Origin of the sequence: Arthrobacter sp. OAP107 (genome assembly GCF_040546765.1) — a bacterium.
Classification (GTDB): domain Bacteria; phylum Actinomycetota; class Actinomycetes; order Actinomycetales; family Micrococcaceae; genus Arthrobacter.
The window spans coordinates 1,533,929-1,647,206 of sequence record NZ_JBEPOK010000001.1 but is presented as its reverse complement, the minus strand read 5'-3'; the positions used below and the strand labels follow the sequence as shown (position 1 = coordinate 1,647,206).

At 66.7% G+C, this 113,278-nt stretch carries 100 protein-coding genes, 4 tRNA genes and 3 pseudogenes (2 of these 107 cut by a window edge); 37 read left to right on the top strand and 70 right to left on the bottom strand.

From position 1 onward, the window contains the following. Together ABIE00_RS07675 and ilvD are read right to left on the bottom strand one after the other, a co-directional pair. Positions 1 to 605, bottom strand: partial view of an acetolactate synthase large subunit gene (locus tag ABIE00_RS07675; protein WP_354258746.1) — the 5' end (the start) only. It extends 1,297 nt beyond the left edge of the window; 605 of the gene's 1,902 nt are visible here — the first part of the coding sequence; the start codon lies at positions 603 to 605; its stop codon lies beyond the left edge, outside the window. 416 nt (positions 606 to 1,021) lie between these two features. After that, complete coding sequence (ilvD, locus tag ABIE00_RS07670) at positions 1,022 to 2,743, bottom strand: dihydroxy-acid dehydratase (RefSeq protein WP_354258743.1); 1,722 nt, start codon at positions 2,741 to 2,743, stop codon at positions 1,022 to 1,024. A 225-nt stretch (positions 2,744 to 2,968) separates the two neighbouring features. On the opposite strand from ilvD, the gene ABIE00_RS07665 reads away from it, so the two are divergent. The 4 genes from ABIE00_RS07665 to ABIE00_RS07650 all read left to right on the top strand — a co-directional run bounded on the left by ABIE00_RS07665 (position 2,969) and on the right by ABIE00_RS07650 (position 5,731). Beyond that, positions 2,969 to 3,994, top strand: coding sequence for a sunset domain-containing protein (locus ABIE00_RS07665; RefSeq protein ID WP_354258740.1), 1,026 nt, complete (start codon positions 2,969 to 2,971; stop codon positions 3,992 to 3,994). Positions 3,995 to 4,078: 84 nt separating this feature from the next. After that, positions 4,079 to 5,284, top strand: a complete 1,206-nt coding sequence (locus ABIE00_RS07660; RefSeq protein ID WP_502914277.1) for a PQQ-dependent sugar dehydrogenase — start codon at positions 4,079 to 4,081, stop codon at positions 5,282 to 5,284. A 116-nt stretch (positions 5,285 to 5,400) separates the two neighbouring features. Continuing rightward, a tRNA-Lys gene (locus tag ABIE00_RS07655) sits at positions 5,401 to 5,476 on the top strand. A 179-nt stretch (positions 5,477 to 5,655) separates the two neighbouring features. Next, positions 5,656 to 5,731, top strand: a tRNA-Lys gene (locus ABIE00_RS07650). Positions 5,732 to 6,088: 357 nt separating this feature from the next. On the opposite strand, the gene ABIE00_RS07645 is transcribed toward ABIE00_RS07650, so the two are convergent. The 7 genes from ABIE00_RS07645 to ABIE00_RS07615 form a co-directional block, all read right to left on the bottom strand. Further along, complete coding sequence (locus ABIE00_RS07645; protein WP_354258735.1) at positions 6,089 to 6,541, bottom strand: DoxX family protein; 453 nt, start codon at positions 6,539 to 6,541, stop codon at positions 6,089 to 6,091. A 204-nt stretch (positions 6,542 to 6,745) separates the two neighbouring features. Further along, positions 6,746 to 7,780, bottom strand: a complete 1,035-nt coding sequence (locus ABIE00_RS07640) for a Gfo/Idh/MocA family protein (protein ID WP_354258732.1) — start codon at positions 7,778 to 7,780, stop codon at positions 6,746 to 6,748. A 22-nt stretch (positions 7,781 to 7,802) separates the two neighbouring features. Next, positions 7,803 to 8,738, bottom strand: coding sequence for an ATP-binding cassette domain-containing protein (locus ABIE00_RS07635; protein WP_354258730.1), 936 nt, complete (start codon positions 8,736 to 8,738; stop codon positions 7,803 to 7,805). Between the two features lie 13 nt (positions 8,739 to 8,751). After that, the gene (locus tag ABIE00_RS07630; RefSeq protein ID WP_354258727.1) at positions 8,752 to 9,801 is read right to left on the bottom strand and encodes an ABC transporter permease; all 1,050 of its coding nucleotides are present in this window, start codon (positions 9,799 to 9,801) and stop codon (positions 8,752 to 8,754) included. Between the two features lie 56 nt (positions 9,802 to 9,857). Further along, positions 9,858 to 10,853 carry a substrate-binding domain-containing protein gene (locus tag ABIE00_RS07625; protein WP_354258724.1) on the bottom strand — a complete coding sequence of 332 codons (996 nt, stop codon included), beginning with the start codon at positions 10,851 to 10,853 and terminating at the stop codon, positions 9,858 to 9,860. A gap of 121 nt (positions 10,854 to 10,974) precedes the next feature. Further along, complete coding sequence (locus ABIE00_RS07620; RefSeq protein WP_354258721.1) at positions 10,975 to 11,784, bottom strand: TIM barrel protein; 810 nt, start codon at positions 11,782 to 11,784, stop codon at positions 10,975 to 10,977. Beyond that, positions 11,781 to 12,917, bottom strand: a complete 1,137-nt coding sequence (locus ABIE00_RS07615; protein ID WP_354258718.1) for a Gfo/Idh/MocA family oxidoreductase — start codon at positions 12,915 to 12,917, stop codon at positions 11,781 to 11,783. The genes ABIE00_RS07620 and ABIE00_RS07615 overlap by 4 nt, the downstream gene beginning before the upstream one ends. Before the next feature lie 109 nt (positions 12,918 to 13,026). Here ABIE00_RS07615 and ABIE00_RS07610 point away from each other — a divergent pair, with 109 nt between their 5' ends. Beyond that, a complete protein-coding gene (locus ABIE00_RS07610; protein WP_354258715.1) occupies positions 13,027 to 14,025 on the top strand; it encodes a LacI family DNA-binding transcriptional regulator in 999 nt (332 codons plus the stop codon). A 19-nt stretch (positions 14,026 to 14,044) separates the two neighbouring features. Here ABIE00_RS07610 and ABIE00_RS07605 read toward each other — a convergent pair whose 3' ends face one another. Next, a complete protein-coding gene (locus tag ABIE00_RS07605) occupies positions 14,045 to 14,530 on the bottom strand; it encodes a MarR family winged helix-turn-helix transcriptional regulator (protein ID WP_414640564.1) in 486 nt (161 codons plus the stop codon). An 86-nt stretch (positions 14,531 to 14,616) separates the two neighbouring features. Here ABIE00_RS07605 and bcp point away from each other — a divergent pair, with 86 nt between their 5' ends. The 8 genes from bcp (at position 14,617) to ABIE00_RS07565 (ending at position 24,908) form a co-directional block, all read left to right on the top strand. Next, positions 14,617 to 15,096 carry a thioredoxin-dependent thiol peroxidase gene (gene bcp, locus ABIE00_RS07600; RefSeq protein ID WP_354258712.1) on the top strand — a complete coding sequence of 160 codons (480 nt, stop codon included), beginning with the start codon at positions 14,617 to 14,619 and terminating at the stop codon, positions 15,094 to 15,096. 130 nt (positions 15,097 to 15,226) lie between these two features. Beyond that, positions 15,227 to 15,308: transfer RNA gene (locus ABIE00_RS07595), tRNA-Leu, on the top strand. Positions 15,309 to 15,556: 248 nt separating this feature from the next. After that, positions 15,557 to 16,243 carry a fasciclin domain-containing protein gene (locus ABIE00_RS07590; protein WP_354258709.1) on the top strand — a complete coding sequence of 229 codons (687 nt, stop codon included), beginning with the start codon at positions 15,557 to 15,559 and terminating at the stop codon, positions 16,241 to 16,243. Positions 16,244 to 16,450: 207 nt separating this feature from the next. Further along, complete coding sequence (locus tag ABIE00_RS07585; protein ID WP_354258706.1) at positions 16,451 to 18,127, top strand: ABC transporter substrate-binding protein; 1,677 nt, start codon at positions 16,451 to 16,453, stop codon at positions 18,125 to 18,127. Between the two features lie 77 nt (positions 18,128 to 18,204). Next, the gene (locus tag ABIE00_RS07580; protein WP_354263301.1) at positions 18,205 to 19,710 is read left to right on the top strand and encodes a malate:quinone oxidoreductase; all 1,506 of its coding nucleotides are present in this window, start codon (positions 18,205 to 18,207) and stop codon (positions 19,708 to 19,710) included. 91 nt (positions 19,711 to 19,801) lie between these two features. After that, positions 19,802 to 23,020 (top strand): efflux RND transporter permease subunit, encoded by a 3,219-nt coding sequence (locus ABIE00_RS07575; protein ID WP_354258703.1) that lies wholly within the window; start codon positions 19,802 to 19,804, stop codon positions 23,018 to 23,020. A 263-nt stretch (positions 23,021 to 23,283) separates the two neighbouring features. Further along, a complete protein-coding gene (locus tag ABIE00_RS07570; RefSeq protein WP_354258700.1) occupies positions 23,284 to 24,429 on the top strand; it encodes an LLM class flavin-dependent oxidoreductase in 1,146 nt (381 codons plus the stop codon). After that, positions 24,426 to 24,908 carry a MarR family winged helix-turn-helix transcriptional regulator gene (locus ABIE00_RS07565; protein WP_354258697.1) on the top strand — a complete coding sequence of 161 codons (483 nt, stop codon included), beginning with the start codon at positions 24,426 to 24,428 and terminating at the stop codon, positions 24,906 to 24,908. Before ABIE00_RS07570 ends, ABIE00_RS07565 begins: the two co-directional genes overlap by 4 nt. A 109-nt stretch (positions 24,909 to 25,017) precedes the next feature. On the opposite strand, the gene ABIE00_RS07560 is transcribed toward ABIE00_RS07565, so the two are convergent. Beyond that, positions 25,018 to 25,824, bottom strand: coding sequence for a transglutaminase-like domain-containing protein (locus ABIE00_RS07560; protein WP_354258695.1), 807 nt, complete (start codon positions 25,822 to 25,824; stop codon positions 25,018 to 25,020). 74 nt (positions 25,825 to 25,898) lie between these two features. After that, complete coding sequence (locus ABIE00_RS07555) at positions 25,899 to 26,687, bottom strand: hypothetical protein (RefSeq protein ID WP_354258692.1); 789 nt, start codon at positions 26,685 to 26,687, stop codon at positions 25,899 to 25,901. A gap of 84 nt (positions 26,688 to 26,771) precedes the next feature. On the opposite strand from ABIE00_RS07555, the gene ABIE00_RS07550 reads away from it, so the two are divergent. Together ABIE00_RS07550 and ABIE00_RS07545 are read left to right on the top strand one after the other, a co-directional pair. Further along, a complete protein-coding gene (locus ABIE00_RS07550) occupies positions 26,772 to 27,437 on the top strand; it encodes a DUF1684 domain-containing protein (RefSeq protein WP_354258689.1) in 666 nt (221 codons plus the stop codon). A 46-nt stretch (positions 27,438 to 27,483) separates the two neighbouring features. Further along, positions 27,484 to 28,347 carry a fumarylacetoacetate hydrolase family protein gene (locus tag ABIE00_RS07545; RefSeq protein ID WP_354258686.1) on the top strand — a complete coding sequence of 288 codons (864 nt, stop codon included), beginning with the start codon at positions 27,484 to 27,486 and terminating at the stop codon, positions 28,345 to 28,347. Here the strand turns inward: ABIE00_RS07545 and ABIE00_RS07540 are convergent. Genes ABIE00_RS07540 through ABIE00_RS07520 form a run of 5 tightly spaced genes read right to left on the bottom strand, consistent with a single transcriptional unit; the run spans position 28,340 to position 34,203 of the window. Beyond that, entirely contained in the window at positions 28,340 to 29,506 is a 1,167-nt protein-coding gene (locus tag ABIE00_RS07540) for a cysteine desulfurase family protein (RefSeq protein WP_354258683.1), read from the bottom strand. The two genes, ABIE00_RS07545 and ABIE00_RS07540, sit on opposite strands and share 8 nt — an antisense overlap. A 7-nt stretch (positions 29,507 to 29,513) precedes the next feature. Continuing rightward, on the bottom strand, positions 29,514 to 30,386 hold the full coding sequence (gene nadC, locus ABIE00_RS07535; RefSeq protein ID WP_354258680.1) for a carboxylating nicotinate-nucleotide diphosphorylase: 873 nt from the start codon (positions 30,384 to 30,386) through the stop codon (positions 29,514 to 29,516). Next, complete coding sequence (gene nadB, locus ABIE00_RS07530; RefSeq protein ID WP_354258677.1) at positions 30,379 to 32,181, bottom strand: L-aspartate oxidase; 1,803 nt, start codon at positions 32,179 to 32,181, stop codon at positions 30,379 to 30,381. Before nadB ends, nadC begins: the two co-directional genes overlap by 8 nt. A gap of 13 nt (positions 32,182 to 32,194) precedes the next feature. After that, positions 32,195 to 33,496, bottom strand: a complete 1,302-nt coding sequence (gene nadA / locus ABIE00_RS07525) for a quinolinate synthase NadA (protein ID WP_354258674.1) — start codon at positions 33,494 to 33,496, stop codon at positions 32,195 to 32,197. Further along, a complete protein-coding gene (locus ABIE00_RS07520; RefSeq protein ID WP_354258671.1) occupies positions 33,493 to 34,203 on the bottom strand; it encodes an NUDIX hydrolase in 711 nt (236 codons plus the stop codon). Before ABIE00_RS07520 ends, nadA begins: the two co-directional genes overlap by 4 nt. Positions 34,204 to 34,387: 184 nt before the next feature. Between ABIE00_RS07520 and ABIE00_RS07515 the strand changes: the two genes are divergently transcribed. The 3 genes from ABIE00_RS07515 (at position 34,388) to ABIE00_RS07505 (ending at position 37,439) form a co-directional block, all read left to right on the top strand. After that, a complete protein-coding gene (locus tag ABIE00_RS07515; protein ID WP_354258668.1) occupies positions 34,388 to 35,770 on the top strand; it encodes an amino acid permease in 1,383 nt (460 codons plus the stop codon). 120 nt (positions 35,771 to 35,890) lie between these two features. Beyond that, positions 35,891 to 36,718, top strand: a complete 828-nt coding sequence (locus ABIE00_RS07510; RefSeq protein WP_354258665.1) for an alpha/beta fold hydrolase — start codon at positions 35,891 to 35,893, stop codon at positions 36,716 to 36,718. 67 nt (positions 36,719 to 36,785) lie between these two features. Beyond that, positions 36,786 to 37,439 carry a phosphoribosyltransferase gene (locus ABIE00_RS07505; protein WP_354258662.1) on the top strand — a complete coding sequence of 218 codons (654 nt, stop codon included), beginning with the start codon at positions 36,786 to 36,788 and terminating at the stop codon, positions 37,437 to 37,439. On the opposite strand, the gene ABIE00_RS07500 is transcribed toward ABIE00_RS07505, so the two are convergent. The 3 genes from ABIE00_RS07500 to ABIE00_RS07490 form a co-directional block, all read right to left on the bottom strand. After that, positions 37,436 to 38,767: an MFS transporter gene (locus ABIE00_RS07500; RefSeq protein WP_354258659.1), complete on the bottom strand. Its 1,332-nt coding sequence runs from the start codon at positions 38,765 to 38,767 to the stop codon at positions 37,436 to 37,438. The two genes, ABIE00_RS07505 and ABIE00_RS07500, sit on opposite strands and share 4 nt — an antisense overlap. A 117-nt stretch (positions 38,768 to 38,884) precedes the next feature. Next, positions 38,885 to 40,339 (bottom strand): 4-hydroxyphenylacetate 3-monooxygenase, oxygenase component, encoded by a 1,455-nt coding sequence (gene hpaB / locus ABIE00_RS07495; protein WP_354258657.1) that lies wholly within the window; start codon positions 40,337 to 40,339, stop codon positions 38,885 to 38,887. A gap of 53 nt (positions 40,340 to 40,392) precedes the next feature. Further along, entirely contained in the window at positions 40,393 to 40,923 is a 531-nt protein-coding gene (locus ABIE00_RS07490) for a flavin reductase family protein (RefSeq protein ID WP_354258654.1), read from the bottom strand. A 184-nt stretch (positions 40,924 to 41,107) separates the two neighbouring features. On the opposite strand from ABIE00_RS07490, the gene ABIE00_RS07485 reads away from it, so the two are divergent. Further along, positions 41,108 to 41,842: an IclR family transcriptional regulator gene (locus ABIE00_RS07485; RefSeq protein WP_354258651.1), complete on the top strand. Its 735-nt coding sequence runs from the start codon at positions 41,108 to 41,110 to the stop codon at positions 41,840 to 41,842. Here the strand turns inward: ABIE00_RS07485 and ABIE00_RS07480 are convergent. The 4 genes from ABIE00_RS07480 to ABIE00_RS07465 form a co-directional block, all read right to left on the bottom strand. After that, positions 41,830 to 43,257 (bottom strand): MFS transporter, encoded by a 1,428-nt coding sequence (locus tag ABIE00_RS07480; RefSeq protein WP_354258648.1) that lies wholly within the window; start codon positions 43,255 to 43,257, stop codon positions 41,830 to 41,832. The genes ABIE00_RS07485 and ABIE00_RS07480 overlap by 13 nt on opposite strands. A 144-nt stretch (positions 43,258 to 43,401) precedes the next feature. Then, a complete protein-coding gene (locus tag ABIE00_RS07475; protein WP_354258645.1) occupies positions 43,402 to 46,560 on the bottom strand; it encodes an AAA family ATPase in 3,159 nt (1,052 codons plus the stop codon). Continuing rightward, on the bottom strand, positions 46,557 to 47,774 hold the full coding sequence (locus ABIE00_RS07470) for an exonuclease SbcCD subunit D (RefSeq protein WP_354258642.1): 1,218 nt from the start codon (positions 47,772 to 47,774) through the stop codon (positions 46,557 to 46,559). Before ABIE00_RS07470 ends, ABIE00_RS07475 begins: the two co-directional genes overlap by 4 nt. 55 nt (positions 47,775 to 47,829) lie before the next feature. After that, positions 47,830 to 48,741, bottom strand: a complete 912-nt coding sequence (locus tag ABIE00_RS07465) for an MIP/aquaporin family protein (RefSeq protein WP_354258639.1) — start codon at positions 48,739 to 48,741, stop codon at positions 47,830 to 47,832. 218 nt (positions 48,742 to 48,959) lie between these two features. Between ABIE00_RS07465 and ABIE00_RS07460 the strand changes: the two genes are divergently transcribed. After that, positions 48,960 to 50,051, top strand: coding sequence for an ADP-ribosylglycohydrolase family protein (locus tag ABIE00_RS07460; RefSeq protein WP_354258636.1), 1,092 nt, complete (start codon positions 48,960 to 48,962; stop codon positions 50,049 to 50,051). 115 nt (positions 50,052 to 50,166) lie between these two features. On the opposite strand, the gene ABIE00_RS07455 is transcribed toward ABIE00_RS07460, so the two are convergent. Beyond that, positions 50,167 to 51,171, bottom strand: a complete 1,005-nt coding sequence (locus ABIE00_RS07455) for a 3'-5' exonuclease (protein ID WP_354258633.1) — start codon at positions 51,169 to 51,171, stop codon at positions 50,167 to 50,169. A 68-nt stretch (positions 51,172 to 51,239) separates the two neighbouring features. Here ABIE00_RS07455 and ABIE00_RS07450 point away from each other — a divergent pair, with 68 nt between their 5' ends. Beyond that, positions 51,240 to 52,013, top strand: coding sequence for a DedA family protein (locus ABIE00_RS07450; RefSeq protein ID WP_354263300.1), 774 nt, complete (start codon positions 51,240 to 51,242; stop codon positions 52,011 to 52,013). A gap of 84 nt (positions 52,014 to 52,097) precedes the next feature. On the opposite strand, the gene rdgB is transcribed toward ABIE00_RS07450, so the two are convergent. From rdgB to clpS, 6 genes are all read right to left on the bottom strand, one after another. Then, positions 52,098 to 52,760, bottom strand: a complete 663-nt coding sequence (rdgB, locus tag ABIE00_RS07445) for an RdgB/HAM1 family non-canonical purine NTP pyrophosphatase (RefSeq protein WP_354258630.1) — start codon at positions 52,758 to 52,760, stop codon at positions 52,098 to 52,100. Further along, the gene (gene rph / locus ABIE00_RS07440) at positions 52,757 to 53,515 is read right to left on the bottom strand and encodes a ribonuclease PH (RefSeq protein ID WP_003805875.1); all 759 of its coding nucleotides are present in this window, start codon (positions 53,513 to 53,515) and stop codon (positions 52,757 to 52,759) included. Before rph ends, rdgB begins: the two co-directional genes overlap by 4 nt. A gap of 38 nt (positions 53,516 to 53,553) precedes the next feature. Then, entirely contained in the window at positions 53,554 to 54,351 is a 798-nt protein-coding gene (locus ABIE00_RS07435) for an MBL fold metallo-hydrolase (RefSeq protein ID WP_354258625.1), read from the bottom strand. Further along, positions 54,348 to 55,373, bottom strand: coding sequence for a glutamate racemase (gene murI, locus ABIE00_RS07430; RefSeq protein WP_502914206.1), 1,026 nt, complete (start codon positions 55,371 to 55,373; stop codon positions 54,348 to 54,350). Before murI ends, ABIE00_RS07435 begins: the two co-directional genes overlap by 4 nt. A 143-nt stretch (positions 55,374 to 55,516) precedes the next feature. Beyond that, the gene (locus ABIE00_RS07425) at positions 55,517 to 56,083 is read right to left on the bottom strand and encodes a DUF2017 domain-containing protein (RefSeq protein WP_354258622.1); all 567 of its coding nucleotides are present in this window, start codon (positions 56,081 to 56,083) and stop codon (positions 55,517 to 55,519) included. After that, the gene (clpS, locus tag ABIE00_RS07420) at positions 56,076 to 56,453 is read right to left on the bottom strand and encodes an ATP-dependent Clp protease adapter ClpS (protein ID WP_331574915.1); all 378 of its coding nucleotides are present in this window, start codon (positions 56,451 to 56,453) and stop codon (positions 56,076 to 56,078) included. The genes ABIE00_RS07425 and clpS overlap by 8 nt, the downstream gene beginning before the upstream one ends. A gap of 227 nt (positions 56,454 to 56,680) precedes the next feature. Here clpS and ABIE00_RS07415 point away from each other — a divergent pair, with 227 nt between their 5' ends. Together ABIE00_RS07415 and ABIE00_RS07410 are read left to right on the top strand one after the other, a co-directional pair. Next, the gene (locus ABIE00_RS07415; protein WP_354258618.1) at positions 56,681 to 58,009 is read left to right on the top strand and encodes a nicotinate phosphoribosyltransferase; all 1,329 of its coding nucleotides are present in this window, start codon (positions 56,681 to 56,683) and stop codon (positions 58,007 to 58,009) included. 19 nt (positions 58,010 to 58,028) lie between these two features. Continuing rightward, a complete protein-coding gene (locus tag ABIE00_RS07410) occupies positions 58,029 to 58,664 on the top strand; it encodes an isochorismatase family protein (protein WP_354258615.1) in 636 nt (211 codons plus the stop codon). Between the two features lie 12 nt (positions 58,665 to 58,676). On the opposite strand, the gene ABIE00_RS07405 is transcribed toward ABIE00_RS07410, so the two are convergent. The 8 genes from ABIE00_RS07405 to ABIE00_RS07370 all read right to left on the bottom strand — a co-directional run bounded on the left by ABIE00_RS07405 (position 58,677) and on the right by ABIE00_RS07370 (position 68,038). After that, complete coding sequence (locus ABIE00_RS07405) at positions 58,677 to 60,455, bottom strand: DEAD/DEAH box helicase (protein ID WP_354258612.1); 1,779 nt, start codon at positions 60,453 to 60,455, stop codon at positions 58,677 to 58,679. Further along, the gene (locus ABIE00_RS07400) at positions 60,455 to 60,796 is read right to left on the bottom strand and encodes a DUF3039 domain-containing protein (protein WP_307103745.1); all 342 of its coding nucleotides are present in this window, start codon (positions 60,794 to 60,796) and stop codon (positions 60,455 to 60,457) included. The genes ABIE00_RS07405 and ABIE00_RS07400 overlap by 1 nt, the downstream gene beginning before the upstream one ends. Positions 60,797 to 60,847: 51 nt before the next feature. After that, positions 60,848 to 61,630 (bottom strand): glucosamine-6-phosphate deaminase, encoded by a 783-nt coding sequence (nagB, locus tag ABIE00_RS07395; protein WP_354258608.1) that lies wholly within the window; start codon positions 61,628 to 61,630, stop codon positions 60,848 to 60,850. Positions 61,631 to 61,700: 70 nt separating this feature from the next. Continuing rightward, the gene (locus ABIE00_RS07390; RefSeq protein ID WP_354258605.1) at positions 61,701 to 63,272 is read right to left on the bottom strand and encodes a transporter; all 1,572 of its coding nucleotides are present in this window, start codon (positions 63,270 to 63,272) and stop codon (positions 61,701 to 61,703) included. Then, entirely contained in the window at positions 63,254 to 64,018 is a 765-nt protein-coding gene (locus tag ABIE00_RS07385) for an ABC transporter ATP-binding protein (RefSeq protein WP_331574921.1), read from the bottom strand. Before ABIE00_RS07385 ends, ABIE00_RS07390 begins: the two co-directional genes overlap by 19 nt. An 85-nt stretch (positions 64,019 to 64,103) precedes the next feature. Beyond that, on the bottom strand, positions 64,104 to 65,201 hold the full coding sequence (locus tag ABIE00_RS07380) for an NADH:flavin oxidoreductase/NADH oxidase (RefSeq protein ID WP_354263298.1): 1,098 nt from the start codon (positions 65,199 to 65,201) through the stop codon (positions 64,104 to 64,106). 5 nt (positions 65,202 to 65,206) lie between these two features. Beyond that, a complete protein-coding gene (locus ABIE00_RS07375) occupies positions 65,207 to 66,193 on the bottom strand; it encodes a tetratricopeptide repeat protein (protein WP_354258602.1) in 987 nt (328 codons plus the stop codon). Between the two features lie 81 nt (positions 66,194 to 66,274). Continuing rightward, on the bottom strand, positions 66,275 to 68,038 hold the full coding sequence (locus ABIE00_RS07370; protein ID WP_354258599.1) for a hypothetical protein: 1,764 nt from the start codon (positions 68,036 to 68,038) through the stop codon (positions 66,275 to 66,277). A 192-nt stretch (positions 68,039 to 68,230) separates the two neighbouring features. Between ABIE00_RS07370 and ABIE00_RS07365 the strand changes: the two genes are divergently transcribed. Continuing rightward, positions 68,231 to 69,556, top strand: coding sequence for an AI-2E family transporter (locus ABIE00_RS07365; protein WP_502914205.1), 1,326 nt, complete (start codon positions 68,231 to 68,233; stop codon positions 69,554 to 69,556). 37 nt (positions 69,557 to 69,593) lie between these two features. Here the strand turns inward: ABIE00_RS07365 and ABIE00_RS07360 are convergent, their stop codons facing one another. Continuing rightward, the gene (locus ABIE00_RS07360) at positions 69,594 to 70,394 is read right to left on the bottom strand and encodes an alpha/beta hydrolase (RefSeq protein WP_354258596.1); all 801 of its coding nucleotides are present in this window, start codon (positions 70,392 to 70,394) and stop codon (positions 69,594 to 69,596) included. 68 nt (positions 70,395 to 70,462) lie between these two features. Further along, a complete protein-coding gene (locus tag ABIE00_RS07355; RefSeq protein ID WP_354258593.1) occupies positions 70,463 to 70,819 on the bottom strand; it encodes an Rv1322 family protein in 357 nt (118 codons plus the stop codon). Between the two features lie 104 nt (positions 70,820 to 70,923). Here ABIE00_RS07355 and nucS point away from each other — a divergent pair, with 104 nt between their 5' ends. After that, the gene (gene nucS, locus ABIE00_RS07350; protein WP_354258590.1) at positions 70,924 to 71,619 is read left to right on the top strand and encodes an endonuclease NucS; all 696 of its coding nucleotides are present in this window, start codon (positions 70,924 to 70,926) and stop codon (positions 71,617 to 71,619) included. A 296-nt stretch (positions 71,620 to 71,915) separates the two neighbouring features. Further along, positions 71,916 to 72,119, top strand: a complete 204-nt coding sequence (locus tag ABIE00_RS07345) for a cold-shock protein (protein ID WP_003804766.1) — start codon at positions 71,916 to 71,918, stop codon at positions 72,117 to 72,119. Between the two features lie 122 nt (positions 72,120 to 72,241). On the opposite strand, the gene ABIE00_RS07340 is transcribed toward ABIE00_RS07345, so the two are convergent. The 12 genes and pseudogenes from ABIE00_RS07340 to ABIE00_RS07285 all read right to left on the bottom strand — a co-directional run bounded on the left by ABIE00_RS07340 (position 72,242) and on the right by ABIE00_RS07285 (position 81,856). Continuing rightward, entirely contained in the window at positions 72,242 to 72,673 is a 432-nt protein-coding gene (locus ABIE00_RS07340) for a DUF2550 domain-containing protein (protein WP_354258586.1), read from the bottom strand. Between the two features lie 10 nt (positions 72,674 to 72,683). Further along, a complete protein-coding gene (locus ABIE00_RS07335) occupies positions 72,684 to 72,968 on the bottom strand; it encodes a F0F1 ATP synthase subunit epsilon (protein ID WP_306924356.1) in 285 nt (94 codons plus the stop codon). A gap of 1 nt (position 72,969) precedes the next feature. Next, positions 72,970 to 74,424, bottom strand: a complete 1,455-nt coding sequence (gene atpD / locus ABIE00_RS07330; RefSeq protein ID WP_331574928.1) for a F0F1 ATP synthase subunit beta — start codon at positions 74,422 to 74,424, stop codon at positions 72,970 to 72,972. Between the two features lie 72 nt (positions 74,425 to 74,496). Beyond that, the gene (locus tag ABIE00_RS07325) at positions 74,497 to 75,387 is read right to left on the bottom strand and encodes a F0F1 ATP synthase subunit gamma (protein WP_354258581.1); all 891 of its coding nucleotides are present in this window, start codon (positions 75,385 to 75,387) and stop codon (positions 74,497 to 74,499) included. Between the two features lie 76 nt (positions 75,388 to 75,463). Further along, positions 75,464 to 77,102, bottom strand: a pseudogene (gene atpA / locus ABIE00_RS07320) (F0F1 ATP synthase subunit alpha). An 83-nt stretch (positions 77,103 to 77,185) separates the two neighbouring features. Continuing rightward, on the bottom strand, positions 77,186 to 78,013 hold the full coding sequence (locus ABIE00_RS07315) for a F0F1 ATP synthase subunit delta (RefSeq protein ID WP_354258578.1): 828 nt from the start codon (positions 78,011 to 78,013) through the stop codon (positions 77,186 to 77,188). Next, the gene (locus tag ABIE00_RS07310; RefSeq protein ID WP_331574931.1) at positions 78,013 to 78,570 is read right to left on the bottom strand and encodes a F0F1 ATP synthase subunit B; all 558 of its coding nucleotides are present in this window, start codon (positions 78,568 to 78,570) and stop codon (positions 78,013 to 78,015) included. Before ABIE00_RS07310 ends, ABIE00_RS07315 begins: the two co-directional genes overlap by 1 nt. A 53-nt stretch (positions 78,571 to 78,623) precedes the next feature. Beyond that, the gene (gene atpE, locus ABIE00_RS07305) at positions 78,624 to 78,842 is read right to left on the bottom strand and encodes an ATP synthase F0 subunit C (protein ID WP_003804776.1); all 219 of its coding nucleotides are present in this window, start codon (positions 78,840 to 78,842) and stop codon (positions 78,624 to 78,626) included. Between the two features lie 78 nt (positions 78,843 to 78,920). Next, positions 78,921 to 79,721 carry a F0F1 ATP synthase subunit A gene (atpB, locus tag ABIE00_RS07300; protein WP_111905891.1) on the bottom strand — a complete coding sequence of 267 codons (801 nt, stop codon included), beginning with the start codon at positions 79,719 to 79,721 and terminating at the stop codon, positions 78,921 to 78,923. 81 nt (positions 79,722 to 79,802) lie between these two features. Next, on the bottom strand, positions 79,803 to 80,141 hold the full coding sequence (locus ABIE00_RS07295) for a hypothetical protein (RefSeq protein WP_354258574.1): 339 nt from the start codon (positions 80,139 to 80,141) through the stop codon (positions 79,803 to 79,805). Next, on the bottom strand, positions 80,134 to 80,637 hold the full coding sequence (locus ABIE00_RS07290; protein WP_354258572.1) for a Cg1360 family ATP-synthase-associated protein: 504 nt from the start codon (positions 80,635 to 80,637) through the stop codon (positions 80,134 to 80,136). Before ABIE00_RS07290 ends, ABIE00_RS07295 begins: the two co-directional genes overlap by 8 nt. 91 nt (positions 80,638 to 80,728) lie before the next feature. Beyond that, on the bottom strand, positions 80,729 to 81,856 hold the full coding sequence (locus ABIE00_RS07285; protein WP_354258569.1) for an MraY family glycosyltransferase: 1,128 nt from the start codon (positions 81,854 to 81,856) through the stop codon (positions 80,729 to 80,731). A gap of 297 nt (positions 81,857 to 82,153) precedes the next feature. Here ABIE00_RS07285 and ABIE00_RS07280 point away from each other — a divergent pair, with 297 nt between their 5' ends. Continuing rightward, positions 82,154 to 83,050, top strand: coding sequence for a glycosyltransferase (locus tag ABIE00_RS07280; RefSeq protein WP_354258566.1), 897 nt, complete (start codon positions 82,154 to 82,156; stop codon positions 83,048 to 83,050). A 22-nt stretch (positions 83,051 to 83,072) separates the two neighbouring features. On the opposite strand, the gene ABIE00_RS07275 is transcribed toward ABIE00_RS07280, so the two are convergent. The 10 genes from ABIE00_RS07275 to argS all read right to left on the bottom strand — a co-directional run bounded on the left by ABIE00_RS07275 (position 83,073) and on the right by argS (position 95,971). Beyond that, the gene (locus ABIE00_RS07275; RefSeq protein ID WP_354258563.1) at positions 83,073 to 83,849 is read right to left on the bottom strand and encodes a WecB/TagA/CpsF family glycosyltransferase; all 777 of its coding nucleotides are present in this window, start codon (positions 83,847 to 83,849) and stop codon (positions 83,073 to 83,075) included. Further along, on the bottom strand, positions 83,846 to 84,634 hold the full coding sequence (locus ABIE00_RS07270) for an L-threonylcarbamoyladenylate synthase (RefSeq protein ID WP_354258560.1): 789 nt from the start codon (positions 84,632 to 84,634) through the stop codon (positions 83,846 to 83,848). Before ABIE00_RS07270 ends, ABIE00_RS07275 begins: the two co-directional genes overlap by 4 nt. Positions 84,635 to 84,649: 15 nt before the next feature. Next, positions 84,650 to 85,564 (bottom strand): peptide chain release factor N(5)-glutamine methyltransferase, encoded by a 915-nt coding sequence (gene prmC / locus ABIE00_RS07265; protein WP_354258557.1) that lies wholly within the window; start codon positions 85,562 to 85,564, stop codon positions 84,650 to 84,652. 15 nt (positions 85,565 to 85,579) lie between these two features. Then, on the bottom strand, positions 85,580 to 86,653 hold the full coding sequence (gene prfA, locus ABIE00_RS07260) for a peptide chain release factor 1 (protein ID WP_354258554.1): 1,074 nt from the start codon (positions 86,651 to 86,653) through the stop codon (positions 85,580 to 85,582). 196 nt (positions 86,654 to 86,849) lie between these two features. Next, positions 86,850 to 88,970: a transcription termination factor Rho gene (gene rho, locus ABIE00_RS07255; RefSeq protein ID WP_354258551.1), complete on the bottom strand. Its 2,121-nt coding sequence runs from the start codon at positions 88,968 to 88,970 to the stop codon at positions 86,850 to 86,852. 445 nt (positions 88,971 to 89,415) lie between these two features. Further along, on the bottom strand, positions 89,416 to 90,381 hold the full coding sequence (gene thrB / locus ABIE00_RS07250) for a homoserine kinase (protein WP_354263296.1): 966 nt from the start codon (positions 90,379 to 90,381) through the stop codon (positions 89,416 to 89,418). 14 nt (positions 90,382 to 90,395) lie between these two features. Next, on the bottom strand, positions 90,396 to 91,499 hold the full coding sequence (gene thrC / locus ABIE00_RS07245) for a threonine synthase (protein WP_354258548.1): 1,104 nt from the start codon (positions 91,497 to 91,499) through the stop codon (positions 90,396 to 90,398). Further along, positions 91,500 to 92,816, bottom strand: a complete 1,317-nt coding sequence (locus ABIE00_RS07240) for a homoserine dehydrogenase (protein WP_354258545.1) — start codon at positions 92,814 to 92,816, stop codon at positions 91,500 to 91,502. It lies immediately after the preceding gene. Beyond that, positions 92,817 to 94,316: a diaminopimelate decarboxylase gene (gene lysA / locus ABIE00_RS07235; RefSeq protein WP_354258542.1), complete on the bottom strand. Its 1,500-nt coding sequence runs from the start codon at positions 94,314 to 94,316 to the stop codon at positions 92,817 to 92,819. A 5-nt stretch (positions 94,317 to 94,321) separates the two neighbouring features. Then, positions 94,322 to 95,971, bottom strand: a complete 1,650-nt coding sequence (gene argS / locus ABIE00_RS07230; protein WP_354258539.1) for an arginine--tRNA ligase — start codon at positions 95,969 to 95,971, stop codon at positions 94,322 to 94,324. A gap of 195 nt (positions 95,972 to 96,166) precedes the next feature. Between argS and ABIE00_RS07225 the strand changes: the two are divergent. The 5 genes and pseudogenes from ABIE00_RS07225 to ABIE00_RS07205 all read left to right on the top strand — a co-directional run. Continuing rightward, positions 96,167 to 96,376, top strand: a pseudogene (locus ABIE00_RS07225) (hypothetical protein); the annotation flags it as partial. Next, the gene (locus ABIE00_RS07220) at positions 96,376 to 97,353 is read left to right on the top strand and encodes a ferredoxin reductase domain-containing protein (protein WP_354263521.1); all 978 of its coding nucleotides are present in this window, start codon (positions 96,376 to 96,378) and stop codon (positions 97,351 to 97,353) included. The pseudogene ABIE00_RS07225 and the gene ABIE00_RS07220, both read left to right, overlap by 1 nt. A 216-nt stretch (positions 97,354 to 97,569) precedes the next feature. Next, positions 97,570 to 97,642: transfer RNA gene (locus ABIE00_RS07215), tRNA-Arg, on the top strand. 99 nt (positions 97,643 to 97,741) lie between these two features. After that, the gene (locus ABIE00_RS07210; protein ID WP_354258536.1) at positions 97,742 to 98,782 is read left to right on the top strand and encodes a M4 family metallopeptidase; all 1,041 of its coding nucleotides are present in this window, start codon (positions 97,742 to 97,744) and stop codon (positions 98,780 to 98,782) included. A gap of 60 nt (positions 98,783 to 98,842) precedes the next feature. After that, complete coding sequence (locus tag ABIE00_RS07205) at positions 98,843 to 99,133, top strand: protealysin inhibitor emfourin (protein ID WP_331574948.1); 291 nt, start codon at positions 98,843 to 98,845, stop codon at positions 99,131 to 99,133. Between the two features lie 10 nt (positions 99,134 to 99,143). Here ABIE00_RS07205 and ABIE00_RS07200 read toward each other — a convergent pair whose 3' ends face one another. Then, positions 99,144 to 100,112: a GlxA family transcriptional regulator gene (locus tag ABIE00_RS07200; protein ID WP_354258532.1), complete on the bottom strand. Its 969-nt coding sequence runs from the start codon at positions 100,110 to 100,112 to the stop codon at positions 99,144 to 99,146. An 81-nt stretch (positions 100,113 to 100,193) separates the two neighbouring features. Between ABIE00_RS07200 and ABIE00_RS07195 the strand changes: the two genes are divergently transcribed. Together ABIE00_RS07195 and hrpA are read left to right on the top strand one after the other, a co-directional pair. Then, positions 100,194 to 100,361: a hypothetical protein gene (locus ABIE00_RS07195; protein WP_307103811.1), complete on the top strand. Its 168-nt coding sequence runs from the start codon at positions 100,194 to 100,196 to the stop codon at positions 100,359 to 100,361. Between the two features lie 102 nt (positions 100,362 to 100,463). Continuing rightward, the gene (hrpA, locus tag ABIE00_RS07190) at positions 100,464 to 104,471 is read left to right on the top strand and encodes an ATP-dependent RNA helicase HrpA (RefSeq protein WP_354258529.1); all 4,008 of its coding nucleotides are present in this window, start codon (positions 100,464 to 100,466) and stop codon (positions 104,469 to 104,471) included. 2 nt (positions 104,472 to 104,473) lie between these two features. On the opposite strand, the gene ABIE00_RS07185 is transcribed toward hrpA, so the two are convergent. Then, positions 104,474 to 105,985, bottom strand: a complete 1,512-nt coding sequence (locus ABIE00_RS07185) for an MFS transporter (RefSeq protein ID WP_354258526.1) — start codon at positions 105,983 to 105,985, stop codon at positions 104,474 to 104,476. A 487-nt stretch (positions 105,986 to 106,472) separates the two neighbouring features. Between ABIE00_RS07185 and ABIE00_RS07180 the strand changes: the two are divergent. Then, positions 106,473 to 108,001: pseudogene (locus ABIE00_RS07180) on the top strand (HNH endonuclease). 65 nt (positions 108,002 to 108,066) lie between these two features. Here the strand turns inward: ABIE00_RS07180 and ABIE00_RS07175 are convergent. The 3 genes from ABIE00_RS07175 to ABIE00_RS07165 all read right to left on the bottom strand — a co-directional run bounded on the left by ABIE00_RS07175 (position 108,067) and on the right by ABIE00_RS07165 (position 110,559). Further along, a complete protein-coding gene (locus ABIE00_RS07175) occupies positions 108,067 to 108,495 on the bottom strand; it encodes an HIT family protein (protein ID WP_003804824.1) in 429 nt (142 codons plus the stop codon). After that, the gene (locus ABIE00_RS07170; protein WP_354258523.1) at positions 108,492 to 109,646 is read right to left on the bottom strand and encodes an NAD(P)-dependent alcohol dehydrogenase; all 1,155 of its coding nucleotides are present in this window, start codon (positions 109,644 to 109,646) and stop codon (positions 108,492 to 108,494) included. The genes ABIE00_RS07175 and ABIE00_RS07170 overlap by 4 nt, the downstream gene beginning before the upstream one ends. A gap of 70 nt (positions 109,647 to 109,716) precedes the next feature. Continuing rightward, positions 109,717 to 110,559, bottom strand: a complete 843-nt coding sequence (locus ABIE00_RS07165) for a sulfurtransferase (RefSeq protein WP_354258520.1) — start codon at positions 110,557 to 110,559, stop codon at positions 109,717 to 109,719. A gap of 73 nt (positions 110,560 to 110,632) precedes the next feature. Between ABIE00_RS07165 and ABIE00_RS07160 the strand changes: the two genes are divergently transcribed. Then, positions 110,633 to 111,712 (top strand): PLP-dependent cysteine synthase family protein, encoded by a 1,080-nt coding sequence (locus ABIE00_RS07160; RefSeq protein ID WP_354258517.1) that lies wholly within the window; start codon positions 110,633 to 110,635, stop codon positions 111,710 to 111,712. On the opposite strand, the gene ABIE00_RS07155 is transcribed toward ABIE00_RS07160, so the two are convergent. After that, on the bottom strand, positions 111,709 to 112,365 hold the full coding sequence (locus tag ABIE00_RS07155; protein WP_354258514.1) for an MBL fold metallo-hydrolase: 657 nt from the start codon (positions 112,363 to 112,365) through the stop codon (positions 111,709 to 111,711). The two genes, ABIE00_RS07160 and ABIE00_RS07155, sit on opposite strands and share 4 nt — an antisense overlap. A gap of 95 nt (positions 112,366 to 112,460) precedes the next feature. On the opposite strand from ABIE00_RS07155, the gene ABIE00_RS07150 reads away from it, so the two are divergent. Next, entirely contained in the window at positions 112,461 to 112,925 is a 465-nt protein-coding gene (locus ABIE00_RS07150) for a Fur family transcriptional regulator (protein ID WP_354258511.1), read from the top strand. Positions 112,926 to 112,961: 36 nt separating this feature from the next. Here ABIE00_RS07150 and ABIE00_RS07145 read toward each other — a convergent pair whose 3' ends face one another. Next, positions 112,962 to 113,278, bottom strand: partial view of a metal ABC transporter permease gene (locus ABIE00_RS07145; protein ID WP_331574957.1) — the 3' portion only. It continues 559 nt past the right edge of the window; 317 of the gene's 876 nt are visible here — the last part of the coding sequence; its start codon lies off the right edge, out of view; the stop codon is at positions 112,962 to 112,964.

Below are 113,278 nucleotides of genomic sequence, written 5' to 3'. Positions count from 1 at the left end.
CCTGTCGAGGCGAGGTGGAAGGCCTCGGCCATGACGTGCGGGATGTCGTTGGGGTCCGTCACCAGGAACGAGTGCTTGGTGATGGGCATGGTGATGCCTACGATGTCGGCTTCCTGAAAGGCATCGGTGCCGATCACTCCGCTGGAGACCTGGCCGGTGATGGCCACGAGCGGAACGGAATCCATATGCGCATCCATGATGGCGGTGACGAGGTTGGTGGCGCCCGGGCCCGAGGTGGCGATGCAGACGCCCACCCGCCCGGTGACCATGGCGTAGCCTTGCGCGGCGTGGCCGGCTCCCTGTTCGTGACGGACCAGAACGTGGTTCATTTTGGAGGCCATCAAGGGGTCGTAGGTGGGCAGGATCGCGCCACCGGGCAAACCGAAAATGTCGTCGACGCCGAGTTCTTCGAGCGAACGGACAATTGCTTCTGAGCCGGTCATCACCGTCGGGGGTACGACGTTGTTCGGCCCAAGGACAGGAGAGGCGGCTGCAGCAGTGTCGACCCCGGCGTCAGCCGGCTTGCCGACCCGTTCCGGAGCCTTGGCGGCTCCAGCGGACTTTGAAGCCATCAGCGAGGGGCTGATGGGCGATCCTTTGCTCATCGAACTCTTCCTTAGTGGATCTTGAATTGGTGTGGTGCTAGGGAAAACTGAACGTTCCGTCCCGCCCGGAAAATAAAAAAACCCCTCAGCCTGGCGGCTTTTCGAGGGGTTGCGCGTGACAGTTCGTTACCAGTCGGGCTATGGAGCCACGCGCTTGGTAAGTACGACGACGGTGCCGACGGTAACGAATGCGATCATGCGTTCAGTTTTCCCTCTAAGTGAGATACGTGTCAACGAGCACGGCCCGCGTCTCACAGTGTGGACGTCATTGTCCATAAGCCGCACAGGTGGCCGGCCGGTTACTCCCAACGATATCCCCCCGGAACAAACCCCCCACAAGGCGGCAGGGCTTAATAAGGGTGATGCCGAGGGGCCCCTTGCGGGAGGCGCTCAGCGCCACCCGCAAGGGGAAGGTGTCACCCGCAGTAAGCTCCGGTGGAGGCGCTGTGCACCAGTTTGGCGTACTTGGCCAGAACGCCCTTGGTGAACTTGGCCGGCAGCGGTGCCCAGCCTTCCTTGCGGGCTTCGAGTTCTGCGTCGTCAACGAGCAGGTCGAAGGTGCGTGCTGCGATGTCCACGCGGATCCGGTCGCCGTCCTTGACGAAGGCGATGGGACCGCCGTCGACCGCTTCGGGGGCAACGTGGCCGATGCACAGGCCGGTGGTGCCGCCGGAGAAGCGGCCGTCGGTGAGCAGCAGGACATCCTTGCCGAGGCCGGCACCCTTGATGGCACCGGTGATGGCGAGCATCTCGCGCATGCCGGGACCGCCCTTGGGGCCTTCGTAGCGGATCACCACGACGTCGCCCTTCTGGATCTCGCCATTGTCCAGCGCATCCAGGGCGCCCTGTTCACGCTCGAACACGCGGGCGCTGCCTTCGAAGACGTCCGCGTCGAAGCCGGCGCTCTTCACGACGGCGCCTTCCGGTGCCATGGAACCGTGCAGGATGGTGATGCCGCCGGTCTTGTGGATCGGGTTGTCCAGCGCGCGCAGAATCTTGCCGTCGAGGTCCGGCGGGTTGATGGACGCGAGGTTTTCCGCAACGGTCTTGCCCGTGACGGTGAGGCAGTCACCGTGCAGCAGGCCGGCGTCCAGGAGCGCCTTCATGATCACCGGAACACCGCCGATCTTGTCGACGTCGGTCATGACGTAGCGGCCGAACGGCTTCAGGTCGCCCAGGTGCGGGATCTTGTCGCCGATGCGGTTGAAGTCGTCCAGCGTCAGTTCCACCTCTGCCTCGCGGGCGATCGCCAGCAGGTGCAGGACCGCGTTGGTGGATCCGCCGAAGGCCATGGTGACGGCGATGGCGTTCTCGAAGGCCTTCTTGGTCATGATGTCGCGGGCCGTGATGCCCAGGCGCAGCAGGTTAACCACTGCCTCGCCGGACTTGCGGGCGAACTCATCACGACGGCGGTCCGCCGAGGGCGGGGCCGCGGAGCCGGGCAGGGACATGCCCAGCGCCTCACCGATGCAGGCCATGGTGTTGGCGGTGTACATGCCGCCACAGGCGCCTTCGCCGGGACAGATGGCCTTCTCGATGCGGGTGAGGTCCTCCATGCTCATCTTGCCGGCGGCGCATGCACCGACGGCTTCGAAGGCGTCAATCAGGGTGACTTCCTTTTCGGAGCCGTCCTCCAGCTTGACCCAGCCGGGCATGATGGAGCCGGCGTACAGGAAGACGCTGGCCAGGTCCAGGCGCGCGGCGGCCATGAGCATGCCCGGGAGGGACTTGTCGCAGCCGGCCAGCAGCACCGAGCCGTCGATACGCTCTGCCTGCATGACGGTTTCCACGGAGTCGGCAATGACTTCGCGGGAGACCAGTGAGAAGTGCATGCCCTCGTGGCCCATGGAGATGCCATCGGAAACGGAGATGGTGCCGAACTGCATCGGGAACCCGCCACCGGCGTGGACGCCTTCCTTGGCGCCCTGGGCCAGCCGGTTCAGGGACAGGTTGCAGGGAGTGATTTCGTTCCAGGAGCTCGCGACGCCGATCTGGGGCTTGGCGAAGTCGTCGTCGCCCATGCCGACGGCCCGGAACATTCCACGTGCCGGAGCTGCATGGATGCCGTCGGTGACAACCCGGCTCCGAGGCTTAATGTCAGGCTTGTTGTCGGTTCCGCTCAGGATGTCCTCACTCATGGGTCAAAGTCTATGACTCCGGAACGGCTGCCAATGACCGGAAGCGGCACGTTCGGTAGATTTTCCGGAAAATTCGGATCAAATAGTGGACTTCCGTCTCACATTCTGGAAGTTCTTCCCTGACTGCCCGCTCCCCTGCTGGCGTTGACAAGCCTAGACAGCCCTATTGACAGCGACGTACCGTCAAGCAACGGCAACCTCGTGTGACGGATGAAAGGCTTTGCTATGGAGTGGATTATCTGGGTCATTGTCATCGTTTTGATCATCGCCATCGTGTGGATGCTGCTGAACCGGAAGTCGCGGGGAACGGCGGCAGACGCGGCCCGGGCCGAACAGGTGACGTCCCCGTCCGTAACGGCTCCGACAGCATCCGCACGGACGGAAGGGGCGCCGTCGGCCGCACCCGCAGCCGCAGCGGGACCGCCGTCGGACACCAGCCGAACCGTGCCGGAAACGGGCCGCCTGGCCGGACCGGACGCCGGCCCGGCAGCCGCGCAAGCCGCACCGCAGATGAGCCAGGCCTCCCCCGCGGCTACGCGCCCGGACCCCGAGGACGTGGAACCTGACATCGAGTCCTGGGAAGCCGCCACCGCCCGCCCCTCCTCCGCGCAGTCCGCGGGTGGAGACGTTGACGACTGGGATGACGACGGGGACAAAGCCGAGTGGGACGCCCAGTGGTCGGATGCGGCCAGCGCAGACACTGGCAATGCTGAAGCAGGCACTGCCGAGGCGGGCCGTTCCACCGGGCAGGCCGCGACGCAGCCTGCTGCCCCGACGCACCATGCCGAGTACACGGACCCGCACGCCCCCACCCTGCCGGGCGCGGAGTCGGCCGCGGCCGAGTCCCTGGACGCCGAGGCTGAAACCCGGCAGCGGATCCAGTCCTCCGCTGCAACCGAAGCCGGAGCCAGCCACGAGGCCCAGCCCCAGTACCGCGAACCCCAGCCCCACCACCTGGAACAGGGCTTCGGCGCGGAACGGGGTTTCGGCGAACAGCCCATCCCCCACAAAGAGGGCGGCGGCGAGGGCACGGAAGCTGCGGCGGAACAGCCCTACGGCGAGGGTTCTGCCGCGCCGGCAGCAGACGGCGGCGCCCCGGAGGGGTTCACCGTCAAGGGAGATGTCAGCGCCATGACCTACTACGACGAAGACAGCGCCGGCTACGAGGACGCGCGGGCAGAGGTCTGGTTCCTCTCCCCGGCGCACGCTGAGGCTGCCGGGTTCCGGGCGCCGCGCCGGTCCCGGCGCTAACGCCACGCGGCGGCGCCGGATGGCGGACGGAGTAAGCGCATGACACGCAACCACCCCGGGAAACCCGCAACATCTGCCGCCGCTATGCCCCCGGCGGAGAATGCCCCGGCGTTTTCGGCCTTAACGCTGCCCCTGACGTTGACCCTGTCGCTAACGTTGGCCCTCTCCGGCTGCACGGGCGACGGCGGCCCGACTCCCCCGGGCAGCACCGGCTCCACGGCGGGCGGGGCAACTGCGACGTTGGCACCGGGCACCGGCAGCCACGGGACGGGCTCCTCGGGTACCAGTGCTTCGGGTACCAGTGCGGCTCCCTCGTCTCCGCGGGCACCTGAATTGCGGAGCAGGATTGAGGGCCTGCAAATTCCGTGGTCGACGGTCTTCCTGCCGGACGGCACTGCCGTCATTTCCGAACGCGATTCCGCGCTGCTCAAATCCGTGAAAGACGGGAAAGTCAGCACCATCGGCGCCGTTCCCGGCGTTGTTCCCGGCGGTGAGGGCGGACTGTTGGGCCTGGCGTTGTCGCCCGGCTTCGCCTCGGACCACTACCTGTACGCCTACTTCACCGCGGCCGGTGACAACCGGATCGCCCGCATCCGTCTGGAAGGCGCCGGGGCAGCCAGCGGCGGGAACCTCCGGCTGGGCACGCCGGAGGTGATCTTCTCCGGCATGTCCAAGGCCTCCACCCACAACGGCGGCAGGATCCGCTTCGGCCCGGACGGTTTCCTCTACGTCGGAACAGGCGATTCGCAGCGCCGGGAGCAGCCGCAGGACCGGAACGCGCTGGGCGGAAAGATCCTGCGGCTGACCAGGGACGGCGCCCCCGCGCCGGGCAATCCCTTCCCGAACAACCCCGTCTACAGCCTTGGCCATAGAAACGTCCAGGGTTTGGCATGGGACGGCCAGGGCCGCCTATGGGCCAGCGAGTTCGGCCCGGACGTCAATGACGAACTCAATCTGATCCAGCCCGGCGGAAACTACGGGTGGCCGGAAGTCACAGGGGCACCGCACCGGGACGGCTTCATAGACGCCAAGGTTGTCTGGCCATCGACAGCGGACTCCTCGCCCAGCGGACTGGAAATCGTCGGCAGCACGGCCTACCTTGGCGCCCTGAGGGGCCAGCGCATATGGGCCATCCCTCTCGACGGTGAAAATGCCGGCAATCCTGTGGGCTATTTCACGGGGCAGTTTGGGCGGATCAGGAACGTCTCGCTGGCCCCCAACGGGGATCTATGGGCTCTCAGCAACAACCAAAACCCTGATTCCGCGCTGATTTTGCGGCTTCCACGGTAAGTGCCATCTCCCGCCCGCCCCGATTTCACACCTGCCGAAAGTTCGTGTAGAGTTTCATGTCGTTGCGGAGGTCAACGAGGGAAATAAACAGCCCGCGGATGAACCAAACAGCAGATGCACCTCTAGCTCAATTGGCAGAGCAATTGACTCTTAATCAATGGGTTCCGGGTTCAAGTCCCGGGGGGTGCACCACCGAAGCCCCGTCTTCAAGGCCACCAGCCTGAAGGCGGGGCTTCGTCGTTGCCGGAAAGTCCCTGTGCCGTCCGCGCGCCATGGCCGAGTTGCCGTAGCCAAAACTTCGTGTAGAGTTGCATGTCGTTGCGGAGCTCGACGAGGGTAACAAAAGCCCACGGATGAGCGATACAGCAGATGCACCTCTAGCTCAATTGGCAGAGCAATTGACTCTTAATCAATGGGTTCCGGGTTCAAGTCCCGGGGGGTGCACCACCGAAGCCCCGTCTTCTAGGCCACCAGCCTGAAGGCGGGGCTTCGTCGTGTCCCCGGCTGTGTCGCGGCCACTCCCCCGGCACACCGACGGAAGAACCCTGGTCCGGCACGCCGCCCGTGGAACCCCTGATCTGCAGCCCGCTGCTGACCAAGTGCTTGCGGGCTCAGGGAGCGGTGAGCCCGAAGCGCGGAAACAGCAGCGGCAGTCCCTTCCTCACACCGAAGTCCAGGGCATCTCCGCGATGGCCCACGCCGTTGCCAACAAAGCTGCGGGTCCGCATCCCGGCCGACAGCGCGTCCTCCTGCGGCCACCGCCGCTTGGCTAGCGCACTGCTGCGCTGTTCCTGAACGGCCGCGCTATTTCTTAACGGCCGCCCGGGAGGGTGCCGGCAGCGTCCATGCCGGGCCGAGGTTCCGTGGTCTGGCGGGAGCATGGGCGATCAAGGCCAGTGTCGCCCCGATGAGGACGAGATTCTTCATGACGAACTCGCCGTCCTCGGTCAGAAGCAGCGGGTCGCCCTGGGCAAACATCAGCCCGGGCAGCATCACGAAGGTCAGGAACGTTCCGCACAGGTGCGCGGCGAGGACCGGCAGTGCCAGGCGAAGGGCCACCCCGCTGACGAGCGCCGCGCCGAGCAGCACTTCGACCGCACCGAGAACAGGAACCACCATGTGCGGGTCCGCCCACGGAAGGGTTCCGGCGACCATCGCCGCAACCGGCGAGACGCCTGCCACTTTCAGCGCCCCGAACCACATGAAAAGGACGCCCAGCAAAATTCGCAGCGAAGGCAACGCCGCCGGGCGCAGCACCCGCACAAGGCCGGCATCCGCAGCACCCCAAGACGCACCAGAAGCCCGCCACCGCGCAGCAAAGTTTTCATCGTATTCCCTCCCTGACCTTGGGGACAGCCGCAGCCCCGATTAATGGATGCAGGGAGATTACTGGCGAGCCCTTGTGTTTTCCTTTGGCATGCGGGCAGAGGGCGGGTCCCCGCAGGCGCCAGGCGTCCCGTGTCAGCCCGCCGGCTGGAGCGTTACCCGCACCGGCTCCCCGGACTGCAGCGACGACTGGGCGGCGTCCGCCACCATCGACGCTGCGACGGCGTCCTCCGGTGTACAGGGGTTGTCCCGCTGTCCCAGCACCAGTTCCACAAAGGCCGCCATCTCGGCACGGTACGCCGTCTGGAACCGCTCGGCGAACGTCCTGTGCGGCGGCCCCGCAGGAAAACCCACGTCCGGTTCGGCAGAGGACATCGCCATTTGCTCATCCATTCCCACCATGACGGACCCAGCGGAACCCTGCAGTTCCAGCCGCACGTCGTGGCCGGCCCCGTTGTAACGGCTGGCCGAAACCGTTCCGACGCTGCCGTCGTCGAACGTCACCACTGCCAGCGCCGTGTCGACGTCGCCGACGGCGCCAATGGCGGGGTCACCGTTGTTGGACCCTTTGGCGAAAACTTCCACGATTTCCTTGCCGGTGAGCCACCGGAGAATGTCGAAGTCGTGGACGGAGCAGTCCCGGAAGAGCCCGCCGGACGTCGCCAGGAACTCCACCGGCGGCGGCGCCATGTCGCAGGTGACAGCCCTGACCGTGTGGAGCCATCCCAGCTCCCCGGCGTCGAAGGCACGCTTTGCCTCCAGGTAACCCGGATCGAACCGGCGCTGGTGCCCGATCTGGACGCGGCCGCCCGCGGCCCGGATGTGGTCGAGCACGGGCAGTGATGCCGCCACGTTGACGGCGACCGGCTTCTCGCAGAAAACAGGGACTCCGGCGTCCACGCCTGCCCTGATCAGCTCGGGGTGCGTGGCGGTCCCGGTGGCGATGACCAGCCCGTCAATGCCGGAGTCAAGCAGGGCTTCAACGGAGGGCAGGAACCCGGCACCGATTCCGCCGGCCAGCGAGCGGGCGTGCTCTGCAGCAACGTCGGTCAGGTTGAGCTGCACGGAGGCGCCCTGCGGCCCCAAAAGCTCATTCAGTCCGGTGATGTTCCGGGCGTGCATTGCGCCGATCCGGCCCACTCCGACGAGTCCAAGAGTTACTTCCTTCATGCGGCTCCTCGTCACGGCTCCCCTACCTCGAGGCCCGGCCGGCGGCTGAGCCTTCGCTGCCGGAGTCTGTCACGTCGGCGACTTCGGCCTGGACTTCCTTGAGGGCGTCCGTGTGGCCGCCGAGCTGTTCGAGTTCGTGGGCGAGTTCGGCCAGTTCGGCGCCGCCGGCCATCTGGGCCGTCAGTTCGTCAATGGTGATGTCCTTCTTCTCGTAGTAACCGATCGATTTGCCGCGCTTGAGCAGCAGGAACCGGTCACCGACCGGGAACGCGTGATGCGGGTTGTGCGTGATGAAGATGACCCCGAGGCCGCGGTCGCGGGCCTGCAGGATGTACCGCAGCACCACGCCGGACTGCTTCACGCCGAGGGCTGCGGTGGGCTCGTCCAGGATCAGCACCTTCGCGCCGAAGTACACTGCCCGGGCGATCGCCACGCACTGGCGCTCACCGCCGGAGAGCTGGCCGATGGGCTGTTCGACATCGCGCAGGTCGATGCCCATATCGGCCAGTTCCTTCTTGGTGATGTCCTTCATCTGCTGCACGCCCATGCGGCGGAACGGCCCTGCACCCTTGGTGAGTTCGGAGCCGAGGAAGAAGTTCCGCCAGATCGGCATCAGGGGGACCACGGCCAGATCCTGGTACACGGTGGCGATGCCGGCGTCGAGCGCCTCGCGCGGGGAGCTGAACTTTCTTTCCTCCCCCATGATCTGCAGCACGCCGGCGTCATGCTGATGCAAGCCGGCAATGATCTTGATGAGGGTGGACTTGCCCGCACCGTTGTCCCCCAGCACGCAGGTGACGCGGCCGTTGTCCACGGCCATGGTCACATCGCTCAGCGCGATGATGTTCCCGTAGTGCTTGCCGACGTTCTCCAGGGACAGCAGGTGCACGGGGGTGTGGGTCAGCGGATCTTTTTCGTCCTTCAGCAGCGTCTGCTGGTCGATCTGGTGTGCATTCATTGGTCCGGCCCCTCTACTTCAGTTCCGCGCGGCGTTTGACGATCAGGTTCACGATGGTGGCCAGCAGCAGCATCAGGCCCAGGAAGAACTTGAACCAGTCCGGGTTCCACTGCGCGTAGACGATGCCCTTGTTGGCCATGCCGAAGATGAAGGCGCCGATCGCGCCGCCCACCGCGGATCCGTACCCGCCGGTCAGCAGACATCCGCCGATGACGGCGGCGATGATGTACAGGAACTCGTTGCCCACCCCCTCACCGGACTGCACGGCGTCGAACGCGAACAGGTTGTGCATCCCCAGCACCCAGCCGCAGAATCCGACCGCCATGAACAACCCGATCTTGGTCTTCGTCACGGGAACACCCACCGCCCGGGCGGCGTTGGCGTCGCCGCCGGCAGCGAAAATCCAGTTCCCCACCCGGGTCCGCAGCAGCACCCAGGACGCCACCGCCACCAGGGCGATCCAGATGAACACGGTGATTTTGACCTCGACCCCGGCCAGCGTGACCGAGGAGGCGAAGATGGCCTGGGCGGAGGAGAACCCGTCCATGGTGGAGATCGACGGCGAGGATACCGACCCGCCGATCAGCCGGGTCAGGCCCAGGTTGAGGCCCGTCAGCATCAGGAACGTCGCCAGCGTGACAATGAAGCTCGGCAGCTTGGTCTTGATCAGGATCCACCCGTTGATGAACCCGATACCGAGCGAAACGATCAGGGCCAGGCCCACCCCGACCCACACATTCGTGCTGAAGTACCAGCTGAACAGGGACGCGGTCAGCGCCGAACTGATCACCGCCACACCGGTGGAGAGGTCAAACTCACCACCGATCATCAGCAGCGACACCCCCACCGCCATGATGCCGATCGTCGAAGAGCCATACAGCACGGTCGCGAACGCGTTCGGCTGGGTAAAGGTCTGGGACACCGACGCGAAAAACACAAACAAAACAATCGCACCGACAAGGGCGCCCACCTCGGGACGGCCCAACAACTTCTGCAAAGGATTGCGCCTGCCGACACGCTCGTCGGTCACCGCCGGTTTGGTAATGGTCTGGGTGATGGTCATTGGAATGCTCCTTGCTGCCCGGTCCGGCGTTTCCGCCGGACCGGGCTGGCGGACTGCTAGCGGATACCCTGCTGGGCAAAGGTGAGTGCCTTGGCTGCGCCGGCCTTGTCCACGATGGTGGGGCCGGTCAGGACGGGCTGACCGCCACCGATCTTGAAGCCGCCGCGCTTGGCCTGCCACAGCGCGTCCACAGAGCTGTAGCCCTGCAGCCAGGGCTGCTGGTCCACGGTGAATTCCACGGCGCCGTCGGCGATCTTCTGGGCGAGCTCGGCGTTCATATCGAAGGAGGCCACCTTGGCTTTGCTGCCGGCCGCGGTCACAGCCTTGAGGATGGTCAGCGTGTAGGGCGCACCCAGCCCGATGATGACGTCGGCGTCAGGCGTGGCCTGCAGTTTGGCTGTCACGGTGGAGGACACCTGGGTCATATCCGTGCCCTGGACGTACAGGATCTCCGTGGCCGGAACCTTGGACTTCACGCCGGCACAGCGGGCTTCGAGGCCAACGTGCCCCTGCTCCTGGATGACGCAGACCGCATGCTTGAGTCCGAGGGAGTTCAGTTTGTCGCCCACAGCTTCGCCGGCGAGCTTCTCGTTCGAACCGAAGTGCGTGAACGCTCCCAGCTGGGCAAAAACGGATTCACCGGCGTTGAGGCTCACTACCGGAATGCCGGCGTCCGTGGCCTTCTTCAGGGCATCCTTGAGGGCGTCCGGTTTGGCCAGGGTGACCGCAATGCCGTCCACCTTCTGGTCCACGGCCTGCTGGATCAGCTGGGCCTGGCGGCCTCCCTCGGGGTCCGAGGTGTACAGCAGCTCGACGTTATCCTTGGCTGCGGCCTCCTCAGCACCCTTGCGCACAATGTCCCAGAAGGTGTCTCCGGGAGCGGCGTGCGTGATGAGCGCGACCTTGATCCGCGGCGTCGACGCAGCCTGGCCGCCGGCTCCGGCATTCGCGTTCTCCGGAGCCCTGCCGCCGCTGGACGAACAGGCGCTCAGAGCCATCATCGGCACGACGGCGGCAACCAGTGCCACCCTCCGCCATGAAAATTTCTTCACCGAAAATCTCCTTTGATCCGGGTTCCCGCCGTGCCACACCACAGTGGCCGGGAGTGCTGATACTCCGATCATGGTGACTCGGATCACTCTTGTCAACGTTTGTCCTAACATTAGGACGATATTAGTTTTCTCCGCGGGCTGCCGGCGCGAAGGCGTGCCGGAACGCGGAGAGGGCTTCGTCCCCCGCAGCAAGTCCGGCTCCGCCCGAAGCCCCCGCCTCAAGCCCTATGACGCCGGCATATCCGGCGTCGACGAGTGCCTTGGCGACGGCGCTGTAGTTGACCTCCCCCGTGCCGGGCTCGAACCGGCCCGGCACGTCAGCCACCTGGATTTCCCCGATCCACGGCAGAGCACCGCGGACAAGTTCAATCAGGTTTCCTTCGCCAATCTGGGCATGGTAGAGATCCAGCATCATCCTTATGTGCGGGTGACCGGCTGCGGACACCAGAGCCATGGTGTCCTTGGCCCGGGCCAGCGGTATGCCCGGGTGGTCCAGGACCGTATTGAGGTTTTCCAGCGCAAAGACCACGCCGTGCTGTTCACCGAGCCGGCCCAGCCGCTCAAGGGTGCGGAGGCCGGTCAGCCACATTTGTCCGGTGGAGCGGTGGATTGGCCGCACCGCGACCCCACCATCGCCAAGTTCCGCCGGATGAACAACCATCCGCTCGACGCCCAGTTCGAGCGCCGTCGGGATGAGCTTCTCCGCCGATTCGACAACGCGGTCCGCGCTGTCCGGGTCGATGAGGCTGCCGCCGAAGTAGCCGCTCATGGAGGAAAAGCGGGCACCCGTTGCGGCCAGGGCTGAAATGTCCCGGTCCCGCGTGTCCCAGAGTTCCACCTCGAACCCCTGCTCATGAATCCGCCGCACCCGCTCAATGAGGGGCAACTCGCCGTAGATCATCTCCGCGCATGCTGCCAGCCGGACGCTCATGTGCCCAACGCGGCGACATGCGGTCCCGTGAGCTGCAGCTCGGGCTCGGCCGCCTGCAGCTGCGCCACAGCGGAGACGTCCACCGGAAGGCCGGTCTCGTGCGAGCGGATCGCCGCCAAGGCCACGGCGAGCGCATTGCGGGCATCGGTGCCTCCGGGAGCAGCTGCTCCACCCGGCGTGCGTCCGGTGCGGCGCGCAGCCACACCCTCGACGAACCGGGCGAGTTCGGCGGTATAGGCGTCATGGAAGAGGTCAATGTTCAGGCGGACGGTGTCCGAGGCAATACCTGCGGCCGTGTAGCTCACGGCACTGGATGCCTGCGGCCCGCCGGCGGAGACCATGCCGGCCGATCCGAAGACTTCACCCCGCACGTCGTAGCCATACAGGGCGTTGAAGTTGGCCTCGGCCACGGCGATGGCGCCGTTGCTGTAGGTCACGGTGACCACCGCCGTATCCAGCAGGCCTCCGGCTTTTGCTTCCGGGGCAACCAGGGCGTCAGCCACTGCATGCACCTTCACCGGAACCGCGCCCGGGTTCAGCCAGTTCAGCGTGTCGAAATCATGGATCAGCGTTTCCAGGAAGATCGTTCCGGGTGCAATCCGCTCCGGAAAGGCTATGCCGGCGGCGGTGCCCGGGTCACGGGTGAGGGACCGCAGCAGCTGCGGGGTGCCGACCGCGCCGTCGTCGATCAGCTTCCTGGCAGCTGCAAAGTCAGCCGCGAAGCGCCGGTTGAATCCAAACTGGACGTTGACCCCGGCGGCGTCTGCAGCGGCCAGCGCCTCATCCAGTTCTTCGACCGTGCGGCCGCCCGGCTTTTCGCAGAACACATCCTTCCCGGCCCGGGCGGCGGCCCCGATAAGAGCCGAATGGAACCTTGCCGGTGACGCCACCAGGACCGCGTCAATGCCGGGGTCGTTAATCACGTCCGCCGGATCTGCGCTGATTCTTGCAGCGCCGAGCTTGCCGGCCAGAGTCTCGGCGGCGGAAAGCACGGGGTCAGCGATGGCATCCAGCCGCGCATTGGGGATCCGGTGCGCCACGGACTCGGCATGGAAGGCGCCGATCCAGCCGGCGCCAATCAGACCGAGGCGGACGGGGTGGCTGTCACCGGCCGGTTGCTGGACATAGGTCATGTTTCAATCCTCTTTCCGGGATTCTAGATCGTTCTAGTGAACTGATGGTGGCACAGCTTTTGGCAATCTGTCTAGATCGTTCTATAGACTGCTGGCAGCAAGGAGGCACATGACTGAACAGCAACGCCGCCCCACCCTGATGGACGTCGCCGAAGCAGCCGGCGTATCACGGGCCCTGGTGTCCATCGTGATGCGCGGCGCCCCCGGCGCGGCCGAGGCCACGAGGCAGAAAGTTCTCGACGCCGCGAGCCGGCTTGGTTACCGGCCCGACAGCCGCGCCCGGCTGCTGCGCAGCGCGCGGACCAAGCTCCTCGGCCTCAGCTTCTCCACGGCCCACGCGTTCCACGCCGAAATTGTGGATGCCGCATACGCCGAGGCCAGCGCCAAGGGATATGAACTCGCACTGGGCGGCGTCACCAGCGGCAGGCCCGAGGCCCGGACCATAGAGGCGCTCCTGGATTTCGGGTCCGAGGCGCTGATCCTGATCTCACCCACGCTCGGCAGTGACGAACTGGCGCGGTATGCCGGCCAGGTGCCGGTGGTGAGCCTGCTCCGGAACGACGTCGGGGAACTCACCGACTCCGTGAGCAGTGATGACTACGAGGGCATCCGGATGGCGGTGGAGCACCTCGTGTCCCTGGGGCACCGGAGGATCGTCCATATCGACGGCGGTTCCGCCGTCTCCGCCGGACCGCGCCGGTCTGCCTTCCGGACAGAGATGGAACGCCGCGGCCTGGAGCCGGTCATTATTGCGGGCGGCGCGATGGAGGAGGATGGGATGACCGCCGGCAATTCGCTTCGCGAAGATATGCCAACCGCGGTCATCGCCTTCAACGACAGGTCGGCCCTCGGCGTTATTGAGAGCCTTCGGGCGCAGGGACAACAGGTCCCGGCAGATGTGTCAGTGCTGGGCTACGACGACAGCCAGTTTGCGCGGCTCAGCTATGTCCAGCTGTCCTCTATCAGCCAGGACGCCCCGTTGCTTGCCGCCGCGGCAGTGGACCGCGCCGTGGCGCGGATAGAAGGAACCGAACCAGCCGGGCATGTTGTGCGCACCCCGCACCTGGTGGCGCGCAGGACAACTGCTGCTCCCCGGGCCGGCGGTTGACCAGCGGTTACGGGAAGAGCTAGGAATTTGCCTCGACAGTCAGTCCGGATTCGGCACCGGCAACGATGGCATTGGTCTCCGGTGACGCGAAACGCTTGGCCAGCTCCCGGACCACGGCCTGAAGTTCCTGGCGGAGCAGATCCGGGTCAATGGACGCCGCGGCAAGGACGGAGCGTTCCATGTCCGCCGCGGCCATAACGGCTTCGGTGCCGCGCTCGGTGAGCGACACGACGTGGCTGCGCCGGTCCGAAGTGCTGCGCTGGCGCACGATGTGGCCGTGCGATTCGAGCCGGCTCAGCGTCTTGCCCATGGTCTGGGCCTGCACCCGGACGAGCTGGGCGAGCTGCGCCTGTGTCATGGGGCCGCTGTTGTAGAGCACCTCGATGGCAATAACGCCAGCGTGGGTCAGGCCGATGGCGCCCAGCTTCTCGTTCCATGAGTGCTCAACAAGGCGGGCCGCCGTAGACAAAAGGCGCCCTGTGGGCCAGCGATCCATATCAGGCATACCACCAAGTATAACTAAGCCTGATTAGTACCCGACACGAAGCCTTACTAAGCTGAAATGTCCTGCACCAAAACAAGGAGACAACGTTGGCTGAAAAACTTACGCCGGGCGACACCGCCCCTGGCTTCACGCTGAAGGACGCAACGGGAGCGGACGTCAGCCTCAGCGATTACCGCGGCCGGAACACCATTGTGTATTTCTATCCGGCCGCGGCAACGCCCGGGTGCACCAAACAGGCCTGCGACTTCCGGGACAGCCTGGCATCCCTGCAGGCCGCCGGTTACGAGGTGCTGGGAATCTCCCCTGACCCGGTGGGCAAGCTGGCCAGTTTCGCCGACGCCGAGGGGCTCACCTTCCCCCTCCTGTCGGATGAAGACCATGCAGTTGCCGAGGCGTACGCCGCGTGGGGCGAGAAGAAGAACTACGGCCGGACCTACGAGGGCCTCATCCGTTCCACCGTCGTGGTGGATCCGGACGGCAAGGTCACCGTGGCGCAGTACAACGTGCGGGCCACCGGGCACGTCGCCAAGCTGCGTAAGGACCTCAAGCTTGAAGAGGTTGGATAACCCTGCGCCTGACAACCTCTCCGCGCCTGCCGCAAGGACCGCACAGGTGACGGTACAATTGAGGCTGGCATCCGCCGTCGTACGTTTTTCCTGCTGCTGACAGCACGCAGGGGCGCACCAGCGGAGCCAGGCGCGAGTGGTGAAATTGGCAGACACGCAGGATTTAGGTTCCTGTGCCTTCGGGCGTGGGGGTTCAAGTCCCCCCTTGCGCACTGCAGTTATCGACGGTGAAATCCCGGGCTACGGCCCGGGATTTTTTCTGTTTAACGCGCCGTTTTACGCCCCGCCAGAAAATTATTCCCGGTTCACCCATCCATTGCTGCCGACCAGGCGAATACCCAGTGAGACACCGCCCAACAGCCTGGAACTTCAGGCCGGTGACCCACAGTCGGAAAAGGATCGCCGGAGGAAGCCACACTCCCTTCGGTCCTGTTCGTCGGCACAACCAAGGAGAATCGAAATGCAGTCTTTCAAGCGCTCAACCTTCACCGTCGCAGGCATTGCAGCAGCCGCTCTGCTGAGCCTCACCGCCTGCGGCGGCTCTGCCGGCACGTCCAGCAGCTCGTCGGCCGCCGCGGAACCGTCCAGCATGGCGCCCTCCGCCTCCAGCATGGCGCCGTCACCGTCAGAAACCTCGACGGCAGCTATGGATCCGGCCGCCAACCTCGCCGGGCCCGGCTGTGCCGGCTACGCCAAGCAGGTTCCCAGCGGCAAGGGTTCCGTCGCGGGCATGGCACTGGACCCCGTGGCCGTCGCAGCCTCGAACAACCCGCTGCTGAAGACCCTCACCGCCGCGGTCTCCGGCAAGCTGAACCCGAAGGTCAATCTCGTGGACACGCTCAACGGCAGCGAATTCACGGTGTTCGCACCGGTTGACGATGCCTTCGCCAAGGTCGACCCAGCAACGATCGGGACCCTCAAGAAGGATGATGCCCTGCTGAGCAAGATCCTCACCTACCACGTGGTTCCGGGCCAGATCACCCCGGACAAGATCGTGGGCACGCACAAGACCGTGGAGGGCGGGTCGGTCACCGTGACCGGCACCAAGGATGCCCTCAAGGTGGACGGCGCCAACGTGATCTGCGGCGGCGTCCAGACGGCCAACGCCACCGTTTACCTCGTGGATTCGGTGCTGATGCCCAAGTAATCGCTGGGCCCGTTCCGGGCCCCGGCCCTGGACAGAGGCCGCGATCCGCACCCCGACGGTGCGGACCGCGGCCTTTTCCTGTGCCGTCGGCCGCCCCGGCGTGTCCTGGCTCACGCATAAGCCAAGCGCGTGCGGTCCGTCAATTACACTGGGTGGCGGGCAAGCAGCCGCCCACGCGCACCCCAGCAGTCCAGAGGTGGTAATCGAGTGCCCAGCAGCAGTATCCCGCGCCGTACGGCCCTCAAGACCGGCGCCGTCCTTCTGGGCCTGTCCCTCACGTCCTGCACGAGCGAAGCCCAGCCCACGCCGTCGTCCGCCGCGGCGAGCACCACAACAGCCGCCGCTGCGCCTTCCGAGACCTTCACCTTCGGCACAGCCTCGCAGCCCCTGGGCCTGGACCCCGCCCTGGCCAACGACGTCGAATCGCAGCGGGTCACCCGGCAGATCCTGGAAGGACTGGTGGGCGTCGACCAGACAACGGGCGAGCCCACCCCGCTGCTGGCCACGGAGTGGACGGAATCGTCGGACGGCATGTCCTACACCTTCACCCTTCGCCCGGGCATCAAGTTCCACGACGGCTCGGCTTTCAACGCTGAGGCCGTCTGCACGAACTTCGAGCGCTGGTTCAAGTTTTCAGAGGCGCTCCGGAAGCAGGCTCCGGGAACCACCTTCAAGGGGGTCTTCAAGGAGCACTCCGACCATGCGGAGCTGTCCGTCTTCAAATCCTGCACGGCCCTGTCGGCGCTGCGGGTGCGGATCAGACTCACGGAGCGTTTCACCGGTTTCCTCCAGGCCCTGACGCTTCCCGCGTTTGCCATCTCCTCCCCCAAGGCACTTGCCGCCGGGAAGGCTGACCAGCTCAGCCTGCGGCGCGGCAGCCAGGCACTTTCCGGCTACGCCACGCATCCCGTGGGCACCGGCCCCTTCCGCTTCTCCTCTTGGGACAGCGCGGGCGTCACCCTCGTGACCAACAAGGGGTACTGGGGCGCCCGGGGACAGATTGCCACCCTCAAGTTCGTCACCTACGACCACCCGCAGACGCGGCTGCAGGCACTGCTGGACGGCAGGATCGACGGCTATGACGCCGTGACGGTCGGGAACTTCGACCAGCTGGTCAAACGCGGCAAGCAGATCATCCAGCGGGATCCGTTCTCCGTGATGTACCTCGGCATGAACCAGGAGATTCCGGTCCTGAAGGACCTCAAAATCCGGCAGGCCATCGAGCTGGCCATCGACAAGGACACGCTGATCAGGCGCTTCTTCATCGACAACACGGCGCAGGCCTCGCAGTTCGTTCCGCCGAAGCTGAGCGGGTTCAACAACAACGCTCCGGCGCTGGGGCACAATCCCGCCAAGGCGAAGGAACTCCTGGCCGACGCCGGGTACAAGGGTCAGGCACTGAAGTTCTACTACCCCATGAACGTCACGCGGCCTTACCTGCCCACTCCGGAGAAGGTCTATGCGGAAATCAGCCGCCAGCTCACGGCGGTGGGCCTGAACATCCAGCCCGTTCCCGTCGACTGGACGGACGGCTACCTGCAGAAGGTGAAGAACCCCGGCGACCATGCCCTGCACCTGCTCGGCTGGAACGGCTCCTATTCCGACGCGGACAACTTCCTCGCGCCGCTCTTCGGCGAGAAGAACGGTGAGTTCGGGTACCAGGACCCGCAGGTCTTCGCCAAGATCGACCGCGCGCGCGGACTCCCGGACGGCCAGGAACGCACGGCACAGTACCAGACCATCAACGCCCAGATCGCGGAGTCCCTGCCCGCAGTTCCCATCGCTTTCCCGATCTCGGCACTGGCCCTGTCCGACCGGGTCGTCAGCTATCCCGCCTCGCCGGTATTAAATGAAGTTTTCACCAAGGTCCAGCTGAGGTCTTGACGCCGGGGCGCAATTTCAGTTAGTGGGCAGTGCAGGGATATTCTGTGACAGCCAGAGCCGCCTATCGGAGACTGATTGTGACCTTCATTTCCAAGACCCAACATGCCGACGTCGTTCTTATTGGCGGCGGCATCATGAGCGCCACACTGGGTGCGTTCATCAAGCAGCTCGAACCCAACTGGACCATTTCCCTGTTCGAGCGGCTCGACGAGGCCGGCCTGGAAAGCTCGGGGCCGTGGAACAACGCCGGCACCGGACACGCCGCGCTGTGTGAGCTTAATTACTCCCCCGCAGCCAAAGACGGCTCGGTCAACCCCGCCAAGGCACTGCACATCAACGAGCAGTACCAGCTGTCCCGCCAGTTCTGGTCCCACCTGGTGGACAACTCGCTGATCGGCTCCCCCAAGGGTTTCATCAACACCGTTCCGCACATGAGTTTCGTCATCGGCGAGGACAACTCGAACTTCCTCAAGACCCGGTACAACGCGCTCAAGGAGCACACCCTGTTCCGGAGCATGGAGTACTCCGAGGACTCCGCGCAGATTGCCAAGTGGGCGCCGCTGATCGTCAAGGGCCGCGACACGAAGCAGCGTGTCGCCGCCACCCGCGCGGCAGAGGGCACCGACGTCGATTTCGGAGCCCTGACCCGGGAGCTCACCGGCTACCTGGCCAACAACGGCGTCGAAATCAACTACGGCCACGACGTCACCGATGTCCGCAGGGCGTCCGACGGCGGCTGGGACCTTTCGCTCAAGCACCCGGCTTCCGGTGAGCGCGGCAGCATCCGCGCCAAGTTCGTCTTCGTCGGCGCCGGCGGCGGCGCACTGCACCTGCTGCAGGCTTCGGGCATCCCGGAAAGCAAGGGATTCGGCGGTTTCCCCGTGTCCGGCCAGTTCTTCCGCTGCACGGACCCGTCCCTCGCGTCCCAGCACAACGCCAAGGTCTACGGCCAGGCTTCCGTCGGCGCGCCGCCGATGTCCGTGCCGCATCTGGACACCCGCTACGTCAACGGCAAGCGCTCCCTGCTGTTCGGCCCGTACGCCGGCTTCTCCACGAACTTCCTGAAGAACGGCAGCTACCTCGATCTTCCGCTGTCCATCCGGCCGAGCAACATCATCCCGATGCTGGCCGTGGCCAAGGACAACATGGACCTGACCGCCTACCTGGTCAAAGAAGTGGCCAAGCGCCACGGCGACAAGGTGGAGGCGCTGCGCGAGTACTACCCCGAGGCCAAGGACGGCGACTGGGAACTGATCACCGCCGGCCAGCGTGTGCAGATCATCAAGAAGGATCCGAAGAAGGGCGGTGTGCTGCAGTTCGGCACCGAGGTGATTGCAGCCCGCGACGGTTCCATCGGAGCCCTCCTCGGCGCTTCGCCTGGTGCCTCCACGGCCGTGCCCATCATGATCGAACTCCTGCAGAAGTCCTTCCCCAAGAACTTCAAGGGCTGGCAGTCCAAGCTCAAGGAAATGATGCCGGGCTACGGCGTCAAGCTCAACGAAAACCCGGAGCTGGCGGCGGAGCTCGAGAAGGCCACCGCCAAAAGCCTTCAGCTGGAAACATCGCCGGCAGTCCAGCGGTGACCGTCCAGCGCTGACCGTCCGGGGCTGACCCGGCGCGGGTTGCGGCAGGCTCCACCGAAGCAAACAGTCCGTCGACCCAGGAGATCATGCGATGTTCCGGCTGGCCCACCTATCCCTCGGGAACCGCGCGCTCATCGCGCTGATCACCATCTTCGCCTCGGTGTTCGGCGTGATCACCATGTCTTCGCTGAAGCAGGAACTCATTCCCTCGATTGAGTTCCCGCGGATCACGGTGATCACGTCGATGCCCGGCGCGTCGCCGGAGGTCGTGGACAAGCAGGTCAGCCGGCCGCTCGAGACGGCGCTGAACGGCGTCGAGGGCCTGGAGTCGACGTCGTCCACCTCCCGCAACGGCGTCTCGCAGATCAGCCTGGTGTTCACCTACGGCTCCAACCTGGACAGGGCCCGGAACCAGATCGATCGAGCCATTTCCAACGCCAAGCGCGCACTGCCGGACGACGTCCAGCCCCAGGCCATCGCCGGCAGCATCAGCGACTTCCCGATTGTCTTCCTCGCCGTCTCCTCCGACAAGCCGCTGAGCGAGTTGAACACGGACCTCCAAAGGCTGTCGGTGCCGAGACTGCAAAAGCTCGACGGCGTCCGCGGCGCCGACGTGACGGGCGGCGCCACCCGGCACATCCTCATCCAGCCGAACGCGGCCAAGATGGCTGCCGGCGGCGCCAGCATCCAGTCCGTCCGGAACGCCCTGACCAACAACGGCGACCTCGTTCCGGCGGGCACCATCGAGGAGAAGGGCCAGAGCCTCTCCCTGCAGATCGGCAGCCCGGTCGACTCGGTCGCCGCGGTGAAGGCCCTGCCGCTCAGCGGGGCCAGCGCGGGCACCACCATCGGTTCCGTGGCCGATGTCAGCATCAGGGACGACGCGCGCACCTCCATCACCCGGACGAACGGCCTCGAAACGCTGGCCATTTCCGTGACGAAGAAGCCCGAGGGCGACACGGTCGCGATCTCACATGCGGTGAAGGATTTGCTGCCGCAGCTCGAGGCGGAGCTTGGCTCGAACGCCAAATTCACCCCCGTCTTCGACCAGGCACCCTTCATCGAGAAGTCCATCAAGGACCTCACCACGGAGGGGCTGCTGGGCCTCGGTTTCGCGGTGGCAGTCATCCTTCTCTTCCTCATGTCCGTCCGCTCCACCCTGGTCACCGCCGTCTCCATTCCACTGTCGCTGCTGATCACCTTCATCGGCCTCTCCGGCACTGGGTATTCGCTGAACATCCTCACGCTCGGGGCGCTGACCATCGCCATCGGCCGGGTGGTGGACGACTCAATCGTGGTGATCGAGAACATCAAGCGGCACCTGAGCTACGGCGAAGCCAAGCTCACGGCGATCCTCACCTCCATCCGTGAGGTGGCCGGCGCCATCACGGCCTCGACGCTGACCACCGTGGCAGTCTTCCTCCCCATCGCCTTTGTGGGCGACCTCGCTGGTGAGCTGTTCCGTCCGTTCGCGCTGACGGTCACCATTGCGCTGCTCTCCTCACTGCTGGTGTCCCTGACCATTGTTCCCGTGCTCGCGTACTGGTTCCTGAAGAGCCCCGCCAATGAAGGCGCGGACGACGCCCCGCAGTCCGCCCTGGAAGTCCAGGCGCAGGCGCACGAGGCCGAGCAGCGCAGCATCCTGCAGCGCGGCTACCTCCCGGTCCTGAACAAGACCCAGAAGCACCCGGTGCTCACCCTGATCGCCGCGGTCCTGGTCCTCGGCGGGACCGCTGCCATGACGCCGCTGCTCGCCACCGACCTGCTGGGGCGTTCAGGCGAGAACAGCATGACGGTCAAGCAGGAACTTCCCGCCGGTACGAGCCTGGACGACACCAGCGCCGCGGCCCGGAAGGTCGAGGACGTGCTCCTGGGCATCGACGGGATCAAGGATGTTCAGGTGACCTCCGGCAATGCGCAGGCGGGCTTCACCGCGCTGACGTCCTCGGGCGCCTCCAATTCCTCGTTCACGGTGGTCACCGACGACAAAGCGAACCAGGGCAAGCTGCAGGACACCGTCCGCAGCGAGCTGGCCGCGGCAGGCGCCGCCGGGAAGATCTCCGTCGGTTCACAGCAGGGCGGCTTCGGCACGTCCTCCACAGTGGACATCACCCTGAAGGCGGCTACCTCCGAAGGCCTGAAAAAGGCCAGCGATGCCATGGTCAAGGCCATGGCCGGCGTACCCGGAAGCAGCGAGGTGACCACCAACCTGGCTGCCAGCCAGCCCGTGGTGCAGGTGAAGGTTGACCGGGCCAAGGCGGTTGCCGCGGGCCTGACCGAAGAGCAGGTGGCGGGCGTCCTGGCGTCGACCATCAGCCCTGTCCCCGCCGGCACCGTCCGCATCGACACGGACGACTTCCCCGTCCAGATCGGCGAAGGCAAACGCTTCACCAGCATCGCCGCCGTCCGTGACATCCCGCTCCCCACATCCTCCGGCGCCGTCCCGCTCAGCCGGATTGCCGCCGTCGAGCAGGTGGACGTCCCCGTTTCCATCACCTCCAGCAACGGCCAGCGGACCGCCCAGGTGTCCATCACGCCGTCGGGATCCAACCTGGGCGCTGTCAGCGCCGAGGTGCAGCAGCGCCTCAAGGGCGTGGAGCTGCCCGCCGGAGTGACCGCGGAGATCGGCGGCGCCACCACGCAGCAGGCGGAATCGTTCCGGCAGCTCGGCCTCGCGCTCCTGGCCGCCATCGCCATCGTCTACGTGATCATGGTGGCGACTTTCAAATCCCTCGTGCAGCCGCTGATCCTCCTCGTTTCCGTGCCGTTCGCCGCCACCGGAGCCGTTGCGTTGCTCCTGGTCACGCGGGTTCCGCTGGGGCTGCCGTCGCTCATCGGCATGCTGATGCTGGTGGGCATCGTGGTGACCAACGCCATTGTGCTGATCGACCTGATCAACCAGTACCGGAAGCCACGCGGCGCCAAGCCGGGCATGAGCGTCGCCGACGCCATCACCCACGGCGCCCGGCAGCGGCTCCGCCCCATCCTCATGACGGCGCTGGCCACAGTCTTCGCGCTGACCCCCATGGCGCTCGGCATGACGGGCGGCGGCGGGTTCATTTCCCAGCCGCTGGCCATCGTCGTGATCGGCGGGCTGGTCTCCTCCACGGCGCTGACGCTGGTGCTCGTCCCCGTGCTGTACCGGCTGGTAGAGGGGCGGAAGGAGAAGAAGGAGCTTATGCGCCAGCTCAAGCAGCGGCCCGGCTTCTCCCCCGCCGATGACGACGTCGATGCCGAATTCGCCGACTGGACCACCGGCATAGTGCCCAAGCTCAGCGGCCGCCGCGCTGCCACCGGCTCCGCGGAATAATCCCGCAACCGGCCCCTCCCTACCCGACTAAGTATCAGCAGAGGGCGTTTCCAGGGCTGGGAACGCCCTCTGCTGCTACCTGGGTCGCATCCACACTTCCCGTCCGGACGCGGTTACCGTCGCCCGGCGCCGGGGCGTGCTCAGTTGGGAGGGGCGGGAATATCCTGGCGCCGGGGACGTTGAGGGCAGTACATGCAAATGCATGTAAATCGGGTACACTGGTTAAGCAGGCCCGAACAACCTCGGCGAACGGAAGGCTCATCATGCAGATCGGCGTATTCAGCGTCAGCGACATCACCCAGGACCCCACCACGGGCCGGACCCCCACCGAGCACGAGCGCATCAAGGCATCCGTGGCGATCGCCAAGAAGGTCGAAGAAATCGGCATGGACGTCTACGCCATCGGCGAGCACCACAACCGGCCGTTCTTCTCCTCCTCCCCCACCACCACGCTCGCGTACATCGCCGCGCAGACCGAGCGCATCACGCTGTCCACGGCCACCACGCTGATCACCACGAACGATCCGGTCAAGATCGCCGAGGACTTCGCCATGCTGCAGCACCTCTCCGACGGCCGCGTGGACCTGGTGCTGGGCCGCGGCAACACGGCCCCGGTCTACCCCTGGTTCGGCAAGAACATCCAGGACGGGATCGAACTGGCCATCGAGAACTACAGCCTGCTGCGCAAGCTCTGGGATGAGGACACCGTCAACTGGTCCGGCAAGTTCCGCACACCGCTGCAGAACTTCACCTCCACCCCGCGCCCGCTCGATGGCGTGGCCCCGTTTGTCTGGCACGGCTCCATCCGGACACCGCAGATCGCGGAGGTCGCGGCCTACTACGGTGACGGGTTCTTCGCGAACAACATCTTCTGGCCCAAGGAGCACTACCAGCAGCTGATCGGACTCTACCGCGAACGCTACGAGCACTACGGCCACGGCAAGGCGGACCAGGCGATCGTAGGGCTGGGCGGACAGTTCTTCATGCGGAAAAACTCCCAGGACGCCGTCCGGGAATTCCGGCCGTACTTCGACAACGCGCCCGTCTACGGCCACGGCCCGTCACTGGAGGACTTCACGTCCCAGACGCCGCTCACCGTCGGCAGCCCGCAGGAGGTCATCGAAAAGACCCTCACGTTCCGCGAGTTCTTCGGCGACTACCAGCGCCAGCTGTTCCTGATCGACCACGCCGGCCTGCCGCTGAAGACCGTCCTGGAGCAGCTGGACCTGTTCGGCGAGGAAGTCCTGCCGGTTCTGCGCAAGGAGTACGCCGACCGCACGCCCGCCCACATCCCGGCTCCGCCCACGCACGCCGGACGCGTTGCCGCCCGGATCGCAGGTGAAGGCGTCGCCGTCGAGGGCACCGCAGGTGAGGGCGCTGCCGCTGCCTCCCCGACGGAGTCGCGATGACACCCCGGCACGCCCCGGCCACGTCCGGGCCGTCGATGTCCTCAGTCCGGCTGGCCGCCGAAACCTGGGAGTCGCTGTTCCGGGCACAGGTGGCCGTGATGCGCCGGCTGCAGTCCGGCCCCGCCTTCCGGAACCTGACGGTGAACGAGTACGACGTGCTGTTCACCCTGTCGCGGTGCCCGTCCGGCTGGCTGCGGCTGAACGAGCTGAACGACAACGTGCTTCTGAGCCAGTCCAGCCTGAGCAGGCTGGTGGACCGCCTGGAGAAACGCGGCCTCGTGGAACGCACGCCCGCCCCGGACGACGGCCGGGGCGTGCTGCTCAAACTCACGGAGGAGGGCGCCGCGCTGCAGAAGGAAATCGGCCGGGAGCACGTGCGGGACATCGCCGAGCTTGTTGCCCCGGCACTGACTGCGGCGGAGCAGCGGGAACTCCTGCGCCTCACCGAGAAGCTGCGTGCGTCGCTGCCGTTGCGTTAGTCACCTGCCGACCCGTTAGCGGGACGGCAGGTGACACCGTCGGTGGCAGGTGACAGGGCCGCCGTCGGACGGCCGACGGCGGGAGGCCGCTTACGCTGCAAAGCTGACGTCAGCGGAGAACGGCCAGTTTGTCCGGATCCTCCGCCGGCAGTTTGCCGTCCACCGTGGCGGAAACACGGATCTCCCGAAGGGACAGACTGCCGCCCACTGTGGACAGGAAGGCGGTGTCCGAGGAGTCGCGCCCGGCGGTGATGCGCAGCATGGAGTCCCTGGGCGCCAGGCCCGTGGGGTCGATGACGTGCCAGGCGCCGTTGACATGGGCCTCGGCCACGGCATGGAAGTCCATCGGGGAAAGGCCCGGCGCATACACGGCCGCCAGCCGCGCAGGCACGTTCTTGGCGCGCAGCAACGAGATGGCCAGGTGCGCATAGTCCCGGCACACGCCCCGCCGGTTCAGCAGGGTTTCCACGGCCCCGTCCGTTCCGCGGGACGAACCGCTGACGTAGCGCAGTTCGTTGAAAACCCAGTTGCGCACGGCGTGCAGGAGTTCCTCGCCCTGGAGTCCGCCGAACTCCGCATACGAGGTGGGAAGCAGCCTGTCAGACTCCGCGTAGCGGCTGGGCCGGACATAGCGAATCAGCTCCATCAGTGAGGCCTCCCCGGGTTCGGCACGGCCCCCGACGGTCGCCGAGTAATCCACCGTTACCTCTGTGGGGTCGGCAAACTCCATGTAGTGGAACCTGCCGCCGTGGTGGTCCGAAAGCTCAGTGAGTGGAACCTTCTCCCCGTCCGCCGTCACGCTGAGGTCCTCCACAAAGGACGTGTAACCGGCGTTCCTTGCCACGGAGATGGCCATCGCCACCTTGGTGTCGGCCACGGTCTTGAATACCAGGCGGGCAGCAACAGTTCGTTCCATGGGTCTCCGGGGTGTGAGGCGGCGGCGCCAGTCAGTCGCGGCTGCGGGCTGGGTGTGCCGGAGGCGCGGCGGGACTAGCTCTTGATCTTCAGAGACATTAGCATCCGCTGGACGTTGGCGAATTCGGAGCCCTTGTTGACGTAGCCGGCGGCCTGGTCGAGGGTGTCGAAGGCTTTGGCAGGAGCCACCTTTTCATCCGGCGCGAATGCCTTCAGCGAGCGCACGTCGCTGAACGAATAGTTCCCCTTGCCCGCCAGGCCCTGCACCACATTCTGCAGCTGGCAGGCCTTGGAATCGGCGCCGCCCACCAGATTGGTGATGCCATAGGAGCCAAAGTAGCGGTAGCCCTGGATCACCCTGAACACCACGTGCGGGTCGATGGTCCCCTGCCCACCGCTGTGCGGCAGCTCCACAGGAACGCTGCTGACGACGACGTAGGGCTTGCGGGCGGAAGCGGCGCAGCTCGCTGCGGAGGTGTTGGGCAGGCCGGTCTGCAGGGTGGCCAGGTACGTGCCTTCCTTGTCCTTGACCTCGATCTTCACCGCACCGGGAAGGGTGCCCTTGTCAGGATCCGCCGACTGGGCAATCCAGTCCTGCGGAAGCTCGAAGCTCACTGTCTTGGCAGGGTCGGTGAAGACCTTCCAGGCCGCCGCCGTGGCGCCGGGTGAGGCTGAGGAACCTTCCGACGCGGTGCCGGAGGGGCTGGCGGTCCCGGAGGCCGCCCCGCTCGCCGGGCTGGTGCCCGGCTCCGCCGTCCAGGCGGGCCCGCCCTTGCCGTCGCTGCTGCAGCCGGCCATCAGGCCCGCCGCCAACAGCACGACGGCGGCGATGCCTGTACGTCCGCAGGCCGTGATCCCAGTCATGGCTCCAGCCTAGCCGGGACGCCCTGCCCAACCCGGGGCCACAGGTCAGCGTTTCGCCGGCGAATTAGCAACTAGGCTGAGGTCATGGCCGAACATGAGCTGGACGCAGCAGAGCAGACACTGGCGAACATGTCCGCCCTCGATATTGCCGACTGGCGGCTGCGGACCTTCGCCCTCTACGACACAGTGCGCAAGATCGCCGCGGACAGCCCCGAGGAAGCCCACGCCTACTGGCGCCAGGAGCGTGACCGCATGTTCGGCACCCACGCCGCGTCGGCACTGACGGCCGAGGCCAAGGCGTCCTTCTACGGTCTCAAGACGGCGGACTACGATCCCATCTACCGCTTCTATGTCCCCTTGACCAAGGAGGGCGCCGGGCAGGAGATGAACGTTGAGACCGGGACGGACGGGCTGGTCAGGTTCCTCCGGCTGGGAACGTTCGACCTTCCCGAGATGGGGCAGCTGGCCGTATGGAAGCTGAAGGGCTACGGCGGCGGGATCTTCGTCCCGTTCCGTGACGCCACGGCCGGAACGCCCGGCGGAAGCTACGGCGCCGGCCGCTACCTCCTGGACACCATCAAGGGCGCATTCCATGGCGTCGTCCGCGGTTCGGGGCCGGAAGTCCAGTATGTGCTGGACTTCAACTTTGCCTACAACCCGTCGTGCGCCTACAACGAGGCCTGGGCCTGCCCGCTTGCCGGCCCCGCCAACCGGCTGGCCGTGGAGATCCCGGTCGGCGAGCTGTACTGACGCCTTGCGGATCGTGGCGGTTCCGGCCGGCACATACTATGGCTGCATGACCCCACCTGCCCAGCGGATCGCACGTGTCCGCCCCGTCGCCCCAGCCCCGTCGTCCGCCGTGGCCCGGGACGCAAATCCAAACGAGCTTCCCGAGCAGTTCTTCGTGGCCAACCTCGCCGCGGACTTCGCGAGCACGGCGGGACGGACCTGGACGGTGGTGGAGTCCCCGTTCCCGGGCTCGCGCGCCAACGCCGGCAGCCCCGGCCGGAAGGGATGGGAGCCCGGGTCTGAGGTCTCCGAGGCTAGCTTCACTTTCCTGGCGCCGAGTGTGCCGGCCAATGTCCTGGGAATGGCCCACAACACCGGGCAGGCGGGCCGGAACCTTCCCGCCCAGGCCTTCCACAAGGCGGCCACCAGCGTGATCGGGCCAGGCGAGGCGATCGAGCTTCCGGCCGGAATCGGCCTGGTGGAGCCGGAGGCGGAGCTGGCGGTCGTCGTCGGCCGGGCAGCGAAAAACCTGACTCTCGAGAACGCACGGACCGCGGTTCTTGGCTACACCATCGGCAATGACGTCACCGCGCGCAACCGGCAAAAATCCGATGAGCTGTGGCTTAGCGCCAAGAGCCAGGACACGTTCACGCCGGCCGGGCCGTGGATCGTCACCGGGCTGGACCACGCAGACCTGCCCGTCGGCGTCGTCCACAACAACACCGAACTGCCGGCGGCAAGCACCGCGGATCTCGGCTGGAAGGTGGACGAGATCCTCGTCTACCTGACGTCGTTCATGACCCTGCACCCCGGCGACCTGGTGCTCACGGGGTTCCCGGCGGCGAGCGCCGGCATCCGGCCGGGCGACACCGTCACCTGCCGGGTAGGCGGGATCGGGGAGCTCACCAACCCGGTCACCACCGCTAGCTGACCGGCAGGCCGCCCAGGTTGCGGACGCTTCCGACGGCGGCCGTCACCGCCGCGGCGGCGGCGTCCAGGTCGGAGGCGGTCACCGACGAGTCAAAGCTGAACCGCACGGCGGTCTGCGCCACCTCCGCTTCGATGCCCAGAGCCACCAGAACCGGTGACGGCGCATCCGCTCCGGCCGCGCAGGCCGAGCCGCTGGAGCAGACCACCCCCTGGCGCTCGAGTTCCAGGAGCACGGACTCCCCGCTGGTGCCGGGGAAGCAGAACGACGCCACGGAGGGCAGCCGTTCGGACGGGTGGCCGGTCAGCAGCGCACCGGGAACGCCGCCCCGTACCGCGGCGACAAACCGGTCGCGGAGACCCGTGACGTGGGCCGCGAGCGCAGGCTGGTCGGCGTGCGCCAGGGCGAGCGCGGTGGCCAGGGCCACGGCCCCCGCAACGTTCTCTGTGCCGGAGCGCCGGCCGCGTTCCTGGCCGCCGCCGTGCACGAGCGGCTCCATGCGGGTCCGGCCCCGGACGAACAGGACGCCGTTGCCCTTGGGCGCCCCGAGCTTGTGCCCGGAGATGCTCAGCGCGTCCACCCCGAGCGCCCGCACGTCCAGCGGCAGCCAGCCGGCGGCCTGCACGGCGTCGGTGTGGAAGGGAATGCCCCGCTCCTTCGCCAGGGCCGCCAGCCCGGCCACCGGCTGGACGGTCCCCACCTCATTGTTGGCGTACATGATGCTGACCAGCGCGGTTTCGTCCCGCAGCACCGCGGCGAGCGCCTCCGGGGTGACCGTACCGTTTCCGTCCACCGGCACCACGTCCACGGTGAAGCCGTGGAAACGTTCCAGGTACCGTGCGGACTCCTCCACGGCAGGATGCTCGACGGCGCTGATCACCACCCGGTTCAGCGCCGGGTCGGCGGCCTGCCGGGCCAGCGCAATGCCCTTGACGGCCAGGTTGTCCGCCTCCGTGCCGCCCGAGGTGAAGGTGATCTCCCCCGGCCGGCAGCCCAGCACGGCGGCCACGGTCCTGCGGGCATCCGTGAGCGCCCGCGCGGCGGAGTCACCGAGCGAGTGGTGGCTTGACGGGTTCCCGAATTCGCCGGTGAGGTAGGGCCACATGGCCTCCAGCACCTCCCTGCGGACGGGTGTCGTGGCTGCTGCGTCCAGGAAGATCATGGTGTGTTCACCCCACTGTCAGTTCGACGTCCAGGCCGAGGTCCAGGGCCGTGACGCTGTGCGTCAGGGCTCCGACGGAGATGACGTCCACGCCCGCGGCGGCGATGTCCGCCACTGTGCGCAGGTTGACGTTGCCGCTGGCCTCCACCACGGCCCGCCCGGCAACCTGCCGGACGCCGGCACGGAGTTCCTCGAGGCTCAAGTTGTCCAGCATGATGGTATCCACCCCGGCGGCCAGGACGGGCTCGATCTGCTCGGCGCTGTCCACCTCCACCTCGAAGTGCGTGGTGTGTCCCAGCTGGGCCTTCGCGTCGGACAGCAGCGCGGTCAGCTTTGCCGGGTCTCCCCCGGTCATGACGGCCAGGTGGTTGTCCTTGGCCAGCACCGCGTCGGACAGGCTGTAGCGGTGGTTGGCGCCGCCGCCGCAGCGGACGGCGTACCGTTCCAGGACGCGCAGGCCGGGGGTGGTCTTGCGGGTGTCCGTGATGCGGGCCTTGGTGCCAGCGGCCAGCGCCACGAATTCCGCCGTCCTGGTGGCGATCGCGCTCATCCGCTGTGCCAGGTTCAGCCCGACCCGCTCGGCCAGCAGCACGCTGCGCGCCCGGCCGGTGACCCGGGCGAGCTTTGTTCCGGACGTGAACGCTTCACCGTCGGCCACGAGCAGCTCCACCTGCGTGTCCGGGTCCACCATCAGCATCGCGTCGCGGAACACGCTGCCCCCGCTGAAGACTCCCGGGACGCGGGCGTTGAGCACAGCGGTGGCGCGGGCCTCGGCAGGGATCAGCAGCTGCGAGGTGATGTCGCCGCTGGGCGCGTCCTCCGCAAAGGCCCGTTCCAGGATTTCGCGGACGGGTGCTGCAGGGAGGGTCAGGCTAGTCATGGACAAGGCTCGCTTTCGGGCTCATTCTGAATTCTTCGTCTAGGTAGCCGACTGGAAGATCTGCCGGCCGGCTGTCATCCCGGTAATGCGCGCCGAGAGAAGCCTGCCGCTTATGCGCCGCGTGCACCAGCAGCTGCGCGGCCAGCAGCAGGTTGGCGTCCTCATGGGTACGCGGGTCCGCTGACTGCGGCACCGCTTCAGGACGGACGACGGCGGCCCACTCACCAAGCACGGCCCCCGCCTCCCGCAGCAGTCCCCCATTCCGCAGCACGCCGGCCTGAGCAGTCATCAACCGCCGCAACGCGCTCCGGGAAAACGCACCCCCCATTTTTCCCTCGGGGTAGGGCGCAGTGCTTCGGTCGTCTGGATTGGAGTCGACTAACGGTGCCCCGGAAGCGTGCGTCAAAGGGAGGCCGCTAGCGGCCGAGGGCCCACACGATCCGGGTTCCCTGGCCGAGATTGCGAGGTTAGGGAGATCGTGGGGACGCGGAGTAGTGCTGTTCTGCGACGGCTCAACCAGAAACGCCTCAACAGCGCGTCTCCCAAAGACCAGCCCCTCAAGGAGCGAATTACTCGCCAGCCTGTTGGCACCTTGGACGCCGGTGCAGGCGGCTTCGCCGGCTGCGAAGAGCCCCGGGACGCTGGTGCGGCCGTGCAGGTCGGTGGAGACGCCGCCCATCCAGTAGTGCGCGGCCGGCGCGACGGGCACGAGTTCCCGGGTCCAGTCGATGCCGGCCTCCTGGGTGCCGCGGGTGATGGTGGGGAAGCGTCGCTCCAGGAACCCTGCTCCCCTGGCGGCTTCGATCCCCCGGGCGTCGAGGTAGACGTGGCCGTTGGGGTCGCCGAGCGCGGCCAGGTGCAGGGCGATGCTGCGGGAGACGACGTCGCGCGGGGCGAGTTCGCCGTCCGGATGGTAGCCGTGCAGGAATCGGTGGCCCCGGGCGTCAACGAGGATGGCACCCTCGCCGCGCACTGCCTCGGAGATCAGCAGCGGCTCCTGTCCGCCGTCGGACTTTGTTCCCCCCTCCCGGCGGGCTGATTTCCCCGGCCGGACAAGGCAGGTGGGGTGGAACTGGAAGAACTCCAGGTCCGCCACCGCGGCACCCGCGCGCCAGGCGAGGGCCAGGCCGTCGGCGGTGGCCACGGACGGGTTGGTGGTCTGCGCGAACAGCTGCCCTGCCCCGCCGGTGGCCAGCAGCACGGCGTCGGCCTGGATGCTGCCAGGCCGGTCGTCCTGCAGGAACTCGACGCCCGTGACCCGCCGGCCCTGCTGCAGGAGGGCTGTGACGCTGGCGTGGCCCAGCAGCCGGATCCTGCCCGTAGCCTGAGCTGCCAGCACGGCGCAGATCAGGGCATTGGCGATGCCGGCGCCGGTGGCGTCGCCGCCCGCGTGCAGGATCCGCGGCGCGGAGTGGGCTGCTTCGAGACCCAGGGCGGGGTCGCCGTCGTCGTCCAGGTCAAAGCGGACGCCGAAGCGTCCGAGCCCAGCGATGTCCCGGCGCGCCTCGGTGCACAGCACCCGGACAGCCGCCGGGTTGCAGTGCCCGGCGCCAGCCTTCAGGGTGTCGGCGATGTGGGCAGCAACGGTGTCGCCGGGCGACGGCTCGTCCAGGACGGCGGAAATGCCGCCTTGGGCGAAGTACGTGTTGCTGTCCGCGAGCGCGCCCTTGGTCAGCAGCACCACGTCGGCGCCTGCCTCCGCCGCGAGCAGTGCGGCGTAGAGGCCGGCGATGCCGCTGCCGACGACGGCGAGCCGCCGTCGTCCGGCTGTTCCGTTTTCGCTGGGGATGGTCATGGCGGGCTCCCTGTTAGGGCTTGGCGGCGAGCATGCGCTCGAGTGCTGTCCTGGCGTCCTGCTGCACGTCATCGTCCACGGTGATTCGGTTGACAATGCGGCCGGCGATGAGCTCTTCGAGGACCCAGGCCAGGTAGCCGGGGTGGATCCGGTACATGGTGCTGCACGGGCAGATGACCGGGTCCAGGCAGAAAATGGTGTGCTGCGGGTACTGCGCCGCCAGCCTGTTCACCATGTTGATCTCGGTGCCGATGGCGAAGACCGTGGGCTCGGTGGCTGCCGCGATGGCCTTCTGGATGAAGTCCGTGGATCCGGCGGAGTCGGCTGCATCCACCACTTCCATGGGGCACTCGGGGTGCACGATGACGTTGACGCCGGGGAAGTCGGCGCGGGCCTTCTCGATCTGGGCCACGCTGAAGCGCTTGTGGACCGAGCAGAAGCCGTGCCAGAGGATGACGCGGGAGTCCAGCAGGGCCTGTTCGTCGTTGCCGCCAAGTTCCTTGTGCGGGTTCCACATGGGCATCTGCTCGAGCGGGACGCCCAGCGCCTTGGCCGTGTTCCGGCCGAGGTGCTGGTCCGGGAAGAACAGGACGCGCTGGCCGCGCTCGAAGGCCCACTCGAGGACCGTCTTGGCGTTGGACGAGGTGCAGACGATGCCGCCGTTCCGGCCGCAGAAGGCCTTCAGCGCCGCGGAGGAATTCATGTAGGTGACGGGGATGACCGGAACGCGGCCCTCGGCGTCGGGCTCGGTGCCGAAAATCTCCTCGAGCTGTTCCCAGCACTCCTCCACGGAATCGGCGTCGGCCATGTCCGCCATCGAGCAGCCAGCGGCGAGGTTCGGCAGGATGACAGCCTGCTCCGGCTTGGAGAGGGTGTCAGCGGTCTCCGCCATGAAGTGCACACCGCAGAACACGATGGCCTCGGCATCGGGCCGGGTCAGGGCGGCGTTGGCCAGCTGGAAGGAGTCGCCGACGAAGTCGGCGTACTGGACAACCTCGTCGCGCTGGTAGAAGTGGCCCAGGATGACGGCGCGGTCACCCAGCGTTGCCTTGGCAGCCCGGATCCGGGCATCGAGCTCGGCTTCGCCGGCCAGCTTGTACTCCTCCGGAAGCTGGCCCTGGCGCGGCGTGGAGGCGGGAGCGACGTCCGCACTGGAAGCCCCGGGGCCGTACGCGGGAACACCGGAGAGCGTTTCCGCGAGGTCGTACTCCCAGGGCCCCTTGGCAAGCGCCGGGCTGCAGGTGCCGCCGGTTGCCGTGGCCTTCTCGGCCTGTTCACGCGTGATCAGCTGGATGGCAGTGTTGACGCTGCTCATGGGGTGCTCCTGTTATCTGGGTCGAGGCCGGGGCGGCCGGTAAATCGGTAAAGACGCGGCGGGCGGTGCTTGCCGCCCTGGAGGTATTCACCGGTTTCTTCGATTTCCGGCGTCGACTTGATCTGCCGGCGGAAGTTGGCGGGGTCCAGCTGCGTGTCCAGCACGGCTTCGTAGACCTCGCGGACCTGGGCGAGGGTGAAGTACTCCCCCAGGAAGTGATAGGCGATGGAGCCGTAGGCCAGCTTGTTCCGCAGGCGCCACAGGGCGTAGTCCACAATCGCGTTGTGGTCGAAGGCCAGGCTGCCGAGCTTGTCGGCACGGAACCACCGGACGTTCTCGGATTCGTCCGCGAGCGCAGCCTCGGTGGGCTGGACCAGCGCCCAGTAGACGATGGACACCACACGCTGGGTGGGTGAACGGTGCAGGCCGCCGAAGGCGTAGAGCTGCTCAAGGTAGCTCGGTGCCAGCCCTGTGGTTTCGCGCAGGTTCCGCGAGGCGGCGTCCTGCAGGGATTCGGCGTGGGTCAGCGGGCCGCCGGGGAGGGCCCACTGACCCTTGAAGGGTTCCCGGATCCGGCGGACCAGGGGGATCCACAGCGTGGGGCGGCCGGAGGACTCGCTGGGCCGGAGTGCGAAAATCACCGTGGAAATGGCGAGCGACGGCGGCGCGGACCGCCGCTCGGCCACGTTGGCTGAGGTGGTGTACACGGTAATCACCCGCTTCGCTGCGATCGGTTGGCCCCTTCGGGGCCGTCCTGGATTAGTTATAGTCAAGTTGACTCAAACTGATTCTACGGGCGGTTGCCCGGGATACAAAATGTTTCGCGAAAGTTGGGTGTAAATTCGAAAGGTCCCAAAAGGACCAGTCCCCAACCCCAAGAAGGTACGCAGCATGACGATGAAGTCCACGGCAGAGCGGCCGGCAGTCCAGCTCCGCCACAGCATGAAGCCCCGCCAGCTGACCATGATGGGCCTGGGCAGCGCCATAGGCGCCGGGCTCTTCCTGGGCTCAGGCGCCGGCGTCCAGGCAGCCGGCCCCGCAGTCCTGGTTTCCTACCTTGTGGCCGGCACCCTCATCATCCTCGTCATGTGGGCGCTCGGCGAGATGGCGGCAGCCAACCCCAGCAGCGGCGCCTTCTCCGTTTACGCCGAACGTGCCATGGGCAGGACCGCCGGGGCAACCGTGGGCTGGCTCTGGTGGCTGCAGCTGGTGGTGGTCATCGCCGCCGAGGCGCTCGGTGCGGCAGGGCTGCTGTTTTCCGTCTGGCCGGTGGTTCCGGTATGGGCACTCGCGCTGGTCTTCATGGTGGTGTTCACGGGCATCAACCTCGCCGGGGTGAAGAACTTCGGCGAGTTCGAGTTCTGGTTTGCCATTCTCAAGGTGACCGCCATCGTCCTGTTCCTCGGCGTCGGCGCCGCGCTGCTCCTCGGGCTCCTGCCGGAGGCGGCATCCCCGGGGCTGGCCAACATCACCGGAGGCTTCGCGCCCTCCGGCCTCGGCGGCATTGCCACGGCACTGTTCGTGGTGATCTTCGCCTTTGGCGGCACGGAGATCGTGAGCGTCGCGGCCGCTGAGACCGAAGACCCCGAGCACAGCGTCACCAAGGCCATCCGCACGGTGGTGTGGCGGATCCTGGTCTTTTACATCGGCTCCGTCTTCGTGATCGCCGCCGTCCTGCCCGCCACGTCGGAGGCCCTGTCCTCGCCGTTCGCAGGCGTCCTGGATGCCGCCCGCATCCCCGGTGCCGCCACCGCCATCACCCTGGTGGCCGTCGTCGCCCTGCTGTCCGCCCTGAACGCCAACCTGTACGGGGCGTCCCGCATGGTGTTCTCGCTCGCAGAGCGCGGCGAGGCTCCCGGCTTCCTGTCCCGGCTCAGCGGCGCGGGGGTGCCGATGATCGCCGTCGGCGTCTCCGTCGCGTTCGGCTTCATCGCCACGGTCCTGGAACTGCTGTTCCCCGGACGCATCCTGCCCGCCCTGTTCCAGCTCGTCGGGTCCACCTGCCTCGTGGTCTGGGGCTCGGCGCTGGTCTCCCAGCTCATCCTGCGCCGGCGGGCGGACCGCGACGGCACTGCCCTGCCGCTGCGGATGAAGGGCTTTCCCGGGCTCACCGTGTTCGGCCTCGTGCTGCTCGGACTGGTGTTCGCGGTGGGCTTCAGCGCCGAGAGCAGCCGCGTCCAGCTGATCAGCACGCTGCTGCTGATTGCCGGCATCGCCGGCGCCTGCTGGGCGGGGGCCCGCTTCGCGGCATCCCGGCGCGCCCGGCTCTCCTAGCCGTGGATTTGCCCGGTCCCCAGGCAGGTAGAGTGGTGCCCATCCACGGCGGACCGGCGACGAAGCAGTCCCGGCGAGCCCTGCACCTGACGAGGATGAGACTTGACGAGGACTGAGGCGATGAGCGGCAGACACACCGGCGAACAGCACTCCCACACGGTCGAGGGCACCGACCCGCAGCTATACGTCGAGGTGCATGACCCCACGAACGACGCCGGCCTCCGCCCCATCCTCCTCATTCACGGCTTCTCCGCGTCCAGCAAGCTGAACTGGGAGGACACGGGCTGGATCCCTGCGCTCCTGGAGGCTGGCCGCCGCGTCATCACCGTCGATCTTCCCGGCCACGGCCGGAGCGGGGCGCCGGAGGACATGGACTCCTACTCCCCCAGCAGGATCAGGGCTGACCTCCTGCAGATAGCGTTCGACGCCGGCGCCCGGCCCTTGCGCGAGGGTGACCCTGCCAGCGGGCTGGACGTGGTGGGCTATTCCCTCGGTTCCCGGCTCGCCTGGGAGTTCGGCGCCACCCAGCCGGAGCTGGTCCACCGGCTGGTGCTGGGCGGCCCGAACATGGCCGACCCGCTGGCGGCCTTCGACCTCGTGGCCGCCCAGCGGTACCTTGCCGACGGCACGCCCATTGAGGACTCGTCCACGGCCGGGCTCCTGAGCATGGCGCAGGCGCTGCCGAGCAACAACATCTTCGCACTGCTTTCCCTGGTGGAAGCCATCAAGCTGGAACCGTACGACCCCGCGGAGGCCGTGCCGCACATGCCGGTCCTGCTGGTGGCCGGTGAAAATGACGAACGCGCCGCGTCCATGCCGCAGCTCGCCGACCTGGCCCTGAAGGCCGGCTCCATGGCAGAGCAACTGGTCCTGCCGGGGCGCACGCACACCAATGCGATCACCAGCCGCGCCTTCAAGCAGGCGGCCATCGCGTTCCTCGGCAGCTAGCGGCTCCCGCCGGAGCCGACGGGCGTAGGCTGGACTTTGGGGGGCGGAGACACCGGAAGAGGAACCCATGGCCATGGTTTTTGAGGACCGGGAAGATGCAGGACGGCAGCTTGCAGCCGCCCTTCCGCAATTCCGCGAGCGCCCGGACACCATGGTGCTGGGCCTGGCCCGCGGCGGCATCCCGGTGGCCGCCGCCGCGGCTGAGGTCCTTCACCTGCCGTTCGGGGCCCTGCTGGTCCGCAAGCTGGGCATTCCGGGCCACGACGAGACCGCATTCGGCGCGCTGGCCTACTCGGGCGGAAGGATCGTCCGCCTGCTCAACAGGCCGCTCGTTGAAAGGATTCTCGACGACGGCGTGCGGCAGGAGTGGCTCGACCAGGTGGAGCGCCGGGAGCGGGCCGAACTGATGCGCCGGGCCGACAGCTACCCGGCCGTGGACCACGACATCCACGGCAAGACGGCCCTGCTGGTGGACGACGGTCTGGCGACAGGGGCCACTATGCGGGCAGCGGTCGAAGCGGTACGGATGGCCGGTGCGGCAGCGGTAGTTGCCGCCGCACCCGTCGGTTCGATCGAGGCGGAGAAGTCACTGTCCCGGGTGTGCAATGTTCTGTGCCTCCACCTGCCGGGAAGATTCCGGGCCGTGGGCGCCTTTTACCGGCGCTTTGACCAACTGAGCGACGAGGACGCCATAGCCGTGCTGCATGGCGCCCGCATCTAGTGCCGGCTGACCCCGAGCGCCCGGCCGCGGGTCTCCTTCGCCAGGATCACTCCGATGCCCGAAATGACGCACAGGATCATGATGTAGATGCCGATGGAGCCGGTCCATTTGGTGCTCTGCAGGAGCGACTCGGCGATGGTGGCGGCGAACGCACCGCCCAGGATGGCGCCGAAGGCGTAGCCGATCGAGATGCCTGAGTACCGCACGTTGGCCGGGAACATCTCCGCGTACATGGCGGACATGGGGCCATAGGACAGGCCCAGGCCCACCGTGAGGACGAACAGCGCCACGCCGTAGAGCATGATGTTCTTCGTGTCGATGAGGGCGAACATGGGGATCATCCAGGCGAAAATGATCGCGTAGCCGGTCAGGAAGGTTTTGACGCGGCCGATCCTGTCCGAGAGCCAGCCGCCCACCAGGGTGAAAATCAGCCAGCCGAAGGATGCCAGCGTGGTGGCCAGCAGGATCTGCGGTGTGGGCATCTTCAGCGTCCGCGTGGCATAGGCGATGAAGAAGGCAATCAGGAGGTAGCCGGCCGCGTTGTTGCCGATGAAGATCATGGTGGAGTAGAGGACGGCCTTCTTGTGGCTCCGGATGAGTTCGCCGAGCGGGGCCTTGCTTTCTTCCTTGCGGGCAGTCATTTCCTTGAAAACCGGGCTTTCACCCACTGCGCGGCGGATAATGTAGCCCACCACGATCAGCACGATGGAGAGCAGGAACGGAACGCGCCAGCCCCACGACGAGAAGTCTTCCTTGGACATGCCGGTGTTGAGGAAGAACAACAGCCCGGTGGCCAGGATCATGCCCACTGGAACGCCAATTTGCGGGTAGGCGCCGAACAGGCCGCGCTTGCTCTTGGGGGCGTGTTCCACTGCCATCAGGGCCGCGCCGCCCCATTCACCGCCGGCGGAGAAGCCCTGCAGCACGCGCAGGAGGATGAGCAGGATCGGAGCCCAGGCGCCGATCTGGCCATAGGTGGGCAGCATGCCGATCAGCGCCGTTGCTGCTCCCATCATGATGAGTGTGAAGACCAGCATGGCCTTGCGGCCCAGGCGGTCGCCCAGGTGCCCGGCAACGATGGCGCCGAGGGGGCGGAAGAGGAAGCTGATGCCGATCAGGGCGAAGGAGAGGATCTGCGCCAGGCCCGGGTTGGATTCGTTCAGCGGTGCCAGGAACAGTGGCGATAGCAGCGTTGCGGTCAGCTGGGCAAAGATGAAGAAGTCGTACCATTCGATGGTTGTGCCCACCAGCGTGCCGGCGAGGACTTTCCGTTCCTCACGCTTGCTGCTGGGGCCCGCCTCTGAATCGACGTGTGAAGCTGCGGTCATTGAAACTCCGTGGGTGGGGGCAGTGCTACTGCCGGCGGTGATGAAGAGCTGGCCGATTTACCGATCGAACGGTCAGTTAGTGTGAGGATACTACGGAAGTGTGATTTGGCGCACCCCTCAGTCGGTCCGGTGCAGGAACTCCCGCACCCTCGCCCGGGCCGGTTCGCGGTCATAGGTGTTGACCAGCGCCCCGGCCATCCGGACCGGATCCCCGAAGAAGAAGTACTCGTACAGCGACTGCCGGCCGGAGAATCCCGAGATCGAGGCGTCGAACGCGAGCTTGAACAGCCGGACGCGCTCGGGCCCGGTCAGCGTCTTCCCCTGCAGGTACAGGTCGATGTCCGCCCGGGCATCGCCGTTGACGTCCGCTTCGCCGGGCAGGGCCATCAGCCCCGACGCGGAGAATTTCCGGATGATCTGCGGAAAACGCTGCGCCATCTTCGGGTACCAGTTGCGGGCAGCGTTGAGGGTGGTCCACTTGGGGAGCATCATGCCGGCCTCGTTGGGTTCGGCGTCGGCCTCGGACGCACGGACCAGCGCCTTGCCGATTTCGACGTCGATGATCAGTTCGGCGATGTCCTCCTGGATGTGCTGGAACCCGTCGATGCCGATCGAGTCGGCGAGTTCGGAGGCCAGGCCCAGGAAGAACTCACTCTTGGCGATGGTCCGGGTGACAACCTGGTGGGTCATGAGGGCGCCGGCCCCGGTCTCGGCGTAGAACGAGTTGCAGAGCTGCGGATTTCCCAGCATGAAGATGCGGTCGCCGGGAACGAAGACGTCATCAAAGACCGCCACGGCGTCCATTTCCTCGTAGCGGGACGCCAGCGGTTCATCGTGGATGCTGCCGCCGTTGTACAGCGAGGTCCGGCAGAGGTACCGGAGCCCCGGCGCGTCATTGGGAATGGCGAAGGCGAAGGAATACGGTGCATCCTCCGGCGTGCCGCGCAGCACCGTGGACGGGAAGACCAGCAGCTCGTCGGCGATGGGCGCGATCGTGGCGAGCATGCGGGCGCCGCGGACCACGATGCCGCCGTCGCGTTCCGCCACGATGTGGGCCGTGAGCTGCCCGCCCAGCTGCTCCGAGCCGGATACAGACCTGTTCACCTGCGGCGGGATCAGCGTATGGGTTGCGAGCATGTCGTTTTCCCGCGCCCATTCGTAGTAGTTGCCGATGTTCTCGGCGAACTTCGGATCCGCCTGGGCGAACCACTTCCCGGCCGCGCCCAGGGCGGTGAGCGCGGAGTTCATGTAGTCGCCGGTTCGGCCGAGGAACCCGTTGGTCGCCTCTGCCCAGGTGGAGGTCGCCCGGCGCCGGTGCTGCAGGTCGTCGATGGTCCGGGGCACCAGGAAGGACGCGTTGACGAGGTCGCCCGTGGTCGGTGAGGTGTAGGTCAGCCCGTCCTGGTAGCGGCGGTCGTGCTGCATGTCGAACAGCTTCGCGTACTGCCGGGCAACGTTGCGGAAAGCCGGGTGTTCGGCAACTTTTTCGCTGACCACCTCGCCGTCGATCGCGATGTGCGGGGTCATCGCATTGAGTTTGTCCAGGTACTGCTGGCCGGTCCTGATGCCCATTGCTGCCTCCAGTCGTCGTTGAACTGTCATTTGTGATGATGGAAATGCGCCGCCTACAGCAGGTCCTCTATCCCCAGCTGGCTCTCCGGGATGGTGGTGAAGGCGCTGTTGGCGAACGCCAGGGCGTCGCCGTTGCGGTGGTCGAAATCCAGCACCTCACCGATATAGAGGGTGTGGTCGCCGCCGTCGTATGCCGCCCACGGCCGGCATTCGAAATAGGCAAGGACGCCGGAGAGCCGGGGCGCCGTTGCCCCTTCCACCCAGCGGGGCTCCGGCCCGGGACGACCCGCGAAGTGCAGGGCCAGCTGCCGCTGCTCGGCCCCCAGGATGTTGACGGTGAAGGGCCGGCCGGCCAGCTCGTCGTGGGCTTTGGCGGTGCGGGCGATGCTGGCCAGGACCAGCGGCGGGTCCATGGAGACTGCCGTGAAGGAGTTGACAGTGATGCCGTGCCGCTTGGTGACGCCGTCGAAGGTGACGATGGCGACCCCGGTGGCGAACCGGCCAAGGCTGCCGCGGAAGCGGTGGTCGCGGGGCACCGACGTTCTGCCCGGAACACCGGGGCCAGCTGCTGGAAAGGCCGTCATCATTGATCCTTCGGGTGCGCGGTCCCTGTCTCTGGCGCATCGTGCCGCAGTCGCTCTAAACTGTTCCGTAGATCTACTGTTCCATAGTTGAACAGGCGGTTCCTATATGGAACGGTAGCCCAATGGAACGGGGCACACAAGCCCTTTTGGCTGGCGCCCCGCTTACCTGCCTAGGATGGACAGCATGACTCCCAACGCCGGTGCCGCAACGCAGGTTGCACCCGCCCAGGCTTCCCCATCGCAGACCCTCTCCCGGGGCATCCGGGCCTTGGAAATCCTTGCCGAAGCCGACCGTCCGCTGACCATCGCCGAGCTTTCGGAGGCCATGGGCGTGCACCGTTCCGTTGCCTACCGGATTCTTCGGACCCTCGAGGACCATTCCCTGCTGGTGCGCGACGACGCCGGCCGCGTCCAGCCCGGGCCGGGGCTCGCGGTGCTGGCGCGCGGCGTTTCGCGGAACCTCCAGACGGCGGCGCTTCCGGAACTGACCCAGCTGGCCAACTCACTCAACATGACGGCCTTCGTGGCGGTGTGGGACCACCAGGACTGCGTAACGCTGGTGACGGTGGAACCCCGGCATTCGGCGGCCACCGTGGTGCAGCATCCGGGGTCCCGCCATCCGATCAGCTCCGGCGCCCCCGGGATCGCCATCCAGTCCGCCCTGACGGAGCACGAGTGGAGCCAGCTGGCTCCCGCCGTGCCCTACCGCCCCGAAGCTGCCGAGGCGCGGAAGCTCGGTTACGCGGCAAGCCACGACGAGGTGATCGCCGGGGTTTCCTCCCTTGCCGCACCGGTCCGGGTGCCGGGCGGACGCCCGGCAGCGGTCGCCGTCGTCTATATCCGTTCGTCGCAGGATCCGGCGGAAGTGGCCGCGGCCCTGACCGCCAGCGCGGCCCGGATTGAAGGTCAGCTCGCCTGAGCTGTCCGTTTCCGGGAACGCACGACGACGGCGGCCACCGCGCCAAGAGCGAACAGTGCCGCCGCGGCGGCTGCCGTGACGAGGAAGGCCGCCTGATGGCCCCCTTCCTGCGCCAGCTGGCCGCCGATGGAGGAGCCAAGGGCGGTGCCCGCGACAATGCCGCTGGCGAGCGCCGTCATCACAGTGGCCAGCCGGCCGGCCGGTGCCACCAGCCCGCCGATGGCAAAGGCCGTGACCATGACCGGGCCCACCGGCAGGCCCAGTGCAAGCAGCACCAGCACCATGCGACAGCCGTCGGTGGGCAGGAACAGCAGGGCCGACAGGCCGGCCATCGCCGCCGCCCCGGTGATCCAGCGGGCGGCCACCGGAAAGCCGGCCGGCCAGTAGGCCACCGAGATCGCGGCCGCGGCCGAGCTGATCCCCATGACGGCGTAGAGGAGTCCGGCCGCTTCTGACGTTGCGAATCCGGCGGCAAACGCGCTCAAAGCTGCCTGCGTGGAGCCGAAAAAGGTGCCCATGCAGACCATGGCCAGGACAGGAAGTGCGACGGCGGCCAGGCCGGCAATACGGCTGCGGGCCCGGGTCGGGGCACTTCCGCTGCCCGGACTTGCCTTTGCCGTACTGGCCTTTTCCGTACTGGGCGTTCCTGTATTGGGCGTTCCTGTGTTGGCGCAGTCGACGCGGGTGCCGGCGGCGGCCCGCCGCGGGACGGCGGCGTGGGTGGGGTGGACGGCGAAAGCCGGAACCAGCGTGAGCGTGAGCGCGGCGGCCAGGGCGAGCGGCAGCCACGGGGCAAGCAGGCTGGCCAGGACGCCCACGAGGGCAGGCCCGAGCACAAAGGTCAGTTCGTCGGCTGTGCTCTCGTAGGACAAGGCGACGTCGAGTTCGGAGCTGTTCCCCGCACGCCGGCTTTCGGCGGTCAGGGCCATCCAGCGGACACGCGCCAGCGGGCCGACCTGCGGGCAGCTGAGGCCCGCCGCCAATGCGGCCGCGATGACGCCCCATGCGGCACCGACGTCGTGCACCCCGGGAATCAGGTATGCGGTGGCGATGACGGCAAGCACGGCCGCGACATTCAGGACGGCCGAGACCAGCAGTACCGGGCGCTGGCCGAGCCGGTCGGCGAGCCAGCCGAGGATGGGCGCGCCGACAGCCGAGCCGATACCGACGGCGCCGGCAGTGGCGCCGCCGACGGCATACGAGCCGGTGACCGAGGTGGCGAGGGTGAGGGTTCCCAGGGTCAGCATCGCCAGGGGCAGGCGGGCAAACAGGCCAATGGGCAGGAATTCCCTGCCTGCGAGCGCCGGGAGGCGGGCGAAACGGCCGCCAAGCTGCCGGGCTGGCACGTCCGTGCTGGCGGAGGGAGAAAGAGGACGGGGGTCGGCGGGTGGCTGGGGCGCCGTTGAAGTGCTCATGTGTGCGGGCTCGTTCGGTCGTGCGCATCGTCCCTCCTCCCGATGCGCTGAACCCGGTAACAGTCCCATGATAGTGGACCCGGAAACCCCGACTGAAGTCACAACCGCCAGTGGTGCCCGCCTTCTGGCGGGCAACACTGGGTTTCAGACCGCTGCGAGTGCATCAACGATGTGCACGGTGGAGCCGTTGCGCTGCTTCACCACCTGGAGCTGGCTTCCGATGCGCTGCTTCATCTCCCCCACATGGCTCACCAGGCCGACCACGCGGCCGCCGTCCCGGAGGCCCTCCAGGGCGTCCATGACCTGCTCCAGTGTCTGCTCGTCGAGACTGCCGAAGCCTTCGTCGACGAACAGTGTTTCAATGTCGACGCCGCCTGCCTCCTGCTGCACAACATCGGCAAGGCCCAGCGCCAGCGACAGCGAGGCCATGAAGGATTCCCCGCCGGAGAGTGTCGAGGTGTCGCGGCGGCGCCCGGTCCACTCGTCCACGACTTCCAGCCCCAGCCCGGACTTGGCGTTCCGGGCCGCCCGCGCGTCCGAGTGCTGGAGCGTGTAGCGGCCGTCGCTCATGGCCACGAGCCTTTCGGAGGCGGCGATGGCAACCTGCTCAAGCCGTGCCGCAAGGACGTACGCATTCAGGCTCATGCGGTAACTGTTGTCGCCGGAACCGCGGGCAGCCTCGGCAAGGCCTTTCAGGATTTCGGCGCGTTCCCGCGGCTCCCGGCCGGACTCAGCGAGCTCCCCATACTCGGCTTGCAGGCGCCCCAGAGTCCTGGCGGCCTGCCGGGCCAGGCCCGCCGCCAGCTCCACGTCCTTTGCGGCTTTGGCAGCCTGCTCGGCTTCGGAACGCAGCACGTCCAAGTCGACCGCGGCCGCCGCCGCTGAGCCGGCACCGGGTTCGCCGGCTGCCTGTTCCGTGGCGGCCCGTTCCCTGGCGGCCTGCTCCTCTGCCGCGACCACGAGTTCCTCGCTGGCGAACAGCTCCTCGAGCCGCACCTCCTCGTCCCGTCCGGCCTGGACGGCCGACTCCAACCTTGCCGCCTCCGGTCCCGGGAGCAGGGCCTCGCGGGCCTCAGCGGCCGAGGCAAATCCGGCTTGGGGAAGGGCGCGGTCCAGCTCGCCCCGCGCCTCCGCCAGGCGGTCCGCAGCCTGGTCCAGCTGTTTCCGGGCAGCGTCAGCCTGTTCTAGAACGCTGACAACCTGGCCGATGGCGTCGCTGCGGAGTCCGAGGCTGGCGTGACCGGCACGAAGCGCTTCGAGCGACGATTCCAGGGCGGCGGACTGCGCTTCGATTTCGATGCGGGCGGACTCCGTCTGTGCCAGCTGCGACACCGTTTCCACGCGCACCTGTTCCGTGGCCTCGATACGTTCGGCCAGCTCCTCCTGCCGCCTCCTGCTGGCTGCCAGGTCCGCGACGGCGGTGGCTGCCTCCGCAGCGGCTTCCCGGGCGGCCTGGGCTGCTTCCTCTGCTTCGGCAGGATCGGTGTCGCCACCCTGGCTGGCGAGAACGGCGACCAGCTGCCTGGCTTCGGAGAGCTCGGTTTCCAGTACAGACAGCGCGCGCTCGGCCGCCTCGCTGCGTTCCTTGGCACGTTCCTCTTTCTCGGCAAGCCCGAGGGCGGAGTCGCCGGCAGGAACCGGTTCGGGGTGCTCCGGGCTACCGCAGACTGGACAGGGCGCGCCGTGTTCCAGGCGGGAAGCCAATTCGGCCGCCACATTGGCCAGGCGTTCCTCGCGGACGTCCAGCCACCGCCGGCGCAGTTCCTGGTGGTGTTCCCTGCCATTGAGATGCCGTTCGGTCACGGCGGCACACTCGGCTGCCGCAGTTCCGTGGCGCCTGACCACGTCCACCAGCTCGTCGGCGGCTGCCGCCTCCTTGGTGCGCAGGACGGATTCCCCTGCCAGCTGCTCCAGCGGCTGCAGGGCCGCACGCAGGTCCTCCATCTCGGTGCGGAGGGAAAGCAGTCGCTCGGCGTGGCCATCGCCGGCACGGGTGAGTTCCAGCTGCCGCTGTGCAAGCCCTGCGGCCCGTGCGTGCAGGCCACCCAGCCTGTCCTCATCGGCGAGGCGTTCGCCGATCACGGCGGCCAGCGCCCGCAGGCGCGAAAGCTCCGCGGCGACGTCGACGGCCTCAAGTTGTGCGACCGCGCCGTGTCCTGCAGGGCTGTGCTCGGCATGGCCGTGTTTGGCACGGCTGTGTTCCATGCCGGCTAGTCCGCATCCGGTCTGCAGTTCGGAGCTGGACTCCGCTGCGTTCCGTACACCGGCAGAGGCAAGACCCAAAGCTGCCTCCGCCCGGGCAAACGACGTCTCGGCTGCCGTCAAGGCCTTCAACTGCCCGCCGAGGAGCTCCGCCTTCCGGTGCAGTTTAAGCGCGGCTCCGGCGCTGGCCAGTCCGGGCGCGGCGGCCCGCGCATCCGCCCTCCGGCGCAGTGCCGCAGTAAGCTTCAGGCGTCTTCCATCGCGGGCCAGCTCCGCTTCGAGCCGCTCCGCGCAGCGGCGGCGCTGGTCCTCGCCGGATTCTGCATCGGCGGCCAGTGCCGAGGCGCGCGCCGAGGCTGCAGCCTCCAGCCATGACAGGAGTTCAAGGCCGCCGGCGTCGTCCGGTGCTGTCTCGGGAGCGATGTCGAGAGCCGCTGCCTCAGACCGTGCCCTCGCCACCAGTAGGCCGAGCCTGCCCTCAAGATCGGCGACCTGGCTTGCGGCCCCTGCGGCCTGGGACGCGAGTTCCCGTTCCACTGCCTCGAACCGTTCGGTCCCGAAGAGCTTCTGCAGCAGTTCCAGACGGTCCGAGGCCTTGGACCGGAGGAACGCGGCGAAGTCCCCCTGCGGGAGCATGACCACGCGGGTGAACTGCTCCCGGTCCATGCCAAGGAGCGCGGTGATTTCGGCCCCTGCTTCGTCGTTCCGGCCGGATTTTTCCACCCATGCCCCCGCGACGCGTTCGCGCAGGAGGGTCTTTGCCTGCTGCGCGGTGAACCCGTTCCGCCCGCGGGCGCTGGGTTTGTCCCAGGCCGGCGACCTGGAGACTTCAAAGCGCCGGCCACGGGCGGTGAATTCGCAGGTCACGCGCGGTTCCGCGGCCGTGTCCGCGTGGTCGCTGCGCAGTCTCTTGCCGTCCTGCCGCGCTCCGGGAACGGACCCGTAGAGGGCATAGCAGATGGCATCCAGCACGCTGGTCTTGCCGGCGCCGGTGGGGCCGTTCAGCAGGAACAGCCCCTGGGCGCTCAGCCGGTCAAAATCGATTTCCTCGGTCCCGGCAAAGGGCCCGAACGCGGATATTTCCAGGCGGTGAATCCTCATAGTGATGCCTCCTGCAGACGCACGTTCTCCAAAGCTTCGGTGAGGGCGGCCTGTTCCACCGTATCCGGCTCCCGGCCGCGGACATGTTCCAGGAACCCGCAGCACACGGCGAGGTCGTCCTCCGCCTTCGCCAGCCGGCTGCTGTAGCTCGCCCCGGAGGCGGCCGGTGTCCCCTCCGGCTCGAACCCGAGGACGAGCGTGTCCGGGAACCGGGCGCGCAGCCGCTCCATGGCCTGGGCCGGCCGCTGGGCGTCCGTCAGGGTCACCTGGCAGTAGGCGTGCTCGGCCCAGGCATGCTCGGGTGACTCCAGCAGCCCCTCGAGGGTCCCCCGCAGGACGGCAAGTTGCCGCGGCGCGTCCCAGAGGATCTCTTCGACGGCGGTGACCCCGGACCCGTCCACGTCAACGAGCCAGCCGCCCTTCTGGTGCTTGGCTTCCGAGAAGGAGTACGCCAGCGGCGAGCCTGAGTACCGCACCCCGGCGGAGAGGGACTGCCGGCCGTGCAGGTGGCCGAGCGCCGTGTAGCTGAAGCCGTCAAACAGATCCAGCGGCACGGCCCCCACTCCCCCGATGCTCAGGTCGCGTTCGCTGTCCGAGCTGATGCCGCCGCTGGCGAAAGTGTGTGCCAGCACGACGGAATGGACCGTCCGGCATTCACCCCGCGCGGCGACGTCTGCCCGGATGCGTTCCGTGGCGGCCCGGGTGACGTCGAAGTGGCTGGCAGTGTCCACCCCGAGCTGATCTGCGACCAGCCGGGGTTCGAGCCACGGGATGCCGTAGATCGCCAGCACCGGGCCCTCTTCACCGCGCTGTTCAGCCTGGTGAGCCCCGGCTCCCTGTTCAGTCCCGGCTCCGCCGAGGGGCAGCAGGAGGGGGACGTCCAGCTCGTCGAGCCGGGTGCGCAGGTGAACACCGCCCTTCTCCAGCAGCCGGGAGGCGAAGCCGAGCCGGATGGCGGAGTCGTGGTTTCCGCTGGTCAGCATCACTTGGGCGCCTGCCCCGGTGAGCCGGACCAGGGCGTCGTCCAGGAGGTTGACGACGTCGACCCCCGGCAGTGCCCTGTCGTAGACGTCGCCGGCGATCAGCACGACGTCGACGGACAGTTCCCTGACCCGGGCAACCAACTGGTCAATGAAGGCCCGCTGGGCGTCCAGCATGCCGACGCCGTGGAAAGACCGGCCCAGATGCCAGTCGGAAGTGTGCAATAGCCGCATATTCATAAGCTAGACGCGGGCACTGACAAAATAGCCGACCCCGCGCTTCGGCGCGTCAGGGCTGCTTGGTGCGCGGCGCGTCGAAGAAGTCGCGCGCCTCATCGCCCGTATCAGGCGCTGCCGCCGTGACAGGTGCTGCGGTCGTGGTTCCCGCGGCGGTTTTTTCGTCCACGTCGTCGTCGAAGTCGTCCGCGAGGTCAGACCCGGCGTCGGCCTCGTCGTCGGAGTGGTCAGCGTCCAGCGCTGCGGTGCGGACCCGGGCATCGGAGAATCCGCGGAATACAAGGCCTGCGATGCCGGCGCCGACGACCGGGGCCACCCAGAAGAGCCACAGCTGCTCCAGCGCCCAGCTGCTGCTGAAAAGCGCAGAGGCGGTGGCCCGGGCCGGGTTGAAGGGTGCGTTGCCCAGGGCCTGGCCCAGCTGCAGCAGCACGGCAAAGGCCAGCCCGACGGCGAACGGGGCGGCGGCCGCGTTCGTGTTGCGGCGGGCCGTCATGCCGAGGAACACGGCAACCAGGAGGGCAGCTCCCAGAACTTCCACCAGCAGCACCCCGGCCATCGACGTCTGGATCACGGAGTGCTCGCCGAAGCCGGCGGTGACCGTGTCAAAGGCGGTGCGGGGGTCGGGAATGCTGGGCACCGTGCGGAGGATGCCGAACAGGGCGAGCGCGCCTGCCGCAGCGCCGACCAGCTGGGCGCCGATGTAGGCGGCCGCGGCGGCGATGCCGATCCTGCCAGCCACCAGGTTGCCCAGCGTGATGGCCGGGTTGAAGTGGCCGCCCGAGATGTACCCGAAGGCCAGCATCGCCGCAGTCACGGTAAGGCCTCCGGCGAGGGCGCCTGGCAGCGGGTTGGACTGCGGCAGGGTGAAGAGCGGCACTCCCAGCCCGGCGACCACCAGAAAGAGCGTTCCGAACGCCTCCGCTCCGAGCCTGGACAGGAGCCCGGGCCGGACTTCCGGTGTCACCGGCGGGTTGCCGGTGGTCGGTCGGGGGGACGGACACAGGGGTGCTCATGGCGGGGAGAATCCTTTGTTTCGGTCAGCGGGGAACACCGCTCACGTCGGGAGCGGGCCCCAGCAGTCTTGCAGCAAAGTCTGGACGGTTGCTGAATCCGAGCTTATCGTCCGATGGCCCGAGGCCCGGCATTGAGAGTGGCTTATCACAGCAGGGTAAATTTGCCTGCATGAGCAATGACCCCGGCGCTGTTCCGTCCCCCGAGTCCCGCATCCATGGCTGCCTGCTGGGCGGCGCCCTGGGCGACTCGCTTGGCTACGCCGTCGAGTTCGACAAGATAGACGAGATCCGGCGCCGCTTTGGCGCCGCCGGACTCCGGGATTTTTCCATGCTCGACGGCGGGACGCACTTCTCGGACGACACCCAGATGACGCTGTACACGGTTGACGGGATTGTCGAGGCCCTGGAATGGGCCAACTCCGGGGTCGGTGCCGACGCCAACGCCTGCGTCTGGCTCGCGTACCTGCGCTGGCTGGACACGCAGGGCGTGCCCGTTCCCGAATCCGCGCCGCGGCCGCAGCCCCGCTGGATTGACGGCCAGGAGGTGCTGCGGCACCGCCGGGCACCCGGCAACGCATGCCTGAGCGGGCTGGCCACCGGCGAGATGGGAACCGTCTTCCGGCAGGTCAACCCTGATTCAAAGGGCTGCGGAACTGTGATGCGCTCGGCCCCCTTCGGCCTGGTTCCGCACATCCCCGCGGACGCCGTGTACAAGTTGAGCGCCGACGCGGCCTCACTCACGCACGGGCACCCCTCCGCCCGGCAGAGCGCGGGTGTTTTCAGCCTGCTGATCCATTCGCTGGTGCAGGGCGGCAGCCTGGCCGAGGCCGCGCAGGCTGCCCTGGACCGCGTGCTGGCCGACGACGAGGCCGCACCCGAACTCCGGGACCGGCTGGAAGCCGCGGTCCGCCTTGCCGGCGAGGCCGGCGCCGCCTCGGTGCTCAGCCCGGAGGAACTGGTCCGTGAACTGGGTGAGGGCTGGGTGGCGGAGGAGGCTCTCGCCGTCGGGCTTTATGCGGTCCTGGCCACGGCTCCCCAGGCAGATGGCGGCGCGGCGGATCCGGTGGACCATTTCAGGGAGGCCATTGCCGTGGCCATCAACCACAGCGGCGACAGCGATTCCACCGGGTCCATCGCGGGCAACATCCTGGGCGCGTACTACGGGACGGCCTGCCTGCCCACGGACTGGCTGGAGGCGCTCGAGGCCCCCGAGGTGATCCGCGGGATGGCCGGACAGCTCGTTGCCGTCACATCCGGCTGAGAGGAATGTTGTCGCCCGGCCCCAGCCGAAGCCGGTGGAAGTGATCGAGCGTCCGGAAAAACCCGACAGGATGTGAGGAAGGGTTGATCAGCGGGCGGCAGGACCTGAGGAAGCTTTATTGCGCCATATGTACCGGCGCGCCGCCCACCATCTGCAGGAACTCCCCCTCGGAGATCACCTCGATGGGCTGGCCGCGGTCGTGCAGCTCCAGCACACGTTTGGCCTTGCCGGTGAGCCGGCCGGAACGCAGGTCGTTCGCCACGAAGCCGTCCCCCACCACCAGGACACTGGTGCGCGCTGTAACCCGGCTTTCCGGGCGCGCGCCCAGTTCGGCGGACCGCGTTTTCGCTTCGGGACGCGGCATGGCGAGCTGGCCCGTGAACACGACGGTCTGGCCGAACAGCGGGTTCCCGGGCTCGGCGTCGGGATTGGGCTCCGGGTTGGGCCCTTCCTCGGGCCATCCACTGCGGAGCGGCCTGGCCACACTGGCGCCGCCCGCGGCGGCGAGTGCCGCGACAGTGGCTTTCGAGAGCTCGCCGGCGGAGGGGTCGAACGCGGCCTGCTGCGGTATGGAAAGCCCCAGTGACAGGTAGAGCTCGGCGATGCTGTTGGCCCGGTTGCGGCCGGCGATGTCGATGAGGATGCCGGCGCACGCCCTGGCGTCCTCGGCGGCGTCGTGGTGGTTCACGAGGGGCACGCCCGCCTCTTCGGCGGCAAAGGGCAGCGAATTTGAAACCAGGGAGTAGCAGCGCCGGGACAGCATCACCGTGCACACATAGTCGTAGGCGGGGCCGGGAAGCCCCGAAACCTCAAGCCCGGACCGGATCACCCCGAGGTCGAAGGCAGCGTTGTGGGCCGCGAGAATGTCGCCGCCGATGAACGCGCCGATCTCGGGAAAAAGCTCACCGAAGCGGGGCTTGCCCGCCACGTGTTCGGGCCTGATGCCATGGACGCGGACGTTGTGGTAATCGAACGAATCGTGGTTTTCCGGCGGCCGCATCAGCCACGAGGCCTCCTCGACGATGACGCCGCCACGGACCTTGGTAAGGCCAACGGCGCACGGCGAACCGCGGAAGCCGTTGGCGGTCTCGAAGTCGATCGCCGTAAAGTCCAAACCCACGGGGACAACTGTAGCCCGGCGGGGGCGCTGAACCCGTCAAGTACCCTTGAAACGTGAACTTTAATGCATTGAGCGACTTTGCCGTGCCCGCGCTGGGTGGCGCCGGCCCCGTCCAGCCGCATCTGGCATCATTCCTGCCTGATTGGCTTAACCCCCAGGTGTTCCTCGCCGACCCGGCCCTTGCCCCGTGGGTTGTCTTGCTGGTCTGCGGGATCATCTTCGCCGAGACCGGGCTGCTGATCGGGTTCTTCCTGCCCGGTGATTCCATGCTGTTTACGGCCGGCCTGCTCGTGGCCACGGACACCATCAAATTCAACATCTGGCTCCTCGCCGCGCTGATCATCGTGTCCGCCATCATCGGCAACCAGACCGGCTACCTCATCGGGTCCAAGGCCGGCCCCGCCATCTTCAACAAGCCGGACTCACGGCTCTTCAAGCACGAGAACGTCGACAGCGCACACAAGTTCTTCGAAAAGCATGGCGGCAAGGCCCTGATCCTGGCCCGCTTCGTGCCCATCATCCGCACCTTTGTTCCCGTGATCGTCGGCGTCGCCGGAATGGACAAGCGGAAGTTCTTCCTGTTCAACGTCATCGGCGCCGTCTTCTGGGGCGGCGGCGTGACGCTTCTCGGCTACCTGCTGGGCGACAAGGTCCCGTGGGTGCGGGACAACCTGGACATCATCTTCATTGTCATCGTCCTGCTCTCGGTGATCCCGGTGGGCATCGAAATCATCCGCGGCATGGCCGCCAAGCGCGAGGCCACGGCCTTCGGCACAGATCCGGTGGAGGAATTCATCGAGGAGCACGAGCCCGAGGCAGAGCGCAAAACCAACCTCGACTGATATACCGCGGACTCCAGCAACGCGGGGTCACTTAGCGCGCAATGGAATGACCGGATTGGGCGGTAAGTGACCCCGCGTTGCCGTTTACCGCAGGGCCTCGACGATCGAGGGAAGCAGCGCACGGAACGCCAGCCCGCGGTGGCTGATGGCGTTCTTCTCCTCCGGGCTGAGCTCGGCGCAGCTCCGGTCCAGGCCCAGGGGCTCCAGGACGGGGTCGTAGCCGAACCCGCCTTCTCCCCGCGGCTCGCGCAGCAGCGTGCCGGCCAGCTGCCCGTACTCCACCACTTCGCGGGCACCGTCACCGGATGCCGACGCCGGTACGGCGAGCGCCGCAGCGCACACGAACGCGGCGCCGCGGTGGCCGTCCGGCACGTCGGCCAGCTGGGCCAGCAGCAGGTTCAGGTTCGCGTCGTCATCACCATGGCGGCCCGCCCAGCGCGCGGAGAAAATCCCCGGTGCGCCGCCGAGGACATCCACGGCCAGCCCCGAGTCGTCGGCGATGGCGACCAGCCCCGTGGCCTCAGCCACAGCCCGCGCCTTCAGCAGCGAGTTCTCCGCAAACGTCACCCCGGTTTCCGCGACGTCGGGGGCTCCGACGGCGGCCGCGTCCACTACCTGCGTGTCGACGTCGAGCCCCGGGATCTGCCCGCGCAGCAGCTCACGCAGCTCCCGCAGTTTCCCGGCATTGCGGGTGGCCAGCACCAGCCGGGGTGCAGGTCCGCCGCTCACAGCGTTGTCGCCGCTCACGGCGCTTCGGCCAAGGTCTCGCGCTGGATGGCGGCCAGCTGTTCTGTCCCCAGCAGGGCCAGGTCCAGGAGCTTGTTGAGCTCGTCCCGGTCAAAGGGTGCGCCTTCGGCCGTGCCCTGGACCTCCACGAACTTGCCGGAGCCGGTCACCACGACGTTCATGTCGGTTTCGGCGCGCACATCCTCGATGTACGGCAGGTCCAGCATGGGGATGCCGTCGATGATCCCCACGGATACGGCAGCGATGGTGTCGATCAGGGGCTGGGCGTTGCGGGCGATCATCTTGTTCTCGCGGGCAAAGCGGATGGCCTCTGCGAGCGCCACATAGGCGCCGGTAATGGCCGCGGTCCGGGTCCCGCCGTCGGCCTGCAGGACATCGCAGTCCAGCACAATGGTGTTCTCGCCCAGGGCCTTGGTGTCAATAATGGAACGCAGCGAGCGCCCGATCAGGCGGGAGATCTCGTGCGTGCGGCCGCCGATCTTGCCCTTGACGGACTCACGGTCGGACCGGGTGTTGGTGGCCCGCGGGAGCATGGCGTACTCGGCTGTCACCCAGCCGCGGCCCTCGCCCTTGAGCCACCGCGGAACGCCTTCGGTGAGGGAAGCGGTGCACAGGACCCGGGTGTTGCCGAACTCGATGAGGGCCGATCCCTCGGCCTGCTTGGACCAGCCACGGGTGATGCTGATGGGCCGGAGCTGGTCAGGGGTGCGGCCGTCGGCACGGATGACGGGGGCAGTGGTTGCTTCGGAAGTCATGCCTTTAGCTTATCGAGGCTCCAGGCCGACAGCGCACGTCAGACTGTGTAGTGCACGCCCGCCACAGCAACGGCCACATCACCGGCAAAGGCGGGCCGCGCCTCGGCCATGACCTTGGTCTGCGATGTCCACACCGGAATGTGGGTGAGGAGCAGGCGGCGGGCACCGGCGGCGGTGGCTGCCTCGGCGGCCCGTTTGCCGGTCAGGTGGACGTCCTTGATGCCGTCGTCGCGGCCTTCCTCGAAGGCTGCTTCACAGAGGAAGAGGTCGGCGTCCTTGGCCGCTTCCTCCAGCCCGCGGCACGAATCGGTGTCACCTGAATAGGTCAGGACGCGGGTCACGGCATTTCCGGCGGCGTCCTGCTCGGTCACCTCCACGCGCAGCGCGTAGGCCTCCTCCACCGGGTGGTTCACGGCGAACGGCGTCACGGTGAAAGGGCCAACAGTGACGGACTGGCGCTCGGTCCAGTTGGTGAAGTCGAACTCCTCGTGCATCCCGGGATCGAGATCCAGGCCGTAGGCTGTGGCCATCCTGTCGGCGGTGGCGGCAGGGCCCCAGACGGGGATTCTCCCCCGGTCCCAGCCGCCCGGCTTCCAGCGCACCGCCACGTGCAGGCCGCACAGGTCCATGCAGTGGTCCGGGTGCAGGTGCGTGAGGAAGATCGCGTCGATGTCCTCCAGGTCGGTGTACCGCTGGATGGCGCCGAGGGCTCCGCTGCCGAGGTCCATGACCACCTTCCACACCCGTTCGCCGTCGTTGGCGGTCAGCAGGTAACAGGAGGCGGGTGATCCGGGGCCGGGAAATGAGCCGGTGCAGCCGACGATGGTGAGCTTCACAGGAAGGACCCCCGGGGGGCTGCGCCGCTGCCGGCAGCCTGCTCCACGAAGTTGGAGATGCGCGGGCGGGCGGCCGCCTTCCGCGCGGCGGCGATCATTTCAGGGGTGATCCGGGCCAGGCTGCCCGTGGGGTACTGTGCCGCAACGTGGTCCACGTGCTTGACGCTGAGCACCTCCGGGCCGAGGAACCTGCGGGCCAGGGCCTCGAACTGGCCCGGATCGCCGGTGGCGATGAAGCTGTGCTCGGGCCGTGCCGGGTCCGTCCGTTCGAGGCCGTTGCTGGCAAGGGCCCGGTAGACGTCCTTGGCCGTTTCCTCGGCGCTTGAGACCAGGGTGACGTCCTCGCCCATGACGTAGGAGATCACGCCGGTCAGCAGCGGATAGTGCGTGCAGCCCAGCACAACGGTGTCCACGCCCGCTGCCTTCAGCGGTTCCAGGTACTCGCGGGCGACGTCCAGCAGTTCCGGGCCGGTGGTGATGCCGGCCTCCACATAGGGCACGAATGCCGGGCAGGCCACGGAGGTGATCTCCAGGTCAGGCGCGGCGGCGAACGTGTCCTCGTAGGCCCTGGACCCCACCGTGGCGGAGGTGCCGATCACGCCTACCCGCCCGGTGCGGGTGGCCGCGACGGCGCGGCGCACGGCCGGCTGGATCACTTCGATGACGGGGATGCCGTAGCGGGCCGTGTAGCGCTCACGGGCGTCACGAAGCACAGCGGCCGACGCCGAGTTGCAGGCGATGGTGAGCAGCTTGACGCCGGAATCCACGAGTTCGTCCATGACACCGAGCGCGTTGGCGCGCACCTCCGCGATGGGCAGCGGCCCGTACGGGCCGTGGGCGGTGTCGCCGACATAGAGGATGGATTCGTTGGGCAGCTGGTCGATGATCGACCGCGCCACCGTCAGGCCGCCGACCCCGGAGTCGAAGACGCCGATCGGCAGCGATCCCACATTTACGCCGTCGGCCGTTGCGGACTCCGCTGCAGCTCCCGCTGCCGGATCCATGCTCGATGCTGAAGTCATGATTATTTGAGGATAGGTCTTCCCGTGAGGTGCGGCCATCACTTGTGGCGAGCGACTCATGTCGAATTTGTCACATTCGGCGGCCGAAACGCCCACAGCCGAAACCGGTCAGGGCCGAAGGAACCGGCCGGCGCCGGGACCCCTCAGGCCCGCGTGTCCAGTGACTGCAGCATCGCCTGCACCAGCGACTCCTGCAGCCACGTGGTGAAGTTGTAGACCAGGGCCAGGTAGCTTTCCACGTCCTCGGCCTGGGACCAGTCCTGCATCTGGTGGACGTGGTCGGCGTCCGCTTCGTCCCGGATGTCGAGCCGCTCGGCGAGCACCAGCCGCACGTCGTTCAGCGCCGTGGACCAGTGCCGGGCATCGGCCGGGGTCAGGACGAGCTCGTCCTTGTCCAGGCCCAGCGCGGCGGCGCGCAGCGCGCCGATCTTGCTTTCCCGCAGCGAGCGTTCGGTGAGCTGGCGGAACTCAAGGGAGGCCTCGGCGTCGTCCTTCACGGCATTGGGGAGCAGCCGCCGGAGGGCACGGTCGGACGGTTCCCGGACCTCCATGTCCAGCCCGATCAGCGCGGTGAGCGGATCCTCCGAACCGCGGTCGGTCGGCTCCAGCATGGAGATGACGTCGGCGAACAGGCTGCGCAGCAGTTCCCGCTCGGCCGGTTCCAGGAAACCGGTGATGCCCTTGAGTGCGTATTTGAAAGCCTTAGCCACGTTTTCCCTTGCCCTTGCCCGGGCCGCTTTTGCCGCCCCCGCTGTCTCCGCCGGTGGCCTTCTCCACGGTGGCCCACAGGCCGAACCCGTGCATCGCGACCGCGTGCTGCTCCACCTGTTCCTTGCTGCCGTGGGCAACGATGGAACGGCCCTTCCTGTGGACCTCGAGCATCAGCTTGTTGGCCTTGGTTTCCGAGTAGCCGAAATAGCTTTGGAAAACATAGCTGACGTAGCTCATCAGGTTGACGGGGTCATTCCAGATGACGAGGTTCCAAGGGACGTCCGGGGCGGTCAGGGCATCGGTGGATACCGCCGTTCCGGTCTGGGTGCTCTCCTGGGTGTCAGGGCCGAGCGCAACGCTTAAGGTCATCTGTCCATTCTATGGCGCCGCGGGGCCTACGCCGGATGGGCCCACGCCGGCGAGGGCCCCGCGGCGAAGCGAAGCGAGACGTGGGAGCCGGTGGTGGGCCCACGCCGGCGAGGGCCCCGCGGCGAAGCGAAGCGAGACGTGGGAGCCGGTGGTGGGCCCACGCCGGCGAGGGCCCCGCGGCGAAGCGAAGCGAGACGTGGGAGCCGGTGGGGACTAGAGTGATTTTTGTGAGTAACTCCGCCGGCTGGGAGCAGCCCCGCACGTCCCTGTTCACCGACCATTACGAGCTGACCATGCTGCAGGGGGCCCTCCATTCCGGCGCCGCCCACCGCAAGGCCGTATTCGAGGCGTTCGCGCGCCGACTGCCGGACGGCCGTCGCTACGGGATCGTCGGCGGCACGGGCAGGCTGCTGGAAGGCATCATGGCGTTCCGGTTCGGCGAGGCGGAACTCGAATTCCTGGCGCGCACCGGCGTCGTTAATAAGGAGACCATCGACTACCTGGCCGATTTCCGGTTCACCGGCGACGTCTGGGGTTATGCCGAGGGTGAGGCGTACTTCCCCAACTCCCCCATCCTGATCGTCGAATCAACGTTTGCCGAGGCGTGCGTCCTGGAGACGTACGTCCTGTCCGTCCTCAACCACGACAGCGCCATCGCCTCGGCGGCGTCGCGAATGGTCATGGCCGCCGGCCAGCGGCCCTGCATCGAGATGGGCTCCCGGCGTACGCAGGAGGAATCAGCCACGGCTGCCGCCCGCGCCGCCGTCATCGCGGGCTTCGACAGCACCTCAAACCTTGAGGCCGGACTGCGGTACGGCCTCAAGACGGTGGGCACCGCCGCCCACTCCTTCACGCTCCTGCATGACACCGAGCGGGACGCCTTTGAGGCCCAGGTCGCCTCCCTGGGGGCCGGCACCTCGCTGCTCGTGGACACGTACGACGTCGAAACCGCCGTCCGTACGGCCGTGGACATTGCCGGGGACAAGTTGGGCGCCGTGCGGCTGGACTCCGGCGACCTGGTGGAGCAGGCGCAGTGGGTCCGGCAGCTACTGGATGAACTGGGCAACGAGCACACCCGCATCACGGTGACCTCGGACCTGGACGAATACGCCATTGCGGCACTGCAGTCCGCCCCCGTTGACTCGTACGGGGTGGGCACCTCCCTGGTGACCGGCTCCGGAGCGCCCACGGCCAGCATGGTCTACAAGCTGGTCAGCCGGACCAACGACGCCGGGGAGTTCGTCCCGGTCGCCAAGACCGCCAAGAACAAGACCAGCAAGGGCGGCCGGAAGTACGCCCTCCGCCGGCTCAACGACAACGGCACGGCCACCCAGGAGCTCATCGGCGTGGGCCACCGGCCCGCGGATGACGGCAACGACCGTACTCTCCTGCAGCAGTTCATCAAGAACGGCGAACTCCTGCCGGGCTGGACCGGCCACGAAGGCGTCCTGCGGGCCCGGCAGCGCCACGCTGACTCGCTCGCCGAACTCCCGGCAGTGGTCCACCGCCTGCACCGTGGCGAGCCGGCCATCCCGACGCTCTATGAGGACAACTGAAGAGAACTGAGGAGAACTGATGGCACGGGCACTCATCATCGTCGACGTCCAGAACGATTTCTGCGAGGGCGGCGCGCTGCCGGTGGAGGGCGGAGCCGCAGTGGCCGGGGCCATCAGCGAGTACGTCGAGAACCACCACGGCCAGTTCGACCACATCGTGGCCACGCAGGACTGGCACGTCGATCCAGGCACCCATTTCTCGGAAGCCCCGGATTTCAAGGACACCTGGCCGCCGCACTGCGTGGCCGGCACCCGGGGGGCCGAGCTGCATCCGGAGCTGGACACCGAGCACATCCAGGCGTACTTCCACAAGGGCCTCTATACCGCGGCCTACTCCGGGTTCGAGGGCCTGCTGGCACCGGAGGACGCCGTCCCCACCGGCGAACGGCAGCCGGGTAGCCTGCCCGGGGCCGCCGATCCCGGCTACGCTCCGGAGGAAGATGCGATCGGCCTCGATGACTGGCTGCAGAGCCACGACGTGGAAGACGTCGTGGTGGTGGGCCTCGCCACCGACCACTGCGTCATGGCCACTTCACTGGATGCGGTCCAGGCCGGCTACTCCGTCACCGTGATCAAGCGGCTGACGGCGGGCATCGCCGACGACCTCGAGGACACCTACGCCGAAATGGAACTGGGCGGCGTGGACCTCGAATAGAGCCCTGCCGGTCTATTTCCGGCCGATGAACCAGTCCTGGAGCTTCTTCAGCCTGGACTGGAGCTGCTCCTCGTTCGCCTGTGCCACAGGCGGGCCGCCGCAGACGGTCCGCAGCTTCGTGTGCACCACGCCGTGTGGGGTGCCCGTCCTCGCAGACCAGGCCGCCACGTTCTTTGCCAGCTCGTTCCGCAGGTCCATCAGCATCCGGTGGTCGGGTATTGCCGGTCCGGCGGGCTCGGCTGCCGGACCCTGGCGCTTCTTCCTGCCCTGCTGCTCGTGTTGGCGCTGGCGCAGCAGCACGCCGACCTGTTCAGCGTCCAGCAGGCCGGGAATGCCGAGGAAGTCGAGTTCGTCCTCGGAGCCGATATCGCCCCCGGTTCCGAATTCGCCGCCGTCGAACAGCACGCGGTCGAAGGAGGCCTGCGAGTCCAGTGCTTCGAACTTGCCCTTGGTCAGGCTGTCCGAGGCCTTCTCCTCGCGGTTCGCCTCGTCCATCAGCGATTCTTCGAGGTCCATCAGGCCGTCAGGGTCGTCGTTCTGCGGCCGGTCCAGGGCGTGGTCGCGTTCGGCTTCCATGCTGTTGGCGAGCGCCATCAGCTGGGGAACGGACGGCAGGAAGACCGAGGCCGTCTCGCCGCGCTTCCGGGAACGCACGAAGCGCCCCACTGCCTGGGCGAAGAACAAGGGAGTAGAGGTGGATGTGGCATAGACGCCCACCGAAAGGCGCGGTACGTCCACGCCTTCGGACACCATTCGCACGGCGACCATCCAGCGCTTGTCGCCCGCGCTGAACTCCTCAATCTTGTTTGAGGCCTTGGCATCATCGGACAGAATCACGGTCGGCGATTGGCCAGTGATCTTCTTGAGCTGGCCGGCGTACGCCCGGGCGTCCTCGTGGTCGGTGGCGATCACCAGGCCGCCGGCGTCGGGAACGGTGCGCCGGACCTCGCTGAGCCGTTTGTCGGCTTGCGCCAGAACGGCGGGAATCCATTCCCCCGCCGGGTTCAGGGCGGTGCGCCAGGCCTGTGACGTGATGTCCTTGGTGACTGCCGCCTCGCCGAGGGAGGCGGCCATCTCGTCACCGGCACTGGTGCGCCAGCGCATCTGCCCCGAGTACGCCATGAAGATCACCGGACGAACCACGTGGTCGCGCAGCGCGTTGCCGTAGCCGTAGGTATAGTCCGACTTGGAGCGCCGGATGCCCTCGCGGTCCTCGGTGTACTCCACGAACGGAATGGGCGAGGTGTCCGACCTGAACGGGGTACCGGTCAGCGACAGCCGCCGGGCCGCGGGATCAAAGGCCTCGCGGAGGCCGTCGCCCCAGGACAGTGCCTCGCCGCCGTGGTGGATTTCGTCAAGAATCACCAGGGTGCGGGCGGCCTCGGTCTTGGCCCGGTGCAGCATGGGCTTGCTGGCCACCTGCGCGTAGGTCACGGCCACGCCGATAAACCCCCGGCCGTGCTGGCCGTCCGAATTCTTGAAGTTTGGGTCAATGGCGATGCCGACGCGCGCAGCGGCGTCGGCCCACTGCCGCTTCAGGTGGTCGGTGGGCGCGACGATGGTCACGCGGTTCACCGTGCCGGCCTCGATCAGCATCGAGGCCACCCTGAGCGCGAAGGTGGTCTTGCCGGCGCCGGGGGTGGCCACGGCCATGAAATCCCGCGGGGACTTGCTGAAGTAGAGATCCAGTGCTTCCTGCTGCCAGGCACGGAGCTTCGGGGCGGTTCCCCAGGCTGCACGTTCCGGGTAAGCCGGGGGCAGGGTGGGTCCGCCGAAGAGTGTCTCCGTCACTATTTGTTGTTGCCTGAGTCTCCGCCGGACCCGCTGCCGCCGTCGTTGCCCGGGCGGAGGCCGTCATAGACCTCTTTGCACATCGGGCATACCGGGAACTTCTGCGGATCCCGTCCGGGCGTCCAGACCTTGCCGCACAGCGCGATGACCGGTTCGCCCGTCATGGCGGACTCCATGATCTTTTCCTTGCGCACGTAGTGTGCAAAGCGCTCACGGTCGCCGGGCTCCACTTCCTGGCGCAGTTCCTCGCGCTCAATGGTTGCGGTGGACGATCCGGCGCCGGAAAGCTCACGCATGGGGTCGTTGTCGAGAGGATCCGTCATGCTACTCATGGCATCCATCTTAGCCGTTCGGAAGGTGCGGCTGCGGGAGGACCCGGGCGCAGGTTCCGGTCACAGCCCCTGCCACGCCGGTTTGTGGTCGTAGGTGTGCCGGTAGTAGTCGGCGAGCTTGAGCGAGGACGCCGCGGCCTCGTCCACCACGATCGAGGCGTGCGGGTGCAGCTGGAGGACCGAGGCAGGGCAGATCGCGGCGAGGGGTCCCTCCACCAGATCGTGGACGGCCTGCGCCTTTTGCGCTCCCGTGGCCAGCAGGATGGCGTGCCTCGATTCGAGGATGGTGCCCAGCCCCTGGGTCACCACGTGGTGCGGAACATCATCAAGGCTGAGGAAGAAGCGGGCGTTGTCGCGCCGGGTCTGCTCGATGAGCGACTTGATCCGGGTCCGGGATGCCAAGGACGAGCCCGGCTCGTTGAAGCCGATGTGCCCGTCGGTGCCGAGTCCCAGAAGCTGCACGTCGATCCCGCCGCGCTCCCTGATCCGGTCCTCGTAGCCCCGGCAGGCCGCCGGAATGTCCGCGGCGCTGCCGTCCGGTCCAAGGACGTTCCCGGGGTCGATGTTGACCCTGTTCGCGAAGTCGCGGCGGATGACCTCCCGGTAGGACTCCGGGTGGCCGGGTTCCAGCCCGACGTACTCATCAAGGGTGAATCCGTAAGCACGGCTGAAGTCCAGGCCGGCCTGCTCGTGGCGCCGGGCGAGTTCGTCGTAGACCGGCAGCGGCGAGGAGCCCGTGGCCAGCCCCAGCACGGCGTCGGGCTTGCCCCGCAGCAGGCTTTCCACCGCATCCGCCACGAGGGAGGCAATCTGCCTCGCGCCCGGAAGTATGACGACCTCCATGTTCGGCCTTTCTCTCGGCTGTCCTGTTAGTCAACCACGCGGGCAGATACTTTTCAGCGGTTGCGTGCTCTCAGCGGTTGACTGTGACCTGGGCCAGGAGCTCCGGGCCGCGGGCATCGAGCCACCGCCCGCCCACCCGGACTCCAACGGCGAACAGCGCCGCGCCCAGGACGGGGCCAAGAGCCAGGTTGATCCAGCCAAACAGCGGTTCACCGGTGAGCACCTGGGCGAGGACCAGCCCGGCCTCCGGGAGGACCAGCACCAGGAGGACACCCATCCCGCCAAACTGGACGGCGAGGGTCTGCCCCACATTTCCCGGCGGCTTCTTGAACGGGCTGTCGCCGGGAAGCGGCACGGCAATGGTGTAGCGGGCGGACACCACGGACGACAGGCCCAGCCCGGTCAGCAGCACTCCAACGGATATCCCCAGGATGGAGGGGCACCACGCCCATTCCCCTGTGATGAAGAACGGCACGGTGGCCAGGATGAGCACCGCGGGCAGCGCGAACGCCAGGCAGGCCAGCGCCCGCCCCAGCCGGTCGTGGACTCCACGCACGCCGGCGGCGACATGGAGGGCAAAGGCGGTGTTGTCGTAGGACACATCCCCGGAGATGGACCACGCCAGCAGGAACGCCGTGAGCGGGCCGGTGATCATCAGCACGCCGTAGTCGTTGGTCTGACTCCCCTGAAAGGCCAGCACCACCGGCAGCAGCGGAATGACCACCAGTGAGCCTGAATACCTGGGGTCACGGAACCAGTAGGTCAGGGCCCGCGCCGTGACGGCACCGGCCGGCGTCGCGGGAAGGAGCGCGAACAACCCCAGCCGCCCGCCCTTCCGGCGGCTGCTTCCGCTGTAGGGCGGCGTGACAAGGGCACGTTCCAGCAGCAGCTTCCAGCACCAGGTAAGACCGGCCAGCGTGGCCACGGCAATGAGCAGCTTGAGCGCGGCCGGGCCGGTGTGTCCGGCTTCAAGGTCGCCGCCCAGCGACCAGGCGGCCCCCAGCGGCGTCCAGGAGATCCTGCCGGCCAGGTCGGACAGGAAGGCCCCGGAACCCGCCACGCCTTGGAAAATGCCGGCGGTGATCGGGCCCAGGAGGACCAGGGGAACCATGAAGGCGATGCCGCTGACGTCCTTGAACCGGCGTGAGGCCGCGAGGCTCGACGTGGCGGTGGTGACCACGCGGCAGAACACCACGCAGGTAAGCACGCCCAGGACGGCGCCCACGAGCGCGCCCGCAGCGGGCAGCACACCGCGGGACCAGGTGACCACGGTGCCCAGGGCGACGAGCAAGGTGGCCAGCCCCGGAATGCCGATGAGGCCGCCGAGCGCCAGGCCGGCCAGCAGCTGCGGCATGGGCACGGCCGACGTCGTAAATCGGGCGGGGTCCAGCGTCATGTCGACGGCGGAGGCAATGACCGGCACAATTCCCCAGCCCAGCAGCGCTGCCGAGCCGGCAAGCACCACCACGGTCTGGGCGAGCCCCGGGTCCTCCTGCCGGAGCAGGACAAGCAGCACCACGCACATGCCGACGAAGAAGAGCGCATACAGGCCGCCGAAGGCCAGGCCCACCAGCTGCCACGGGCTCCGCCGCAGGCCGTTGCGCAGCAGCGTGAGCTTCAGCCTCAGGAGGTGCGCAACCATTCGAGCCCCTCCGTCTGGCTGCGGCCTCCCACGAGCTGCACGAACCGTTCCTCCAGGGTGGCTCCGGCGCGCACCTGGTCGATCGTGCCGGCGGCCAGGATCCGGCCGCCGGCAATCACGGCCACGTGGTCGCACATCCGCTGCACGAGGTCCATCACGTGGCTGGAGACGATCACGGTGCCGCCCGAGGCCACGTACCTGTCCAGGATGTCCCTGATGTTGGCCGCGGAGACGGGATCCACGGATTCGAAGGGCTCATCCAGCACGAGGACCTTCGGCGCATGGATCAGTGCTGAGGCCAGCGCAATTTTCTTGGTCATGCCGGCGGAGTAATCCACCACCAGGGTCCCGGCGTCCTGGCTGAGGTCCAAAGCCGCGAGCAGCTCCCGCACCCGGGCAGCCACCACGTCCCTGCCCATGCCCCGGAGCAGCCCGGCGTACGTGACCAGCTGCTCACCGCTGAGCCGGTCAAAGAGCCGCACCCCGTCCGGCAGGATCCCCATCAGCTTCTTGGCTTCCAGCGGCTGCGCCCAGACGTCCACCCCGTGGACCACGGCCGTTCCGAAATCCGGGCGGAGGAGGCCCGTGGCCATGGAGAGGGTGGTGGTCTTGCCGGCGCCGTTGGGCCCGACAATGCCGAAAAACGAACCGGCGGGAACGTCGAGGCTGATGCCGTCCACAGCGATCTTGGTGCCGAAGCGCTTGGCAAGCCCCCTGATCGAGAGGGCTGTTAAGGGAGTGCTCATGCACTCACCCTAGCCGCGCCCTGCGGCCAGGGGGATCCTCCGGAAGGAGTAGAAACTCAGAACATGCGACTGCCGGAAAACACGCCTAAAAAGCACGCCGCGGCACGGCCCGTTCATACTGCGGCGCCCACCGCAGGTCGTGGCCGAGTTCAAAGGCGGCCCGGAGCCACCAGTGCGGATCCCGCAGTGCCGCCCGGGCGATGAAGACGCCGTCTGCCTGTCCGGTGGCCACCACATGCTCCGCCTGGTCCGGAGACGTCAGCAGCCCGACGGTGCCGGTGGCGACTCCTGTTTCGCGGCGGATCCGGGCCGCGAAGTCGGTCTGGTAGCCCGGCCCAGGCTGGATCTTCTGGTGCGCCACGGCCCCGCCGCTGGACACGTCGACCAGGTCCACGCCCCGCTCGGCGGCCTGCGCGGCCAGGCTGACCGAATCCTCGACGCTGATTCCGCCCTCTGCCCAGTCGGTGGCCGAAATGCGAAGCAGCAGCGGCATGGAGTCGGGGATGACGTTGCGCACCGCATCGACGACGGCCAGGGTCAGCCGGTTCCGCCCCTCCGCATGGCCGCCCCAGGAGTCTGTGCGGTCATTGATCAGGGGGCTCTGGAACTCGTGGAGGAGGTATCCGTGGGCACCGTGCAGTTCGATGGTGTCGAAGCCGATGTCCACGGCACGGGCCGCTGCGGCGGCGAAATCGGTGATGACGCGCTGGATGTCATCCTCGGTCATGGCGGCGGGCGGCGCGTAGCCGTCGAACGCCTGGTCGCTCGGCCCTACTGTTTTCCATCCGCCGTCGGACGCCGGGACTGATCCGCTTTGGCCGGAAAACGGCCAGTACGTGGACGCTTTCCGTCCTGCATGGGCGAGCTGGGCACCGATCTTGGTGCCCGCCGCGCCGTGGCGGTGCACGAAGCGGACGATCCGCTCCCACGCCAGCGCCTGCTCGTCGTTGTACAGCCCCGCGTCGCGCGGACTGATGCGCCCTTGGGCATTGACTGCCGCAGCCTCGGTCAGGATGAGGGCGGCTCCCCCGGCGGCGAACGATCCGAGATGCATGAGGTGCCAGTCGTTGGGCACACCGGGCGCCTCGTCGGGTTCACAGCTGTACTGGCACATCGGCGAAACCCACCCGCGGTGCTGCAGTTCCAGGGAACGCAGCACCAGGGGCCGGAACAGCGCGGGCACCGCCACTAAAACAGCACCCGTGCCAGCGCCTGGCGGGCCTTGCCCACGCGTTCGTCCGTGCTGCCGACAACTTCGAACAGCTCGAGCAGGCGCACGCGGGCGGATTCGCGTTCCGGCCCGAAGTTCCTGCCGATGAACGCGACCACGCGGTTCAGGGCATCCTCCACGTGGCCGCCCGCCAGATCGAGATCCGCCACGCCCAGCTGGGCCGTCAGGTTGTCAGGCTCATCCGCCGCGAGCTGGCGCATGGCCTCACCCTCAGGTCCGGAAAGGCTCTGCAGGCGTTCCATGAGTTCCACCTGTGCCAGGCCGGCCTTGGCCTCCGCGTCCGCCGGCATCTCGGCGAGCGCCTGCCGGTAGGCAGCCGCCGCTGCGGCGTAGTCGCCCTCTTCTATGGCGTCGAAAGCCTTCTGGTGAAGCGGCGGCAGAGGGGCCGGACCGGGTTCTTCAGAGGTACCCGCGCCGCCTCCGACGTTGCCGGTCACCCCGTTGGCAGCGGCAACCGTGAGAAGTTCGTCCAGCAGGGGGCGGATCTGCTCTTCGTCCGCGCCGCCCTGGAAGAGCGGAACCGGCTGGCCCTTGATGACGGCCACAGCCGTGGGGATGGCCTGCACCTGGAAGGCCTGGGCCAGCTGGGGAAACGCTTCGACGTCCGCAGCTGCGAGGACCAGCCGGCCGCCGTAGCTCTGGATGTTCCGGTCAAGCACATCCAGCACGCCGGCCGATTCAGGCGAATAGGCGGCCCAGAGGACGAACACCACGGGCACCTGGGCGGACAGCTCGATCAGGCTCTGGAAGTTTGCCTCGGTGACGTCCACCCGGAGGGCGGGTCCGCCGTCGCCCTGTTGGGCCGGCGGGGACTGTGCGTCGCCTGCCGCGGGGCCACTGGTCGGCGGCGCCGGCCGCTGCTTGAGGGAGGAGAGATCGACGGCGCCGCGAAGGTTAAGCTGGCTCGCGGCCGGAGGGACAGGGCGGGAAGCTGGCGAACTCATAGCTCCCACTCTAGCCACAAGAGCGGCCGCGGTAAGCACCGCGGCCGCTCAAGTGACGGCGGGTTGAGGAAAACCCCTTCCCTACTTGAAGCTGGCGCCAACCAGTCCGCGGGTGGCAGCCACGAGCTTCATGGGGTCCTTCGAGTCGGCCGGCGGCACGTACACGGCCACGGATTCGGCGAACTTCAGCACCATGCCGGTGGTGGTCTCCTTGCCGCCGGCGAGGACGGCCGCATCGTTGCCGATGGACAGCTTGTCGCCTTCGGCCTTGGGGGTGCCGTCGAAGTTGAAGGTCAGGCGGCCAAGGACCAGGGCCCCGCCGTCCTCCGTCCGGAACACCACAGTGCTCTCCGGAACCACCTTGTGCGTGAACGCGAACTTGCCGTCGACGCCGTCCTTCACAATGTCAGCCTGGTAGGACAGCGTGTCCGCAATGTACGGGGATGACTCCCCTTCCACCAGCTTGCTCTTGAACGTGGAGTTGGACTTGGTCAGCCGGTCGGCCAGTCCTGCGAGCGCTTCCTGCCCGCTGTAGAGGAGGCCGGACTTATCGCCTGCGGCAAGCGACTCCGTGCCGCCGCGTACGATCGCCGGGAAGGTGGTGCCGGGCTGCAGCGGCGAGGTGCCCACGAGCTTGTAGTTGTCCCGCGGGGAAGTCTGCACGAGCGTGAGCAGCTGCGGCACAACGTTGCCCTCGCCCTGCGTGACGGCGAGGACGGAGCGCGGCCATTCGCGCTTGTCCGTGACCACCGTCGTCAGCAGCTTTGTGGAGCGCACGGGCATGCGGGCGTCGTAGGAGGCCACGCGGGACCTGATCTTGTAGTTCTGGGTGCGGACCTCGAGCTCCGTCCCGGCAACGCGGGCGGCAAGCTTCTTGGCGTCCTTGGCGGCGTCGCCGGCGTCGGTGGCGCTGGCCACCTGCTCCAGGATGCGGCGGAACTGGGCGTCCAGGACCACCGGCGTGCCGCTGGCCGCGGGCGATGCGCTGGCCGTGGACGTCGACGCCGGGGCAGACGAAGTGGTGGCCTGCGCGGCAGCTGCGGTGCCGGCGAGGACGGCGGCGGTGGTGGCCGCGACCACCACGCTGAGCCGTGCGGAGGAGGACCGTTCACCGGCCTTGGCTGCCGCCTTGGCGCGGGCGCGCCGCGCGAACAGGCTGCCCTGCTTCTCAGCACCCTTGCCGGCCGGGCCGCTGCTTGGGGATCCACCGTCGGAGGACCCGCCGCCGCGGGGTGCCCCGCTCTTGGGCTTGAGGACCAGCAGCGCTCCGCCGGCCAGGATCAGGAGCCCACCGAGGACCATGAGCGGCACGGCCCACGGCATGGAGGTGTCGTTGGGGAACGTCATGGAGATGGACGACGGCGCGGGCTTCTTTCCGTCCGCTGCAAGCAGCAGGGACCAGTCGCCGTCGGCCGGGGCGGACCAGGTGTAGTCCAGTTCGCCGCTGGCGTTCTCGCTGCTGACCCAGAGGTCGGAGCCGGCCGGCGACGGCGCGGTGGCCTCGCCGTCAGTGTGCTTCACCTGCAGCGACTTCTTGTCGTCCGAGACTCCGGTGACCGTGTTGTGGGCGGTCTTGCCCACCCAGGCATCGACGTCATCCGGGCGTCCTGCCGCGAGCAGGAAGCTGCCCTCGCCCTTCACCTTGATGGTGACCGTTCCGCCGTCGACGGTGCGCAGCTTCTGGTCGATAACGGTCAGGGGCGCGGCTTCGCCGGCGGAAGCCGTTGCCGTCACTGTCTCGGCGGGAGCCCAGAAGGTCTTCTGCCCGATGCCGGCCAGCAGTGTCAGGAGGCCGAGCAGCACAAGTGCAACTGCAGTCTTGAAACGCAAAGGAATACCTATCATCAGCGGGGGTTTAGCCTCAATAGTAACCGTTTTGTTACCAATAGGCCGGATCGGGGGGTGCGGGGCCCCCGCTGCCACTCCGGCGAAACGCCGCCCGCCCGGTTATTCACAAGGCTGCTGATAGTGTTTGCGATGATCATCACACCCGGCCCGCAGCCGCGGCGCCACGTACGGTAAAGGCATCAAAAAGCAGTGACTGAACACACGGATCCGTCCAAGCGCGGCCCCGAAGATCTGCCCGACGCCGACTCCCCGCAGAGCCTGCACGCGCCCCGGGAAACTGCAGCACAGGACACTTCCGCGAAGGCGAAGGGCCGCCCTGCTGCCCTGGGCGCCGTATTGAGGCGTCTGCGCCAGCCCATCCCCGGCGCGCAGCCCAGGCTCAGGTTTGAGTTCCCGCCGGAGCATCCGGACAACCTTGAGACCGAAGAGGCCGGCGAGACCGCGGACACCGCACGGTTCGGTTCCCCCGGCCCCCGCATCTCGGCCCAGCACCCCCTGTACCTGGGGTTCATGGGCACCGTGGGTGTGGGCCTGGCCCTGTTGGTCTACTGGATCGGCTCCCACACCACCCAGCTCCTGCTCTGGATCGTGGCGGCCCTGTTCATCGCCCTGGGCCTGGACCCGGTAGTCCGCTGGCTGGAAGGACGGAAGATCCCCCGGCCCGCCGGCATCCTCGTGTCCGTGTCCGTGCTGATGCTCGCCGTCGTCGGCTTCTTTGCAACCCTCATCCCCACGATCGTGGAGCAGGTGACCGAGCTCGTGCAGCAGGCCCCGGTGTGGGTGCGCGACTTCGTCAATTCAGATTTCTTCCGGACCGTGGACAACCAGTTCGGCGTCCGTGACCGCATCACCGAGGAACTGGACAAGTTCGTCAAGAACCCGGAGGCCATGAGCGGCATCTTCGGCGGCGTCGTCGGCTTCGGCTCGACGGTGGCCAACGGCCTGTTCGGCACCTTGATCGTGCTGGTGCTCAGCCTGTACTTCCTGGCCGCCCTGCCTGCAATGAAGAAATGGGGCTACCGGCTGGCACCGCGATCCCGCCGGCCGAGGGTCGAGGCACTGTCCGAAGAGATCAGCCGCTCCGTGGGCAACTACGTCATCGGCCAGGCCGTGGTCGCCCTGCTGAACGCCACCTTCGCCTTCATCGTCATGTCCATCATCGGCGTGCCATTCGCCGTGCTGCTGACGTTCGTCGTGGCGTTGCTGGCCTTCATTCCGCTGGTCGGCGGCCTGATCGCCGGCGTGGTGGTCGTCCTGATCACCCTGACGCTGGGGTGGCAGTCCGCCCTGGCCTACGCCATCTGCTACTTCGCCTACCTGCAGTTCGAGGCGTACTTCATCTCGCCGCGCATCATGCAGAAGGCCGTGGCGGTGCCCGGCGCCGTCGCCGTCATCTCCGTCATTGCCGGCGGCAGCCTGCTCGGCGTCCTGGGCGCACTGATTGCCATCCCGACGGCGGCTGCCACCCTGCTGCTGATCAAGGAGATCTACATCGTCCGCCAGGACAAGCACTAGGCGCAGGTAGGCATCAGCCGCAGGCGCGCGCCTGCCCTCAGACGGCGGCGGTGGCCACCGGCCCTTCCCATTCCTGCGGAAGGCCCGCGGCTCCTGAGCCGCCGCGGGTAACGTCGTCCACGATTTCGTTCAGCACCCGGGCGGCCTGCTTCTCCCCCACCCAAAGGTGCTTGGCGCCGTCGACCCCCACCACCCTGGCCTGCGGCACAAGGCCGAACCGCGCCTCCGCGGCGGCGGGCCGGAGATAACCGTCGTGCTCGGGCACCAGGACGGTCAGCGGCTTGCCGGCTACCGCCCACAGCTTCAGGTGCTCGTCGGTGGCGCGGTGCAGCGGCGGGGACAGCAGCACCGCGCCCTCCACCTGGGACGCCACCGGGTCCACGGCGCCGTACATCAGGGCGAGCTCGGTGCCGAAGGACCAGCCCACGAGCCAGCGGTTGGGCAGGCCCCGGTCGACGGCAAACCGCACCGCCGCCTCGACGTCGTACCGCTCACCGATGCCTTCCTCAAACGTGCCGTCGCTGGTTCCGCGCGGCGAGGACGTGCCCCGGGTGTTGAAGCGCAGCACGGCGATGCCTGCCAGCGCCGGCAGCCGGTAGGAGGCCTTGCGGTACACGTGGGAATCCATGAACCCGCCGTGCGTGGGCAGCGGGTGGAGGGTGATCAGCGTGGCGGTGACCGGACCCGATTCCGGCAGGGCCAGTTCGCCCACGAGCGTGTGGCCGTCCTCGGTGCGGATCTCGATGTTTTCGCGCCGGGCGGGGAGCACCGTGGAGGCGCGGATCGCGGTGGCGGCTGATGGCTGGCTGAAAACGTACGACGCCGGGTCAAAAGTCATGCGCACCAGCTTATCTTCCGGCCGGGTTGCGCCGGACACGGGTCATCAGGCGCACCCGGGACCTTGCGCTACCGGTAGCGGAAGTTACGTGACGTCCAGCAGTTCGTGTGCCAGTGGCGCCGCTCGGCAAGGCCCGCGGCAGCTCCGAACAGGTGATCGTCGGCCCAGACCACAAGGTGGGCGATTCCGGGCAGGACGGCCGTGGAGCAGCCCGGGCAGATGTAGGTCTTTTCAGCATTGCGGGCCGTCATGGTCCGCACCATCCAGTCGCCGTCCGGCGCGCTTTCCCGGCGGGCGATCCCTGCGCGGGCCCGCTCCAGGTCAAGTTCCGGCGCGGGACCTGTGCCGTGCTTTCCGCCGCCCGGGGCGTTCCCGGCCGCACCGCGCCCGGTCTTGGGCCGGCGGGGACGGTTGGAGCGGGGCATGACTCCATTCTGCCTCAGCCGGTGCCCCTGCCCCGCCCAGCATGACACCGTGCTAAGGGCCGGCACTGCGGGGAAGGCACTGCGGAGAAGGTATGGTGTAGGGCGTGCGTCTCGTCATAGCCCGTTGCTCCGTTGATTATGTTGGCCGGCTCAAAGCCCATCTCCCCCTTGCCACCCGGCTCCTGCTCGTGAAGGCCGACGGTTCCGTGCTGGTGCACTCCGACGGCGGCTCCTACAAGCCGCTGAACTGGATGAGCCCGCCTGCGGTCCTCCGCGTCACTTCCCCGGAGGAGGCCGACGTCGAAGTGGGCGTCGTCGAACAATGGACGGTGCAGTCGGCCAAGACGGACGACAGACTGATCATCAACATTCATGAGCAGATCCACGACAGCTCCCACGAGCTGGGCCAGGACCCCGGGCTGATCAAGGACGGCGTCGAGGCCGACCTGCAGCGCCTCCTCGCCGACCAGATCGAAACCCTCGGCGAGGGGTTCTCGCTGATCCGGCGCGAGTACTTCACAGCCATCGGCCCGGTGGACATCCTGGCCCGCGATGCCGCCGGCGCCACGGTGGCCATCGAACTGAAGCGCCGCGGGGACATCGACGGCGTGGAGCAGCTGACGCGGTACCTGGAGCTGCTCAACCGCGATCCCCTGCTGGCGCCGGTGCGGGGCATCTTCGCCGCGCAACAAATCAAACCGCAGGCCAGGGTGCTGGCCACGGACCGCGGCATTGACTGCGTGACCCTCGACTATGACGCGATGCGGGGCGTTGACGATATCGAATCCCGGCTTTTCTGACCCCTGCGTCCGGCCGGCACAGCCGTAGCCAAGGGGTGATCAGCCGTTTACTCCGGATTTGCCCAAAATTTGCCGGAATTCGCGTTTTGCCCGTTGACCAGACGGTTTGCCCATGAAATTCTTGTACCAGTCTTTGTGTAGGTGTTTTTCATGCTCGCAAGACATGTTGCGAGCGCGAAGCTCCTGCAACGCAATTCCGGTTACCGGGGGTGCAGGCCAGGATTCTTCTCGCGGAGTAACCAAGACCAGTACGAGGTGTGCTGGCCTTAAAAAAGTTCCATACTGAGGAGAAATAAATGGCACAGGGAACCGTCAAGTGGTTCAACGCTGAAAAGGGCTTCGGCTTCATCACCCCGGACGACTCCGATGGCGATGTCTTCGTTCACTACTCCGAGATCCAGACCGGCGGCTTCAAGACCCTCGACGAGAACCAGCGCGTTCAGTTCGAAATCGGCCAAGGCGCCAAGGGCCCCCAGGCCACGGGCGTGACCGTCGTCTAATTAGTCTCAAACAAATGATCCTCGGCATTCGTGCCGGGGATCATTTTTTGTGTCACTAATATTTTCAGATCCTGAAACATTCACGGGTAAGCGCCAGATTGGCGCCCGGCGGGCCTGAAACGTCAGCGCCAGGTCCCTATGCCGATGACCGGCCCGGCCTCGAGCCACGAGGACAAACCGGTGTAGGCATCGAACTTCATGGCCAGGAAAACGTCCTGGCCCTCGTAGCGAAGCTCCACGATCACGACGTCGGGCTGCACCTTGACCAGCTCCGCCTCCGTGGGCTGGCGCCGGCCCAGCAGCTCAAGCGAACTCCTCTTGAAGCGGTGGCGCGGCCGGACGCTCAGTGAGAGGAGTTTGAACCACTCAAGCTCATTGTCCTGATAACGACAAACCCCCATCCGCCAGCTTTTTCCAGCCGTACGAATGGAGGCGTCCACCGTGCCCAGGGCGCGCCGCAGGTTGAAGCGGCGCACCCCAAACAGGCACAGCGTAAAAATCAGCACCGCAAACACGGTTGCTATGGCGATGAACGGAAAGTAAGTAACGTCCATCAGGGTTGTGCTATCGGATCCCCGCAGTGGCCGCGTCACCCAGCTGGGCGTTGTCAGCAACAATTACCACCCGGTTGTTGTCAACGGAGAAGAATCCGCCGTCGACGTCTACGGCAATTCGGTCGCCGGAGACCGGCTCGATCGCCAGCTGACCCTCGGCCAAAATCGCCAGCACGGGCGAGTGGCCGGGCAGGATTCCGATTTCACCATCGCTGGTGCGGGCCTTGACCATCTTGGCCGCCCCGGACCACACGAAGTGGTCCGCTGCGACAATCTCAACCTCAAGCTCAGCCATATTACTTGGTCTGTTCCTGAATCTTGGCCCACTGGCGCTCGACGTCGTCCAGGCCGCCGACGTTGAAGAACGCCTGCTCTGCAACGTGGTCAAGTTCGCCGTCGCAGATGGCCGCGAAGCCTTCAACGGTGTCCTTGATGGAAACGGTGGAACCCTCAACGCCGGTGAACTGCTTGGCGGTGTAGGTGTTCTGGGAGAGGAACTGCTGGATGCGGCGTGCACGCGACACGACGATCTTGTCCTCTTCCGACAGTTCGTCAACACCGAGGATGGCGATGATGTCCTGGAGTTCCTTGTTCTTCTGCAGGATCTGCTTCACACGGACAGCCGTGTTGTAGTGGTCCTTGCCGATGTACTGGGGGTCCAGGATTCGGGACGTGGACGTCAGCGGGTCCACAGCCGGGTACAGGCCACGGGAGGCGATTTCACGGGAAAGTTCCGTGGTCGCATCCAGGTGCGCGAAGGTGGTGGCCGGTGCCGGGTCGGTGTAGTCATCTGCGGGGACGTAGATGGCCTGCATCGAGGTGATCGAGTGGCCCTTCGTGGACGTAATGCGCTCCTGCAGGAGGCCCATCTCGTCGGCGAGGTTCGGCTGGTAACCCACGGCGGAAGGCATGCGGCCCAGCAGCGTGGAGACCTCGGAACCTGCCTGCGTGAAGCGGAAGATGTTGTCGATGAAGAGCAGCACGTCCTGGTTCTGGACATCGCGGAAGTACTCCGCCATGGTCAGAGCGGACAGGGCCACGCGCAGACGCGTTCCCGGCGGCTCATCCATCTGGCCGAACACAAGGGCGGTGTCCTTGAGGACGCCTGCCTCTTCCATTTCAACCCAGAGGTCGTTGCCTTCACGGGTACGCTCTCCAACACCGGCGAACACGGAGGTACCACCGAAGTTGCGGGCAACACGGGTGATCATTTCCTGGATCAGAACGGTCTTGCCCACGCCGGCGCCGCCGAACAGGCCGATCTTTCCACCCTTGATGTACGGGGTGAGGAGGTCGATGACCTTGATGCCCGTTTCGAGCATTTCGGTGGAACCCTCGAGGGACGCGAAGGACGGAGCCTTGCGGTGGATCGGCCAGTAGTCCGAAGCCTGGATCTCGGACTCGTCGACGTCCAGCGGCTTGCCGAGGACGTTGAAGATGTGGCCCTTGACGCCGTCGCCAACGGGCACGGTGATCGGGGAACCGCTGTCCACCACGGACGTGCCGCGGACCAGGCCGTCGGTTGCCTGTAGGGAGATAGCGCGGACGAGGTTGTCACCCAGGTGCTGGGAGGTCTCGAAGGTGATGGTCTTGGTCTCACCGTTGAGAGTGATCTCGGTGGTGAGTGCGTTGTAAATCGAGGGGATTGCGTCAGCCGGGAATTCGACGTCGACAACCGGGCCAATGACACGTGCGATACGGCCGGTGGCACCGGCCGTTGCTGCTACGTGTTCGGTAGCGGTGGCAGTCATCTCTCTCACTTCACTCGTAGATGGCGTGGGGTTAAGTTTATCTTTTGTTGCAGGGGTCCTGGACCGGTCCGGCTACGACGCGAGTGCGTCGGCGCCGGCCACGATTTCGGAAAGCTCCTGCGTAATCTCTGCCTGGCGCGCGGTGTTGCGCAGACGCGTGTACTTCTTGATGAGGTCCGTGGCGTTGTCACCGGCGGATTTCATCGCCCGCTGGCGTGCAGCAAGCTCAGAAGCTGCTGCCTGCAGCATGGCCGCGAAGATACGGGATTCGATGTAGCGCGGCAGCAGCGCATTGAGCACCTGTTCCGGTTCCGGTTCGAATTCGTACAGCGGCAGCAGCTCGGCTTCGGAGGTCGGCTGCTCTTCCACAACTTCGAGGGGAAGAAGGCGGATGACGGTCGGCTCCTGGGTCACCATGGACTTGAAGCGGGTGTATACAACGTGGATCTCGTCCACGCCGCCCTCTTCGAAATCGATGGCGAAGTCCTCAAGCAGTGCCGCGCCGATTTCCTGTGCCGTGGCGAACTCAGGGGCATCGGTGTTGCCGGTCCAGACGCGCCCGTACGGGCGGCTCCGGAAGTCGAAGTAAGCCTGCGCCTTGCGGCCCACCAGGTACGTCTTGACCTCCTTGCCTTCGGCACGGAGCAGTTCGTTCAGGCCTTCGGCCTGCTTGAGCACGCTGGCGGAGTACGAGCCTGCGAGGCCGCGGTCCGAGGTAATTACCAGGACGGCAGCCCGGCGGATGTTCTCCGGCTCGGTTGTCAAGGGGTGGTCGATTTCGCTCTGGCTTGCAACGGCGGAAACAGCGCGCGTGATCGCGTTCGCGTAAGGCAGTGAGGCTGCTACCCTGGCGCGGGCCTTGCCGATGCGCGAGGTAGCGATCAGTTCCATCGCCTTGAAGATCTTGCGCATCGACGTTGTCGAGCTGATCTTCTGACGGTAGACCCGGATCTGGGCTCCCATACTTATCCTTTCCTAAGATCCCGATGGCCGGGACTGCCGGACCCCCGAAGGGTTCCGGCAGTCCCTGCCAGCGAAACTAGCGCTTCTGCCTGACGATTTTTTCCTGGTCGACCTGACCCTCCGAGATAGCTTCATGCTCCTCGTGGCCCGCACCTACCAGCTTGTCGTCGCCTTCGCCGAAGAAGCCCTTCTTGAAGTCCACAATGGCGGTCTTCAGTGCTTCCACGGTGTCATCGTCCAGAACGTTGGTCTGTGCCAGCGTCGTGAGGATCGAGGACTTGTGCTTGAGGTGCTCCAGGAACTCGGACTCGAAGCGGCTGATGTCCTCAACCGGAACGTCGTCCAGGTAGCCCTGGGTACCGGCCCAGATGGACACGACCTGGTTCTCGACCGGGAACGGCGAGTACTGGCCCTGCTTGAGCAGTTCCATCAGGCGGGCACCGCGGGTCAGCTGCTGGCGCGATGCGGCATCGAGATCCGATGCGAACATCGCGAACGCCTGCATGTCGCGGTACTGGGCGAGGTCCAGCTTCAAGGTACCGGAGACCTTCTTCATGGACTTGACCTGGGCGGCACCGCCAACGCGGGACACTGAGACACCAACGTCAACGGCGGGACGCTGGTTAGCGTTGAAGAGGTCCGACTGCAGGAAGATCTGGCCATCGGTAATGGAGATCACGTTGGTCGGGATGTAGGCGGAAACGTCGTTTGCCTTGGTTTCGATGAGCGGAAGGCCGGTCATCGAACCCGCGCCCAGGTCGTCGGAGAGCTTGGCACAACGCTCCAGGAGACGGGAGTGCAGGTAGAAGACGTCGCCCGGGTAAGCTTCGCGTCCCGGCGGGCGGGCGGAGCAGCAGCGACACGGCGCGGTAGGCTTCGGCCTGCTTGGACAGGTCATCGAACACGATCAGGACGTGCTTGCCGCCGTACATCCAGTGCTGGCCAATGGCCGAACCGGCGTAGGGGGCAAGGTACTTGAAACCGGCCGGGTCGGACGCCGGGGAGGCGACGATCGTGGTGTACTCGAGCGCTCCGTTGTCCTCAAGGGTCTGGCGGATGGCTGCGATCGTCGAAGCCTTCTGGCCGATCGCGACGTAAACGCAGCGGACCTGCTTGGTCACGTCGCCGGACGCCCAGTTGTCCTTCTGGTTGATGATCGTGTCGATGGCAATGGCGGACTTGCCCGTCTGGCGGTCACCAATGATCAGCTGGCGCTGGCCGCGGCCGATCGGAATCATGGCGTCGATTGCCTTCAGGCCGGTCTGCATCGGCTCGTGCACAGACTTGCGCTGGGTAACGCCCGGTGCCTGGAGTTCCAGGGCACGGGTAGTCACGGCCTTGATCTCGCCGAGGTCGTCGATGGGCACACCCAGGGGGTCCACCACGCGGCCGAGGAAGGCGTCGCCGACCGGCACGGACAGAACCTGTCCGGTGCGGTGGACTTCCTGGCCCTCTTCGATGCCAGTGAAGTCACCGAGTACGATGACACCGATCTCGCGCACGTCGAGGTTCTGGGCGAGGCCCAGCGTGCCGTCTTCGAAGCGCAGCAGCTCGTTCGCCATGACCGAGGGAAGGCCCTCAACACGGGCGATGCCGTCGCTTGCGGTGGTCACACGGCCGACCTCTACGCGCTCTGCGTTTCCGGGTTCGTAGGACGCCGCGAATTCGTTCAACGCATTACGGACGTCGTCGGCGTTGATGGTCAATTCGGCCATCTGCAGTCCCTGCTCTCCTGTATTCGTGATCATCGTTGCTCACGATGACCGGGGTTTCTATCAGTTGTGTTGTGCTTGTCCGGCTAGCCGGCCAGCTGGCGCTGAAGCTCATTCAGGCGGGTGAGGACCGAAGCGTCGAGCACTTCGTCCCCCACCTGAACACGGATGCCGCCGATCAGCATGGGATCAACCTTGACGTTGACCTTCAGTTCGCGTCCGTAGAGGGAGTTCATTCCCTGCTGCAGACGGCTTGCCTGCGTCTCCGTCAGGGGACGCGTAACGCTGACCGTCGCAATCCAGCGCCGCTGGCGCTTGGCGGCGAGCTCGGCGAAACGGCTCACGAGCCTGGTTGCCTTGATGCCACGGGGCTGCGTCACTGCCTGTCCGATCAGGACCTTTGCTTCCTCACTTGCGGAAGGAACGAGCCTTTCGGCGAGGACAGTCTTCGCTGCGGCGCTGGCCTGCGGTTCAGAAAGCGCACGCTGCACCTCGTGGCTGGCAGCCACGGCCTGGTTGAAGGAGAACAGATCGTTCTCCAGCTCTTCCAGGCCGGTGATACCGGAGGCAGAAACGGCCGACTTGTTTTCAGCAACGGCGATGACCACCGTTGCGGCAAGCGTCTCGAGTGCATCGCCGATGTCTCGCGCCGATGCCCAGCGTGAGCTGGCCAGACCGGCAGCGATGTCCACGGCTTCGGCGGAAACTTTTCCGCCGAAGAGCTGCTTGATCAACGCCGACTTTTCCTCACCGCTGCGGGAGGGGTCAGTCAGTGCACGGCGCAAGCCGGCCGAGCTGTCCACCGTGCCCAGGATCCCGAAAAGTTCCTTTGCCAACTGCAGCGATGCAAACGGAAGCTTTGGCTCCAGCTCGGTCAGCGCCTTGGTCAGCGATTCGCTCGATACACCTGCCATTACTTAGCTACACCTGCGTTCTGGGTCTCCAGATCGGCCAGGAAGCGGTCAACAACGCGTGCCGCACGTGCGTCGTCCTCGAGGGTTTCCCCAACAATGCGGCCTGCAAGCGTGGTGGCGAGGGTGCCCACCTCCGAACGCAGCGACACAACTGCCGCCTGGCGCTCGGATTCGATCTGCGCGTGTGCCTGAGCGGTGATGCGTGCAGACTCGGCTGCCGCCTTCTCCTTCAGTTCCGCCAGGATCTGGGCGCCTTCGGCACGTGCTTCCTCGCGGATCCGGTTGGCCTCAGCACGGGCATCAGTAAGCTGCTGCTTGTACTCTTCGAGTGCGGCAGAAGCCTCAGCCTGGGCCTTCTCAGCCTTGGCGATGCCGCCCTCGATGGCCTCGGCACGCTCTGCGAACGTCTTCTCGAACATCGGGACAACGAACTTGACCACGATGAAAAAGAGGACAGCAAAGCCGGCGAGGACGACGCCCATTTCCCAAAGATTGGGAACGAGCGGGTTAGCCGCCTCGGCGCCTTCAGTGGCGGCTGAGATGATCAGCTGATTCATATTTCACCCGTCCTTATCTACTCGGTTCTGAATGTTCGCTAGGTTCTGAAGGTTTACTTGAGAACGAAAGCGAAGACCAGGCCCAGGATGGCGAGGGCTTCAGTCAGCGCAAGGCCGAGGAATGCGATCGGCTGCAGGACGCGCTGGGCTTCCGGCTGACGAGCCACACCGTTGATGTAGGCAGCGAACACGAGACCCACACCGATACCACCGCCGATGGCCGAGAGACCGTAGCCGATGAGGTTGAGGGAGCCGTTGATGGAGCCTTCCATTTTTCTTCCTTTCAAGATGCCATGTATATGGCAGGTTGTTTGGGTTGCTTCATCCCCACGAGGGGAAGTTTGAGGTGCCTAGTGGCTGTCGGCGTGGAGTGCGCCTTCAATGTAGATAGCGGTCAGCAGTGTGAACACATAGGCCTGCAGCGCCATGATCAGCGCTTCCAGCATGTACATGGCAATCGCGCCGGCGAGAACCAGCACGGAGGTGCCCTTGAGGAGGACGTTCTCCTGCATGACGAGGTATTCGATGCCGGAGCCGGCAATCATGACGATCAGGTGACCGGCCAGCATGGTGGCGAAGAGACGCAGGCTGTGCGTGACCGGACGGACCAGGAAGTTGGAGATGATCTCGATCGGAATGACGATCGGGAGGATGTAGACCGGGACACCGGAGGGAACGGTAGCGAGCTTGAAGTAGCGCAGGCCGTTCTTCTTGATGCCGATGCCGATCCAGGTGACGTACACGATGGCTGCGAGCACATAGGCGCCGCCGACGTGCGAGAAGCTCGGGAGCTGGATCACCGGAATGGCGCCGTAGATGTTGTTCACCAGGATGAAGAAGAACAGGCTGAACAGCAGCGGGACGTACTTGATGAAGTCCCTGCCACCGATGATGTCCTTGGCGATGCTGTTGCGGACGAAGCCGTAGGCGGCCTCACCAGCGAACTGCAGCTTGCCGGGAACGAGCTGCTGCTTCCGCGCAGCGAGCAAAAAGAATGTGGCAATAATGACGACGGACAGGATAACCAGCAGCATCTGCTTGGAGAATCCGTCTGCCGCACCCCACGGCAGGATTGCCGGCAGGTGCATTTCTTCAATTCCGGGAGGTGTGAACTCTCCTGAATTTTGGGCCGGGAGCGCAAGCGCGATCAACGCGTTTCCTCTCTGCAGTGTCCATCGTTGGGCGTTGGTCGGGTTCCGGCGCGCGTCATGCTTGCCCTCCCCCGCGTGAAATTATTTGGCATTACTGTTCCCGTCCTCCGACGGGCCGCTGGCTGCACCGTTCCCGCCAGTTGGTTTCCTTGAACTGGTGAGGCCGTGCATATGGGACAGATAGAACCCTCCCGCGGCTCCAAGCAGAGCGCCTGCGAGCACAATCCAGCGGGTTCCCCACAGATAATCCAGTCCCCAGCCTATCAAACTCCAGACGATGATTCCGCCAATTATGTAGCTAAAGACGGCCATTCCAGCGTTGTAACCGCCGTCGGAATTCTCGCCGGGTACAGCGGCAGAACCGGGCGTCGGCTCGGGTGTCCGCGGCTCGTTTTTTCCAGGATGGTTTCGCTTAGACATCGGTGCTGCTGCCGTTCCGTTCGGAGTCGCCGGCTGGCTCGGGGTCGTTGAAGATCTGCAGCCGGGCTTTGCTGAAGCCGTAGATCTCAGCCGCCTGCCAGGTGACCACGGCCACGACGGCGCCAATAACGAACCAGCGCCCGTGCAGCCAGTCGGGGGCACCGAGGACGAACAGCACCACGGCGAAACCGATGACCTTGACGAAGTAAGTGGCCACGAACAGGCCGACGGCACCTGAGGGGTTGTTGCGCCCCACGAAGTGTCCGATCAGCAGGCTGATTGCGAAGAATATGACCACCAGCAGGCCACCGAGGCTGCTGGACACAACACCGGTCCAGCCGTTCAGCAGGGCAGCCACCACGCCGGTAAGGACCAGGGCGCCGCCGGCGACTGCGGAACTGAGTCCCAGCAGACCGAGCCAGAGCGACCGCGTGGGTCCGGAGACGCCAACGGATCCTTTGCCGGACACAGGTCCGGGCTCGGCGTTGGAGGTCATGCGAACCCAATCTTCGGGGCAGGGTGGAGTGGTGCAGGAAAGACCTGCACTTGAATTCTACACGAGATAGAAATTTTCCGAAAAGCGCGTGTTACTCGTGCGCCTGACCCACTCCGGTATTCTCCCCGCGGCGGCTCAGATACGGCCAGGCCGTGACCAGGCCCATAATCAGCGTGGCGGCGACCATTATTGCCAGCACAACCTGCCAGGGGTAGACGGCAAAGGCCAGGCCGCCGAAGGACAGCACCGCCGCCCACAAATACAGCAGCATGACCGCGGTGCGGTGGGAGTAACCGATGTCCATGAGTTTGTGGTGCAGGTGCCCGCGGTCCGCGGACCACGGTGAACGGCCGACGGCGGTGCGCCGCACCACCGCGAGGCACAGGTCCAGGAGAGGCAGGAACAGCACCGCAAAGGGCAGCAGGATGGGGATGATCGTGGGGATACCGTTGACCCGGTCATACAGCCCCGACGTGATCTGCCCAGTGGAGACCACACCGGCTGACGCCATCAGCAGGCCTATCAGCATTGCGCCGGAGTCGCCCATAAAGATCTTTGAGGGAAACCAGTTGTGCGGCAGGAAGCCCAGGCAGCTCCCCACAAGGACCGCCGTCAGCAGTGTGGCGAGGTCTGAACGGTCCAGGATTGGCGCGTTCCGGTGGACCCAGTAGGCAGTGAGGAAGAACGCGGACCCGCCGATGATGGCCACCCCGGCCGCCAGTCCGTCCAGACCGTCGATGAAGTTGAACGCGTTCATCGTGACGACGATGAGGCCGGTGGTGAGGGCGATGTTGACCGGGTCTGACTCGAAGCGGATCGGCTCCGGAACGAACGGGATGATGGTCATGCGGACCCCCCAGACGGCCACCACGAGCGCGGCAAAGGACTGGCCGATCAGTTTGACCCACCAGCGAAGGTCCAGAAGGTCGTCCGCCACTCCCACCAGCACGATGACGGCGGCGCCCGCCAGCACACCCCACGGAGAGCCGTTGTTCCGGAAGATGTCCTTGACGAAGAAGGACTGGCTTGAAACGGCCAGCGCCACCAGCACGCCGGCAAAGATCCCCAGCCCGCCAAGACGCGAGACCGGGCTGGAATGCATGTCGCGGCTGCGGATCGGGGCGAACAGCTCAAGCCTGTTGCCGATCAGGCGGGCCCCCCACGTTGCCCCGTAGGAGACGATGGCAGCTGTCAGCATCATGGACAGGTACATGATCATGGCGCAGCCACCATTCCCGTGGCATTGAGACTGCTGCCATGCTGCACGCTATTCGGATGCGGATTCGGGGTCAGGCCGGGCGGACCATGCGGGCTCGTTAGGTGTGGATCTGACGTGCAATAAATGAAACTTCTCCGTCGCCATGCGCGCACAGACAGGCAGTGCATAGTGCCTGACGGGGCTGTATTACAGTGGACTCTAGTCAAGATACTAACGCCAACGGGTACTTCGCTTCGCGTCACACGGCCTTACGCCGGCGGGAAACTTGCCGACGGCTGTGCTGAAAGGATCCCCGAAATGCCAGTGTCGGTCGCAGTTGCCGCCGTGACGTTTGACCGTCCCAATGAGCTCGCCGTCCTGCTCGATGCCATCAATGGCCAGACGGCCGCCGTGTCCACCATCTGCCTCGTTGACAGCGGCACAGTGCCGTCGAAAGACGTCGCGGCCCAGCATGAAAATGTGGATTACATCCGTTCGGAAGCCAACCTTGGCGGCGCCGGAGGCTTCTCCTTGGCGGCGCTCAAGGCCGTGGCGAGCGGCGCCGACTGGGTCTGGATGATGGACGACGATGCCGAGCCGGCGGACGCCGAATGCCTGGCCACGCTGATCCGGGAAGCGGAAGCCCGGGACCTGGAGGCTGTTGTGCCCCTGGTGGTGGCTCCGGGCCATCCCGACCAGCTCTCTTTCTTCTTCCGGCTGGACGGCAAGGTCTCCCATGACCGGGCCGCGCTGGAGAAGGTTGGATTCCTGCCGAACGATGGCCATTTCTTCAACGGCGCCCTCATCCGCTCCGATGTGTTCTTCAAGGTGGGGCTGCCGGACATGCGCCTCTTTATCCGCGGCGACGAGGTGGACTTCACCATCCGGCTGCGCAAGGCCGGGATCCGTTTTGGCACCGTCACCACGGCTGCGATCATGCACCCGCACGCGTTTTCCGAAACGAAGCACGTGTTTGGAGCCCGCTGGCACGTAATCGTCCCGGAGGGCGCCTTCAAGCGCTACTTCTACTACCGCAACCGCGGCTACCTCATCCGCCGCCACTTCCGCGTGAAGTCCCTGGTGGCCGATGTGGGCGGCTACCTCGGCTACTTCCTTCGGCGGGGCGACCTCCGGGGGCTCGCGGACTGGTTCCGGGCGTTCTCCACGGGGCTCCGCGGCAAGGGGTTTGGCCCGCTGGAGGACCAGAAGTTCTGACGTAGGCGGGCTGCGCGGTCTGTCAGCCCTGCCCGCGCAGCCGGCGCCGCAGCAGCAGTCCCAGCAGGACCCATGGCTCGCCAAACACCCGGTACGCCACGCGGCGCGGATGCAGCAGCAGCCGCCAGGCCCACTCCAGGCCCAGCCGGCCCAGCCAGCGGGGCGCGAGCTTCTGGATGCCGGCGATCTGCTCGATGGCTCCGCCGACGGCGCAGTACACGGCGGGCGGCAGCGACGACAGGCGGCGCCACAGCACCTCTTCCTGCAACGGCATGCCCAGGCCAATCAGCACCAGCTGCGGCTGGACTTCAGCCAGCCACGCGGCCGCTTTCTCCTCCACGTCCGGATCCCAGCCCTCCCCCGGCATTCCGGAGACGGTGGCGCCCGGCACGATGGCCTGCAGCTTCGCCACTGCCTTGGCGTTGGCAGCCGCGCCGGCGCCAAGGACGGCGATGCGGTGGAGGCCGTCCAGCCGGCCCAGCGCGGGAATCCAGTCCGTTGAACCAAGCCGGTAGTCCATGACGGGCCGCGGGTGGGCTTCCCCGCCCGTTTTTCGCCGGCCCCTCCCCCACAGCCAGAGGACGGGCGCGCCGTCGAGAAGGACAACGTCGCTGTTCTGGTAGAACTTCCTGAACTCGGGTTCGGAGTGGAACAGCGTCACGCTGTGGAGATTGTGTCCGACGACGGTTCTGGTGGCGCCGTCAGCCACAAATCCGTTGAGGACTGCAGTCAGTCCGGCGACGTCCAGCGGTGTGGCATCCACGCCGAGGACCGGGACGGGTTGCCTCTGCAGCGTCATTCGGCGCTGTCGGGCTTTTCGCCGGCGTCGGGCTGTACGGCGTCGGGCTGTACGGGATCGGGCTGTACAGTGTCAGACTCCGCAGGTGCTTCCGCAGCGGTGACCTCAGCCTCATCCCCAGCGTTGCCGTTGATGTCGAGAACCCCGGGAACCACCTCACGCAGCCGCTCGATGCTGATGGCCCCCTCACGGACCACGCGCAGCGGGAGCGATGTGGCATCCACGATGGTGGACGGCCGGGCGTCGGTTCCCTCGACCGGCCGGAAGCCGCCTTCAAGGTAGACCTCGACGGACTCCGCAAGCTGGGACCGCGCTTCGAAGGCCGTCTGGGCCGGCGCCTGGCCGGTCCGGTTTGCCGAGGACACGGCGAGTGGTCCGGTCACGGTCAGGAGGTCAATCGCCACCTCATCGTCCGGAATGCGAAGGGCCACGGTGCCCTTGGTCTCGCCCAGGTCCCAGTCGAGGGACGGCTGCGCGTGGAAGATTAGCGTCAGCCCGCCGGGCCAGAAAGCCTCGGCCAGGTCACGGGCGTCCGGGTACACGTCCGTGGCCAGCCCGTCGAGCGCGGTCAGGCGGGGAATGAGGACGGGCGGCGGCATGTTCCGGCCACGGCCCTTGGAGACCAGCAGCATGGTGACGGCCTGCGGGGAAAAGGCATCGGCAGCGATTCCGTAGACGGTGTCCGTGGGAAGGACAACGCACTTCTTCTCGAGGATCGCCCGCCGCGCGTGGGCGATTCCGGCGGTCCGCTCGTCGTCGGCCGTGCAGTTGTACGTAGTGGTCACTGCCTCATTCTTTCATTACTCCGCGGGCGGGAAAGCAAGAACGGCACTGGTGGCGCGTTCCTTGCCGTTAAGGTCAAAATGCGTGGTGACGTCGGTCCAGCGCCCGGTCCGGTTCAGCATCGTGGATATCCAGCCTGCCTGGACTTCGGCGTGTTCCATCACGAAGTAGCCGCCGGGGACCAGGAGCCGCGCCGCCGAGGCGGCGGCCGCCGTCGGCAGTTCCATGCCGTCCGCTCCCCCGCCGTAAAGCGCTTCCGGGGGGTCGTGGAGCGCCACTTCCGGTTCGTTGGGGATTGCTTCGGCGGGGATGTACGGCGGGTTGGAAACCACGACGTCGAATGTTCCGTTGAGCTCCGGCAGAGCGTTCCGCAGGTCCCCCAGCAGGAGGGTGACCCCCAGCGGCCGGAGGTTTTTCGCCGCCCAGGCGTGCGCGAACTCGCTGAACTCCACCGCGAAAACCTCGGCCTCGGGCACCTCGTGCGCGATCGACCCGGCGATCGCCCCGGATCCGGTGCCCAGGTCCACCACTTTGGGGCGGACCACGCCGGCGCGTTCCAGCGCGTGCAGCCGGTCGATGACCAGCTGCACGACGGACTCGGTTTCCGGACGGGGAATGAAGACGCCGGGTCCCACCGCGAGCTGGAGGTAGCGGAAATGCGCCACACCGGTGATGTGCTGAAGCGGAATCCGGGTGGCGCGCTCGGCCACGAGTTCTGCGTAACCTGCCGGCGCGGGGGCGTCGCCGAGCATCATGGCCCGCAGCCGGCCCAGGCCCACACCCAGCAAATGGTCGGCCAGCAACTCGGCGTCCACCCGGGGGCTGGGGACGCCGGCCTCGGTCAGGCGCTCCGTCGCCTCGCGCACGGCGTCCGCCAGGGACTGGCCGGACGAAGATTGGGCAGGCGGCTCCGCAGTGTGCTCGGACGTCATGGAATCCCCGGGCTCCTAGTCGCCGATGGCGTCCAGCCGCGCCTGCTCGTCCATCTCGATGGCGGACTGGATAACCGGCTCGAGGTCACCGTTCATGACCTGATCAAGGTTGTACGCCTTGTAGCCCGTACGGTGGTCGGCGATCCGGTTTTCCGGGTAGTTGTACGTACGGATCCGCTCGGACCGGTCCATGGTGCGGATCTGGGACTTCCGCTGCTCGGAGTTGGCAGCGTCGATCTGCTCCTGCTGGTGGGCCAGGATGCGGGCACGGAGCACTCGCATGCCGGCTTCACGGTTCTGCAGCTGGGACTTCTCGTTCTGCATGGCCACGACGATGCCGGTGGGCAGGTGCGTGATGCGGACGGCGGAGTCGGTGGTGTTGACGGACTGGCCGCCGGGACCTGAGGACCGGTACACGTCGATTTTGAGGTCGTTCTGGTTAATCTCGAGCTCTTCAGGCTCGTCAACCTCGGGCAGGACAAGAACACCTGCGGCCGAGGTGTGGATGCGGCCCTGCGATTCGGTGACCGGCACACGCTGGACGCGGTGCACGCCGCCTTCGAACTTCAGGCGGGCGTAAACGCCTTCGGCGGGGTCGTTGGAGCTGCCTTTGACGGCCACCTGGACGTCCTTGTAGCCGCCGAGGTCGGACTCGGTGGAGGAGATGATCTCGGTCTTCCAGCCGCGGGATTCCGCATAGCGGGTGTACATGCGCAGCAGGTCGCCGGCGAACAGGGCAGCCTCGTCTCCGCCTTCGCCGCCCTTGACCTCAAGGATCACGTTGCGTGCATCGTCCGGGTCCCGGGGAATCAGCAGGCGCCGCAGCCGCGCCGCCGCGGTCTCCAGGGCTTCCTCCAGTTCAGGCACCTCGGCAGCAAAGTCAGGGTCCTCGGCAGCCATCTCCTTGGCAGCGGAGAGGTCATCCCGGAGGCCCTCCCACTTGTGGTAGGCGTCCACGATGCCGTTCAGCTGCGCAGACCGCCGCCCCAGCTTCCGCGCCAGCTTCTGGTCAGCATAGACAGCCGGATCCCCCAACTGCGCCTGGATAGCATCATGCTCATCCAACAGGCCCTGTACGGACTCAAACATTCTCAAAACCTCTTTCGACTTGTAACCAAGTCTAGTTACTGCAACGCGGGGTCACTTACCGCCCAAATCCGGCGGCTCCATTGGGCGGTATCTGACCCCGCGTTGCTGTTGGGCCAGGAAGTGGCGGCTTAACGACGAAGCCGCCCAAAATATGCCGGCCAGCGAGTGGGCGGCATACTTTGAGCGGCGAACGCAGCTACTTGTCGTTATCCGACTTCGCACCAAGCGTCGTCTTCTGAACCTGCATGAGGAACTCGACGTTGCTTTGGGTCTCGCGGATTTTGTTGGTCAGGAGTTCCAGGCTCTGCTGGGTCTCCAGGCCGGAGAGTACGCGGCGCAGCTTCCACATGATCTTGACCTCTTCGGCCGAGAGCAGGTTTTCTTCGCGGCGCGTGCCGGAGGCGTTGACGTCCACGGCAGGGAAGATGCGCTTGTCGGCCAGCTGGCGGGACAGGCGGAGCTCCATGTTGCCGGTGCCCTTGAACTCTTCGAAGATGACCTCGTCCATCTTGGATCCGGTCTCCACGAGGGCCGTTGCCAGGATGGTCAGCGAGCCGCCGTTTTCGATGTTGCGGGCAGCACCGAAGAACCGCTTGGGCGGGTACAGCGCTGCGGAGTCCACACCACCGGACAGGATGCGGCCGGAGGCCGGGGCTGCCAGGTTGTAGGCGCGGCCCAGACGGGTCATGGAGTCCAGGAGCACCACGACATCCATGCCCATTTCCACGAGGCGCTTGGCGCGTTCGATGGAAAGTTCGGCCACGGTGGTGTGGTCGTCGGCGGGACGGTCGAAGGTGGAGGCAATGACCTCGCCCTTGACGGTGCGCTGCATGTCCGTGACTTCTTCGGGACGTTCGTCAACCAGCACCATCATGAGGTGGACCTCAGGGTTGTTGGTGGTGATCGCGTTGGCGATGGACTGCAGGATGAGCGTCTTGCCGGCCTTGGGCGGGGAGACGATCAGGCCACGCTGGCCCTTGCCGATCGGGGCAACCAGGTCGATGACGCGGGGGCCGATCTTCTTGGGGTCGGTCTCGAGGCGCAGGCGCTCGGACGGGTACAGCGGGACCAGCTTGGCGAACTCCACGCGGTCCCTGAGGTCCTCGGCGGTCTTGCCGTTCACCGAGGTGACGCGGACCAGCGCGTTGAACTTCTGGCGGGCGGACTGCTGGCCGCGGTCCTCGCCGTCGCGGGGTGCGCGGATGGCACCAACAACGGCGTCGCCCTTACGCAGGTTGTACTTCTTGACCTGGGCCAGGGAGACGTACACGTCGTTCGGGCCCGGGAGGTATCCGGACGTCCGGATGAACGCGTAGTTTTCCAGGACATCCAGGATGCCTGCCACCGGCAGCAGCACATCGTCGTCGGTGACCTCGACGTCGTCGACGTCGGGCCCCTGGCTGCGTCCGCGGCGGCGGTCGTTGCGGTCGCGGAACCGGTCGTTACGGCTGCCGTCGCGGCTGTCCGAACGCTCGTTGCGGTCGTTCCGGTCGCGGCGGTTCCGTCGGTTGCGGCGGCTGCCGCCGTCTTCGTCGGCGTCGCGAGTGTCCTCACGGCGGGTGTCGCGTCCGCCGGTTTCGCCGGCATCACGGCCACCACGGCCGCGGGCGTCGCGGCGTTCGCGCTGGCCGGCTTCGCCTTCGGGTGCCTGCTCGCGGGTCTCAGCACCCCGTGCTTCCGTGCCGCGGGTCTCAGCGCCGCGGGTCTCAGCACCGCGTGCCTCGGGGGCAGCTTCAGCGGGGGCGGCGGCTGCCTCGGCGGGAGCCGCTGCGGCTGCTTCGCCACGGCGGCGGTTGCGCGTGCGCGGCTGGCGGCGTTCTGCCCCTTCAGCCTCGGCAGCGGCGCCCTCGGCCGGAGCAGCGGCGGGAGCCTCGGCGGCGGCCGGCGCCTCTGCGGGTGCGGCTGCCGGAGCCTCGGCGGCCGTTTCGGCTGCAACAATGCCGTCGCTCACTGCGCGGCGGCTGCGGCCACGGCCACGGGCACGGGTTTCCTGTGCCGGAGCCTCGGCTGCTTCAGCGGCCGGGGCTGCTGCGGCAGTTTCGGCGGCGGGGGCAGCCGGTGCAGCAGCCTTGGCGGTCCGTGCCGGTGCCTTGGTGGTGGTGGCGGACGTGCCTGCACGGTGCGCGGAAATGGCCGTCACCAGGTCGCCCTTGCGCATGCGGGATCCGCCGGAGATACCGAGCTGGCTGGCAAGCGCCTGCAGCTGGGCGAGCTTCAGGCCGGCAAGGCCGCTGCTCTTGGCGGGAGCTTCCGTCAACGATCCGGAAGCAGAAGATGGTGTGTCCACAGCTGGCGACAGCTCAGTGGTTTCGGTCACGAAGGATCCTTCCCCCTCGACGGCGTCCAGACTGTGAGCTGGACGCGATGATTGGATCTGGGCTGCAGTTCAGATCTGCAGCCGGGATGTCGGCCTTGCCGGTTGGAGTTCGGCCAGCAGGGCCGGATACTGATCACCTTCAAATGCTCCGCATAGCTGGCGGGGCGGCGGACTGGCGGTTCAGGGAACAGAAATCCATCTGTAGGTTCCTGGCCAGGCCAAGCAGGTGGCACCGAAGGATATTGCGCAATAAGAGATCGAAGCAGCAGCAGCAGATCGAAGCAGATTCTGACCCGATGACCGATGAAGGCCGTTCTCGGAGTCGTTGACTGCACGGTCTCTTGGCTGCAGGGCCCTCTCGACTGCAGAGTCGCCGTCTGGCTGCATCAATGAATGCGGTTATGACTCAGTGAATGCGGTGTGACTGCGGAGACTGCATGCGGTGTTACCGCCGGTGCACTCCCACTTTAGCACCTTCGACGTCTACTGCCAGCTTCATCACACGCCAGCTGATGTCCGGCGTGTTTGCCTCGGAAAACGCGGCAATGAATTCCAGGACGACGGCGGCCTCTTCCTCGCCGCTGGCCAGGACCAGAACCGTGGGGCCGGCTCCGGAGACAACGGCGGCGTGGCCGGCTTCGCGGAGTGCCTTGATCAGGCCGGCGCTGGGCCGCATGGCCTCTGCGCGGTAGCTCTGGTGCAGGAAGTCCTCGGTGCCGGCGAGCAGGAATTCAGGCTTCTGCGTGAGGGCATGGATCAGAAGCGCTGCGCGGCCGGAGTTCATTGCGGCCGCGTGGTGTCCGATGGAGGCTGGCAGCAAGGCCCGCGCCGCCTCGGTGGAGAGCTCGTAGTCCGGAACTGCCACGACGGGGACGACGGCCGCGTCGACGGTGGCGCACGTGGTGCTGTACTGGTCACTGTCCTGCCACGACAGCGCCAGCCCGCCGTAGATCGCCGGAGCGACGTTGTCCGGGTGGCCTTCCATCTCGCTGGTCAGCTGCAGGATCCAGTTCCGGTCCTGCTGCTCCCCCACGGGCAGCAGGGCGTTCGCTGCTGTCACTGCTGCCACGACGGCGGATGCCGACGAACCGAGGCCACGGCCGTGCGGAACAACGTTCTCGGCCGTGATCTTCAGGCCGGTGTGCCGGTAGCCCAGCCGCCCGAAGGCGGCGTTCATGGCACGGACCACAAGGTGGCTGGCGTCCCGCGGAAGGGAATCGGCCCCCTCACCGCTGAGATCGAAGATCAGCTCGTCGCTGTCCAGGCTCTCCACGGTGAGGGTGTCGTGCAGCGTGAGTGCCAGCCCGAGGCTGTCATAGCCGGGACCGAGGTTGGCGCTGGTGGCCGGAACGCGGACCGTCACCTGCTGCCCGGCCTGGATGGCGGGCAGCTGGGCGGTCTGCGGCAGCATGGTTTCCACTGATGTTAGTCTTCCAGTCCCAGTTCTGCAGCAACGGTCACGACGTCGTTCGGCACCTTGACGGGCTGGACATCGCTGCCGTCCTCGGTGCGGAGGGCCCACTGGGGATCCTTGAGGCCGTGGCCGGTGACGGTGATGGCGATGGTCTTGCCGGAGGGCACCTCGCCTGCGGCGTGCTTCTTGAGCAGGCCTGCGACGCCGGCGGCCGAGCCGGGCTCCACGAAGACGCCCTCGCGGGAGGAGAGCCAGCGGTGCGCGGCGAGGATTTCCTCGTCGGTGACGGAATCGATGAATCCGCCGGACTCGTCGCGGGCGGCGATGGCACCGTCCCAGGAGGCCGGGTTGCCGATCCGGATGGCGGTGGCGATGGTGTCCGGTTCCGTGATCGGGTGGCCGGCAACGAACGGTGCGGCGCCGGCGGCCTGGAAGCCCCACATGGCGGGGGTTTTGGTGGAGACCGGAGCAAGTGTCCCGGCGGTTTCGGACTCGAACGGAGCCGCGTACTCCTTGTAGCCCTTCCAGTAAGCCGTGATGTTGCCGGCGTTGCCAACCGGAAGGACGTGGATGTCCGGGGCATCGCCCAGGGCATCGACGATCTCGAAGGCGCCGGTCTTCTGGCCCTGGATGCGGGCCGGGTTCACGGAGTTGACCAGGAAGACCGGGTAGGACTCGCCCAGCTTCCGGGCGATGTCCAGGCAGTTGTCGAAGTTGCCGTCAACCTGCAGGAGCGTGGCGCCGTGCGCGATGGCCTGGCTCAGCTTGCCCATGGAGATCTTGCCCTCGGGCACCAGCACGGCACACGTCAGGCCGGCGGCGGTGGCGTACGCAGCAGCCGAGGCTGACGTGTTGCCGGTGGAGGCGCACACCACGGCCTTGGCGCCGGCCTCGACGGCAGCGGTCATGGCCATGGTCATGCCGCGGTCCTTGAAGGAGCCGGTGGGGTTCATCCCCTCGACCTTGAGGTAGACGTCCGAGCCCGTCAGCTCCGACAGCTTCTGGGCGTGGACCAGGGGCGTGCCGCCCTCGCCGAGGGTGATGACCCGGGTTGCCGCGGTTACGGGCAGACGGTCAGCGTATTCGCGGATGACACCGCGCCATTGGTGAGCCACTTAAGCTCCTTCTACCCGCAGTACGGATGTAACGGAATTGATCACGTCAAGGCCCTTCACGGCCTCGACGGTCGCTGCCAGTGCAGCTTCGCTTGCGCGGTGTGTGACGATCCGAAGCTCGGCCGATTCCACGTTGGAGTCGGCGTCGCGGTGGATGGTCTGCCGCATGATTTCGATGGAGACGCCGTGCTCGGCGAAGAGCTGGGCAATCTTGGCCAGCACGCCGGGCTGGTCTGCAACGTCCAGGCCGATGTAGTAGCTGGTGGTCGCGGCGTCGATGGGCAGCGCCGGAACGTGGCCGGTGGTGGATTCGATGCGCCCGGGCCCGCCTAGGACGATGCGGCGGGCGGCCGAGACGAGGTCGCCCAGCACGGCAGACGCCGTCGGGGTTCCGCCTGCACCCTGGCCGTAGAACATCAGCTCACCGGCGTTCTCCGCCTCGACGAAGACAGCGTTGAAGGCACCGCGAACGGCGGCCAGCGGGTGTTCGCGCGGCAGGAGCGTCGGGTGGACACGCACGGAGACGCCCTCGCTGCCGTCGCCATTGCCGATCTTTTCGGCAATGGCCAGCAGCTTGATGACAAAGCCGGCTTCCTTCGCGGCGGCGATGTCGGCGGCGCTGACGCGGGTGATGCCCTCGCAGTAGACATGCTCGAGGTCAAAGCGGGTGTGGAAGGACAGGGACGCCAGGATCGCGGCCTTGGCGGCGGCGTCGTGGCCCTCGACATCGGCCGTCGGGTCAGCTTCGGCGTAGCCGAGCCGCTGGGCTTCGGCAAGTGCGTCCGCGAACTGCGCGCCGGTGGAGTCCATCTGGTCCAGGATGAAGTTGGTGGTGCCGTTGACTATGCCCAGCACACGGGTGATGCGGTCGCCGGACAGGCTGTCGCGGATGGGGCGCAGGATGGGGATGGCGCCGGCCACGGCGGCTTCGTAGGACAGCTCGACGCCGGCCTTGTCCGCCTCCTCGTAGAGGGCGGGGCCGTCGGCAGCGAGCAGGGCCTTGTTGCCCGTGACCACGCTGGCGCCGTTCTGGATGGCGGAGAGGATCAGCGACCGGGCCGGCTCGATGCCGCCCATCAGCTCGATCACGAGGTCGGCATCCTTGACCAGCGTTTCACCGTCTGTGGTGAACAGCTCACGCGGGAGGTCAACTTCCCGCTCGGCGTCGAGGTTCCGCACGGCGATGCCGGCCAGTTCCAGGCGGGCGCCGGTGCGCGGCGCCAGGGTGCCGGCGTCGTCAATCAGAATCCGCGCCACCTGAGCCCCGACGTTGCCACAGCCCAGCAGGGCCACTTTCAGGGTTCGCAATTCGGTCATTCAGGCTCCCATGTCGCGGTTCAGCAGATCTTCTTCGGTTTCCCCGCGGACAATCAGCCGGGGAGATCCGTCGCGCACAGCGACAACGCCCGGCCGGGCCAGATAGTTGTAGTTGCTTGACAGGGCCCAGCAGTAGGCGCCGGTCCCCGGTACAGCGAGCAGATCACCGGCTGCCACGTCCTCGGGCAGATATACATCTCTAACAACTATGTCGCCGCTCTCGCAATGTTTGCCCACTACGCGGGACAGCTGCGGGGCCGCCGCGGAGGTCCGTGAGGCGAGAATGGCCGAATAATCCGCGTCGTACAGCACCGGACGGGCGTTGTCGCTCATGCCCCCGTCGACTGACACATAGCGTCGCGGGTGCGTAACGTTTTGAGCAGTATTTTCACCGGCTGCGGCGTCGCCATCGGCCGGGGCGTCCACGCGGACGGTTTTCAGCGTGCCCACCTCGTACAGCGTAAAGGTGCTGCTGCCCACGATCGCGCGTCCGGGCTCGATCGAAATCCGGGGTGCTGTGATCCCCAGTTCGGCGCACTTGGAACGCACGACGGCGGCCATCGCCTGCGCGATGTCGGCTGCCGGCCGGGGGGTGTCCACCGGTGTATAGGCGATGCCGTAGCCGCCCCCGAGATCAAGTTCGGGAAGGGTGATGGAATATTTGGCCTGCACGGCGGCCAGGAAGGTCAGGAGCTTCTGGGCGGCCAGCGCGAAGCCGTCCGGCTCGAAGATCTGCGACCCGATGTGGCAGTGCAGACCCAGCAGCTCCACGCTGTCGTAGGACGTTGCCGCAGCCACGGCCTCCTCGGCGGCGGACAGGCCTGCTTCGTCGGTGGAATCCTCCGCCATGGAGAGGCCGAATTTCTGGTCCTCGTGGGCGGTGGCGATGAACTCGTGGGTGTGGGCGTGCACGCCGGGCGTCAGCCGCAGCATGACGTTGGCCTTCTCCCCGCGTCCGGAGGCGATCTTGGCCACGCGGTCCAGCTCGTCCAGGCTGTCCACGACGATGCGGCCGAGGTTCATGTCCAGCGCCCGGTTGATCTCGGCGTCGGACTTGTTGTTGCCGTGCAGCGACAGGTTGGCACCATCAATGCCGGCACGGGCGGCGACGGCGAGCTCGCCGCCCGAACACGTGTCCAGCCGCAGGCCTTCCTCGGCCACCCACGTCGCGACCGCGATGCTGAGGAATGACTTGCCGGCGTAGTAAACGTCCACTCCCCCGCAGATGTCGGCGAAGGCGTCGTCGAACGCATCCTTGAAGGCGCGGGCGCGGGCGCGAAAGTCCGATTCGCTCATGACGAACAGCGGCGTGCCGTACTGCTCCTTGAGGGCGCTGACCGGGATGCCGTCAATGGCGAGTTCGCCGCCGTCGTTCCGCTCCACCCCGCCTGCCCACACCGGGGTGTGGAGGGCGTTGAGGTCCGCGGGGACGGCAAGCCACTCCGGAGCCAGTGGCGAGGCTGCGCTGTTGAATGCCGTGTTGCCCGTGATGTCCTGCACGCCAATCACATCCGTTCCGGCGCCGAAACGCCCAGCAGTTCCAGTCCGTTGGCCAGCACCTGGCTGGTGGCGTCATTGAGCCACAGCCTGGTGCGGTTGGTGTCCGTGACGGCTTCGTCGCCCATGGGCGCCACCCGGCAGGCGTCATACCAGCGGTGGTAGGCGCCGGCAATGACCTCGAGGTGGCGTGCCACGCGGTGCGGCTCACGGAGTTCGGCGGCCTTGGCCACAATGGAGGGGTAGCTGCCCAGGTAGGACAGCAGTTCGTTTTCCGTGGCGTGGTCCAGCAGGGAGGCGTCGAAGGCGCTCCGGTCCACTCCGGCAGCCACGGCGTTGCGGGCGGTGCTGCACGAGCGGGCATGGGCGTACTGCACATAGAACACAGGGTTCTCGTTGGAGTGCTTCTTGAGCAGCTCAGGGTCCAGCGTCAGCGGGGAGTCGGCCGGGAAGCGTGCCAGCGAATAGCGGACCGCGTCCGTTCCCAGCCAGGAGATCAGGTCCTTGAGCTCAATGATGTTGCCGGCCCGCTTGGAGAGCTTGGCTCCGTTGACGGAGACCAGCTGGCCGATCAGGACCTCGATGTTGACCTCGGGGTCATCCCCGGCCGCGGCGGCGATGGCCTTGAGCCGGTTGATGTAGCCGTGGTGGTCGGCTCCCAGCAGGTAGATCTTTTCTGTGTAGCCGCGGTCCTTCTTGGACAGGTAGTACGCGGCGTCGGCGGCGAAGTAGGTCGGTTCGCCGTTCGCGCGGATCATCACGCGGTCTTTGTCATCGCCGAAGTCGGTGGTGCGCAGCCAGACGGCACCGCCGTCGTCGAACACATGGCCTTGCTCGCGAAGGCGGGCAACGGCATTTTCGATAGCGCCGGCGTCGTGCAGTTCCTGCTCGGAGAAGAACACGTCGAAGGAGACCCCGAAGTCCGCCAGGGTGTCCTTGATGTCCTTGAGCTGGGCCTCGTAGGCCGCGGCCCGGATGACGGGCAGGGCCGCCGCGTCCGTCAGTTCCCGGATGTCCGGGTGCCGCGTCAGCACCTCGTGGCCGAGGTCGCGGATGTATTCTCCCGGGTAGCCGCCCTCAGGCACGTCGCGGCCGTGCAGGCGCGACAGCACCGAGTTGGCAAAGACGTTCATCTGGGAGCCGGCGTCGTTGATGTAGTACTCGGCGGTGACGTCGGCACCTGAGGCCCGAAGCACCCTGGCAATCGAGTCTCCCAGGGCTGCCCAGCGCGTATGGCCGATGTGCAGCGGCCCGGTGGGGTTGGCGGACACGAATTCCATGTTCACCGTGTGGCCGGCGAGCGCGTCGTTGGTGCCGTACTCCCTGCCCGCTTCGACGATGACCTTGGCCAGCGCGCCGGCGGCTGCGGCGTCAACCGTGATGTTGAGGAAGCCGGGGCCCGCGATGTCCACGCCGGCGACGCCGCTGATGTCCTTGAGACGCGCGCTGAGCAGAGTGGCAAATTCGCGCGGGTTGGTACCGGCCGTCTTGGCCAACCGCAAAGCAATGTTGGTTGCCCAGTCGCCGTGCTCCCGGTTCTTCGGACGCTCCACCAGGACGGAGTCCGGTATAGCCGCCTCGGCAAGGGCGATGTCGCCGGCGGCAACGGCGTCTTTCAGGCAGGCGGATATTGCGAGGGAGAGTTCTTCGGGAGTCACACTCCTAGCCTACCGGGGAGCCCGTCGCGGCGCGGAATCCGTCGATCGCAACCGCGGCCCCTGGCGTCACAGCAAATAGTAGGGGAATTCACAGGAACTGCCCTTAGCCTTTACTCACCTGCCAAATTGTTGAAACATCAACCCTGCAATACTGGAACTCAACGCTGTCCCTGGCGTGCCCGACCCCGTGAAGCCGTCCAGCTGACGCTGGCCAACGGCACGGTGTCTGCGGTGGAAATTACCGAGCACCCGCCCAACCCCAATACCCGCAAGTTCCAGGGACAGTTTGCCAGCGGCATTGCCGACCAGGTGGTAGGCAAGAGGCTGGATGAGATCAACGTCTCCAAGGTAGCGGGCTCGTCCTTGACCAGCGGCGGCTTCAACCAGGCGGTCGAAGCGATCAAGTGCTCTACTTCCTGCTCTCGCCCACCCAGCTCGGCCCGGCGTTTGCGCCGATGGACCTGGCGGGGGTGGCCCTGGCCTGTGCTTTGGCCTCAGCCTCCAAGTACGCCCTCGCCTGGCGTGGCCGCCATGTGTTCAACCCCGCAGCAGCCGGCGCCTTCATCACCGGACTGACGGGCCTCAACATCGCCACTTGCTGGGCCGGCACACCGGCCATGCTGTGGCTCCTGGTTCCGGGCGTCCTGCTGGTGCCCTACCGCACCCGGAAAACGCTCATGGCCGCCGTCTTCGTCGTGGTGGCCACCGCCGTCGTGGCGGCCGTGCAAATGCGTTCCGGCGTCGACCTCGGAAGTGCCGTGTGGCAGATCCTGGCTCAGAGCCCGGTGCTGTTCTTTGCCGGCTTCATGCTCACCGAGCCGCTCACGCTGCCGCCGCGGCGCTGGCAGCAGCTGGCTATGGCGGCCGTCGTCGGAATCCTCCTGGCCACGCCCTACAACTTCGGCCTCGTGGCGAACTCCCCCGAGCTGGCACTGCTGATCTGCAACCTGCTGGCGTTCCTGGCGGGCCAGCACGGCAGCGTCCGGCTGCTGTTCAGCCACTCCCGCAGCCTCACCCCCACGACGACGGAATTCGTCTTCCGCCCCCAGCGCCCGCTCCGCCACGCCCCCGGCAAGTACCTGGAGCTGGATCCTCCACACGCCAAGCCGGACGGACGGGGCAGGCGCCGCGTGTTCAGCCTGACCAGCCACCCGGAATCAAAGCAGGTGAAGATCGGCGTCGGTACCGCCGGCCCCGTCTCCGCCGCCAAGCGCAAGCTGCTGTCCCTCAAGCCGGGCGAGGAGCTCACGGCCACCACGGTGGCGGGCGACTTCGTGCTGCCGAAGCGTTCGGACCCCGTGCTGCTCGGCGCCCCCGGACTTCATGGTCGACGCCGGCGCACTGCTCGCCCCAGGGGGCTCGGCTGGACGGTCACGCACTGAAGCGGCTGGTGCCGGACATCGGGCAGCGAAGGGTCTTCATCTCGGGCTCGCCGGCCAGTGTCGGCTCGCTGCGCCGTGCCGCCCGGCACGCCAACGCCCGCCGTATCCACGTGGATTCGTTCGCGGGATACTAAAGGGGAGGTCCCGTTTTCCTTTCCGGCCCACCTTCCTGCTAAGCTCTAGGACGTCCGGCCGGGAACGGCAGGATCCCTGGATGCCCTCGTAGCTCAGGGGATAGAGCGTCTGCCTCCGGAGCAGAAGGCCGTAGGTTCGAATCCTATCGAGGGCACAGCCGAAACCCCCGCCGCTTACTCAAAGCGGCGGGGGTTTCCTGCATTTCCAGTGCGCCTGACGCAGAATGTCAGAGGCCGTTCGTAGTGTGAGTTGCATGGTCTGTTCAATCGTTCCGCCGTACATCCTCCGCCGCCTGGCCGCCCAGGGGTCCCCCCGGTTCTCGGCAGTTGCCCGCGCCGCCAGGGAAGCCCTGCTTCACGTTGGTGCTGTGCACGCCGCCCGCATGACGGCGCCGTCGGCTCCTGCCGGTGTCAGGCAGCTGCAGCCTGCTCCGGTCAACAGGTCCGTCTTCGACGCACAGGCAGGCGAATCGCTGCCCGGGCAGGTCGTCCGCAAAGAGGGGGACGCCGCCACCGGCGACCCCGCGGTGGACGAGGCCTATGACGGCCTGGGTCACACGCACAGCCTCTACGCGGACGCGTTCGGGCGGAACTCCATCGACGGCATGGGAATGCCGCTGAAAGCCAGCGTCCACTTCGGAAAGCTGTATGACAACGCGTTCTGGGACGGCCAGCAGATGGTGTTTGGCGACGGCGACGGCGAGGTCTTCGAACGCTTCACCCGCTCACTCAGCGTGATCGGCCACGAACTGACCCATGGCGTCACGCAGTTTTCAGCCGGGCTCGCCTACCGCAACCAGGCCGGGGCCCTCAACGAATCCGTCTCCGACGTTTTCGGCGCCCTCGTGGAGCAGTATTTCCGGAAGCAGACCACCGCCGAGGCGTCCTGGCTGATCGGTGAGGGCCTGTTCACGCCGCAGGTCCAGGGATCCGCCCTGCGCTCCATGAAGGCACCGGGAACGGCCTACGACGACGACGTCCTCGGCAAGGACCCGCAGCCGGACTCCATGGACTCCTATGTCCGCACCCGGTCAGACAACGGTGGGGTCCACATCAACTCCGGCATTCCGAACCGGGCGTTCTGCCTCGTCGCCCAGACGCTGGGCGGGAACGCCTGGGATGCGCCGGGCCAGATCTGGTACGAGACTCTGACAGGTGGCTCGCTGAGCCCCACCACCACGTTCACAGCCTTCGCCAAAGCCACCGCGGCAACGGCGAAGGAACTGTTTGGAGAGGAGTCCGCAGAGCATGACGCCGTGCGCGGGGCGTGGGAGACTGTGAAGGTAAAGCTCTAACCGACGCCGGGCATGTGACACTCCGCTTCCCGGCAGCCGCGGAAACCCGGGAACCTCGCCATGAAAATCACAGTCGAGCGCAGCGGCGGAATAGCCGCAGTCACCCGTGTCTGGACGGTGCAGGCCGTGACGTCCACTGACAAAAGCCGATGGCAGCCGCTCGTCGAAGCGTGCCCCTGGGACGCCGTCGACGATCCCCGGCAGGCGGCGGACGGGCAGCCGGACCGCTTCATGTACTCCATCCGCGCCGGCCAGCGCCGCGCCACACTGCCGGAGACGGCAGTCACCGGGCCGTGGCGCGTCCTCGTGGAGTCGACTCGGGCGGCTGCTGAAGAATCACGCTCCGGCTGAAGGCCGGGACCTAGCCCGCCGGAGCCATTTGACCGCGGAAGGCGCGGCGGTAGGACTGCGGACTCGTGTCCAGCACCTTGGCGAAATGGTGCCGGAGCAGCACGGGGTGGCCGAACCCCGACTGCCGCGCCACCTCGTCGATGTTCAGCTCCGTGGACTCCAGCAGCTCCTGGGCGCGCAGGACCCGCTGCGAATTGAGCCACGCGGCCGGGGTGGCCCCTGTTTCAGCGCGGAACCGCCGGGCAAACGTGCGCGGCGACATGTGCACCCGGGCGGCGAGCTCCTGGACGGGATGTTCCTCGTCCAGGTTCTCCACCATCCACCTGAGGAGTTCCTCCATGGGCTGGGAGCCGCATTCGGGCATGGGCCTGTCAATGAACTGGGCCTGGCCGCCGTCGCGGTGCGGCGGAACCACCATGTCCCGGGCGATGGCGGCCGCCACGGCAGCCCCGAACTCGTTCCTCACCAGATGCAGGCAGGCGTCAATGCCCGCTGCTGTTCCGGCACTGGTGATGATCCTGCTGTCCTCGACATAAAGGACGTTCTCGTCCACCAGGACTTTGGGGTACTGGGCGGCCAGCTTGCCTGAGTAGTGCCAGTGCGTGGTGCACCGGCGTCCGTCCAGCAGCCCGGCCCTGGCCAAAGCAAAAGCGCCGGAGCAAATCGACATCACCCAGGCCCCCCGGGCGTGCGCCGCCCGTAGTGCATCAAGGACCGACTCCGGCACATCTTCCTCCCGGCCGTAAGGCGTCATGATCACCAGGTCGGCATCGGCGGCGGCTTCCAGGCCGAGGCTCACGTTCATGGTGAGGCCGGACTTCAACGGAACGTCCCCGGGCACCGGCGCGCACACGCGGAAGTCGAATTGCGGCACCCCGGTACCGCGGTCCGAACGGTCGATGCCAAACACCTCAAAAGCGGTACCGAACTCGAAGATCGAGAAGTTGGGAACCGCTATAACTGCCACTGTCTTGAGCATGTTTCCAGTATGGCAGAAAATTGTACTTTTTAGGCATTTCTGCCACTTCTTTCGAAGGTTCCGCGGGAGAACCATGGAGACATGGAAATCTTCGGAATCGCCCTCCTCGTCCTGGTCCTCGTTGCAGCTGCAGCCACCGTCGGCGCCATCCTCAGGGACGGCCGCGGCCACACCCCGCCCGAGCACTCGGCCCGGGACTGGTCCGCACTGGACCTGCCCAGCAGCAACTACACCATGCGTATCTTCTAGGGGCGCACAGCTGTCAGCCGTCACCAACCACAATCCGTCCACCCAAACCAAGGACCCGGCGCACGCCGGGTCCTTTTACGCGGCAGTAGACTTGGAGGAGCCATGACTTTTCACATCTCCTACCCCGCCGCGCTGCCGGTTTCCGAGCGCCGCGAGGACCTGATGGCCGCGATTGCCGCCAACCAGGTGACAATCATTGCCGGCGAGACCGGTTCCGGAAAAACCACCCAGATCCCAAAGATGTGCCTGGAGCTGGGCCTGGGCGAGAACGGCCTGATCGGCCACACCCAGCCGCGGCGCCTCGCAGCCCGCACGGTGGCCGAACGCATCGCCTCCGAACTCGGCGTGGACATCGGGCAGGAAGTGGGCTTCCAGGTCCGTTTCACCGGCGAGGTGAGCAAGTCCACCAAGGTCAAACTGATGACCGACGGCATCCTGCTGGCCGAAATCCAGCGCGACAAGCTGCTCCGCAAATACAACGCGATCATCATCGATGAGGCCCACGAACGCAGCCTGAACATCGACTTCATCCTCGGCTACCTCAAGCGGATCCTGCCGCAGCGGCCGGACCTGAAGGTGATCATCACCTCCGCCACCATCGATCCTGAACGTTTCGCGAAGCACTTCGGCTCGGACGAGGAAGCTGCGCCCATCGTTGAGGTTTCCGGCCGCACTTTCCCGGTGGAGATCCGCTACCGGCCGCTCTCCCAGCCGGCCGGCGGCCCATCCGCCGGCGATGACGAAGACAACTCGTCCGACGATGAACTCGAGGAGGACCGGGACCCGCTGGACGCGGTGTGCGACGCCGTCGACGAGCTCGCCCTGGAAGCGCCGGGCGACATCCTCATCTTCTTCTCCGGCGAGCGGGAGATCCGGGACGCCGCGGACGCGCTGCAGGCCAGGATCCAGTCCAACCGGCGGCTGGCCGGCACCGAGGTCCTGCCGCTGTTCGCACGGCTGAGCCTGCAGGAGCAGCACCGGGTCTTCAATCCGGGCAGCAAGCGGAGGATCGTGTTGGCCACCAACGTGGCCGAGACCTCCCTGACGGTGCCGGGTATCAAGTACGTCGTCGACACCGGCACCGCCCGCATCTCGCGCTATTCGCACCGCACCAAGGTGCAGCGGCTGCCCATCGAGCGGGTGTCCCAGGCATCTGCAAACCAGCGTTCCGGACGTTGCGGCCGTGTGTCGGACGGCATCGCCATCCGGCTGTATTCCGAGGAGGACTTCGAGTCCCGGCCGCTTTACACCGATCCGGAAATCCTGCGCACCAACCTGGCGGCGGTCATCCTGCAGATGACCGCCATGGGAGTCGCGCGCGGGCCCAAGGACATTGAGAACTTTCCGTTCGTGGAGCCGCCGGATTCGCGGGCCATTAACGACGGCGTGACCCTCCTTCGGGAGCTCGGTGCCCTGAGTTCGCCGCAGGCAGCAGCTGGTGTTCCGCAGGCATCAAGTGGTACGCCGCAGGCGGCCAATGCCGAAAACGGCAAGGGTGGGGGCCGCAACGGCGGCGGCCTGACCGCCGTCGGACAGAAACTTGCCCAGCTTCCGGTGGATCCGCGGCTCGGCCGCATGATTGTGGAGGCCGGCAAGCGCGGCTGCGTCCGCGAAGTCATGATCCTGGCGGCGGCCCTGACCATTCAGGATCCCCGCGAACGCCCGACAGACAAGCAGCAGCTGGCGGCAGAGAAGCACGCCCGTTTCCGTGACGAGAATTCCGACTTCACCGGTTACCTGAACCTCTGGAATTACATCCACGAGAAGCAGCAGGAGCTGTCTTCCACCCAGTTCCGCCGCCTGTGCCGCAACGAATTCATCAACTACCTGCGCGTCCGTGAGTGGCAGGATCTGTTCACGCAGCTGCGGCAGCTGGCCCGGCCGCTGGGCATCAGCATGGACAACAAGCGCGAGGCCGACGCCGTGGGCAACCACGAGGGCATCCATATCAGCCTTCTGTCCGGCCTGCTGAGCCACATCGGCATCCTCGACGAGCGCAAGCGGGAATACGCGGGCGCCCGTGGCAGCCGGTTTGCCATCTTCCCGGGCTCGGCGCTTTTCAAGAAGTCGCCGACGTTTGTCATGGCCGCCGAGCTGGTGGAAACCAGCCGGCTGTGGGCACGGGTGGCCTCCAAGTTCGAGCCGGCCTGGGCCGAACAGGTGGCGCCGCACCTGATCAAGCGCAGCTACAGCGAACCCCACTGGTCCAGCAAAATGGGCGCCGTGATGGCCTATGAAAAGGTCACACTCTACGGCGTGCCGATCATCGCGCAGCGCCGGGTCAACTTCGGCAAGGTCGATCCTGTTCTGGCCCGTGAGCTGTTCATCAGGCACGCGCTGGTCCAGGGCGAATGGAAGACGCACCACAAGTTCTTCCACCGCAACCGGGCCCTGCTGCAGGAAGTGGAAGAACTCGAGGCGCGGATGCGCCGCCGGGACCTGCTGGTGGACGACGAGACGCTTTTCGAGTTCTATGACTCACGCGTCGGCAAGGACGTCATCTCGGAACGGCACTTCGATAAGTGGTGGAAGGACGCCCGGCAGCAGGATCCGGCGCTTCTGGACTTCGATCAGGCCCTGCTTTTGAGCGAGGACGCAGACGCCCTCGACGAGTCCGCTTACCCGAAGACGTGGCTGCACAAGGGCTTCGAACTGCCCCTGAGCTACGAATTCCATCCCGTGGCACCCGGCTCGACGCCCAATCCGTCTGACGGCGTCACGGCGGAAGTCCCGGTCCTGTTCCTAAACCAGCTCGACGACGCGCCCTTCCGCTGGCTGATCCCCGGCCAGCGTGTGGAACTTGTGACCGCGCTGATCAAGTCGCTGCCGAAGCAGGTCCGCAAGAGCTTCGTTCCGGCCCCGGACGTCGCCCGGCAGGCTGTAGCGGCACTGGAAGCTGATTTCGAACCCGCCGAAGACGAACTGGAGAGTTCGCTGGAGCTGGTCCTGCGCCGCCTGAAGGGGCAGATCGTCCCGCCCGGGTCGTGGAACTGGGATGCGGTCCCCCCGCACCTGCGGGTGAGTTTCAAGGTGGTGGACAGCCGTGGCAAGGTCCTGGACGAAGGCAAGGACCTGGAAGCCCTGCAGGAACGGCTCGCGCCGGCCACGCGCCGGGCCATCGCCGAGTCGCTGGGCGCCACCCCCGCCACCGCAGGGCCGCGCTCACCAAACGCGCGAGGGCCGAAGAAGGACCAGCAGCAGGTTGCCCCCAAGGACGGCCGGCCCCAGGCTCACGCCGGGTTCACGGAACAGTCCGGCCTGACCGAGTGGCGGTTCGGCACCCTTCAGCGCCAAGCCAGCGTCACCGTCAAGGGGCACACCGTTACTGGTTTCCCCGCGCTGGTGGACGAAGGCAAATCCGTTGGCCTGCGTGTCTTCCAGACAGCATCGGAGCAGCAGGAAGCCATGCGGGGCGGTGTCATCCGGCTCCTCGCACTGCGGGTGCCCGCGCCGGACCGCTACGTCCTCGAACACCTGAACAACACGGAGAAGCTGACGTTCAGCCAGAACCCGCACGGCTCCGTCTCAGCTCTGATCGCCGACTGCGTCCTGGCGGCGGTGGACAAGCTGACTCCAGCGGAACTCCCGTGGGACCAGACAGCTTTCGATGCCCTGTATGAGCATGTCCGGGCGGAGCTGATAGACACCGTCTTCAGCGTCACGGCCGTCGTGGAGCGCATCCTCGCCAGCACCCGCCGGATCGAGAAGCAGCTCAGGGGCACCACCAGCCTGGCGCTCATCAGCGCCCTCAACGATGTCCGCAGCCAGCTTGAGCAGCTGGTCTTCCCCGGCTTTGTGGCCCGGACGGGCTACGCCCAGCTGAGCCAGCTCCCCCGGTACCTCGCCGCCATCGAAAAGCGCCTGGAGAAGCTGCCCGGCAACGTGCAGCGCGATGCGCTCAACATGGCGACGGTCCAGCAACTGGAGGATGCTTACGACGACGCCGTGTCAGCTTTGCTGCCCGGCCGCCGGGCAGGTGCCGAGCTGACACAGGTGCGCTGGATGATCGAAGAGCTTCGGGTGAGCCTCTTCGCCGTCGAACTCGGGACGGCGTATTCGGTGTCCGAGAAGCGAATCCGGACGGCCCTGAACAAGGTTCTCGCGGCCTAGAGTCAGCGGACCATTCCGGTTCGAACGAATTCCGCCGGCGCGGGAATCAATAGCATGGTCGCGGTGTCGATGCGCTCGTTTGTGTCCTGGTCCCTGACGAGCGCCGCTGCCTCGTCGCGGCTGGACACGACCGGCACGGAACCGAGCAGCGGCCGGGAAGCAGACTCGCGCATCTTCAGTACTGCCACGAGCGCGACGGCGGAGAAGAACATGATGTAGTACGCCGGAGCGTAGGAGTTGCCCGTGACCTCGACGAGGATCTGGCTGACCAGCGGTGTGGTGCCACCGAAGATCGAGATGGACAGGTTATGGGTGACTCCAACGCAGCCGTAGCGGGAGGCCGTGGGGAACAGTTCGGACATCACGGCTCCGGTCAGTGCCAGGAAGAAGGCACTGGGCACCATCACCAGGAACATTGCCAGGTACAGCGACCAAAGCGTTCCGATGTGCATCAGCCAGAACGCGGGCACCAGCAGGATGAGGTTCCCGATGGTGGCGATGGTGTAGATTGGCCGCCGGCCAATGCGGTCCGACCAACGCCCGACGATTGGAATCAGGATGGCCTGCAGCAGCAGCACCGTAACAGCGGCCACGGCGGTGTGCACCGCAGGCGACCCGACCTGTGTTTCCAGGTACGTGGGCATGTAGCTCGTGAGCATGTAGGACGAGGTGCCGTCGGCAGCAATGAGCGCGCAGCCGATGAGGATCTGGGGCCAGTAGAATTTCACGATGTTGGGCAGGTTGTGCCGGACGAAAATGGGGTCGACGTCCCCACTGTCGGACTTCGCCTGGGCGACTTCGAAGCTGGGTGATTCCGGGATGCGGCTGCGGAGCGAGATGGCCAGGACACCCAGCGGTGCGGCGAGCAGGAAGGGAATGCGCCAGGCGCCATCGTGCATGGCCGACTCGCCCCACGCCGACGTCGCAGCAGCAGTCGTCATGGCCACGACACCGGCGCCTACGGCGAAACCGAGCATCGACCCGGAATTCAGCAGCGCGGTCATGAACCCGCGGTTGCGGTCCGGGGAAAACTCCGCAATGTAGGTCGCGGCGCCAGAGTACTCGCCGCCGGTGGAGAAGCCCTGCAGCATCTTCAAAAGGTAGAGGGGAATGATGACCCAGAGTCCGACCTGGCCGGCGGTGGGCAACAGGCCGATGGTGGTGGTGGCCCCGGCCATGATCGCCATCGTGAAGAAGAGCACTTTACGGCGCCCGATCTTGTCACCCAGCGGGCCGAGAATCATTCCACCCAGGGGACGAACCACGAAGGAGACGGCGAAACCGAGAAGCGTGACCAGCAGGCCCATGCGCCCGTCCATGCCCTCAGTGAAAACAGAGGTCATCGTGACTGCGAGGTATCCGTAGATCCCGATGTCGTACCACTCGATGAAGTTGCCGACGCCGGCACCGATCTGCGCTTTCCGCAGTTCGCTCTTGTCGACGATGATGCAGTCGTCCGTCTGCAGTCGTCGCGTCTTAGTCAGCGGATGTTGTGTTCTGGACTGATCGAACATCTTTGTCCTTCTTTTCCTAGCGGGAACGCAGGTGGCCATGGGCAAGACCGTTTACGGTCCACGGCCGGCGAACAGTTCGCCGGCAACCTCAGCGGGGCGGGCTTGGTGACCCTGAGCCTGACAGGCTTGTTCATTCTATGAACGTTGCGTTCAAAAGTATGGCATGGGCCACACCCCTGTCAACTGGCAAGGGTGCTCTGCCCGACTAAAACCGCTCACCACGGTGCAAAAGACTGGAGCGCCCTGGTTGCTGTATGGATGGGCACCTTTGGGCACGGATTCGTACGACGGCGCCGCCGCCGCGGCTTGAGCTTTTCTGCCCACCACGCCACCCACGTAGGTAGCACTTCAGGGCGTTCTGGGCGCTGGGAAGGCCCTGAAGTGCTACCTGGTTGTCGTTTTCGGGTGGTCGGGAAAAACTTTTTGGATCCCGCCGCTGGTGCCGGGCGGGGTCCTTTATGTCGTACCCTCTTGGCAGACTGTGTTCATGGACAGCTTCGGGAATTCGGCAGTGACAGCGGGGGCGCCGCACGGCGACGCGCTGCATGGTGCCGTGGTTCCTGACGGTGTTTTCCACGTCCCTGACGCCGCGGTTCTCGACACCGATCCGTGCTACGGGCTGCCGTACGACGAGGATCTCGACGCCGCGTTTCCGGTGTCGTTGCCGGAGGATCCGTTTCCCGAGGTCCTGATTGCCGACCGTCCTTTCGACGGGGACCTCCTTGATGACGGGCCTTTGGATGACGGCGGCGTCCATGACCGTGGAACTACGCCCGGGTGTTTTCTCCCGGCAGCTGATCTCACGGCTGACAGTGCCGGGCTGATCGATCAGGTCCGCGGGTAGGAGAACGTCAAGTGCTGGGCCGCCGGGCACCAGGCGCGGCTGTCGGTGGCCTTCGAGGCCCGGCTCCGGCAGGAACCCACCGACCGGCCGCCCCTGGCCGCGGAGGACCTGGGCAAGGACCGCGCCAGAGACCGGGACCTGGGTGCGGCCGAGCAGATAGCGCTGGCCCGCGGTGAATCCCCAAACCGCGGGCACCGGCTGCTCGGCATGTCTAAGGCCTTGGTCACCGAGATGCCGCACAGCCTGGCCGCCCTGGACACCGGCCAGCTCAACGAAGAACGCGCCCTGCACGTCGTCAAAGAGACCGCCTGCCTGACGGCCGAAGACCGGGCTGCCGTGGACGAGGAACTCGCCGCCGACACCGGAACCTTCAACGGCGCAGGAACCCGGGCCGTCATCGCCGCCGTAAAGGCCGCCGCCATCCGCCGAGACGCCCGGTCCGTGGCCCAGCGCGCCAGCCACGCCGCCTCGGAACGCAGGGTGAGTCTGCGCCCGGCGCCGGACTGCATGACCTACCTGTCAGCGCTGCTGCCCGCCCACGAAGGCGTCGCAGTTCTCGCCGCACTGACCCGGAACGCCGACACCCTCCACGCCGCCGGCGACCCCCGCTCCCGCGACCAGATCAAAGCCGACACCCTGGTCGAATCCACCACCGGCACCCCCGGCGGCATCACCGGCATCGAACTGAACCTGGTCATGACCGACCGCACCCTCCTCCACGGCGACACCGAACCCGCCCGCCTCCCCGGCTACGGCATCATCCCCGGCGCCTGGGCACGGGAACTCATCACCCAAGGACAAGGACAAGGACAGGGACAAGGACAGGGAGAGCCGGGACGGGTCCAACCCGCAGCGCACGCTGCGGCTGCGGCCGATCCAACCAGCCCGGAAGAACTCAAGATCTGGGTCCGGCGCCTCTACACCGCCCCCGGAACCGGCGACCTCGCAGCCATGACTCAAGACGGCGGCTGTTCCCCGCCCCGCTGCGCCGCTTCATCCACATCCGCGACGACACCTGCCGCACCCCCTACTGCGACGCCCCGATCCGCCACCACGACCACATCATCCCCTGGCACAACCACGGCCCCACCACCCTGACCAACGGTGCCGGGTTGTGCGAAGCCTGCAACCACACCAAAGCTGACCGGAACGGGCTGCCCGCAACTGGTTAGCGGGAACCGACAGGCGTGGAGTCAGTCAGTCTGCGACCGGCGCGAACAGCCGGCCCGGCTCCTGCCTAGGCCTCCGGCACGAACTCCCCGTAGCCGGCGTCGCGCAGGCCTGCGCGCAGCTTTTCCGCGTTGGCATCCAGCCGCGCCGGGTCCGGGTTGTGCTCGGCGGTGGCGAAGTTGAACTCCGCCATGCTGTTGGAAGGCCACACGTGCACATGCATGTGGTTGATTTCGTAACCGGCCACGATAAGTCCTGCCCGGGCTGCCCCGAACGTGTCCACCTGCACCGCACCGATGCGCCGCGCCACTTCCATGACCCTGGCCAGGGTCTCGGGCGAGGCGTCCGTCCAGCGGTCCACCTCCTCGGTCGGGACCACCAGCGTGTGCCCGTCAGCAAGCGGACCCATGGTCAGGAACGCGGAGACGTCCGGCTCGCGCCAGACAAACCGGCCAGGGATCTCCCCGTTGAGAATCTTGGTGAACAGCGTGCTCATGCGTCAGCCCTTTCCGACGGTTCCTGCAAGGTGGATGTATCCAGGACAAAACGGTACTTCACGTCACCTGCGACCATCCGGTCATAGGCGTCGTTAAGCTGGTCGGCTCCAACCAGTTCGATGTCGGAGACGACCCCGTGCCCGGCACAGAAGTCGAGCATCTCCTGTGTCTCGGCGATACCCCCGATCAGAGACCCGGCGTAGGAGATCCGCCTTCTGATCAGGGCACCGGGGTTCACAGGCGGCATGCTATCGGAAGGCAGCCCCAGCTGGAATAGCGCACCGTCCCGGCGCAGGGTGCGGAAAAACGGGTTGAGGTCGTGTGGTGCCGCTACCGTATCGATGATGACGTCGATGCTCCGGTTCTCAGCTGCCATCGCCTCCCCGTCGCGGGACAGCACTACCGCGTCGGCGCCCAGTTCCAGCGCCGCCGTCACTTTGGACTCAGAAGTAGTGAAGACCTTGACCTCAGCGCCCATGGCTTTGGCCAGCTTGACGGCCATGTGGCCCAGACCGCCCAGGCCCACGACGCCGACCACGTGGCCTTCCCGGACACCGAAGTGGCGCAGCGGCGAGAACGTGGTGATGCCCGCGCAGAGCAGCGGGGCAGCCGCCGCGGGGTCCAGGTTTTCCGGCACCCGCAGGACGTACCGTCGGTCCACCACCATGGAGGACGCGTAACCGCCCTGCGTCACGGCATCCCCGTTCCTGGCGTCCTTGGCCCCGTACGTCCCGGTCATGCCGCGTTCGCAGTATTGCTCCAGCCCTTCGCGGCAGCTCTCGCATTCGCGGCACGAGTCCACCATGCAGCCCACGCCCACCCGGTCGCCCGGCTGAAAGTCGCTCACATCCGAACCGACGCGGCTCACCCGGCCCACAATTTCGTGCCCGGGTACGAGGGGGTAGTTCTGGTTGCCCCATTCCCCCCGGGTGGCGTGAACGTCCGAGTGGCAGAGCCCGCAGAACTCGATGGCGATCTCGACGTCGTCGGCTTTGGGTGCCCGGCGGGCAACTGTCAGCTCGACCAGGCCGCTCGTGGCCGATGACGCACCGCGGGCAGCAGCAAGGCGTCCCTCAAGGGGTCCGACGGCGGTCTCTTCCAGCGGGATCCGCAGGTTCAGCGGCGGGGGTACAGGGCGTCCAGGAGTCATATGGCGACGCTACCGCGGCTCCCGGGTGAGTTCCAATTGCCGGTGCACTCCGTACCGGCCACCCCGCCACTTACTGCCCGGCTTCGGCGCCTGTGGCCACCTGGCGGGACGGGTCGTTGGACCATTCGGAGAACGAACCGGGGAACAGTGCGGCGCTGAAACCGGCGATTTCCAGGGCCGCGATCTCGTGCGAGGCCGTGACGCCGCTGCCGCAATAGACGGCGGTGGGCGTCGTGGCATCGACCCCCAGCCCTGTAAAGCGCTCCCGCAGCTTCTCCGGCGGCAGGAAGCGGCCGTCGTCGTCGAGGTTGCCGGTGGTGGGGGCGCTGACGGCGCCGGGGATATGGCCGGCCCGCGGATCCACCGGTTCAATTTCCCCGCGGTACCGTTCTCCGGCACGGGCATCGAGCAGCACGCCCCCGGCCGACCAGCCGGCGGCACCGTCGGCGTCGGTCACCGCCATGCCGCCGCGGCCGAGCGTCACGTCTCCGGTCTCCGGCTCCACCTGGCCACCCTCCAACGGCAAACCTGCCGAACGCCAGGCGGCCAGGCCGCCGTCGAGCAGGAAAACAGTGCGCACGCCGGCGTCCCGGAGCATCCACCACACCCGGGCGGCGGAGGTGTTGCCGGCATCGTCGTACGCGACCACCACGTCTCCGGCACAAATTCCCCAGGACCGGGCCGCCTCCTGGAACCGGGCCAATGAAGGCAACGGGTGGCGTCCGCGGCCAGGATCGGCCGGATCCGCCAACTGGGTGGGCAGATCGACGTAGACAGCACCGGGGATGTGCTCCTTGAGGTAATGGCTGCGGCCCTCCGGGTCCCCGAGCGCCCAGCGGACATCCAGCACAACGGTGCGCTGACCGGCCGTCATCCGGGCGTTCAGCCCGGCCACGTCAATGAGGGTCTCCATCTGTCTCCTTGGGTATCGCCTGCAGATCAGCACCAACTCTAGCCGCGGTTGCCCGCGCCGGTAGGCTGAATCCGTGAGCAGGCGATTCAGTGAGCGGGCATGGGCGGACGAGGCTGTCCGCAAGATCAACGCGGAAAACAACCGTTCGGCAGACACCCACCTGTATTCGGTGCCGTTGCCGGAACACTGGGGAGTCCAGCTGTACCTCAAGGACGAATCCACTCACAGATCAGGAAGCCTCAAGCATCGGCTGGCCCGTTCCCTCTTCCTGTTCGGGCTGGTGAACGGCTGGATCCGCGAGGGCACCACCGTCGTGGAGGCCTCCAGCGGCAGCACCGCAGTTTCGGAGGCCTACTTCGCACAACTCCTGGGCCTGCCGTTCGTCGCCGTGATGACCCGCACCACCAGCCCGGAAAAGATAGCCCTGATCGAACAGTTCGGCGGCGCCTGCCTCCTGGTGGACCATGCCTCAGAGGTGTACGCGGCGGCCGCCGAGGTTGCCGCCACGAGCGGCGGTCACTACATGGACCAGTTCACCTACGCCGAGCGCGCCACGGACTGGCGCGGCAACAACAACATTGCCGAGTCCATCTTTGAACAACTGGCGCTGGAGGAGCACCCGGTCCCGCGCTGGATCGTGGTGGGAGCCGGCACCGGCGGAACCAGCGCCACCATCGGCCGCTACCTCCGCTACCACCGCCACGCCACGTCCCTGGCGGTGGTCGATCCGGAAAACTCCGCCTTCTACCCCGGCTGGAAGAGCGGCGCCGCGGACTTCAGTACCGGCATGCCTTCACGGATCGAGGGGATCGGGCGGCCCCGCATGGAGCCAAGCTTCATCCCGTCGGTCATCGACCACATGATCCAGGTTCCCGACGCCGCGTCGGTCGCCGCCATGCGGCACCTGCATACGCTGGCGGGACTGCATGCCGGGCCGTCCACGGGCACCAACCTCTGGGGTGTCTGGCGGCTCGTGGCCCAGATGGTGGCGGACGGCGAACGGGGCAGCGTGGTGTCCCTGATGTGCGACGGCGGTGACCGGTACGCCGGCAGCCACTACAGCCCGGCGTGGCTGGCGGCGCAGGGACTGGATCCGCAGCCACACGAGAACACGCTGAAGGCGTTCTTCGACACGGGGGTCTGGCGGGGCTAAAGCTCCACGGATTCCCGGCTGGACAGGTGCGTATATTCGGTGCCGTATTTGGCTCCGATGCGCTTGACATGGCCCTCCACCAGGCCGAGGCCGGTGTCGTTCAGCAGCCCGTCGTGGATGTTGTAGGCGCGCTGGGCGCGGACGCCGATTACGAAATCCACCACTTCGCTGACCTTGTTCCACGGGGCATGGACCGGGACCAGGAGCGTGCGCACGCTGATGCCGTCCGGGATGATGAACGAGTCGCCCGGGTGGTACACGTTCTCGTCCACGAGGTAGCCGATGTTGGCGACCACCGGAATCTGGGGGTGAATCAGCGCGTGCTGGCCGCCGAAGCTGCGGACCGCGAAGCCTGCGGCGTCAAAGGACGTTCCCGGCTCCACGGCGTGCACACGGCCGGCGGCGTCCGGCGCTTCCTTGCGGACGTTCTGCGCCACGCCCTCCGGTGCGAAGAGCTCCAGCCCGCCGTTGTCCCCGAGCGCAGCTGCGACGGCCGGAACGTCGATGTGGTCGGCGTGCTCATGCGTGATGAGGACGGCGTGTGCACCATCCAGCGCCTCCGCGGTTTCGGAGAAGTTCCCGGGATCCAGGACCAGCACCCGGCTGTCCTTTTCGAGCCGGACACAGGCGTGGGTGTATTTTGTCAGCTTCATGAAGCCAGCCTAGGGACGGGCCCGATCAGTGTCCACGCGGCTCCGGCTGGTAACGTTAAAGCTTGTCATTACCCGAAAGAAAAGCGAGTTCATCCATGCCACAACGCGCCAGCGCTGACGGCAGACCACAGGCATCTTCGACGGCGGCCGGCGGGAAAGAGCAGCGCGTCACCAAGCAGCGGATCGCTGTCAGCGCCGCCCTGGACGAGCTCAATGACTTCGTGAGTACCCAGGAGCTGTACCGGATCCTCCAGAACAAGGGCGTGTCGGTCTCCCTGGCCACCGCCTACCGGATCCTGCAGTCGCTGGCCGACGAGGAACTCGTGGACGTGCTCCGCAACGGTGACGGCGAGGCCGTCTACCGCCGGTGCGCCGTGACGGTGCACCACCACCATCTTTTGTGCCGCAACTGCGGCAAGGCCGTGGAAGTGGAGGCGCCCGCCGTCGAGACCTGGGCCGCGCGGACCGCGCAGGAGCACGGCTTTACGGAAGTGGCCCACACGGTCGAGATCTATGGCCTGTGCCCCGACTGCTCCGCACGCAAAGCTGCTGCCCAGTAGTCGCAGTCGCGCCGTATGCTGCGCCCCGCAAAGTATCTAGGCGGTCCGCATGACCCGGCCGTTGAGGCCGCGCTTGGCGCGGACGCTGCCGATGACCCGGCACACCACGTAGATCAGGAACGACAGCGTGGTGACGTAGGGGCTGATGGGGATGCGGCCGCCGAGGGCCAGCAGGATTCCGCCGACCGTCGCCGAAACGGCGAACACCACGCTCAGCAGCACCACGAGGCGCGGCGAGGACGTCACCCGCAGGGCCGCTGCCGCCGGCGTGATCAGCAGGGCGAGGACCAGCAGGGCCCCCACGATCTGGATGGACAGCGCCACGCTGACGCCGAGGAGCACCATGAAAACCA

Bases quoted from the DNA above. Each gene is read 5' to 3' on its own strand.
- hpaB (WP_354258657.1), bottom strand. From the start codon at position 40,339: ATGGGCATCAGGACCGGCCAGCAGTACCTGGACAAACTCAATGCGATG.
- ABIE00_RS07310 (WP_331574931.1), bottom strand. From the start codon at position 78,570: ATGAATCAGCTGATCATCTCAGCCGCCACTGAAGGCGCCGAGGCGGCT.
- ABIE00_RS07560 (WP_354258695.1), bottom strand. From the start codon at position 25,824: ATGGAACGAACTGTTGCTGCCCGCCTGGTATTCAAGACCGTGGCCGAC.
- nadB (WP_354258677.1), bottom strand. From the start codon at position 32,181: ATGACCATCCCCAGCGAAAACGGAACAGCCGGACGACGGCGGCTCGCC.
- ilvD (WP_354258743.1), bottom strand. From the start codon at position 2,743: ATGAGTGAGGACATCCTGAGCGGAACCGACAACAAGCCTGACATTAAG.
- ABIE00_RS07635 (WP_354258730.1), bottom strand. From the start codon at position 8,738: ATGAATGCACACCAGATCGACCAGCAGACGCTGCTGAAGGACGAAAAA.
- ABIE00_RS07475 (WP_354258645.1), bottom strand. From the start codon at position 46,560: ATGAGGATTCACCGCCTGGAAATATCCGCGTTCGGGCCCTTTGCCGGG.
- nadC (WP_354258680.1), bottom strand. From the start codon at position 30,386: ATGACTAGCCTGACCCTCCCTGCAGCACCCGTCCGCGAAATCCTGGAA.
- ABIE00_RS07550 (WP_354258689.1), top strand. From the start codon at position 26,772: ATGGCCGAACATGAGCTGGACGCAGCAGAGCAGACACTGGCGAACATG.
- ABIE00_RS07210 (WP_354258536.1), top strand. From the start codon at position 97,742: ATGGTCTGTTCAATCGTTCCGCCGTACATCCTCCGCCGCCTGGCCGCC.
- ABIE00_RS07290 (WP_354258572.1), bottom strand. From the start codon at position 80,637: ATGACCTCCAACGCCGAGCCCGGACCTGTGTCCGGCAAAGGATCCGTT.
- ABIE00_RS07175 (WP_003804824.1), bottom strand. From the start codon at position 108,495: ATGAGCACGCTGTTCACCAAGATTCTCAACGGGGAGATCCCTGGCCGG.
- ABIE00_RS07185 (WP_354258526.1), bottom strand. From the start codon at position 105,985: ATGTTCGATCAGTCCAGAACACAACATCCGCTGACTAAGACGCGACGA.
- nagB (WP_354258608.1), bottom strand. From the start codon at position 61,630: ATGGAGGTCGTCATACTTCCGGGCGCGAGGCAGATTGCCTCCCTCGTG.
- ABIE00_RS07485 (WP_354258651.1), top strand. From the start codon at position 41,108: ATGACTCCCAACGCCGGTGCCGCAACGCAGGTTGCACCCGCCCAGGCT.
- ABIE00_RS07500 (WP_354258659.1), bottom strand. From the start codon at position 38,767: ATGACCGCAGCTTCACACGTCGATTCAGAGGCGGGCCCCAGCAGCAAG.
- ABIE00_RS07275 (WP_354258563.1), bottom strand. From the start codon at position 83,849: ATGACGCTGCAGAGGCAACCCGTCCCGGTCCTCGGCGTGGATGCCACA.
- clpS (WP_331574915.1), bottom strand. From the start codon at position 56,453: ATGACCTTAAGCGTTGCGCTCGGCCCTGACACCCAGGAGAGCACCCAG.
- ABIE00_RS07610 (WP_354258715.1), top strand. From the start codon at position 13,027: ATGACTGAACAGCAACGCCGCCCCACCCTGATGGACGTCGCCGAAGCA.
- ABIE00_RS07480 (WP_354258648.1), bottom strand. From the start codon at position 43,257: ATGAGCACTTCAACGGCGCCCCAGCCACCCGCCGACCCCCGTCCTCTT.
- ABIE00_RS07400 (WP_307103745.1), bottom strand. From the start codon at position 60,796: ATGGATGCCATGAGTAGCATGACGGATCCTCTCGACAACGACCCCATG.
- murI (WP_502914206.1), bottom strand. From the start codon at position 55,373: ATGACTTCAGCATCGAGCATGGATCCGGCAGCGGGAGCTGCAGCGGAG.
- ABIE00_RS07285 (WP_354258569.1), bottom strand. From the start codon at position 81,856: ATGATCATGTACCTGTCCATGATGCTGACAGCTGCCATCGTCTCCTAC.
- ABIE00_RS07195 (WP_307103811.1), top strand. From the start codon at position 100,194: ATGGAAATCTTCGGAATCGCCCTCCTCGTCCTGGTCCTCGTTGCAGCT.
- ABIE00_RS07555 (WP_354258692.1), bottom strand. From the start codon at position 26,687: ATGACTGGGATCACGGCCTGCGGACGTACAGGCATCGCCGCCGTCGTG.
- ABIE00_RS07150 (WP_354258511.1), top strand. From the start codon at position 112,461: ATGCCACAACGCGCCAGCGCTGACGGCAGACCACAGGCATCTTCGACG.
- ABIE00_RS07165 (WP_354258520.1), bottom strand. From the start codon at position 110,559: ATGGAGACCCTCATTGACGTGGCCGGGCTGAACGCCCGGATGACGGCC.
- ABIE00_RS07665 (WP_354258740.1), top strand. From the start codon at position 2,969: ATGGAGTGGATTATCTGGGTCATTGTCATCGTTTTGATCATCGCCATC.
- prfA (WP_354258554.1), bottom strand. From the start codon at position 86,653: ATGTTTGAGTCCGTACAGGGCCTGTTGGATGAGCATGATGCTATCCAG.
- ABIE00_RS07410 (WP_354258615.1), top strand. From the start codon at position 58,029: ATGGCACGGGCACTCATCATCGTCGACGTCCAGAACGATTTCTGCGAG.
- ABIE00_RS07360 (WP_354258596.1), bottom strand. From the start codon at position 70,394: ATGACTTTTGACCCGGCGTCGTACGTTTTCAGCCAGCCATCAGCCGCC.
- nadA (WP_354258674.1), bottom strand. From the start codon at position 33,496: ATGAGCAGCGTCAACACTGCCATCCAGCTGATCACGCGTGAACAGGCC.
- ABIE00_RS07640 (WP_354258732.1), bottom strand. From the start codon at position 7,780: ATGAAGGAAGTAACTCTTGGACTCGTCGGAGTGGGCCGGATCGGCGCA.
- ABIE00_RS07390 (WP_354258605.1), bottom strand. From the start codon at position 63,272: ATGGTTGCGCACCTCCTGAGGCTGAAGCTCACGCTGCTGCGCAACGGC.
- thrB (WP_354263296.1), bottom strand. From the start codon at position 90,381: ATGCTGCCGCAGACCGCCCAGCTGCCCGCCATCCAGGCCGGGCAGCAG.
- ABIE00_RS07570 (WP_354258700.1), top strand. From the start codon at position 23,284: ATGCAGATCGGCGTATTCAGCGTCAGCGACATCACCCAGGACCCCACC.
- ABIE00_RS07385 (WP_331574921.1), bottom strand. From the start codon at position 64,018: ATGAGCACTCCCTTAACAGCCCTCTCGATCAGGGGGCTTGCCAAGCGC.
- rph (WP_003805875.1), bottom strand. From the start codon at position 53,515: ATGACTTCCGAAGCAACCACTGCCCCCGTCATCCGTGCCGACGGCCGC.
- ABIE00_RS07630 (WP_354258727.1), bottom strand. From the start codon at position 9,801: ATGACCATCACCCAGACCATTACCAAACCGGCGGTGACCGACGAGCGT.
- ABIE00_RS07565 (WP_354258697.1), top strand. From the start codon at position 24,426: ATGACACCCCGGCACGCCCCGGCCACGTCCGGGCCGTCGATGTCCTCA.
- ABIE00_RS07545 (WP_354258686.1), top strand. From the start codon at position 27,484: ATGACCCCACCTGCCCAGCGGATCGCACGTGTCCGCCCCGTCGCCCCA.
- ABIE00_RS07240 (WP_354258545.1), bottom strand. From the start codon at position 92,816: ATGACCGAATTGCGAACCCTGAAAGTGGCCCTGCTGGGCTGTGGCAAC.
- ABIE00_RS07375 (WP_354258602.1), bottom strand. From the start codon at position 66,193: ATGAGTTCGCCAGCTTCCCGCCCTGTCCCTCCGGCCGCGAGCCAGCTT.
- atpE (WP_003804776.1), bottom strand. From the start codon at position 78,842: ATGGAAGGCTCCATCAACGGCTCCCTCAACCTCATCGGCTACGGTCTC.
- ABIE00_RS07505 (WP_354258662.1), top strand. From the start codon at position 36,786: ATGGCCATGGTTTTTGAGGACCGGGAAGATGCAGGACGGCAGCTTGCA.
- ABIE00_RS07515 (WP_354258668.1), top strand. From the start codon at position 34,388: ATGACGATGAAGTCCACGGCAGAGCGGCCGGCAGTCCAGCTCCGCCAC.
- ABIE00_RS07170 (WP_354258523.1), bottom strand. From the start codon at position 109,646: ATGACTCCTGGACGCCCTGTACCCCCGCCGCTGAACCTGCGGATCCCG.
- ABIE00_RS07575 (WP_354258703.1), top strand. From the start codon at position 19,802: ATGTTCCGGCTGGCCCACCTATCCCTCGGGAACCGCGCGCTCATCGCG.
- hrpA (WP_354258529.1), top strand. From the start codon at position 100,464: ATGACTTTTCACATCTCCTACCCCGCCGCGCTGCCGGTTTCCGAGCGC.
- ABIE00_RS07335 (WP_306924356.1), bottom strand. From the start codon at position 72,968: ATGGCTGAGCTTGAGGTTGAGATTGTCGCAGCGGACCACTTCGTGTGG.
- prmC (WP_354258557.1), bottom strand. From the start codon at position 85,564: ATGACGTCCGAGCACACTGCGGAGCCGCCTGCCCAATCTTCGTCCGGC.
- ABIE00_RS07605 (WP_414640564.1), bottom strand. From the start codon at position 14,530: ATGCCTGATATGGATCGCTGGCCCACAGGGCGCCTTTTGTCTACGGCG.
- ABIE00_RS07155 (WP_354258514.1), bottom strand. From the start codon at position 112,365: ATGAAGCTGACAAAATACACCCACGCCTGTGTCCGGCTCGAAAAGGAC.
- ABIE00_RS07660 (WP_502914277.1), top strand. From the start codon at position 4,079: ATGCCCCCGGCGGAGAATGCCCCGGCGTTTTCGGCCTTAACGCTGCCC.
- ABIE00_RS07345 (WP_003804766.1), top strand. From the start codon at position 71,916: ATGGCACAGGGAACCGTCAAGTGGTTCAACGCTGAAAAGGGCTTCGGC.
- ABIE00_RS07325 (WP_354258581.1), bottom strand. From the start codon at position 75,387: ATGGGAGCCCAGATCCGGGTCTACCGTCAGAAGATCAGCTCGACAACG.
- ABIE00_RS07355 (WP_354258593.1), bottom strand. From the start codon at position 70,819: ATGCCCCGCTCCAACCGTCCCCGCCGGCCCAAGACCGGGCGCGGTGCG.
- ABIE00_RS07315 (WP_354258578.1), bottom strand. From the start codon at position 78,013: ATGGCAGGTGTATCGAGCGAATCGCTGACCAAGGCGCTGACCGAGCTG.
- ABIE00_RS07620 (WP_354258721.1), bottom strand. From the start codon at position 11,784: ATGAGCGTCCGGCTGGCAGCATGCGCGGAGATGATCTACGGCGAGTTG.
- ABIE00_RS07370 (WP_354258599.1), bottom strand. From the start codon at position 68,038: ATGATAGGTATTCCTTTGCGTTTCAAGACTGCAGTTGCACTTGTGCTG.
- ABIE00_RS07340 (WP_354258586.1), bottom strand. From the start codon at position 72,673: ATGGACGTTACTTACTTTCCGTTCATCGCCATAGCAACCGTGTTTGCG.
- ABIE00_RS07205 (WP_331574948.1), top strand. From the start codon at position 98,843: ATGAAAATCACAGTCGAGCGCAGCGGCGGAATAGCCGCAGTCACCCGT.
- ABIE00_RS07490 (WP_354258654.1), bottom strand. From the start codon at position 40,923: ATGACGGCCTTTCCAGCAGCTGGCCCCGGTGTTCCGGGCAGAACGTCG.
- ABIE00_RS07295 (WP_354258574.1), bottom strand. From the start codon at position 80,141: ATGTCTAAGCGAAACCATCCTGGAAAAAACGAGCCGCGGACACCCGAG.
- atpD (WP_331574928.1), bottom strand. From the start codon at position 74,424: ATGACTGCCACCGCTACCGAACACGTAGCAGCAACGGCCGGTGCCACC.
- ABIE00_RS07200 (WP_354258532.1), bottom strand. From the start codon at position 100,112: ATGCTCAAGACAGTGGCAGTTATAGCGGTTCCCAACTTCTCGATCTTC.
- ABIE00_RS07280 (WP_354258566.1), top strand. From the start codon at position 82,154: ATGCCAGTGTCGGTCGCAGTTGCCGCCGTGACGTTTGACCGTCCCAAT.
- ABIE00_RS07590 (WP_354258709.1), top strand. From the start codon at position 15,557: ATGCAGTCTTTCAAGCGCTCAACCTTCACCGTCGCAGGCATTGCAGCA.
- ABIE00_RS07615 (WP_354258718.1), bottom strand. From the start codon at position 12,917: ATGACCTATGTCCAGCAACCGGCCGGTGACAGCCACCCCGTCCGCCTC.
- ABIE00_RS07460 (WP_354258636.1), top strand. From the start codon at position 48,960: ATGAGCAATGACCCCGGCGCTGTTCCGTCCCCCGAGTCCCGCATCCAT.
- ABIE00_RS07470 (WP_354258642.1), bottom strand. From the start codon at position 47,774: ATGCGGCTATTGCACACTTCCGACTGGCATCTGGGCCGGTCTTTCCAC.
- ABIE00_RS07510 (WP_354258665.1), top strand. From the start codon at position 35,891: ATGAGCGGCAGACACACCGGCGAACAGCACTCCCACACGGTCGAGGGC.
- ABIE00_RS07540 (WP_354258683.1), bottom strand. From the start codon at position 29,506: ATGATCTTCCTGGACGCAGCAGCCACGACACCCGTCCGCAGGGAGGTG.